We start from the raw sequence: 115,343 nt of genomic DNA, 5'->3' as shown, positions 1-115,343 counted from the left end.
GCCGCCAACGTCCGGTTGCTCAGCAGCCGCAAGGGGCGCGATCTCGCCGTACTCAGCGGGCTGGTCGTCGCGATCGGGGCGCAGCTCGTCAACTTCGGTATGCAGCAGCTCGGTTCGGCGGGGCTCGGCCAACTCGACCCGGCCGCCGCCGTGTTGGCCTGGGTGCCGCCCGCGTCCGCCCTCGGCGCGGTGGACTCGGCGAGCGACGGCTCGTACGGCGTCGCCCTCGCCCGACTCGCCCTCAGCGCGGGGACGCTGGTGGTGCTGTTGCGGGTCTGGTCGCGCACCCTCACCCGGCTGATGACCTCGCCCGACGGGTCGACCCTGCAGGCCGCCGAGCCGTCCGGCAAGCGGGAGCGGACGTCCGGCGGGCCGGCCCGGTGGCTGCCGGACGGGCGTACCGGGACCGTCATGGAGCGGAGTCTGCGCTATGCGTGGCGGGACCCCAAGACCAAGGCCGCGTGGGTGACCTCGCTGGCGATCGGCCTCATCGTGCCGGTGTTCAACGCGATACAGGGCACCGGTTCGGTCTACTTCGCCTGCTTCGCGGCCGGGATGCTCGGCATCCAGATGTACAACCAGTTCGGCCAGGACACCTCCGCCTTCTGGATGGTCGCGATGACGATCTCGTCCACCCGGGACGCGTACGTCGAACTACGTGGCCGGGCACTGGCGTTGCTGCTGATCAGCCTGCCGTACGCCATCCTCGTGGTCGTTCTCACCACCGCGCTGCTCGACGACTGGACCTCGCTGCCCGAGGCGCTCGGGATGTCCCTCGCGCTGCTGGGGGCGATGCTGGCGGCCGGGGCCTGGTCGTCGGCCCAGTACCCGTACTCCATCCCGCAGGAGAACTACAAGAACGTGGCCCCCGGGCAGGCCGGGCTCGCCATGGCCGCCATTTTCGGCGGCATGGTCGGCGCCGCCCTGCTGTGCGCCCCCGTCATCGCCCTCACCATCTGGCTGAACGTCGACTCGGGCGGGGACCGGTGGACGTGGCTGCTGCTGCCGGTCGGCGCCGGCTACGGCGCCCTGCTCGTCCTGCTCGGACTGCGACTCTCCGCACCGCGCACGGCACGGCGGCTGCCGGAGATTCTGGCGGCGGTCAGCAAGGGCTGAACCCGCCCGCACACCCCGACAACTCCGCCGAACTTGCCTACGGCATAAGGGGTTTGCGCCACAAATCGCGGGGAGGGAAGGGGTGACGAAAGCTTTCATGGGGGGAGCGCTCGCATGGCCAGATGGTTCGGCAGATCCAAGTCCAAAAGTTATGACCCGGTCGGCGCCGCGGCGCAGTCCGAGCACCTCGAACCCCTCGGTGTCTCCGACGACCTGCGGCTGGCCTACGGCCGCACCGGCGACCCGAAGCTGCTGCGCGGCTCCCTCCAGGCCGCCGAACTGGCCGTTCAGGTCTACCCGGTCGACGACCTCCGGCACGCCGCCGCCCTCTCCGCGCTGTGCATGCTGCACCGGCTGAGCTGGGAACGCGAGCGGTCCGCCGCCGATCTGGTCAAGGCCGTCGACTACGGGCGCCGGGCCGTCGACAGGTCCCCGCCCGGCGACACCGAACTCCCCCGGCACATGTCCTCCCTGGCCACCGCCCTCCAGGAGGTCTACGACAGCACCCACGACGAGGAGGCCATCGACGAGGCCATCGCCCTGTACCAGGGCTGCCTGGACCTCATGCCGATCAGAAGCGCCGGACAGGGTGAGGCGCGGGTCGCCCAGGAGTCCAACCTTGCCAACTCCCTGCTCCGCAAGGGGCGTAGCAGCCGCGACCTCGACATCCTGAACGAGGCGGCCAGGCACGCCCGCGCCGCGCTGCGCGACACCCCGGACGACCATCCGATGCACCCGATGCGCCTCATCAACCTCGGCGGAGTGCTCCTGGGGCTCGTCCAGAGCGGCCATCCGGAACACATCGGCGCGGCGGAGGACATGTACACGCGTGGACTGGGCGAGTTGCCGGCCCACCACCCCGTGCGTCCCGGCATCGAGAAGACGCTCGCCATGATCAAGGGCCTGCGCAGCCAGTTCGGGATCTGACTGATGAAGGTGCCGGATCGGTTTCGTCGGGCCGCTCATGGTGAACGGCCGGCGGATCGTGGTGAGCGGTCGGCGGATCGTGGTGAGCGGTCGGCGGATCGTGGTGAGCGGTCGGCGGATCGTGGTGAGCGGTCGGCGGATCGTGGTGAGCGGTCGGTGGTCGAACTGTCCCTGCTCGTCGAGGACTTCGCCGGGCCCGACCGCTGGCGGTGGGTGCTGGTGGCGCCCGACGGTGAGGTGCTCGCACGCCACGAGGTCCGGCTGGACCGGTCCGGCCCGCAGTACGAGGCCTTCGTCGACCTGCCCGGATATCTGCGCCGCCACGCGGCCCCGGACGTACGGGCCGTCCGGGAACGGGAGATCGTCCGGGACGTGGGCACGTGGATCGGCGCGGAGGTCCTCGGGCCCGTCGCGCCCGTGCTGCTCGCGGCGGCCCCGGCCGTGGTGCGGGTCGTCGTGCCGAGGGACGTACCGGCCGCGCGGCGTCTGATGTTCGTACCCCTGGAGCTGGCCCATGCCCGGGGGCGGCCACTGGCTGTCCAGGACGTGACCCTGGTGACGCAGTGGGGTACGGAGGGCCGGTCCGGGGGGCGTGGCAGTGACCGGCCTGACCAGCTTGACCGGCCGGTGCGGGTGCTGGCGCTGTTCAGTCTGCCCGAGGGCAGCCGGGCGTTGAACCTGCGGCGCGAACGCCTCGCGCTGACCCGGCTGTTCACCGACGCGGCACGTTCCGGCCGGGCGGTGGAGGTGCGCACCCTGCAGTACGGGGTCACGCGCGAGCGGCTGCGTGCCGTACTCGCGGGGCCGGACGGCTGGGACCTCGTCCACGTCTCCGGGCACGGCGCCCCCGGCGAACTCCTCCTGGAAACCGACGCCGGGCGCCCCGACCGTATCCGCGCGCCCGAACTCGTCGACCTTCTCGGCGCCACCCGTGGCGTCTCCCTCGTCACTCTGTCGGCGTGCTGGTCGGCGGCGGCCGGGGATCCGGTGGGGGACGAGGATTCCGGTGACCCGGAGGAGCCCGCGGCACGGGCGGTGGTCGGGGCCGTCGCCGGGGACCTCGTCGAGCGGCTCGGGTGTGCGGTGCTGGCCATGCGGTACCCGGTGGAGGACGGGTTCGCGATCGCTCTCGCCGAGCGTCTCTACCGGCAACTGGTCGTCGAGGGGCAGGTGTTGCCCCGGGCGCTGGCCCGGGTGCTGGGCGAGTTGTCGGCGACGGACACCGGGGCGGAGGGGGTGCCTGGTTCCGCGTTGCGTGCGGCGACTCCTGCGCTGTTCGGGGCGCGGGCGGTGGGGCTCACCCTGGACGCGCCGAGGGGGGCGCCGCCGGGTGAGGCGACTGGCGGGGACACCGGCCGGGAGACTGGCGAGGCGACTGGCGGGGCGGACATCCCCGGCCGGGGCACGGCCGCCGAACTCCCTCCCGAACCCGACCACTTCGTCGGCCGTGTCGCCCTTCTCTCGCGCGCCGGTGCCGCCCTGGCCCCTCGCAGCGGGCTCCGCGGGGTGCTGCTGCAGGGCATGCCGGGGGCCGGAAAGACCGCGTGCGCAAGGGAGTTGGCCGCGACGCACGCTCACGCCTTCGAGCAGGTCGTCTGGTTCACCGCGCCCCAGGAGCAGGACGACGCCCAGCACCCGGAGGAAGCGCTCGCCTCCTTCGCCCTGGCCCTGGAACAGGCGGTGCCCGAGCTGCGCTGTCTGAGTCTGCTGGACGCGGACGGGCCCGACCGGTCGGCGAGGGAATTCGTCGGCGCGGTCTCCTCGTGGCTGGAGCGGGAGCGGGTGCTGCTGGTCGTCGACGGCATCGACGCGCTGCTGACTCCCGACAGGGCCTGGCGGGACCCGCGTTGGGGTGCTCTCGTCGGTGCGCTGTCCGGGCACACCGGAGCGGGACGGCTGATCCTGTGCGGGCGGGTACGGCCGGCCGGGCTGGGGACACGGGTACGGACCGAGCCGGTCGACCTGCTCACCCGCGACGAGGCCCTGCTGCTGGCCCGCGAACTCCCCCACCTGGCCCGTCTGATCGCCGGGCAGCTTCCCGGCACGGCACCCGAGGTCGCACGTCGACTCGCCACCGGGCTTCTCGAACTCGCCCAGGGGCACCCGGGGTTGCTGGAGCTGGCCGACACGCAGGCCGCCGATCCGGAGCGTCTGACCAGGCTGCTGGCAGCCGGGAACCGGGCAGCGGCGAGGGCAACGACAGGGGACGGCGGCGCCGACGAGGACGGTGACGAGCGGCTACGCGTACTCCGTGCCTGGTCCGTGAGCATCGCCGCCGAACTCGCCCCCACCGAACGGGACTTGTTCCATGTCCTGTGCTGCCTGGAGGAGACCGACCGCAGCCGCGCGGTCCTGGACCACAACTGGCGTGATCTGTGCGACCGACTCGGCCACCCCGACACACCGGTTGACGCGGCGCTGCGGACACTGGTCGCCCACGGGCTCCTCACCCCGCGCCCGGGACAGTCGTACGAGATCCAGGCAGCCGTCGCCGCCGAGGGACGGGCGCGGGCCGGGGCGCGGGTGCGGGAACCGGTCGACACGCGGATGTGGGGGTACTGGCTGCGGGTGTTCGAGATGGCGTGGACCCGCGAGGGCACCGACGCCGAGGGCGCCCGACTGGCCGGGCCGCTGCTGACGCACGCCGCGCTGTCCGCCGCCCCCTACCTGATCCGGCTGGGGCAGGAGTCGGACGCCGCGACGCTGCTGGAAGCCGTACTGCGCCGGGACACCTCGGGTCCGACCAGGGCCCGCGTACTGCCCCTGCTGCGCCGGATCGCGATGCGCGCCGCGTCCGCGCCGGGTACCGGAGTCGTGCCGCCGACGGAGGCGCTGGCGCGGGTGCTCATCGAGACCGACCCGGCACTCGCCGAACGGCAGGACCGCGCCGCACTCGCCTCGGCGCTCGAACGCGGCGACCATTCGGCCGCCGCCACCGCGACCAGCGGCCTGGTCGACCTCTGTCTCCGAGCCGGACGCCTCACGGAGGCGCTCACCCTCGCCGAACAGGGCATCGAACACGTGCGCAGAGCCGGCTCGGGCACCTGGACGACGCTCCTGTACGAGGTCCAGCGGCTGCACGTACTGTCGCAGACCGACCGGGCGGGCGAGGCCCTCGCCGAGGCCGACGCCCTGCACCGGCGAGCCCGTGACGTGCCCCGGGAACGCGGGCCCCGGGAGGGAGTCGACTGGTGGGAGGTCTGGGAGGAGCTGTGCGACACCGGGCAGCGCGCCGCGATCGAGGCGGGCGAGTGGCATCGGGCGCTGGAGTACGCCGACGACCTGTGCGCCTCCAAACAGGCCCGCGGCGCCCCGGTCACCGACTTCGCGCGGGCCCGGCTGCCCGCGTACATGCCGTTGCTGAGCCTGGGCCGGACGCGGGAAGCGCTGCGGCTGCTTGAGGAGTGCCGGGAGGTCTTCGAGGCCGCGGGGGACTTCCCGTACCTGGGTGAGGTGTTCGGGGCGCTCGGGAATGTGGCGCACGTCCGGGGGCACGGCGAGGTGGCCGTCGCCCGGGAACGGGACAGTCTGCGGTACGCGTACCGGGCGGGGCTGCCGGCGCTCGTCGCGGTCGGCCACGCCAACCTGGGCACCTATCTGCACGTCCACGCGCGGGACGCGGCGGGCGCGGTCGCCCACCATCTCGCGGGGGCGCTGCTCGGCACCCTCGCCGGCGGCGGCCGGACGACGAGCGCCGCGCTGTCCCTCGCGGACGACCTCCGGGAGTTCGGGCCGGACGCTCAGGCGCAACTGCCCGTGGACGTGGAGGAGTTGTGCGCACGGGTGGCCGAGGTGCCCGGGGTGGCCCTGGACCGGCTGCTGGCCGGCCTGGACCCCGGGCTCGCCCGCGCCCGGGAGACGCTCGCCACGCTGGTCCGGGACGTGCGGAGGAGCGCGGCGGAGGAAGCGCGGGGAACGGGGACCGGACCGGTGACGGAGGCGGAGTGGCGCCGGCTCGCCACTGTGCAGGCGGCGGCGTGGGGCATGACCTGGGAACCCGCGCTCGCGGCGCTGCTGGCCGCCGAGCGGCGCAACACGGCGGCGAAGGTGAAGCTGCGCCAGCACCTCGCCCAACTCAGCCTGCTGGACCCGATGTTCGTCCCCCTGGCCGACGTACTGACCCGGATCCAGAGCGGTGAGCGCGGCCCCGGTGTGCTCGCCGGGCTGAAGCCCCTCGACGCCACCGTGGCGAGGCGCGCGCTGGACGCGCTGGCCGGCCGGGTGGCCGTACCCGTCGAGATGTGGACCGCGATGCATCTGGGCATCGCCCTCGGCATCTTCGTCACCACCGCCCTCGGCGGGGACGGCACCGACGAGGCGACCCGGGAGAACCTGGACGGGTTCGCCTCGGACCCGCGCCTCGCGCCGATGGCCTCGGCCCTGGAACGGATCCTCGGCGGCGAACGCGACCCCGCGCTCGGCGCCGGGCTGCCGCAGCCGACCCAGCGGGCGGCGGTCGCCGCGGTGCTGCACCATCTCAACGTGGCGGAGACGGCGGTCCGTTGACCGGCGGTTCGCGGCTGTCGCCTGGGATACTGCGCGCATGGCGGACGCCCCGAAGATCAACGACGTACGGCTCGGCGACGACGGTGTGCTGGAGTTCTACGACGGCACGGCGTGGGTCCTGTACCCGGACGTGCCCGACGACGACGGCCCGCCCCAGGCGCTGACCAAGGACTCCCCCACCGTCAAGGACTGGCCGCAGTGAGCACCGAACCGCCGCCGGCCTCGCCGGGACCGGACGCCGGCACGCCCTTCGACGCCCTGCCCTCCCCGCTCGACGCCGTGCCCGAACTGCGGGCCGCCGCACGGTGGATGATCGCCTGCTTCGGTGCCGTCGGGGTCGCGCTCGTCGGCGGTGGGCCGCTGGTGGCCGTCGGGAAGGTGCACGGGCTGGGCGAGGCGCTGGTCGCGGGCGCCGCCCTGGCGGTCGCGCTCGCCGGGATCTGCCTCGCCGTCTGGCAGGTCAGCCGGGTGCTCGTGCCGCCGATCACCACCGCGGCCGCCCTCGGCACCCCCGCGACACGCGGCCTGCGCGAGCTGATCGACGCCTCCCCCGCCGACTTCTTCGGCTCCGCCGCCACCGGCGTCGACGATCTGCTGCGCCACCGTGCCGTCGCCGTGAACATCCACCGCGCGCTCGCCACCGAGACCGACCCGCACCGCCGTGCGCTACTGCGAGGGCACCTGGACCGGGCGAAGGCCAACATCGCCCGCACCGACCCCTTCGTACGCTGGCTGCTGGCCATGGCGCACGTCTGGCAGATCCGGGCCGCCTTCCACGAGGCCCGCCGCTGGTGCCTTCTCGCCGTGGCCCTCGTCGCGACGGGCGCGGTCGCCTTCCTGACGGCGACAGGAGGAACCGGCAGGACCTGACACCCTGCCCGTGGCAGGCCAGGGGCGCGGGGACGCGCGCGGCCGGTCCCCTGTTCGGCCCGCGGGCGGAGCCCCGGCTGTCCTCCCCGACCCGAGGAGCGCTACCGGGTCAGGACACCGTCCAGGAACGGCTCGATCGCCGCGCGCCAGGCGTCCGGCTGGTCGTAGTGCACGAGATGGCCGGCGTCGGCCACCTCGGCGTACTCGCCCCTCGGCAGGACGCGGACCATCTCCTGCGCCTCCGCCCGGCCCAGTTCGCCGTCCAGACCGCGCACGACGAGGGCGGGGCACTGAACCTGCGTCAGCTCCTCCCAGTGCGCGTCGAACACCCACGTCTCACGGGACTTGAGCATCTGCTCCGGCTGGAACACGGGGCGCCAGCCGTCGGGGGACTCCTGCATCACCTCGGCGTAGAACTCGCCGCGCGAGGGGCTGGGCCGCTCCACCCAGGGGTCGTCCTCACCGAACCACTTGCGTACGTCGGCGAGGGTGGCGAAGGGGACGGGCCAGGCCTTGAACCAGTCCTCCCACTCACGCTGGGAGGCCGCGCCCAGCGCCGACGCCCGCATGTCGCAGATGATCAGGCCGTGCACCAGGTCGGGGCGTTTCGCGGCGAGCTGCCAGGCCGTCAGGGCTCCCATGGCGTGGCCGATGAGGACGACGGGGCCGAGGCCGAGCTGCTCGATCGCCGCCTCGGCGTCCTCGACGTACGCCTCGCGGGTGTAGAGGTCGCCCGGTGGGCGGTCGCTCTGGCCGTGGCCCCGTTGGTCGAGTGCGACGGCCCGGTGCCGCTCGCCCAGCCAGCGGGCGGCGGACGCCCAGTGCGAGGCGCGGCCCATGAGCCCGTGCAGTAACAGCACGCCTGGTGCCTGGCCGGGTTCTGCGACCCTGGCCTGTTCCTCACCGGTTTTGGGAGGGTCGGCGAACTCCCAGGCGGCAAGTCGCACGCCGCCCGCTCCGGTCACGTCGATACGCCGCGCCATAGGTCTCTGGCACCCCCCTAGCTATCGATGTTTCCTCTGCCGACAGATTATCGAATGGCTATTCGAAAATGCGGTCTCCGGCCGCAACACCCCTCGTTCGAGTGACCCCTCTCAAGGAATGATCCGCGCGGCCGAGGGGAGATCTTCTGCGGGAGGCGGACCGCTCGGGGATGACGGTCCGAAGGGGATGACCCTGGGAGCTCGGGGCTCCGGGTCAGCACAGGGGAGGACAGGCCCCGGCGCCACTTGGCGCCGGGGCCCTCGTCACGTCCGCGGCACATCCTCACGCTCCCCCTCCCCCGCCGGGCGACACCGCTGCCGCTCCCGGCCAAGAGCCCTCAGGTCATATGCCTCTCGCGACAGCGTGGCATGCGAAACGGCCGAGCGCTGCGATTCCGCACACTGAATCTTGGATTGGCGCCCTGGAACGGCACGGATCCCAGGACATGACAAGTTCCGCGCCGGTCACAGGAGTTGACGGTGCGGCAACCGGAGCCGCGACGGGGGCCCGGGTCAGCGCTTCGCCACGAACACGTGCGAGGCCACACCCGCCTCCAGCTCGGCCGCCTCACCACCGCTGCCGACCAGCACCCCGCCGGCCGCCTCCGTCACGCTCACCACCGAACCGGGCTGCACACCCGCGCGACGCAGCGTGTACATCAGCTGCGCGTCCGTCTGGATGGGCTCGCCGATACGCCGTACGACGACCGTCTTGCCGTCCACACCCGGGTCGAGGTCGGCCAGCGAGACCATGCCCTCGTCGAGGAAGGGGTCCGCGCCGTCCTTCTCGCCCAGCTCCTCCAGGCCCGGGATCGGGTTGCCGTACGGCGACTCGGTGGGGTGACGCAGGAGTTCGAGGACCCGGCGCTCCACGGCCTCGCTCATCACGTGCTCCCAGCGACACGCCTCCGCGTGGACCTGCTCCCACTCCAGGCCGATCACGTCGACGAGCAGACACTCCGCGAGGCGGTGCTTGCGCATGACGCGGGTGGCGAGGCGGCGGCCCTCGTCCGTGAGCTCCAGGTGCCGGTCGCTGGCGACCGCCACCAGACCGTCGCGCTCCATCCGGGCCACGGTCTGGCTGACCGTCGGACCGCTCTGGTCCAGCCGCTCGGCGATCCGGGCGCGCATGGGGACCACACCTTCCTCCTCCAGCTCGAGGATGGTGCGGAGATACATCTCCGTCGTATCGATCAGTCCGGACATACGTGCCCCTTGATGAGATGTGCCGGAGGCTCGACGGCTCCGGCGCGTGCGCTGGCCCTGGCTTCAATTCTGACGCATACCACTGACAACCGTGCCGCCGCGGGGGAACCACACGGTTACGGATCCCCGCGGTCGGGTAGACAGCACGTTTCACCGAGGGTACGGCGACGGGCGCGGGAACGGCCGGTGGCGCTGTTGACAGGGCAGTGGTCCAGACCTCACCGTGATCGGCGACGCAGCCGCCACGAACCTCCGAGGGGCCCCGGAATGAGCGACACCAAGCCGACCGGACAGCCGACCCGACAGCCGAGCGGACAGCCGGTCGAACACCTGGCCGGGCAGTTCCTCGACGCCGCGATCGGACTGTTGCGGCGGGTGCGCGACGAGGAGACGGACACCGTGACGGCCGCCGGCACGCTCATCGCCGACACCGTGGCGGCCGAGGGGCGCCTGTTCGCCTTCGGCGCGGGGCACTCCTCGCTCGCCGCGCAGGACATCGTCTACCGCGCGGGTGGCCTCGCCCTGATGAACCTGCTGGCCGTCCCCGGTGTCGTCGGCGTCGACGTCATGCCCGCCACGCTGGGCTCCGCGCTGGAACGCGTCGAGGGCCTGGCCACGGCGGTCCTGGACACCTCACCGCTGCGCGCCGGGGACGTCCTCGTGATCATCTCCCTCTCCGGCCGCAACGCCCTCCCGGTGGAGATGGCGCTCCGCGCGCGTGCCCTCGGTGTGAAGGTCATCGGCGTGACCTCGGTGGCCTACGCGACGGAGACGACGCCCCGGAACGCCTCGGGCACGTTCCTCAAGGACCACTGCGACGTCGTACTGGACTCGAAGATCGCCCCCGGTGACGCCGTACTCACCCTCGACACCGTCCCGGCGCCCTTCGCCCCCGCCTCCACGGTCGTCACGTCGGCCCTGCTCCAGTCGGTCATGGCCACGGCGGCGGGCATCCTGGCGGAACGGGGCATCGAGCCCCCGCTGCTGCGCTCCGGCAACGTGGACGGCGGCCACGACTGGAACGCGCGCATCCTCAAGCAGTACGGCGACCGGATCTTCTACGAGCGCTGAGGACCCTGCCCCTCCTGCTTGCGGTCCTTGAGATCCTTGAGGTCCTGAAGGTCCCTGAGGTCCTTGAGGTCCCGTTCCCCGAGCCCGGCCAGGTCGAGGGCCGCCGCGATCCGCGCGGCCACGTCCTCCGCGTACATCGCGTCCGTACGCTCGAACTGGCTCCGCCCGGCGCCCCGCAGAAACGTCACGACGCCCAGGGTGCGCCCTCGGCTGCGCAGCACCGCGCACAGCGCGTGGACCGAGTCCGGCGGCCACCGGCGCTGGACGGCCCACGCGCGGGCCTGTTCCACGGCGTACGACCCGGCGCTCGCCCGTACCGACCCGGACCGCTCCACGCACTGCACGGCAGGGTGCCCGTCGCCGTAGCGCACCGGCAGTCCGGCCTGCCCGGCGAGGACGCTGGGCCCCGGGGCCCCGGAGGGCGTGGCGGCGGCGCGGACCAGTCGTACGGGACCGTCCCCGTCGTCCGCCGTACCGTCGGCAGCCGTGCCACCGATGACGGCGATCCGGTCGATGAGCGCGTGGTCGGCGAAGCCGGCGAGGGCGAAGTCCAGGTGTGTGGTCGCGGCCTCGGCGGGGTCCTCGCACTCGGCGGCGGCACGCGCGGCTCGGTGCAGCTGCCGGCTGCGGAACCGCAGCTGAGCCGCGTCCTGCTCGATCTGCTTGGCCTCGGTGATGTCCTGGAACAGCCACCCCACCCCGAGGGGAACCGGTTCTTCGGTGAGCGGCGAGGCCAGCCGCAGGAATCCGCTGCGCCAGCAGCGCCGTTTCTCGCCCTCGGGCGTCCGCACACTCACCCACATCTCGGCGGGCGCGGGGGGCGCGCCCTCGGCGAGGACGTGCGTCAGCGCGCTCTCCAGCTCCTCGACACCCTGGGAGAGCAGCTCCCCGAGGGGGCGCCCGAGCACGGCGGTGCGGCCGGTGCCGAGTGAGCGCGCGGCGTGCGCGTTGACGACGGCGGGCCGTAGATCGGCGTCGACGAGGACGACGCCCCAGCTGGCGTCCTCGAACAACGCCTCGCTCAGGGCGATCGACCGCTCAAGGTCTATCTGCGCGTGCACCTCGCTGAAGGCGCAGTACAGCCCGGCGGGCTTGCCGTCGGGCCCGCGAACGGCGGCGGACTGGGTCCGGACGAGCACCCGCCCGCCGTCCTTGGTCAGCAGCGCGAACTCGTGCACCTGGCGTCCCGGGGCGTGCATCGCGGACAGCAGCCGCCCCTCGACCTCCTCGGCGTCGGCCTTGCGCACCGCCCACCCGGCGAATCCGTGCCGCCCGACGGCCTCGGCGGCGGTCCAGCCGAGAATCCGCTCGGCCTCCCGGTTCCAGTGCGTCACGACGCCGTCGGCGTCGAAGGCGCACAGGGCGGCGTCCATGCCGTCGAGAAGCGCGGCGAGCAGGTCGAACCCGCCGCCGTCCGAACCTTCCGGGCCGTCCCTCTCGGGCTCGTCCGGCCCCAGCTCGTCGGTGGTCCCACTACGCCGGGAAGCACTCACCTGGACCCCCTGCAGGCCGCGTCCGCACGTACTGCGCGACGGTTCGCTCACTCACCATCATTCAACTCGAACGTGACGCAGCACACATCGAGTTCCCCCAAGTTCGAAGGAAATCGTTGTACGGCGGAAATTCGCCGTACTCCGGGAACAAGCCGCTCCTGCCCCTCCCACCACCGGACCAAACCGACCGTACGGAATGTCAGGGTGGCGTCCGGGGACATCAGGGGGCGGTGGCTGCCAGTCGCAGGTCCACCCAGAGATCGCTCTCCCCGTCCAGCACATACCGCTCGACCTCCTCGAACCCGTGCCTGAGCGCGAAGGACAGCCCGTCCTCGTTGGCGGCCAGGACGACGGTCTCGATCACCTCGGCACCGAGTTCCCGCGCCTGCCCGAGCCCCCGTAGATACATCTCGGCCCCGAACCCGCGCCGGCGAAAACCGGGCAGCACGCGCGCGATGACGGTGGCCACGGCCGCGTCACCGCCCCCGCCCCCGTCAGCGACGGGCGGCCGGACGGTGGAACACCCCACCAGGGTGTCGCCGAGATACGCGACCTCCAGCCGGTTCCGCCCACTGCGCGCGCGTACGTCGGCCGACGACATGGCGGCGGGCGGAACGATCACGTTGTGGACGTACCGCCAGTCCTCAAGGGCCACCTCGTCGACATCGGCATCGACATCACTCACGGGCACGATACGAAGATCAGACACGCCGCCAGAAAATCGCACCCCGCGGGCGTCCGTCAACGGAGTTGTACCGTGCCGATCATGGCGGACTGGAAGATACGACCGGCGACGACAGCGGACATCGAGCCGGTGGCCGAGCTGCGTGCCGTGGTGATGCGGGCGGATCTGGAACGGCTCGGGCGGTTCGACGAACAGCGCGTCCGGCAGCGCTTCCGGGACGCGTTCGACGCGGCCCACACCTGGGCGATCGAGGTGGGCGGCGAGTTCGCGGGCTGCGTGGCACTGCGCCCGGCCGAGGAGGCCCAGGGTCACGTCCAATGGCTGGAGCACTTCTATCTGGACCCGCGCCTCCAGGGCGCCGGTATCGGCGCGGGCGTCCTGCGCGAACTGCTGGAACGGTGCGACGACGAGGGCACTCCGGTCCGGCTGAACGTGCTCCGGGGGAGCCCCGCCCGGCGGCTGTACGAGCGGCACGGGTTCAGGGTGGAGAGCGAGGATGCGGTGGATGTGTTCATGGTGCGCATGCCGGCTGAATGACCTCGGCAACACGGTTCACCCCGCAGCGCGACCAAGCAGGCCAAACTACACAGCGTGCATTCATGATGACCTGGAGTGATCATCGTGTGAGTCGGTCGACGACCCACACCGTGACCGAACCTCCTCCCCCCCTCAGCTCCACAGATTGAGGTACGTCATGCATGCGTCCGATCCGAGTCGGCGTTCCGTTCTCGCCTGTACCGCCGCCTCCGCCGTCTCTGCCGCGCTCGTCGGCCTCCCGGCCCTTCAGGGCCGTGCCCGGGCCGCGGCACCCACGGTCGGGGCCGCACCCGACGCGACGCCGTACGACTGGCGCAACGTGTTCATCGGCGGCACCGGATTCGTCACCGGTGTGGTGTTCCACCCCGCCGTGAAGGGGCTCGCCTACGCCCGTACCGACATGGGCGGCGCCTACCGCTGGGACGACAGCGCGGCCCGCTGGGTCCCGCTCCTGGACTGGGTCAGCCAGGACGACTCGAACCTCATCGGCGTCGAATCCCTGGCCATCGACCCGGCACGGCCGAACTCCGTATACCTCGCCCTCGGCACCTACACCCAGCCATGGGCGGGCAACGGCGCGTTCCTGCGCTCCGACGACCGCGGGGCAACCTGGACGCGCACCGACCTCAAGGTGAAGCTCGGCTCCAACGAGGACGGCCGGGGCACGGGCGAACGGCTCCTCGTGGACCCTCGCAGCAGCGACACCCTGTGGCTGGGCACCCGGCACGACGGCCTCCTCAAGTCGACCGACCGGGGCGCCACCTGGGCCGCCGCGCCGGGCTTCCCGCCCAAGCCCAGCGCCTCCGGACAGGGCGTCACCGTCCTCGTCTCCGCCGGGCGCACCCTGTACGCCGGCTGGGGTGACGGCGACGGCTCCACGGGCACGAACACCCTGTACGCCACCACCGACGGCACCACCTGGGCGCCCGTCCCCGGGCAGCCGACCGGCCCGACGGCCAAGATGCCGATGCGGGCCGCGTACGACGCACGGTCCAACGAGCTGTACGTGACGTACGCCGACGCCCCCGGCCCCAACGGTCAGTCGAACGGCAGCGTGCGCAAACTCGCCACCACCACCGGTACGTGGACCGATGTCACCCCGGTGAAGCCGAGCGGTTCCGACGGCTTCGGATACGGCGGGGCCGCTGTCGACGCCCAGCGCGCCGGCACCGTCGTCGTCACCACCAACAACCGCTGGTCGTCGGGCGACACCCTGTTCCGTACCACCGACGGGGGCCGGACCTGGACCTCCCTCAAGGACTCGGCGACCATCGACGTGTCGGAGACCCCCTTCCTCAAGTGGGGCAAGGACGCGGCGACGTTCGGCTGGTGGATCCAGATGGCCGCGATCGACCCGTTCGACTCCCAGCACATCGTCTACGGCACCGGCGCCACTCTCTTCGGCACCCGTGACCTGAAGAAGTGGGCCCCGCAGATCCGTGGTCTGGAGGAGACGGCGGTGCTGTTCCTGATCTCGCCCCCGGCCGGTCAGGCACACCTGCTCAGCGGCTCACGGGACATCGGCACGCTGTACCACAACCAACTGACGGTGTCCCCGGCCGGCGGCCTCGCGACCAACCCGGTCTTCAACACGGCGACGGGCCTCGCACAGGCCGCGAAGAAGCCGTCCTACGTGGTCCGCACGGGCATCGGTGACAACGGCAACGGCGCCTTCTCGAACGACGGCGGACAGACCTGGGCGCCCTTCAAGGCCCAGCCCGCCATCGCCAAGGAGGCGTCGGGGCCGGTCGCCGTCACCGCCGACGGCAGCGTCCTGGTGTGGTCCTTCATTGCCGGGGACGGCTCGAAGCACCCGGCCCAGCGCTCCACGGACAACGGCACCACCTGGTCCGAGACCGCCACGTTCCCCATCGGCGCCACCCCGGTCGCGGACCCGGCCGACACATCGGTCCTGTACGCGTTCGACACCGGCGCGGGAACGCTGTTCGCCAGCACCGACAAGGGGCTGACGTTCACCGCCCGGGCCACCGGACTTCCCTCGGGCGACTCCGGGTTCCAACTGGTCGCGGCCCCAGGACGCTCCGGTGACCTGTGGCTCAGCGCCAAGGGCAACGGCCTGTTCCGCTCCACCGACGGCGGCAGGTCCTTCGCCCGGGTCACGAGCTGCCAGGCATCGTTCACGCTCGGGTTCGGCGCGGCGGCGTCCGGCGCCCCGTACCTCTCGGTCTACCAGGTCGCCACCGTGGGCGGTGTCACCGGCGTCTACCGCTCCGACGACGCCGGGAAGACCTGGCGGCGCATCAACGACGACCAGCACCAGTGGGGCTGGCTCGGCCAGGCCATCACCGGTGACCCCCGCATCCCCGGCATGGTCTACCTGGCCACCAACGGCCGCGGCATCCAGTTCGGACAGTCCGCCTGACGCCCGTACCTCCATGTCGCAGACGGCCTCGATCGGCGTCTCGGAAAATAGGTTGATGCGCGCTCGATCGCTTCCTAGGGTGTGGCTTACACATGATGGGAGGTGATCGGGTAAATGAGTGAAACCCGGACGCGTGAGGTGGCTGCGGGCTAGCGGCTCGCCACCACGTTCAATGCGGTGCCGGACCAGCGTGGGCAACTGACACGCAGCCGGCCGAATCCAACGCAGTCACCCGACCCGCGAGCTCGCCGGCACGTCCGGCCGGCCCCTCGTCCAGAGGGCCCGAGCTCGCGGGTCGTCTGCGTCATCGATCGGCGGTGCGGTCGTCAGCCTTCAGCCTTCACCGTGCGCTTCGCGAGCTCGTACGCCGGCAGCATCGCCTCGTGTTCCCCGTCGTCCAGGCCTCCGAGGTGTACGACTACCGGGCCGCGCGGGGTCGTGACCGCGAGGGCGCGTTCCGTCTTCGCCGTGTCGTCGAACTCGGTCTTGTACGTGTACCTCACCTCGACGCCGGACAGGGCGCCCGCCTTGAACGCGCTGTACCGCGCCTTGGTCGCACCGGTCTCGGCGGCCATGAAGGCCTTCAGTACGGTGCCCGCGTCGTCGGCGCCCGGTGCGCCGGTCCAGACGCGCAGGAAGCCGATGTGGCCGGCGGGCTTGGCGTCCACCTCGCAGACGAGGGCGACCGGGCCCTGACGCGGAGGCTCGTGCACGGCTTCCGCCGTCCAGTCCTCGGCGATGTCGAACGTGACGGGGAGTTCGCAGGCCGAGCCGGCGGCTCCGATGCCGCCCCCGCTCTTGGCGGCGGTCCCGGCCGCCGTCGCCGTGGTGCTCGCGGTCGCCTTCGCTCCCGTATCGTCGTCGGCCGACTGCGAGCAGCCCGCCAGCGCCGCCACCAGCAGCGTCGCCCGGACCAACCCGTGCCGTCTGTTTCCCGCCCCGACCAGCATCTGCCGTGTCTCCCCTCGTTCGAGCGGGACACGTTATCGGAGCGGGCGACAGTCCCTCACCCGAGGCTTCAGTGGGCGATGCCCTCATACCCCTCGATCTCCCGCGGGTTGCGGGTGCCCGGGCCGGTGTAGCGGGCCGACGGGCGTACGAGCCTGCCGGTGCGCTTCTGTTCCAGGATGTGGGCCGACCAGCCGGCCGTACGCGCGCACGTGAACATGGACGTGAACATGTGGGCCGGAACCTCGGCGAAGTCCAGGACGATCGCCGCCCAGAACTCGACGTTCGTCGCCAGGACACGGTCCGGGCGGCGGGCGTGCAGCTCCGCCAGCGCGGCCTTCTCCAGGGCCTCGGCGACCTCGAAGCGCGGGGCGCCCAGGTCACGGGCCGTGCGGCGCAGCACGCGCGCGCGTGGGTCCTCGGCCCGGTAGACACGGTGGCCGAAGCCCATCAGGCGTTCGCCCTTGTCGAGGGCCTGCTTGACGTAGGCGTCCGCGTCGCCCGTGCGTTCGATCTCCTCGATCATGCCGAGGACGCGGGAGGGGGCGCCTCCGTGCAGGGGCCCGCTCATCGCTCCGACCGCGCCCGACAGGGCCGCCGCCACGTCCGCGCCCGTCGACGCGATCACTCGCGCCGTGAAGGTGGACGCGTTCATGCCGTGCTCGGCCGCGCTCGTCCAGTAGGCGTCCACCGCGGCGACGTGTTTCGGGTCCGGTTCACCGCGCCAGCGGATCATGAAGCGTTCGACGACGGACTGCGCCTTGTCGATCTCGCGCTGCGGGACCATGGCGTTGCCCTGGCCGCGCGCCGACTGGGCGACGTACGACAGGGCCATGACGGCGGCACGGGCCAGGTCGTCGCGGGCGGTCCGCTCGTCGATGTCGAGGAGCGGGCGCAGGCCCCAGACGGGGGCGAGCATCGCCAGGGCCGACTGGACGTCCACCCGGATGTCGCCGGAGTGGACCGGGATCGGGAACGGCTCGGCGGGCGGCAGACCGGGGTTGAAGGCGCCGTCGACGAGCAGGCCCCAGACGTTGCCGAAGGAGACGTGGCCGACCAGGTCCTCGATGTCGACGCCCCGGTACCGCAGCGCGCCGCCCTCCTTGTCCGGTTCGGCGATCTCCGTCTCGAACGCGACTACTCCCTCAAGTCCGGGTACGAAGTCGGACATCAGGCGGCTCCTCTTGATGTGTGCGACGGGGGGTACGGCCGTAAGGCCGGGCTGCGCGAACAGCTGTTTCCGGTATCTGTGTCCGGTGCGGTTCCACGGCCATTCACGCACTGCTCGCGGTCCGAAACGGTCACCTGGGTGATGCCCCGTTCGATCGGTCGTTCAACCGGACGGCAACAGCACGATATCCCTGAGTGCCACCTTTGGGGAGCCCTTGCGGCACTCAGTGCCACACAGTGATGTCGCCGATACGGCAAGATGACTGTGTGACCGCTCGCGACGCCACTCCCTCCGATGGCCCCCTCGACCCCGTCGATCCCGCCGTCATGCGCAAGCAGTACCGCGCGGACGGTCTCTCCGAGGGTGAGCTGGCCGACGGTCCCATGGAGCAGTTCGCGCGCTGGTTCCGGCAGGCCGCCGCCGACGCCGGGCTGGTCGAGCCCAACGCCATGGTCGTCGCCACGGCCGATGCCGACGGACGGCCCTCCTCTCGTACCGTGCTGCTCAAGCAGTACGACGAGCAGGGCTTCGTCTTCTTCACCAACTACGGCTCCCGCAAGGGGCGCGACCTGGCCGCCAATCCGTACGTCTCGCTCCTGTTCCCCTGGCTCCCGCTGGGCCGCCAGGTCGTCGTCACGGGAGTCGCCCGCCGTACCGGGCGGGACGAGACGGCCGCCTACTTCCGTACCCGGCCGCACGGTTCACAGCTCGGCGCGTGGGCCAGCGCCCAGTCCTCGGTGATCCTCTCCCGGGACGAACTCGACGCCTCCTACGCCGGGTTGGCCGCCCGCTACCCCGAGGGCGAGCAGGTGCCGGTGCCGCCGAACTGGGGCGGATTCCGGGTGGCCCCGGAGACGGTGGAGTTCTGGCAGGGGCGCGAGAACCGACTGCACGACCGGCTGCGGTACGTGGCGGAGGCGGACGGTAGCTGGCGTGTGGAGCGGCTCAGCCCCTGACCGAACCCGGCCCCACCTGACCGACTCCGGCCGAGCGCGCCGGCTCCGGCTCCGGCCAACCCCTGCCGACAGGGGCACAGCGGTCGTCAGTTCAGGGACGCGTCCAGCAGGGCCGCCCACTGGGCCACCACGCGTTCCCTGCGACCCCCGTCGTCGGTGAGCAGGTTCGCCAGACCCAGGCCCCTGGACATGTCCAACAGGCCCTGGACCGTCTCTCGTACGCCCGGACGGGACTCGTCGGCGCTCAGCAGCTCCACCGCGATGCGATGTGTCTCGCGCCCCACACGCGCCTCCAACTCGGTTACGCGCGGGCGCAGTTGCTCCTCGTTCGAGGCGGCCACCCAGAGGTGGAGGGCCGCGCGGAAGAGGGGGCCGGTGTAGAGGTCGACCAGGGCCGCGACCACCGCGCGGCGGTCGGCGGCGCCCTCCGGAAAGAGGGCGCGCAGGGCTGTGGAGCGTTCCTCGGCGACGTACTCGACGGCGGCCGTGAACAGGTCCTCGCGGGTGGGGAAGTGGTGCTGGGCGGCGCCTCGGGAGACTCCGGCGCGTTCAGCGACGACGGAGACCGTGGAGCCCGCCCAGCCGTACTCGGCGAGGCAGGCCACGGCGGCTTCCAGCAGACGCTGCCGGGTGGCCCGGCTGCGGTCCTGCTTGGGCGCGCGCTGTGACCGCTGTGAGCGCTGTACACGCTGCGTCTGGGGCGCGTTCCTGGCCACACCGTTGACCGCGTTGACCGAGTTGACCGCGTTGACCGCACCCACCGCTTTCGCCGCATTCGCGGCGTTCACAGTGTTCACAGGGTTCGCCGCGTTCACAGCGTCCATGCCGGGTCCCGTCGTTCGAGGAAGGCCGTCATCCCCTCGCGGGCCTCGGCGGAGGCGAACAGGCGTGCCGACAGGGCGGTCAGCTCGGGGGTGTCCCGGTCGAAGATCTTCAGCACCTTAGCCGTGAGCAGCCGTTTCGTCTCCGCCAGGGCGCCCGGCGCCGCCCTGCGCAGCCCGTCGAGGATCGGCTCCAGGGCCGCGTCGACATCCTCGGCCGCCTCCGTGAGGAGTCCGGCACGGGCGGCCTCCACGGCGTCGAAACGAGCGCCGGTGAGGTAGTGGCGGGCGGCGGCACGCGGGTCGAGACGGGGCAGCAGCGGCATGGAGATGACGGCGGGCGCCACCCCGATCCGTACCTCCGTGAACGCGAAGGAGGTCTCCGGGCCGCCGATCGCGAGGTCGCACGCGCCCAGCAGTCCGAGGCCGCCCGCCCGTACGTGGCCGGTGACCCGCGCGACCACCGGCTTCGGCAGCTCCAGCAGCTGCCGGAGCAGGCCGACGAAGGCCGCCGGGTCGGGCGGCTGCTTCAGGTCAGCGCCCGCGCAGAACGTGTTCCCGGTGTGGGTGAGGACGACCGCGCGTACGGCCGGGTCCTTGCCACAGTCCGTCAGCGCGTCCCTCAGGTCGCGTACGAGGGACGCGGACAGGGCGTTGCGGTTGGCGGGCGCGTCCAGGGTGAGCGTGGCGATGCCCCGCGCGCGTGTGGCGGTCACTGTCGGTGTCACGGCGTCTCCCTCGGTTCCCTCAGCCGACGGCGCAGGATCTTGCCCGAGGCGGCCCTCGGTACACCGTCGATGAAGGTGACGTTCCGGACGCGTTTGTACGGGGCGACGCGCTCGGCGACGTACATCATGACCTCTCCTTCGGAGAGGTCGGTGGCGGACGGCTGGCGGACCACGTACGCGTGCGGGACCTCGTTGTTGTCCTCGTTGTAGACACCGATGACGGCCGCGTCGGCGATCCCCGGATGTGTGAGGAGCAGGGCCTCGAGTTCCGCTGGGGCCACCTGGAAGCCCTTGTACTTGATGAGTTCCTTGACCCGGTCGACGACGAACAGCCAGCCGTTCGCGTCGACATGGCCGACGTCCCCGGTGTGCAGCCAGCCGTCGGCGTCGATCATCGCGGCCGTGGCCTCGGGGTTCCCCAGGTAGCCCTTCATCACCTGGGGGCCCCGGATGACGATCTCGCCGGCCTCGCCGGCGACGGCCTCCTGGTCGGGGTCGTCGAGGGACAGGATGCGCATCTCGGTGCTCGGGATGAGCCTGCCTACCGTGCCCGGAGGGGCGGTGCTCATGTCGTCCAGGGGGACGACGTGCGTGCCCGGCGACAGTTCCGTCATGCCGTACGCCTGGCCGACCGGCGGCAGACCGAGCCGCGCGGAGCAGGCGGCGGCGAGGGTCGCGTCGAGGGGTGCGGCGGAGCTGAGGACGTACTCCAGGGACGACAGGTCGTAGCTCTCGACCGCCGGGTGCTTGGCGAGGGCCAGGACGATCGGCGGGGCGACGAACAGGCCGGTGATGCGGTGCTTCTCGATGGCGGCGAGGAACGTGTCGAGGTCGAAGCGCGGCAGGACGACCACGGTGGCGCCGTGCCCCAGGGACATGTTCATGAGGGCGGTCAAACCGTAGATGTGGAAGAACGGCAGCACGGCCAGAATGCGGTCGCCGGGGCCGATGCGCAGGGTGGGCGCGAGCTGGGCGAGGTTGGTGGCGATGGAGCGGTGCGTGAGCATGACGCCCTTGGGGATGCCGGTCGTCCCGGAGGAGTACGGGAGGGCGGCGATGTCCTCGGCGGGGTCGATGTCGATGCTCGGCTCGGGCGCTGTCGAGGCGAGCATGTCGATGAGCGAGCGGTGCCCGGGGGCGCTGTCGCAGACGAGGATCTCCCGTATGCCGCCCGCCAGTTCGGCCGCCGCGCGGGCCGTCTCCAGCAGCGGTGAGACGGTGACGATCCAGGCGGCGCCCGAGTCGCGCAGCTGCTTGGCGAACTCCTCGGCGGTGGCGAGCGGATGCACGGTCGTGACGGTGGCACCCGCGCGCGTGGCGGCGTAGAAGGCGGTCGGGAAGGCGATCGTGTTCGGGCTGTGCAGCGCGAGGACATCACCCTTGCGCAGGCCCGCCTCGGCGAGTCCGGCGGCTATCCGCCGGTGGAAGGTGTCCAGTTGGGCGTACGTGAGGGTGGTGCCGTCGACGCCGTCGACGAGGGCGGGCGCGTCACCGAACTCGGCGGCCTTGCCCAGCACGGCTTCGTGGATGGGGAGTTCGACGGGGTCGACGTCTGCGTAGTCGCTGCGGAACATGGTTCCTCCTCGCGCGAAACCGTGCGGTCGGGCTGTGCCGGTCGGGCCTTGCCGGTCAGTACGACTTGGGCAGGCCCAGTGTCTGGTGGGAGACGTAGTTGAGAATCATCTCCCGGCTCACCGGAGCAATACGAGCAACACGGGCGACCGTTATCAAAGAGGCGAGGCCGAACTCGCGCGTGAGGCCGTTGCCGCCGAGGGTGTGGACGGCCTGGTCGACGGCCTTCACACAGGCCTCCCCGGCCGCGTACTTGGCCATGTTGGCCGCCTCGCCCGCGCCGACGTCGTCACCGGCGTCGTAGAGGGCGGCGGCCTTCTGCATCATCAGGCGGGCCAGTTCGAGGTCGATGTGCGCCTGGGCGAGGGGGTGCGCGACGGCCTGGTGGGCGCCGATGGGTTCCCTCCAGACCGTGCGCTCCTTGGCGTACCGGACGGCGGTGTCGAGGGCGTACCGCCCGATGCCGATGGCGAACGCGGCCGTCATGATGCGCTCCGGGTTGAGCCCGGCGAAGAGCTGGAGCAGACCGGCGTCCTCGTCGCCGACGAGCGCGTCGGCGGGCAGCCGTACGTCGTCGAGGGTCAGCTCGAACTGCTTCTCCGGGGACTCGATGTCCATGTCGATCCGGCGCCGCGAGAAGCCTTCGGCGTCGCGCGGGACGATGAACAGACAGGGCTTCAGCCGTCCCGTACGGGAGTCCTCCGTACGGCCGACGACGAGGACCGCGTCCGCGATGTCCACGCCGGAGATGAAGACCTTGCGGCCGGTGAGCAGCCAGTCGGCGCCGTCCTTGCGGGCCGTCGTGGTGATGCGGTGGCTGTTGGAGCCGGCGTCGGGTTCGGTGATGCCGAAGGCCATCGTGCGGGTGCCGTCGGCGAGTCCGGGGAGCCAGGTCCGCCTCTGGGTGTCCGTGCCGAAGCGGGCGATGACGGTGCCGCAGATGGCCGGGGAGACGACGAGCATGAGGAGGGGGCAGCCTGCGGCTCCCAACTCCTCCAGGACTATGGAGAGTTCGGCTATGCCGCCGCCTCCGCCGCCGTATGCCTCCGGCAGGTTGGCGCCCAGGTAGCCGAGTTTGGCGGCGTCTTGCCAGAGTTCGGTGGGGTGACGGTTCTCTCGGGTGACTGTGGCCAGGTAGTCGCGGCCGTAGCGGTTGCCGAGGGCGGCTACCGCGCTGCGGAGCGCTTGGTGTTCCTCGGATTCGATCGCGGAGGGCATTCGAGGCTCCTAAGGGGGAGGGGGGTTCCGTCGTGTGGTGAGTGCGGGTGCGTCGTGGCTTGTCGCGCCCCTAAAGGACCACCGCCAGCAGGGTGCCGACCTCTACCTGTTGCCCGGTGACCACGTGAAGGGCTGTGAGTGTGCCGGTCGTTGGAGCGGCGATCCTGTGCTCCATCTTCATCGCCTCCAGCCACAGGAGGGGTTCTCCGGCCCGCACGGAGGCGCCTACGGCCAAGCCCTCCGCCACCCTCACCACCGTGCCCGGCATGGGGGCCAGGAGGGAGCCCGGGGCGAGTTGGGCCGTCGGGTCCGGGAAGCGGGGCAGGGGGGTCAGGGTGGTGGTGTTGACGTGGATCCGGTCGTCGTCGGCGTATCTCGTCACCTCGAACTTCCTTCGTACGCCGTCCACTTCGAGTACGACGAGACGCGCGTCGGCGTGCACCACCTGCACCCCCTCCGCGTCCGCCGTCAGGCCCTCGCGGGTGTGGTGGTAGGTCGCCTCGTGTTCCTCGCCGTCGGGCGTGGCGTACCGCTTGACCTGGGGTTGTGCGGGGAGGTTGCGCCAGCCGCCGAAGCGGGAGCGGCCGTGGGCGTCGGCGAGGGCGGCGGCCAGGGGGGCGTGGGGGTCGGGGGCCGGGGTGGTGAGTGAGGTGAGGTGGCGGTCGTAGAAGCCCGTGGTCATACGGCCCGTCGTGAACTCGCTGTGGCGCAGGGAGCGGACGAGGAGGTCGCGGTTGGTGATCGGGCCGTGGATCGTCGCCCGTTCCAGGGCGCCCGCCAGTTTGCGGATGGCCTCCGCGCGCGTGGGGGCGTGTACGACGACCTTGGCGAGCATCGGGTCGTAGTGGACGGGGATCGGGTCGCCGTCGGCGTAGCCGGTGTCCAGGCGGATGTTCTCCGCCTCCGGGACGGCGAGGCGGTGCAGGGTGCCGGTCTGCGGGGTCCAGGCGTCCGCCGGGTTCTCCGCGTACAGGCGGGCCTCTATCGCATGGCCACGCGCGCGTGGAGGGTCGTTTTCGAGAATCCCGCCCTCCGCGACACGCAGCTGAAGGGCGACGAGGTCGATGCCGAAGACCGCCTCCGTGACCGGGTGTTCGACCTGGAGGCGGGTGTTCATCTCCAGGAAGTGTGCCCTGCCGTCCTCCCCCACGAGGAACTCGACCGTGCCGGCGCCCGTGTAGTCGACGGCGCGAGCCGCCCGGACGGCCAGTTCGTGGAGTTCCGCGGTGAGCGTGGCCGGGATTCCGGGGGCCGGGGACTCCTCGATCACCTTCTGGTGGCGGCGCTGGAGGGAGCAGTCGCGGGTGCCGAGCGCCCAGACCGTGCCGTGGGTGTCGGCCAGGATCTGGACCTCGATGTGCCGGCCGCCCTCGACGTACGGCTCGACGAAGACCTCGCCGTCCCCGAAGGCGCTCTGGGCCTCCGCCCGGGCCGCCTCCAACTCACCATCCAGCTGGACGAGTTCACGTACGACGCGCATCCCGCGACCGCCACCGCCCGCCGCCGCCTTGACCAGCACCGGCAGGTCGGCCTCGGTGACGCCGGTCAGTGGCTTGAGCCCCATCAGCTGCTTGGCGCGCGTCTTGGACGCCATGGCCTCGATCGCGGCCGGGGGCGGGCCGATCCAGACGAGCCCCGCGTCGATCACGGCACGCGCGAAGCCGGCGTTCTCGGAGAGGAAGCCGTAGCCGGGGTGCACGGCGTCCGCGCCCGCCGCCAGCGCAGCCCGCACGATCAGGTCGCCGCGCAGATACGTGTCCGCGGAGGCGGCCCCCGGCAGCCGTACCGCCGCGTCGGCCACGCGCGCGTGCAGGGCGTTCTCGTCGGCGTCCGAGTACACGGCGACCGTCCGGATCCCCAGCTCACGGCACGTACGGAAGATGCGGCAGGCGATCTCGCCACGGTTGGCGACGAGTACGGAGGTGATCACTGTTCGCTCCTCACATTCGGAAGACGCCGAAGCCGCCGCGGGCGCCCTCGTAGGGGGCGGTGTGGATCGCGGAGAGGCACAGGCCGAGGACGGTCCGGGTGTCGCGCGGGTCGATGACGCCGTCGTCGTACAGCCGCCCGGAGAGGAACATGGGCAGGGACTCGGCCTCGATCTGCTGCTCGACCATGGCCCGTAGCGCGGCGTCGCCGTCCTCGTCGTACGGCAGGCCCTTGGCGGCGGCCGACTGGCGGGCGACGATCGACAGCACGCCGGCGAGCTGCTGCGGGCCCATGACGGCCGACTTGGCGCTGGGCCAGGCGAAGAGGAAACGGGGGTCGTAGGCCCGCCCGCACATGCCGTAGTGCCCTGCGCCGTACGAGGCCCCGACGAGGACGGACAGGTGGGGAACGCGGGAGTTGGAGACCGCGTTGATCATCATCGCGCCGTGCTTGATGATGCCGCCCTGCTCGTACTCCTTGCCGACCATGTAACCGGTGGTGTTGTGGAGGAAGAGAAGCGGGATGTCACGCTGGTTGGCGAGCTGGATGAACTGGGCCGCCTTCTGCGACTCCGCGCTGAACAGCACACCCCGGGCGTTGGCGAGGATGCCGACCGGATAGCCGTGCAGCGTCGCCCAGCCGGTGACGAGGCTGGTCCCGTAGAGGGGCTTGAACTCGTCGAAGTCGGAGGCGTCGACGATACGGGCGACGACCTCGCGCGGGTCGAAGGGCACCTTCAGATCACCCGGCACGATCCCCAGCAGCTCCTCCGCGTCGTACTTGGGCGGCCGGACGTCCGCCGACCCCGGATCGGCGTACGCCTTGCGGTGGTTGAGTCGGGCGACGACCCGGCGGGCCTGGCGCAGGGCGTCGTGCTCGTCGAGGGCGAAGTAGTCGGCGAGACCCGACACGCGCGCGTGCATCTCGGCGCCGCCCAGCGACTCGTCGTCGCTCTCCTCGCCGGTGGCCATCTTGACCAGGGGCGGCCCGCCGAGGAACACCTTGGCGCGCTCCTTGACCATGATCACGTGATCGGACATACCGGGGATGTACGCCCCACCGGCGGTGGAGTTCCCGAACACGACGGCGACGGTCGGGATTCCGGCCGCCGACAACCGGGTGAGGTCGCGGAAGACGGCTCCGCCGGGGATGAAGATCTCCTTCTGGGACGGGAGATCCGCGCCACCCGACTCGACGAGACTGATGAAGGGCAGCCGGTTGGCGAGCGCGATGTCGTTGGCGCGCAGGGCCTTCTTCAGGCTCCACGGGTTGCTGGCGCCGCCGCGCACGGTCGGATCGTTGGCCGTGATCAGACACTCCACCCCCTCGACGACCCCGATCCCGGTGACGAGGGAGGCCCCCACCGCGTACTCGCTCCCCCAGGCCGCGAGCGGCGACAGCTCCAGGAAGGGCGTGTCGGGGTCGAGGAGCAGCTCGATGCGTTCACGGGCGAGGAGTTTGCCGCGGGCGTGGTGCCGGGCGACGTACTTCTCACCGCCGCCCGCGAGGGCCTTGGCGTGTTCGGCGTCGAGGGCGGTGAGTCTGCCGAGCATGGACTCCCGGTGGGACGCGTACTCCGAGGACGCGGTGTCGAGCGCGGACGCGAGGACCGTCACAGCAATGCCTCCGGTATGTCGAGATGCCGGGAGCGCAGCCACTCGCCGAGCGCCTTGGCCTGTGGATCGAAGCGGTGCTGCGCGGCGACGCCCTCGCCGAGGATGCCCTCGACGGTGAAGTTGAGGGCGCGCAGGTGCGGGAGGGTGTGGCGTACGACGGTCAACTCGGCTGTCTCCGGCAGGAGTTCACGGAACCGGGCGACGGTGAGGGTGTGGGCGAGCCAGCGCCATGCCTCGTCCGTGCGCACCCAGACGCCGACGTTGGCGTTGCCGCCCTTGTCCCCGCTGCGGGCACCGGCGAGCAGGCCGAGGGGGGCGCGGCGGGTCGGACCGGGCGGCAGAGGGTCGGGCAGGGGCGGTTTCGGCTGCTCTTCGAGTACGAGGGTCTCGTGCGGCGGGGGTACGGGGATCCGGCGCCCGTCGTCGAGTACGGCCACGTGGTCCACGGCGTCCTGAGGGACGTACTCCGCCTCGAACACCCCGTAGGGGGCGCCCTTTCCGGGGGGTGCCAGGACATGGAACCCGGGGTAGCTGGCGAGGGCGAGTTCGACGGCGGCGCCGCTGAGGGTGCGGCCCACGGCGTTCTGGTCGGGGTCGCGGACGACGAGCCGGAGCAGCGCGCTGGCGGTCTCCTCGGTGGGCGCGTCGGGGTGGTCGGTGCGAGCGAGAGTCCAACGCACCTCGGCGGGGCGGGACTTGGCCGCATACAACACGGTCTCCAGCTGATCCCGGACGAGTGCGGCCTTGTGCTCGATGTCGAGCCCGGTGAGCACGAAGGTGACCTCGTTACGGAATCCGCCGAGCCGGTTGAGGCCCACTTTGAGGGTGGGCGGGGGCGCTTCCCCCCGTACGCCGTGGATACGTACCCGGTCGGGCCCGTCCTGGGTGAGGCGGACGGTGTCGAGGCGGGCGGTGACGTCGGGGCCGGCATACCGGGCGCCCTGTGTCTCGTACAGGAGTTGAGCGGTGACCGTGCCGACGTCGACGATGCCACCGGTGCCGGGATGCTTGGTGATGACGCTGGTGCCGTCGGGGTGGATCTCGGCGAGTGGGAAGCCGGGGTGACGGAGGATGCGGGGGTCGCGGCGGACGTGCTCGGCGAAGAAGGCGTAGTTGCCGCCGGTGGCCTGCGTGCCGCACTCCAGTACATGCCCGGCGACGACGGCACCCGCGAGCTGGTCATGGTCCTCCGGCCCCCAGCCGAAGTGGGCAGCGGCGGGACCGGCGACGAGGGAGGCATCGGTGACCCGGCCGGTGACGACGACGGCCGCGCCTTCGCGCAGACAGGCGGCGATACCGAAGGCGCCCAAGTAGGCGTGTGCGGCAAGGCTGTTGGGGATGGTGGTCCCCCCGGTCGAGCGCAGTCGAGAGTGGGGGAGGGGGGTGAGGTCGTCGCCTTCGACGTGGGCGACGCGGACGGGGATGCCGAGCCGGTCGGCCAGTTTCCGGACGTTCTCCGCGAGGCCCGCCGGGTTGAGACCACCGGCGTTGGCGACGATCCGCACGCCACGCTCATGGGCGAGCCCGAGGCACTCCTCCAACTGCCGCAGGAAGGTGCGGGCGTACCCGGCCGACGGGTCCTTCGGGTCCTTGAGGCGGTCGCGGCCCAGGATGAGCATGGTCAGCTCGGCGAGGTAGTCACCGGTGAGGACGTCGAGTTGACCGCCGGTGAGCATCTCGCGCATGGCGTCGAACCGGTCGCCGTAGAAGCCGGAGGCGTTGCCTATGCGCAGCGGGGCTCCGGGGACGGTCACTTTGCGTCCCCCTCCGGTGCGCGTCCGCTGCCCGGCGGTCCCGCGAAGGCCTGGGCGATGTCGAGCCACCGGTCGGCGTCGGCGCCTTCGGCGTGCAGGGCGAGGTCGGCGCGGTGGGCGCGCTGGGTGACGAGGAGGCAGAAGTCGAGGGCGGGGCCGGTGACCCGGCCGACCGCGTACTTCGGGTACTCCGGACCGTACGTCCACAACTCGCCTGAGGGTCCGACGAGTTCCACACGGAACTCGTCGTACGGCGGTTCCGCTCCGTGCACACCGAACGCGAAGTCGCGGGTGCGGACACCGAGTCGGGCGATGTGCCGGAGCCGGGCGGTGGGGGCGATCCGGGGCACACCCAGCGCGTCGGCCACGTCCAGGCCGTGGGCCCAGGTCTCCATCAGCCGGGCGGTCGCCATGGAGGCGGCGGACATCGGCGGCCCGTACCAGGGGAACCGCGCCCCGTCGGGTGCCGCGCGCAGGGCGTCCGCCAGGGCCTCGCGCCCGGCCCGCCAGTCCGCGAGCAACCGCGCGGGCGGCTTCCTCGCCCACTCCTCGGCGCCGTTGTCCACGAAGTCCCCCGGCGAGGTCAGGGCGATCTCCACCTCACGGTCGAAGGCGGCCCGGTCGGTCAGGGCCAGCACGGAGGAGTGGTCGGTCCAGGCGAGGTGCGCGATCTGGTGGGCGACGGTCCAGGTGGGGGCGGGGGTGTCGAGGGCCCACTGCTCGGCACTCAACTCGGCTACCAGTTCGTCGAGTTGGGCACCCTCCTGACACAGATCGTCGATGACGGCCGAGAGGTCGGACACGAGGCGCTTCCTTTCGGGCACGACGGCGTGCCGGGCGTTGCGGCGTGGGGCGGCGTGGAGCGATCCGTTCCCGAAGGATGGCAGCGCCACAAGAAACAATCAAGCGTGCTTGCATTGAGTGAGGATCGAGTGAGCCTTGACTGAGGATCGCGGACGAAATTCGAATGCGTCGCGATCGCAACCCGCAGTACGGTCCTCAGGTGACTGCCTCAGATGCCGGAACAGACCAGGGCCGAGCCGCAGACGACGATCAGGACGAAGACGGCTACTTCGGAGAAGCCGTGGCCGAGAAGTACGACGACCCGTCCTCCCACATGTTCACGGCCGCCGCCATTGAACCGGCGGCCGACTTCCTGGCCGGGCTGGCCGGGTTGGCCGGTGAAGGCCGGGCCCTCGAACTCGCCGTCGGGACGGGACGTATCGCGTTGCCGTTGGCGCGGCGCGGGGTCGATGTGCACGGTATCGACATGTCCCGGGCGATGGTGTCCCGGCTGCGGGCCAAGCCGGGCGGGGACACGATCGGGGTGACGATCGGGGACTTCTCGACCGCTCGGGCCGCCACGACGGAAGGGGACTTCTCCGTCGCCTACCTCGTCTACAACACGATCATGAACCTGACCTCACAGGAGGCACAGGTCGCTTGCTTCCGCAACGTCGCGGCGCAGTTGGCGCCGGGCGGGACCTTCGTCATCGAGGTGAGCGTCCCTCGGCTGCGCAGCCTGCCGCCCGGCCAGAACGTCGTACCGTTCCACACGAGCCCCACACGCTGGGCCTTCGACGTGTACGACACCGCGACCCAGGCGACCAGCTCGAACTACGTCGAGGTGGTGGACGGACGCGGGTCCTACCGCTCCATCCCCTTCCGCTACGTGTGGACGTCCGAGCTCGACCTGATGGCCCAGCTGGCCGGGATGCGGCTGCGCGAACGGTGGGAGGGGTGGACCCGGGAACCGTTCACGAGCGAGAGCACGAAACATGTGTCGGTGTGGGAGAAGCCGGCCCTCGGTTAGGTTGCCGCCTCGGGCTCGGGCCACCCAGCCCACTCAGGCCTCCAACTCCAACGGCTTCTTGACCGCAGGAGGTTCGGCCACCTCGTCGATGACGGCGACCGGAGTCCTGCTCCGGCCCACCTGCGTCCGTACCGCCCCCATGCTCGCCACGATGACGAGGGAGATCGCGAGCGCCTCGGGGACGGAGAGGGCCTGGTGCAGGATCAGGAACCCGGCGGTCGCGGCGACGGCGGGCTCCAGGCTCATCAGGACCGCGAAGGTGGAGGCGGGCAGGCGCCTCAGGGCGAGTAGCTCAAGCGTGTACGGCAGGACGGAGGACAGGACACCCACCCCCGCGCCCAGCGCCACGGTCGTCGGGTCGATCAGCCTGCTCCCCGACTCCACGATCCCCAACGGCAGAAACGCCACCGCGGCCACCACCATGGCGAGCGCCAGTCCGTCGGCCTGCGGGAAGCGTCGACCCGTACGGGAACTCAGGACGATGTACACCGCCCACATGACGCCGGCGCCGAGCGCGAAGGCGACCCCTACGGGATCAAGGGTGTCGAAACTGCCGCCGCCGAGCAGAAAGACCCCGGCGAGAGCGAGACCGGCCCAGGCGAGATTGAGAGCGCGCCGGGAGGCGATGACGGACAGCACGAGCGGCCCGAGCACTTCCAGGGTGACGGCGGGCCCGAGCGGGATGCGCCCGATGGCCTGGTAGAACAGCCCGTTCATGGCGGCCATGGTCACACCGAACAGGACGACCACTCCCCAGTCGCCCCGCGAGTACCCGCGTACCTTGGGCCGGCACACCACCAGCATGATCAGGGCGGCGGCCACCAGCCTCAGCGTCACGATCCCGAAGGCCCCGGCCCTCGGCAGCAACGTCACGGCGAGCGCCCCGCCGAACTGCACGGATATCCCCCCGGACAGCACAAGCCCTACGGCGCCCAGGGTCCCCCACCCCTTGCGCGACCCCCGGTGCCGCCCCCGAGAGCCCCCGGAGGTGGGAACGACAAGGGCGGGCAGATTGGCGGAGGGCGACACGGCATCCTCCACGCCTGCGGGCACGACCGGTCCGGCCACGACGGCCCACGCGGGCAGACGCTCAGCACTGGTCATCTTTACAGGGCCTTCCCATGATCTACCCGCGATCTCCGTACAATGCGATGGACTTTAACGTCCAGAGTAATGGACTGGGAAGGGCATGCAAACCTTCGCACGTCCGACGCGCCCCGGCCTGCGCTCCGGCGCCGAGGCAGGATCGCGATGGACATCGACAGACTTCTGAACTAGTTTTGAAGTCATGACCACGATGCCCATAGAAGCGAACTTTTCGGAACTGATCCAAAAGCCCAAGGACACGGTCGCCCGTATGCAGGGCAGTGCCCACCGAGGCATCCGCCTGCACCGCCGCGACGACGAGGACCTGTACCTCACCACTGCGGCCAGGGCGGACGAGGCCGTGCAGGTCGTCGACTCCACCACACGGATCTTCGTCGCCATGATGAAGAGCGGCCCGCAGGCGACCAAGATCCTCACGCACGTCTTTCCCGAGGCGTTCCCGTGGGTGCGGTTCCTGCCCGAAGCGGCCGTCCGTGAGTTCCTCGTCGAGTTCGTCGAGACAGCGCGGGCAGCCGTGGACCTCGACAACCTGAACCTGCTCTCCCCCGTCATCGCCGCGTGGAAGTCCACCGCACTCATTCACGCCGACAAAGACCTGCACCGCGAGCTCACCACCCCGGCGAGTGAAGACCTCGGCCCGGTCGAGCCGCCGAAGGCCCCTTCCGAGTGAGCCCGAAGAAAGGAGATCCGGTCGCACCGCGACCGGGGAGGAACGAGTACGACGTCCGCTACGGGGAGACCGTGACGGTCGAAGGATGGCGGGAGGTGGGCAACAAGCTTCGGGAAACACGCATGGCACCCCGCTCATACCTCGTCGCCTTCCAGCCCCTCCGCCAGCACCTCCGCCAGATGCCGCCCCCGCACCCCCGCCAGTTGCTGGAGCTGCGTCCGGCAGGAGAAGCCGTCCGCCAGCGCCACCGCCCCCTCGCCCGCCTCCCGTACCGCCGGCAGCAGCTGCTCCTCCGCGCAGGCCTTCGACACCTCGTAGTGGCCCTTCTCGAAGCCGAAGTTGCCGGCCAGGCCGCAGCAGCCGCCCGCCAGTTCACCCGTCATGCCCGCTGCCTCGCGCAGGCGGCGGTCCGCCGCGTCGCCCAGTACCGCGTGCTGGTGGCAGTGGGTCTGGCCCGTCACCGGGCGGTCGATGCGGGGCGGGGCCCAGTCGGGGGCGTGGTGTTCCAGGGTCTCCGCGAAGGTGAGGACCGCGTCCGCGAGGCGCCGCGCGCGTGGGTCTTCGTGCAGGAGGTCCGGGAGGTCGGTGCGGAGTGCTGCCGCGCAGCTCGGTTCCAGGACCACCACCGGGGTACCCGCGTCCAGGGCCGGTTCCATGATGTCGAGCGTTCGGCGCAACACCGCGCGCGCCCGGTCCAGTTGGCCGGTCGAGACGTACGTCAGTCCGCAGCAGACACGAGTACGCGCGGGCGGCGGCAGCGTCACCTCCAGGCCCGCCGCCTCCAGTACCCGTACGGCCGCCTGTCCCACCACCGGGGTCAAGTGCTCGGTGAACGTGTCGGGCCAGAGGACGACCGACCGCCGACGCCCGCCACTGTCACGCGCGGCCCCTCGCCTCCCCCACCACCGGCTGAACGTCTCCCCCGCCACCGTCGGGAGCTCCCGCTCGGGCGCGATTCCGCCGAGCCGTTTCGCCGCCGCCGCCAACACCCGTACCGAGGCGAGGGAGTTGAGCACGCGTGCCGTGCGCGTACGGGCGACAGCCCCCAGCCACTCCGGCAGCCGGCCCATCGCATAGTGGGCCGCCGGGCGCAGACGGCCTGCCCAGTGGTGGTGGAGGAACTCCGCCTTGTACGTGGCCATGTCGACCTCGACCGGGCAGTCCGAGCGGCAGCCCTTGCAGGAGAGGCACAGATCGAGTGCCTCGCGGACCTCCTCCGAGCGCCAGCCGTCCGTGATCACCTCGCCCGCGAGCATCTCGTGCAGCAGCCGGGCCCGCCCCCGGGTGGAGTGCGCCTCCTCGCCCGTCACCCGGAAGGACGGGCACATCACGTCCGAGCCCCCTGAGACCCCCTTGCCGATCGCCGCCGGCGTACGGCACTTCGCCACGCCCACGCATCTGCTGACCGCCGCCGAGAAGTTCCCGCCGTCCGCCGGGTAGCCGAAGGCCACGTCCACCGGCTCGCGGGGGAGGACCGCGAAGCGGAGGTTCTCGTCCAGGCGGGCGGGGCGGACCAGCATGCCGGGGTTCAGGAGGTCGTCCGGGTCCCAGAGGGCCTTCGTGCGCTCGAAGAGGGCGATCACCTCGGGGCCGTACATCTTCGGGAGCAGTTCCGCGCGGGCCTGGCCGTCGCCGTGTTCGCCGGACAGGGAACCGCCGTGGGACACCACCAGCTCCGCCAGGTCCTCCGAGAAGCGGCGGAAGCGGGCCACACCCGGCGCGGTCAGGAGGTCGAAGTCGATGCGTACGTGGATGCAGCCGTCGCCGAAGTGGCCGTACGGCGTGCCGCGCAGGCCATGGTCCGCGAGGAGCCGTCTGAAGTCCCGCAGGTAGGCGCCCAGTCGGAGCGGGGGTACCGCGCAGTCCTCCCAGCCGGGCCAGGCCTCCGTGCCGTCCGGCATCCTCGTCGCCGTGCCGCTCGCGTCCTCCCGGATGCGCCACAGGGCGCGTTGGCCGGCCGGGTCGGACACCACGAGGGCGTCCGCGACGTCCGCCGCGCGCACGATCGTGTCCGCACGCGCGCGTGCCTCCGCCGGGTTCGCGCCGCCCGTCTCCACGAACAGCCAGGCGCCGCCCCTGGGCAGTTCGGTGGGGGTGCGGACCAGGTCGGCGGCCATGCCCTCGACCGTCAGCGGACCGTACGGCAGCAGGCCCGCCGCCGCGTCCGCCGCCCCGCTCTCGTCCGCGTACGCCAGCACGGCCAGCGCACGCGCGCGTGGGGCCTCGACCAGACGGACGACCGCCTCCGTGACGATGCCCAGGGTGCCTTCCGAGCCGCAGAACGAGCGGGCGACGTCCGCGCCCTTCTCGGGGAGCAGTGCGTCCAGCGCGTACCCCGAGATACGGCGCGGGATGTTCGGGAAGCCCGTACGCAGGCGGGCCAACTCGCCCTCCGCCAGCTGTCGCAGCCCCTCGGGGGCGCCCGACCAGCCCTGTCCCAGGCGGAGGCGGTCGCCGCGCGCGCGGATCACCGTCAGCTCGCGGACGCTGTCCGCGGTCGTGCCCCAGGCGACGGAGTGCGGGCCGCAGGAGTTGTTGCCGATCATGCCGCCGAGCGTGCAGCGGCCGTGGGTCGACGGGTCGGGGCCGAAACGCAGGCCGTGCGGGGCGGCGGCCTCCTGAAGACGGTCGAGAACCAGCCCTGGCTGAACAACAGCGGTCCGTTCCTCGTGGTTGAGGGAGAGGAGGTGGCGCATATGCCGCGTGAAGTCCAGAACGACCCCCGTGCCCGTCGCCTGGCCGGCGATCGACGTGCCCCCGCCGCGCGCCACGACCGGCACCCCGTGCGCTCGGCAGACGGCGAGGGCCGCCGCCACGTCGTCCGCGTCGCGCGGGGCGACCACGCCCAGCGGGACCCGTCGGTAGTTCGACGCGTCCATGGTGGTCAGCGCCCGGGACATGGCGTCGAATCCGACCTCGCCCCGGACGGCCTTCCGCAGTTCCGCCTCCAGCGGCCGAAGATCCGTCATGACCCCAGCATGCATCCGACCACTGACAGTGACCGTCCGAGCGCCCGGCGAAACGTGGACGGTTTGTGGGGACCGAGCCGAAACACCTCAAATTCGCTCACTAACTCCCCTATAGTTACGGCGAGTTGAGCACCATCCGTCACAACTCGCTCACAAACCGATTGCACAGGCACCCCGCAGGGCCCCTTGGCCCAGGCAGCAGCACCGAGGACGCAGCCGAGCACACCGCCGAGGAACCGACCGAGGAACCGACCGAGGACCGCTTCATGACCGCGCCCCGCCAGCCAGGCGAACGCCCCGCCTACCGTGCGCTCCTGCCCGCCCCGCTGCTCACCGCCGTACTCGCCGCGCTCGCGGTGGCCGGCGCGGTCTCCCGGGCGTCGAACGAGGCGCGCGTCCCGCTCGCGCTGGGCGGAGCAGGCGCCACGCTGCTGCTGTGCGTGGCGGTCACCGTGGCCGCCCACGGCCTGCGGTCCGCCCGTCTGGCGCGGCGTCGGCTCACGGCCGTCAGCGACGACGCCGGGCGTCTGCTGCACGACCGCGCGCGGCTCTCCGAGGAGCTGAACCAGGTACGGGCCGGGCTGACCGCCGATCTGGAACGGGAACGCGCGCGCGTGTCCGCCGACCTCGTCCGCGAACGCGTCCGCCTCCACGAGGCCTCGGCCCAGGAGTTCACCCGCCTCCAGCAGGCGAAGGCCCACGAGCTCACCCTGCTCACCGAGGACATCGCCCGCCTGACCGAAGAGCTGCGCCGGGCCAACCAGGAGCGGGCGGCGGCCCTCGCGGCCACCGCCAACGCGGCCGGGCGGATGCAGGCGCTGGCCACGAGCACCCTCGCCGACCTGCGTGCCATGGAGGACCGGCACACCGACGAGGACGTCGTCGCCGACCTCCTCCACCTCGACCACCGCACCGCCCAGGCGGGCCGCCTCGCCGACTCCGTCGCCGTCCTCTCGGGCGCCCGTTCGGGCCGCCGCTGGGCCCGCCCGATCGTCATGGAGTCGATCCTGCGCGGCGCCATGGGCCGCATCAGCGGGTACCAGCGCGTGCGCGTGCACTCCGCCAGCACCGCCGCCGTCGCCGGACACGCCGCCGAAGGCGTCATGCACGCGCTGGCCGAACTCCTCGACAACGCCGCGAACTTCTCGCCGCCGACCGCAGAGGTCCATGTGTACGTCGAGGAGGTCCCCGCCGGGATCATCGTCTCCGTGGAGGACAGCGGCCTGGCCATGAGCGACGTGCAGCTGCGCCGCGCCGAACGGGCAGTCTCCGGGGAGGACGGGAGCAACGACGCCAAGGGCGGCGGACGGAACGCCGACGGCATCGGGCTCGGCGGCCTCACCGGCACCCGCCTGGGCCTCTCGGTCGTCGGCAGGCTGGCCCGCAAGTACGGCCTCAGGGTCTCCTTCCGCCCGTCCGCGCGCGGGGGCACCGGCGTCCTGGTGCTCATCCCGCAGGACATCCTGGCCGGGGACGCGGTCGCGGCCCCGCCGCTGCCGACGACGCCGACGACACCGCCGCCAACGCGAGTGACATCGCCCGTACCGGAGGCACCCGCGGCCCCCGCACCCACTCCCGGCGAACCCTGGGAAGCCCGTTCCGAGGACGAGGAACAGGGACAAGGGCAGGAACAGTGGCAGGGACAGGGACGACACCCGGCGGTGTCGTACGCGGAGGAGGGCCACGCGGAATGGCCGTACCCCGAGGAGCCCTACGCGGACAGGCCTTCCACACAGGGACCGTACGCGGAACAGCCCCGGCCCAGACCCCAGGAGCCCTACGCGGAGCAGGCGTACACGGAACAGACGTACGCGGACCCCTCGTACACAGCCGCCCGCGCCGCCGTCAGCGACCTGGACCCGGACCCCGTACCGACGCACCAGTCCCCCGACCACGCCCCGGAGCACCCCGAGCAGCCGGAGAGCCTCACCGCGGAGGTGGCCTCCGACGGGCTGCCGCAGCGGCGCCGGGGACGTACGCTCGCCGCCGCCGAACGCGCCCGGGGAGCCGAACCGGCCGACGAGTCGAGGTTCTCCATCCCTCTCGCACCGCCCGACCCGGACGACACGCGCGAGCGTGTGGCCCGCTTCGGGACTTTCCGGCAGGCCGTGCGCGGCACCGTGCCCGATCAGGCGGCCCTCCAGGGCAGCACCAGCCCGGAGCCACCGCCCGCGCCCTCCGCGGCCCCCGCGCAGGCCCCCTCGACCTCGGCTGAAGCCGCCCCCGTACCGCCCGCCACCTCACCCCCCACCACCTCCCACCCGGAAGGCGACCCCACCCCATGACCGGCACTGGCCTCGGCCCCGGACCGACGACCGCCGACGAGAAGCTGACCTGGCTCATCGAGGGCCTCCTGGAGCGCACCCCGGGTGCCCGGCACGCGCTCGTGCTGTCCCGGGACGGCCTGAAACTGTGCCGTACGCCGGAACTGTCCGTCGACCAGGCGGACCAGCTCGCCGCGATCGCCGCCGGTATCCAGTCCCTGTCGCACGGCGCGTCCGTGGAGTTCGGGGACGGCAGCGGAGGTGTGCGTACCGCGATGACGGAGTTCTACGGCGGGGTGCTGTTCATCGTCGAGGCGGGCCAGGGCGCGCACCTGGCCGTCGTCACCACCGAGGACGCGGACACCGGGCTCGTCGGCCACAACATGAGCGAACTCGTCGAACAGCTCGGGGAACACCTGCGCGCCCAGCCCCGGACGACTCGGCGCCAAACGACTCAGCCGCGTACGGCATGAATGGTCCGGGGGGACAAGCCGGGAACCGTCCGGGAAGGGACGATTCTCCGGACCGGCTCTACACACTCACCGGAGGCCGCAGCCGCTCCGCACCCGACAACCCGTTCGACCTGGTGACGCTGGTGGTCGCCGAGTCCGGTCCGGTGCCGGGGATGCAGTCCGAGCACGCCGCGATCCTGCGGCTCGCCGAGCGTCCCACGGCAGTGGTGGAGGTCGCCGCCGTGCTGCGGCTGCCGGTGGGCATCACCAGGGTCCTGCTCGCCGACCTCCTGGCCGCGGGCCGTGTCAGCGCCCGCCATCCGCGCCGGACCGCCATCACCGATCCCGACATCCTGGAGCAGGTGCTCGTTGGACTCCGCAACCTCTGACCGCGCGGACGACCGCGCGGAAGCCGACCCACGGCCGCCCCTGCGTGCCTCCGCCGACAACGGGCTGAAGATCGTGATCGTCGGCGGCTTCGGCGTCGGCAAGACGACGCTCGTCCGGTCGGTCAGCGAGATACGGCCCCTCAGCACCGAGGAGACGATGACGCTGGCCGGCGAGAGCGTCGACGACGTCAGCGCGGTGCGCGACAAGAAGGCCACGACCGTCGCCTTCGACTTCGGCCGCATCACGCTCGACGCCCACAACGTGCTGTACCTGTTCGGGGCGCCGGGCCAGGAACGCTTCTGGTTCCTCTGGGACCGGCTGTTCGCCGGCGCTCTCGGCGCGGTCGTCCTCGTCGACACCCGCCGCCTCGACGACTCCTGGTACGCGATCGACCGCCTCGAACAGCACGGCACCCCGTTCGTCGTGGCCCGAAACGACTTCGGCGGCCAGGACTTCGCCCCGCAGGCCATCCGCGACGCGCTCGACCTCGACCCCGACGTACCGCTCGTACACTGCGACGCGCGCGCCCGGAATTCGAGCAAGCGGGTGCTGATCGCACTCGTGGAACACGCGAGACACCGCTACCGGCGGGCGCAGTCACAGTCAGCCACTGCACATACACACGATGGCCAAGTGCCCGCACACCACAAGGAGTTGCCCCGGTGACCGCCGCCCCCATCCTCCTCAACGGCCACCGGCTGCGGACCGAACCCGACCGGGTGTACCGGGAGATGAGGCGCGACCACGGTCCGGTGACACCGGTGCTGCTCGACGGGGACGTACCCGCGTGGCTGGTGCTCGGCTACCGCGAACTGCATCAAGTCACCGGCGACTCCGTGCTGTTCAGCCGGGACTCGGAGTTGTGGAACCAGTGGGAGAGGATCCCCGCCGACTGGCCGCACCTGCCGATGATCGGCCGTGGCCAGCCCTCGATCCTCTACACCGTCGGCGAACGCCACCGCCGGCGCGCCGCGATGATCGGCAGTGCGCTGGAGGAAACCGACCCGGTCGAACTGCGGTCGTACGCCGAGAAGTTCGCGGACGAGCTGATCGACGCGATCTGCGCCCGGGGCGAGGCGGACCTCGTCCAGGAGTACGCGATGCTGCTGCCAGTGCGCGTCCTTGCCCGTCTGTTCGGTTTCGCCGACGAGGACGGGCCGGCCCTGGTCTCCGCGGCGCTCGCCATGACCGGCGGCCTGGAGACGGGCATGGCGGGCCAGCAGCACCTGATCGCGTCGATGGGCCGACTGCTGACCGCCCGCAAGCTGCGCCCCTCGGACGACGTGGTCTCCCGGATGCTTGCGAACCCGTACGGCTTCACGGACGAGGAGGTGACCCACGACCTGATGATCATGATCGCGGCGGGAAACGACCCGACCGCCGACTGGATGGGCAACTCGCTGCGTCTGATGCTCACGGACGAGCGGTTCGCGGCCTCCCTCTTCGGCGGTCGCAGCAGTGTCGCCGAGGCGATGAACGAGGTGCTGTGGGAGGACGCGCCCGTGCAGACCATGCCGGGCCGCTGGGCGTCCCGCGACACCCGCCTGGGCGGGCGGCACATCCGTACGGGCGACCTGCTGCTCCTCGGTCTGCAGGGCGCCAACTCCGACCCCCAGGTCCGTACCGACGGCTCCGCCCTCACCGGCGGCAACAACGCCCACTTCTCCTTCGGCCACGGGGAACACCGCTGCCCGTTCCCGGCGCAGGAGATCGCGGAGGTCATCGCGAGGACAGGCATCGAGGTCATCCTGGACCGCCTCCCCGACATCGACCTGGCCGTCCCGGCGGAGACCCTGACGCGCCGCTCGTCCCCATGGCTGCGGGGGCTGGTGGAACTCCCGGTGCGCTTCACTCCTACGCCGGCACTGGGCGTCGTACCGACGTGATTCCTGCCGCGGAAGGGCTCAGGGGCGTGCGCCGGGTTTGTCCACGACGCCCCAGGCGGCCCGTGCGGTGATGTACGCGGCGTCCTGGCTCCCATCCAGTCCGGTGTCCAAGGCCTCGCCCAGGTAGGCGTACGTCTCGGTGTCGAAGAAGAGCTCCTGCTTGCCCAGGTAGCCGGAGGCGGTGAGTTTTGTGTAGGTCACGGTGACCCCGATGGCCGGGCGCCCGATCGGGTCCTTGACGCCCTTCTCCACTCGTGCGCCGGGGATCCTCGCGAGGGCCCGGAACAGGCCCGCCCGGACGTTCGGCGGAATGAGGACGGAGCGGTAGAGGACGTCGATCTCCCGCCAGTCGCGTTCCGCCCGGGCCTCCCCCTGGAGGTCACCGATACCGGCCTCCTCGCGGATGCGCTTCATCATGCGGCCGGGGTCACTGGGGAGGGTGGCGAGGAAGCGGTAGAACTGCCGCTGGGACCGGTCGTCGTAGCCCTCCCGCTTCCACTTCTCCTCCTGGTTGGGGTAGTACCAGACCTGCAGTTTGTCCGGGTCGAAGACGCCATCGCGCGGGAATCCGGGCAGGCGAGCGCTGCCGGTGCCGTCCCAGCGGGTCCACTGCTCGCTCGTCTGGGGCCCGCCGTGGCCGAAGGTGGTGTTCTTCTCGTAGACCCACTGTTTCGGTCCGGGCTCGTTCTCGCCGAGCTTCTCCACGGTGACCGCGGCCAGTTCGAGGGTGTCGGCGGAAGCCTGGGCGGAGAGCAGTCCGGTGGCGGGGGTGGCGGTACGGCTGCTCTCGCCGGCCAGGGACGCGACGGCGCCCCCGGTGACGCCGACCCCGGCGACCACCGCGGCAGCCACGAGGACGAGCCGGCGCCGGGGAAGGGCAAGAGGCGTACCCACGGCCGCGTTCCCGGCTCCGTCGGCCTCCCCCTGAAGTGCGGTCATCAGCAACTCCCTTTGTGGCGCGAGGTGTTCAGGGGTGGGCAGGGGAGCATCGGAACGCATCTCACGCAGTGCGGACACTTCGGGAAACTCGAAGAGGTCGTTCATGTGAGGTCACCTTCGGGTGCGTGCGATTCGAACGTCTGATTGAAGGGGCTGTGTGCGCCGGCCGAGGCGCGCATCTTCCGGCGGGCCCGGTTGAGCCGTGACCGGACGGTGCCGACCGGGATGTCCAGGGCCTCGGCGATCTCCTGGTAGGTGAACTCGGCCCAGGCGAACAGCAGCAGTACGTGCCGGTCGCCCTCGGAGAGCCTGGTCAGCGACTTGGCGAGGGGCCGGGAGACGGCCTGCGCGGCGACGCGGTCGTCGGCGGAGTCGGTCCATGCCTCGGCCACCGGATCGTGCCCGGTCCGGGCGAGCAGCTTCAGCGCTCTCACCTCCTCGCGGCGATACCGGCTGATCAGTTTCGCCGCGATCCCGTACAGCCAGGGGCGGACGCCGGCGCGCTCGCTGTCGTAGCGGGCCCGTATCCGGAAAGCGGTCAGGAAGGTCTCGGCGGTGACGTCGTCGGCCGCGTCGGCACCGAGGCGCCGGGCGACGTACCGATGGATGGCGGGCGCGTAGCGGTCGAAGAGCGCCGCGAAGCGCTCCGGTTCATCGAGCGACGCCGCGATCAGCACGGCATCCGCCTCCACACCGGCCCCCTGGGAGGGCCGGCACAGCGAATCAGTCATGGACGGGTCCGTGTCGTCAGAGGGTCGTGGGAACTGCACAGGCTTCACCCAGTACTTGCCAACGAACGTCAATCGGGTTCACGACCTGTCTCCGGTTGCCCTTCCCAGCCCGTCCGCGCGTGCTGCCTTTCAGCCTGTCCGGCGCGTGCTGCCTTTCAGCCCGTCCGGCGCGTGCTGCCTTTCAGCCCGTCCGGCGTTTGAGGACAAGGCCCTTCAGGCCGAAGGGGGGTCTGGGGGCACAGCCCCCAGGAACGGGCGCCCCCAACCCCCGCCAAACCCGCGGAGCGCGTCTCACCGGACGGACCACGTTTCCACCACGTTTCCCAAAACGGCTACGCTCCCCCCGTGGCTGAGATCCAGATTCCCGCTGACATCAAGCCCGCCGACGGACGTTTCGGCGCGGGCCCCTCCAAGGTGCGGACGGAAGCGCTGGACGCGCTGGCCGCCACCGGTAGCTCCCTCCTCGGTACCTCCCACCGCCAGGCCCCGGTCAAGAACCTGGTCGGCAAGGTACGCGAGGGCATCTCCGCGCTGTTGCAGCTCCCCGACGGCTACGAGGTCGTCCTCGGCAACGGCGGCTCGACCGCGTTCTGGGACGTCGCGACGCACGGCCTGATCGAGAACAAGTCGCAGCACCTCACGTTCGGTGAGTTCAGCTCGAAGTTCGCGAAGGCCGCCAAGCTCGCCCCCTGGCTCGCCGACCCGACCGTGATCTCCTCGGACCCGGGCACCCACCCGGACCCGGAGGCCGAGGCGGGCGTCGACGTCTACGCCTACACGCACAACGAGACGTCCACCGGTGTCGCCGCCCCCATCAAGCGCGTAGCGGGCGGGGACGAGGGCTCCCTCGTCCTCGTGGACGCGACGTCCGGTGCCGGCGGTCTGCCCGTGGACATCGCCGAGACCGACGTCTACTACTTCGCCCCGCAGAAGTCCTTCGCGGCGGACGGCGGGCTCTGGCTCGCCGCGTTCTCCCCGGCGGCGATCGAGCGCGCCGAGCGCATCCACGCGAGCGGACGCCACATCCCGGAGTTCTTCAGTCTCCCCACCGCGATCGACAACTCGCGCAAGAACCAGACGTACAACACCCCGGCCCTCTCCACCCTGTTCCTGCTCAACGAGCAGCTGGAGTGGATCAACGGCCAGGGCGGCCTGGACTGGGCCGTGCGCCGCACCGCCACCTCCGCCCGCAACCTGTACGGCTGGGCCGAGGACGTCAAGTACGCGAACCCGTTCGTCACCGACCCGGCCAAGCGCTCGCAGGTCATCGGCACGATCGACTTCGCGGACGAGATCGACGCCGCCGCCGTCGCCAAGGTCCTGCGTGCCAACGGCATCGTGGACACCGAGCCCTACCGCAAGCTCGGCCGCAACCAGCTCCGCGTCGCGATGTTCCCGGCGATCGACCCGGCGGACGTCGAGGCCCTGACGAAGTGCGTCGACTACGTGATCGAGAAGCTCTGACCTTCTCCCGTACGACGAAGGGGGCGCCCGGTGCTGGTCACCGGGCGCCCCCTTCGTCATGCCGGTACGGGGTGGCCACGGACCGTCACTCGTACTTCTCGGCGGGGGCGCAGTCCATGTAGGAGCCGGACTCGTACGCCGCCCGGTCGCTGTCGCGTTCGCGGATCGCCTCGACGAGGCGGGCGTGGTCCTGGAACTGCTCGGGGCGCAGGGTCTCGCCGAAGTGGTCGAGCAGCGAGTCCCGGATCACCTCGCCCAGGTCCGCGTGCAACTCGGCCAGCACGGTGTTGTGGGACGCCGTGACCACGGCCAGATGGAAGGCCACGTCGGCGTTCGCGAAACCGACCCGGTCCCCGGCCGACCAGGCCTCCTGCCGTTGCTGCAGCAGGAGTTCGAGCCGCTCCAGGTCGTCCGGGGTACGGCGGGCGCAGGCCAGCCGCGCCGCTCGGATCTCCAGGGCGCTGCGGACGTCGGTGATGTCCTCCCGCCGGGCCTTCTCGAAGCGGGTCCGCATCATGCCGGCGAGTTCGCTGGTCGCCTGCACATACGACCCCGAGCCGTGGCGGATCTCCAGCAGGCCGGTGTGCGCCAGGGCACGGACCGCCTCACGCACCGTGTTCCGAGCCACGCCGAGCTGTTCGACCAGCTCCGTCTCGGTCGGGATGCGCGAGCCCACGGGCCAGGCGCCGGAGGTGATCTGCCGCCGCAACCGGGTGATCACCTGGTCGGAAAGCGCTTGGCGGCGAACGGGATCCATAGTCATCCTCTCAGACTACGTCGATTCTCACCCAATGAACCTCCCTACGACTCACTGAGTCACCGAGTCATCGACTCATCCCATGACTCTATCTACAAACCACTAGACATCGAGTCATGGGATGAGTCTACGATGGGGCCTATGCCGAAGAGTGAGTCCAACAGGCCCGCCTCGCACCCCGACCCGCAATCCGTCCAGCACCCCGACCCGCGCACCTCCCCGAACGCCATCCACAGCGCCCCTCGGGGCACCTCCCGAGGCACCCCCCGGAACACGCGCCGCCTGGCGCTGGCGGCGCTCGTACTCGCGGCCCTGAACCTGCGGCCGGGGGTCACCAGCCTCGGGCCGGTCCTCGAAGAGGTGCGCGACAGCCTGTCCATGAGCGGCACGACGAGCGGGGTCCTCACCTCGATCCCCGCCGCCTGCTTCGCCCTGGTCGGCTCCACGGCCCCGGCTCTCGCCCGGCGCTACGGCGCGGCCGGCGCCATCGCCGCCGCCGGCGTGGTGCTGACGGCCGGACTCGCGCTTCGGCCGTTCGCCACCGACCCCGCACTGTTCGTCGTACTGACAGCCCTGTCGCTCGCCGGTATCGCCATCGCCAACGTGCTGCTCCCGGCCGTCGTCAAGGAGCGCTTCCCCGACCGGGTGGGCGCGATGACCGGCCTGTACTCCATGGCACTGAACGCGGGCGCCTCGTCCGCCGCCGCCGTGACCGTCCCGCTGACCGAGGCGTTCGGCGGCGACTGGCGGTACGGCCTGGGGGCCTGGTCGGTGCTGGCCGCCATGGCCGTGCCTCCCTGGCTGGCCCTGGCCCGCCGCAGACCACCACCGGGACCCGACCCGGTGGACGCGGACGCCCCGCAGCAGCCTCCGCCCCGGGGCCGACTCTCCCGGGATCCCACCGCCTGGGCGCTCACCGCCTACTTCGGGCTACAGGCGAGCTCCGCCTACATCATCATCGGCTGGCTGCCCCAGATCTTCCGCGACTCCGGCCTCTCCGCCCAGACCGCGGGCCTGCTCTTCTCGGGCACCTCACTGCTCGGCGTACCCCTCTCCTTCGCCCTGTCGGCCCTGGCCGGGAAGTTGCGGCACCAGAGCGGGATCGCGGCGGCGATCGGCGTGTGCGGCCTGGCCGGATTCACGGGCCTGTGGGCCGATCCGGCGTCCACGCCCTGGCTCTGGGCGTTCCTGCTGGGCGTGGCCAACTGCTCCTTCCCACTGGCCCTGACGATGATCGGCATGCGCGGCCGGGACGGCGCCTCCGTCGTCCGCCTCTCCGGGTTCGTACAGGGCTTCGGGTATCTGCTGTCGATCCCCGGGCCCGTCGTCGTGGGCGTTCTCTACGACCACTCCGACGGCTGGCGACTGCCCCTGGGCTTCGTTCTGCTGCTGACCCTGGTACAGATCGCGGCGGGCCTGGTGGCGGGCCGAAACCGCCAGATCGGCTGAGTCGTCGAATCGGCTGGATCGACTGGATCGACTGGATCGCCAAATCAATTGAATCGAATCAATCGATCCCATTGACTGTGCAGCGACAATACTCGTAGATTTGAACGAGTAAGCGGAAACCAGAAAGAACGAGCAGCCGCCGAACTGCCGAATCCGCCACCCATAGCCGGTCGGCGAGAAATTCCGTAAACCGCACCAGAAAAACCGTTGTTCGTGACGGCGCCCCCATGCACAGAAGCGCCGTTCTTCAATCATGCGGAAAAGGGAAACAAATGAGCACAGATGCAATGTCCCGTACTCGTCTCGCCGCCACCTGCCTGACCGACCTCCTCGCCGAACAGACACGCCTCTCACCGGACCGGATCGCCGTGGTCCACGAGGCCGAGAGCCTGACGTTCTCGCAGCTCATGGACCGAGGGCAGGAGTTGGGCGCGTTCCTGAGGCAGGTCGGCGTGACCCGGGGCAGCCGCGTCGGCGTGTTCATGGAACCGTCGCTCGACCTGATGACGACCGTGTGGGGAATCCTGTGGGCCGGCGGCTCCTACGTACCCCTTTCCCCGGAATACCCCGGCGAGCGCATCGCGTACATGATGGCGGACGCCGGAGTGGAAATAGTCCTCACCCAGGAATTACTCCGCCCCGCCCTCCAGGAACTGTCCCCCGTGGGAGTTCGAGCCGTCACCCTCGACGAGGTTTTCCAGTCGCCGGAAGTGAACGGAAACGGAATGGGCGGGAATGAAAAGAAAAGCAGCAGGGGGAGGGAAGCGGGAGAGGGAGAGAAAAAGGAGGAGGGAAAGCCCGGGGCCGAGGATCTCGCCTACGTCATCTACACCTCCGGCAGCACCGGAAAGCCGAAGGGCGTGATGGTCGAGCACCGGAGCATCGTCAACCAGATGCGCTGGCTGCACACCGCCCAGGGAATCGACGCCGGCGAGATCATCCTCCAGAAGACCCCCATGAGCTTCGACGCGGCACAGTGGGAGATCCTCGCCCCCGCCTGCGGCAGCACGGTGGTGATGGGAGCCCCCGGCGTCTACCGCGACCCCGAGGCGATCATCGCCACCATCAGGCGGCACGGCGTGACCACCCTGCAGTGCGTCCCCACCCTCCTCCAGGCGCTCCTCGACACCGAGAACCTCTCCGCCTGCGGCTCCCTGCGCCACATATTCAGCGGCGGCGAGGCGCTCTCCCGAAGCCTCGCCGCCCAGTGCCTCGACACGATGCCGACGGCCCGGCTGGTCAACCTGTACGGCCCCACCGAGTGCACCATCAACGCCTCGGCCTTCGTCGTGGACCGTGCGGCGGTGGACGACGGACCGCGCACCATGCCGGTGGGTACGCCCGTCAGCGGCACCACCTTCCACATCCTGGACCCGCAGGGGAAGCCGGTCGCGATCGGCGAGATCGGCGAACTGCACGTCGGCGGGATCCAGGTGGCCCGCGGCTACCTCGGCCGCCCCGACCTCACGGCCGACCGGTTCCTGGACGACCCCTTCTCCACCACCCCCGGAGCCCGTCTCTACCGCACCGGCGATCTGGCCCACTTCAACGCCGACAGCACGGTCCAGTTCGTCGGCCGCGCCGACAACCAGGTCAAGCTGCGCGGCTACCGGGTCGAGCTCGACGAGATCCGCCAGACGATCGAGACCCACGACTGGGTCCGCGGCGCGGCCGTCCTGCTGCACGACAACGATGCCACCGGGTTCCAGAACCTGGTCGCCTTCGTCGAGCTCAACCCCAAGGAAGCCGCCGTGATGGACCAGGGCAACCACGGCTCGCACCACCAGTCCAAGCGCAGCAGGCTCCAGGTCAGGGCCCAACTGGCGCACTCCGGCTGCCGTGACGCCGCCGAACTCGACGGCCGGCCCGTGGTCGAACTCCCCGGCGCCGAGGCCACCTCCGAGCAGCGCGCCCGAGCCTTCGCCCGCAAGACGTACCGCTTCTACGAGGGCGGGACCGTCGGCCGGGACGACATCCTGCGCCTCCTGGCCCCCCGCCCCCGGCCGCAGCACCCCGCGCGCCACCTCGCCGACCTGCCCCGGGCCGAACTCGGCGCGCTCCTGCGGAACTTCGGCCGACACGTCAGTGACCAGCGCCTGCTGCCCAAATACGCCTACGCCTCACCCGGCTCCCTCTACGCCACGCAGCTGTACCTCGAACTCGACGGTGTGGGCGGGATACCCGCGGGTCTGTACTACTACCACCCGCTCCACCACCACCTGGTGCTCGTCGGCCCGGCCCACCCGGACACGGACACGGATGCGGATACGGATACGGATACGGGTACGGGTGCAGGCACGGGCACGGGTACGCACCGGGCTCCCCGTGCGCGAGTCCACTTCCTCGGCAAGCACCGGGCGATCGAACCGGTCTACCGCAACAACATCCGCGAGGTCCTGGAGATCGAGGCCGGGCACATGGTCGGCCTGTTCGAGGAGATCCTGCCTGCCCACGGCCTCGGCATCGCGGCCACGGAGTACCTGCCCTCCGTCAAGGACCGTCTCGACTGCGCCGAGGAGGACCACTACCTGGGCACGTTCGAACTCCTGCCCAGCGACGCCGCCGAGAACTCGGCCGGGTACGACATCTACGTCCAGGCCCACTCCGGCCGGGTCGAGGGTCTCCCGGCCGGCCAGTACCGGTACACCGACGGCAGCCTCGTACGGATCTCCGACGACCTGGTGGCCAAGAAGCACGTCATCGCCATCAACCAACGGGTCCACGAGCGGGCCGGTTTCGGGGTCAGCCTCGTCGCCACCAGCCCCGACTCCTGGCGGCAGTACCTCGACCTGGGCCGCAAACTCCAGCGCCTCCAGATGAACGACCTCGGCCTCGGCTTCATGTCCTCGGGCTACAGCTCCAAGTCCGGCAACGACCTGCCCTCGGCCAAGCAGCTGACCAGGATCCTCACCGACTGCGGACTGCCCACCGGACCGTCGTACTTCTTCGTGGGCGGGCGGGTCAGCGACGAGCAGTTGCGCGGCGAGGACATGAAGGAGGACTCGGTGCACATGCAGGGGCCGGCCGAGCTGATCAAGGAGGATCTGGCCGGACTGCTGCCCCGCTACATGCTGCCCAACCGGATCGTCGTCCTGGACCGGCTGCCGCTCACCGCCAACGGGAAGATCGACAACAAGGCGCTCGAAGCGTCCCAGCAGACCGAACTAGCCCTGTCCGGGCGGGCGTTCGTCGCCCCCCGCACCCGCTCGGAGCGTCGGGTCCGGGATGTCTGGCAGACGGTGCTCAAGCGCGAACAGGTCTCCGTCGTCGACGACTTCTTCGAACTGGGCGGCAACTCCCTGCTCGCCGTGGCCCTCGTCGGCCGACTGAACGCGGACTTCGGCCAGAAGATGCCGCTGCAGGTACTGTTCGAGGCCCCGACCGTCGAGAAGCTCGCCGCCCGCCTCGACACCGAGACGTCCGCGCCGCTGACCCGGCTGGTGCCGCTCCAGCCCGAGGGCACCGGCACCCCGCTGCACTGCTGGCCCGGCCTCGGCGGCTACCCCATGAACCTGCGCCCGCTGGCCACCGCCCTGGGCAACGACCGGCCCGTCCACGGGGTTCAGGCGTACGGCATCAACAGCGGCGAGGTCCCGTACGCCACCGTCCGCGAGATGGCGACCGCGGACGTCGAGGCGATCCGGGAGATCCAGCCGCACGGCCCCTACCTTCTGTGCGGTTACTCGTTCGGCGCCCGGGTCGCCTTCGAGGCGGCCTACCAGCTGGAGCAGGCGGGCGAGTTGGTGGAGCACCTGTTCCTCGTCGCCCCCGGCCAGCCCCGGTTGCGCCCCCAGGACGCCCAGGGAGCGGGCCACCGCGCGGACTTCGGCGACCGTGCCTTCCTCGCCATTCTCTTCTCGGTCTTCGCCGGCACGGTCAGCGGCCCGGCACTGGACGAGGCTCTGCGGACCGTCAGGGACGAGGACGGCTTCGTCGCCTTCGTCACCGCCCGCTTCCCCGGCCTGAGCGAGGAACTCGTACGCGCCGTCACGGGCGTCGTCCGGCAGACCTACTCCTTCACCTACGAGTTCGACGAGCTGACCGGCCGGCGCCTCGACGCCCCGGTGACGCTCGTCAAGGCGACTGACGACAACTACTCGTTCATCGAGCGCAGCGAGCGCGGGGGCGGGTTCTCCACCCGCCCACCGGCCGTCCACCAACTGCGGGCCGGCCACTACGAGTTGCTGCGCGAGCCGTACGCCGCCGAACTCGCCGCGCTGCTCAACGCCCGGATCGACGCGACGACTGGCGCCACGACCGCCGCCACCACAGGCCTCAGCACCACCATCACCACCGTCGCCACCGTCGCCACCGGCATCAGCGCCGCCGACGTCATCACGTCCACGCGTCCGGGCCGACCGGCCCACGCCGTTCTCCAGGAGGTCGGAGTGCCCCACATCAACATCAAGCACTTCCCGGTGCCCATCACCGACGAGCAGGAACGGGAACTGGTCACCGCGGTCACGGCGGCCGTGCGAAACGCCTTCGGCTGCAAGGAAGATGTCGTCTCCATCGCACTCGAACCCGTCACCGCGGACGTGTGGAACGAGCGGGTCTACGTGCCCGAGATCGTCGACCGGCAGGACCTGTTGCGCAAGACGCCCAACTACTGACCGACGTCACCTCCATCGCCTCGACCGCCTCGACCGCCGACCGCCCTTCAGCAAAGGACCTTTCACATGACGCTCTCCGCCCGCGGAAACGGACACGGACAAGGACACGGACACCGTCCGGTGCCCCTGGTGTTCACCGACGAGGTGGCAGCGGCGCTCGCCGACGGCGACCCGGTGGTGGCCCTGGAGTCGAACGTCATCACCCACGGCCTCCCCTACCCCGACAACGCGGCCACCGCCCGCAAGGTGGAGGAGGCGGTACGGACCGGCGGCTCGGTGCCCGCCACCATCGGCATCGACGGCGGTCGCATCCTGGTCGGGATGACCGACGCGGACATCGAGCGCTTCGCGGACACTCCGGGTATCCCGAAGGTGAGCAGCAGGGACCTCGGGGCCGTTCTCGCCTCGGGCGGGATGGGAGCCACCACCGTCGCGTCCTCGCTGGTCGCGGCGGAACTCGCCGGGATCCCCTTCTTCTCGTCGGCGGGCATCGGCGGCGTCCACCGCGGCGCCGAGACCACCATGGACGTCTCCTCGGACCTGATCCAGTTCACCCGGTCGAAGGTGGCCGTCGTCTGCGCCGGCGCGAAGAAGATCCTCGACCTCGGCCTGACCATGGAGTTCCTGGAGACCCACTGCGTCCCCGTCATCTCGTACGGCTACGACGACTTCCCCGCCTTCTACTGCCGCTCCAGCGGACTGCGCGCACCGCAACGCCTCGACGACGAGGCCCTGATCGCCCGTGCCGTCGAGACCCACTGGGCCCTGGGCAACCCCGGCGGTGTCCTCGTCACCAGCCCCACCCGGGAGGAGGACGCGATCGACGGGCAGGACATCGAGGCCGCCATCGCCGGGGCCCTGCGCGGCGCCGCCGACGACGGGGTGCGGGGCGGCGCCGTCACGAAGTACGTGATGCGTGCCGTGGACCGCGCCACCGAGGGACGGTCCGCGCTGGCCAACATGGCCGTACTCATCCACACCGCCGAGGTCGGCGGCCGGCTCGCCGCGGCCCACGCCCGGCTCCGACGCGAGGACAACCGATGACCCCGGCGAAGCCAGTCCCACTGCCCCTGCCGCTGCCCCAGATCCAGCCCCGAATCCAGCCCCGATCCGATCCCCAGGAGACAACTGTGACCCGCGTGGCGATGTTCGACCTGGACGGCACGCTCGTCGACTCGCCGCGGGCGATCGTGGAGGCGTTCGCCGTCGCCTTCGAGGCGATGGGGGCCGACCCCCGGGACCCGGCGGACGTCCGGGCGACCATCGGTCTGCCGCTTGAGCAGGCGTTCGGCAAACTGCTCGGGGTGCCGCAGGACGACCCCCGGGTCGCCGAGGGCGTCGCCCAGTACCAGCAGGCGTTCCGCACGGTCATCCTGCCCCGCGCCCGGTCCCTGGTGTTCCCCGGCGTCGCCGAGGGCCTCGACGAACTGCGCCGCAGGGGAGTCGTCCTGACGGTGGCCACGAGCAAGTTCCACACCAGCGCCGACGCACTGCTGACCGCCGCCGGCCTGCGCGACCACTTCACGGTCCTGATCGGCGCCGACGACGTCACCTACCCCAAACCCCACCCGGAGTCGGGGCTGCGGATCCTCGAACAGCTGGACGCCCGCCCCGAGCACGCCGTGATGGTCGGCGACACGACCCACGACCTGCGGATGGCCGAGGCGGCCGGTATCGCCTCGGTCGCGGTCACCTACGGGGTGCACCAGCGGGCCGAACTGGAGTCGGCCCGCCCGACATACGTCGCCGAGACGTTCCCCGAGGTCGTGGCGCACATCATCGGCACACTGCCCGACAGCGACCTGCCCGACAGCACCCTGGCCGGGAACACCCTGGTCGAGGACATGCTGAACGACCGCACCCACCACATCGAGTTCAACGGCCACCTCACCAACCACGTGAAGCACGCCGTCGTCGCCCTGGCCGGCCTCGGCATCGACCCTGAGCGGATCAAGGCCTACCACGACAACTACGTCACCCTCACGCCGTACGGCTGCCCGGTCGAGCCGGCCCGGGCGCCGCAGCAGACCATCGACGACGACAACTGGCTCCAACTCCTGGGCAAACGACAGGACTTCGCCGCCTACTGCGAGTTCTTCGACCGCCGCGAGCAGGAACTCGGACTGGCGGAGATGCTGCGGCGCTATCTGCCGCCCCTGCTCTCCGGCTGGGTCGGCGCCCTCCAGCACGCGACCATCCATCTGGGCTGGGCGCTGGACGCCGGCAACCGCTGGATGGCCATCGAGGGCATCGCGTACCTGGCCTTCGCCCACGTCGACTGCCACCCCGAACGCGCCACCGTCTCGGAGGCGTACGGCGCCGAGCTGCCCAAGGACTCGCTGCTGCGCATCGCCCACTACTGGGAGGCCAACCGGCAGGAGCTCGGCGCCTGGGTACAGAACCTGGTCGACGACACGACGGCCGACATCCACCCCGAGCTCCTCAGGTCCGGCCTGCAGCACCGGATCGCCCGCATACTGGGCGAGGGCCACCCCCGCGTCTACGAGACGCCCGTCTGGGTCAACGACCAGGACACCGACGCCAGTTGGGACCAGCTCGGCTATCTGGTCACCCTCCTCTACCTGGCGGAACCGGGGGACTTCCTCCTGCTGCACCTGATGACCGCGCTGCACGCCATGCGGCACATCGCGGACGCCCTCCCCGCCGAGCAGCGCCCCGAAGCGGTGAAGTGCTACTGGACCGGCATCCTCGGCGTCCTGTTCTCCCGCGGCCACTTCGCGAGCCCCGGAAAGCTCACGGCGCTCGACAGCCTCTTCGGCGTCGACACGGCCGTGGACGACGTCACCGACCCTCGCTGGGCCCGCGAATGGGAGTGGCTCGTCGCCCGAGCCGCCGAGGAGGAGGAAGAGCACAACCCGAAGCTCGTCTACGTGATGCGCGAGATGTGGCACCGCTCGGGCGGCCGGTCCGTCTACCGCGTCGCCGCCGGCCAGTTCACCGCGACACCCGAACTGCCCTCCACCTTCGAACAGCCGCCGGTCGACTGACCATCGCCGTCCACCAACTCACGTACGAGGAGCCGAACATGACCACCGCGACAGCAACCAGCGCGACAACAACCGCAGCGACCACAACCACACCGACCAGCGTCACCGCACCCACCCTTCAGACGTACCTGGACCGCAACGTCCACCTGCTCCCCCAGACCGACCAACTGCGCGCCCTGCACACGGCCGTCCGCGACCGCGACGCCCCCCGCGAGGACTTCGTCTTCTACGCCGGCCGCATCATCCGCCTGCTCACCGAGGCCGCCCTGAACCTCCTGCCCTTCGAGCCGTACGACGTCACCACGCCCGTGGGCAGCACCTACCGGGGTCTGCGCTTCGCGAACAAACTGTGCGGGGTGCCGATCATCCGCGCCGGCGAGAGCATGGAGGCCGAACTGCGGGCGGTGGTCCCGGGGATCAGGATCGGGAAGGTCCTCATCCAGCGGGACCCGACGACCAAGCAACCGCACCTGTACTACACGAAGCTCCCCGACGACATCGCCGACCGTCACGTGCTCTTACTCGACCCGATGCTGGCGACCGGCGGCACGGCGATCGCCGCCATCGAGGTCCTGCGCGGACTCGGGGTGCCGGAGGAACACATCGTCTTCGTCAACTTCATCACCGTGGCGGAGGGAATCACCGCCGTGTGCGAGCGCTACCCCGGCGTACGGATCGTCACGTCCGCCATCGAGGAGGGCCTGAGCGAGCACGCGTACATGCTGCCCGGCATAGGCGACTTCGGCGACCGCTACTTCGGCACGGCAGGCTAGAACCTGTAAGGCCTGCGAGAACCCGCACCGACTGCGAGACCACGGCCGAGGGCCGCACCCCGAGCTGGGATGCGGCCCTCGGCACACGTACCGCTCAGGAGGTCCAGCCGCCGTACGGCACGGTGATGAGTTCCATGGCGTGGCCCGCCGGGTCCATGAAGTACACGCCGCGGCCACCGTCATTGACGTTGATCGCGCCGGGCTGCTTCCGGTGGGGATCGGCGTAGTGCTCGACGCCGCGCTGCCTGATCTGCGCATACGCCGCGTCGAACTCCTCCTCGGAGACCAGGAAGGCGTAGTGCTGCGGGGTGATGCTGTCGGCGGGGATCGTGGCGAAGTCCAGCGTGACGCCGTTGCTCAGATCGACGCCGATGAACGGGCCCCACTCGGCGGTGATCTCAAGGCCGAGCAGGTTCGCGAAGAACTCCGCGGACTCCCGGTTGTCCCGGGCGTGGACGATCGTGTGGTTCAACTCGACTGACAAGGAATGCCTCCGAAGGCATGTCCCGACACCTCCATGCCTCACCCAGCCGGTGACCGACACGCGATGCCGCCGTACATCCTAGTCTCCGGCGTGTGCGGAGCGGCAGGTCGGCGGAGGAGGGGGCCCGGCGAGTCACCGGGCCCCTCCTCCCTCCCTCCCTCCCTCACTCACTCACTCACTCACTCACTCACTCACGTCGCCGTACAGCTCACCGCAGGCGTCCCCCCGCCTCCCGGTGCTCCTCCGAAGCCGAAGCTCGCCGAACCGCCCACCGCCACGCTCCCGTTGTGAACCGCGTTCACAGCGGTCACCGTCGACCCCGACTGTGTGTACGTCGCGTTCCACATGCTCGTGACCGCCTGTGAACCGCCCCAGGTCCACGTCACCTTCCAGGACTTGAGCGCGACCGTGCCCGAATTGGTCACCTTCACCTCGGCGTTGAACCCGCCACCCCAGTCGCTGCTGACGGCATAGGTGGCAGCGCAGGCCGCGGTACTACCGCCACCACCGCCCCCTCCTCCGCCGCCGCTCCCCGGGAAGCCGGGCGCCTTCACGCTCGCCAGATATCCGTCCTTCACGGTGTCCACCGACGACCAGTCGTCCTTCAGAATGCCGCCCGTGTCACCGGAGTTGGGGTTCCAGGACCAGAAGGTCCAGTGGAAGGAGTCCGAGCCGTACGTCGCTGTCGGCCGCAGATAGTCCACCAGCGCGGCCAGCCACCGCTGGTCCACGGTCGACTGGAGTGTCGTACCGAACTCCCCCACCCACACCGGCGCGATGTTCTGCTTGAAGATGTAGCCCCAGTACTTGTCCCAGATGCCCGGCATGTTGGCGGGGAACGAGGGATCGCTGAACCAGCTCTGCTGGGCCACGCTCGTCGCGTAGTCGTGGGCGGAGTACACGACCCGGTTCGCCACGCTCAGCTGCACCGGATACTGCGCGACCCCCATCAGGTTGCCGCCCCACCAGCCGGAGACCCCGTTGAACGTCTGCACGCCCTCCACGAACACCAGCAGCTGCGGATTCACGCCGAGAACCGCGTTGCCCGCCCGCTGTGCCGCCAGCCGCCAGTCCTTCGTCGTGTCACCGCAGCCCCAACAGGCCGGATCGTGCGGCTCGTTGTGCAGATCGATGCCGATGACCGCGTCCTGCCCGACGTAACGCGTCGCCAGCGCCTTCAGGTTGGCGATCCACGTCGACTCGGGCACCGCCGCCGTGTACCAGAGCGCCGACTGCCCGCCCGAGTCCGGCCGGTGCCGGTCCAGGATGACCTTGAGGCCGATCTGACCGGCGTACGCGACCAACTTGTCCATGACCTGCAGGGAGCCCAGTCCCTGCAGATCGGCGTTCTTGCCACTGCTGAAGTCGATGCTGTTGGGGACGGTGGAGGACTTGAAGATGTCGTCGCTGTACGGCAGCCGGATGGTGTTGTAGCCGAGCGACTTCATCTGGTCGATCATGCTCTTGTAGTCGCGGGACCAGAGGCCGTGCACCACGTAGTTACCGGTCTCGAAGCCGAACCAGTTGATACCGGCGATCCGGACGGGCTGCCCGGCCGCGTCCAGGATCTGCCGCCCGCTGGTGTGCCAGTAGCCGGCACCGGCGTCCGCCGCTCGGACATCCGCCGCATGCGCGGCCTGCGCACCGGCTCCCAGCGGCAACAGAAGCACGGCGGCGGCAGCGCACAGGGCTCTTCTCAGGGTACGGAAGCGGAACATGTCGCTTGTTCCTCTCGGGAGGCGCGGCCCCGGAATCGATGGGAGCGCTCCCATATACCGCGCACCTCCCAGGAAACTGACACAACATGCCCACGTCAATACTCACGGCATCCTGGGATCCCGGGACGCGTACGGCTTTCGACAACCGACAGCGACTCGCCCACTCAGCCACTCAGCCACTCAGCCACTCAGGGGCGAAGGCTCCCGGCAGCACCGCACAGTCACGAAGGCCGCCGCCGAAGCCGCTTCAGCCCGAGATAGGCGAGCAGAAGCACGCCGACAACGACAGCTCCGTTCCTGACGTTCCCGCCCGAGTCCCCGCCCCCGTCGTCTCCCGAGGCCGAACTCCCGTTGCCACCGCCTGAGTCGGAGCCACCGGACTTCCCGTACGACGGAGCGTCCTCGGCCTCGACACCGCTTTCGGCGCCCTCACTCCCGTACATGAGCTTGGACCCGTCACGGCTGTACGTGACCGACTCCCCCTGCCCCTGCAGGGGCACGTCGAGCTGCCCCTGCCGCTTGAGCTTGCCGCCGTTCCAGGCGTAGGAGACACCTCCGAAGTACCCGCGTACGGCCAACTGCCGCCCGTCGGGCGAGAAGGCGGCGTCGGTGGCCCACATGTCGACGGGGGCGACGGGCCTGAAGACGTTGGTGCCGGAGGAGGAGAGCTTGGCGGGCCCGGCGTAGAGATGCCCGCCGTCCTCCTGCTTGTCGATGATGTAGACGCGCCCGGTCTTCGGATGCACGACAAGGGACTCGGCATCACGCGAGCCGTCCGAGTACTTCACGACGTACTGCGTGGCCCGGATCGTCTGGTTCCTGAGCACCTTGGGCTCGGGGAGCCGGTAGATCCACACGTAGTCCCAGGTCACGCCGTCGTTGTCGCCGATGTCGCCGACGTAGATCTGGTTGTTCGGCCCGATGGAGATGGCCTCGATGTCGCGGGGCGTGCCAACGCCCTTCATGGTGACGGTGGCGACGGTCTGCCCGGTCGCGCTGTCGATCGCGTACAGGAAGGCACCGTCGTCACTGTCGTTGTGGGTCCAGTAGACGCCGGGGTGGAGACGGGAGGCGGCGAGACCGCTGGACTCGGTGATCCGCGGGTCCTTGATGGTGAAGTCCTGGTCACCATCGGCGGCGGAGGCGGGCGCGGCGAGCACCCAGACGAGTAGGCCCCCGGCGAGGAGGGCGAGCGATCGGCGCATGCCCTCAAGCGTGCCATCCCGGCGATCGATACGAGGCCCACGACCCTGACCGCCCCGCCGGATCAGCCACCGGCACAACTAACCGCAATCTGACATACACCTGACACCGGGTGGCCCGACTCACACACCACACCCGGCCCACGCCCCTCCTCCGATCCCTCATCATGAGCGGATGCTCAGGTTGATGCCCGTAGGCGACTCCATGACGATCGGCAGCGCCGGTGAACACACCTGGCGCTACCGGCTGTGGCAGCACCTGCGGGAGACGTACGGCGGCCCGTTCCGGATCGTCGGCCCGCGCGAGGCGCTGTACGACAAGGCGACGGACACCGCCGACTCGTACGAGTACGCCGACCCGGACTTCCCCCGCGCCCATCTGGCCGGCTGGGGCGAGGGCTGGCAGCACATGACCCCGCTGATCGCGGACGCCGTACGCGCCCACAAGCCCGACGTCCTCCTGGTCTCCCTGGGCCTGATCGACCTGGGCTTCTACACGGACGCGGAACAGACGGCCGAGAACACCCGCCTCTTCGTGGCCGAGGCGCGCCGCTCCAACCCCCGTATCGCCATAGCCCTGTTGCCGGTGATCCCGAACGTCCGCGCGCAGACGGACCCGCCCTTCGCCGCCCAGGTCACCCGCTTCAACGAACTCCTGGCGAAAACGGCGGCCGACCTGGACGAACCCCGCTCACCCCTGCTCCTGGCGTCGCCGCCCCCCTCGTACGACATCAACCACGACACGTACGACGGCACGCATCCCAACGCGAGCGGCGAGCACAAGATCGCGGGGGCGTTCGCGGACTCCCTGTACGAGGCGTGGGATCTGGGGGAGCGGTACGGGGCTGAAACCAGCTGACCGAATCCGCGCGTGCCATGGTCACCCGGCAACGCAGCCTCGCTCGCCCCCCACCGTCAGGCATCGATGAGACCCACGTCACATTCACTCAGGTCTGTCACATCTCATCGCTCCGTCCCGTCGTCCATGTGTAACGCCCGATGAGGGCAGCACCCAAGACGGAGGAGCTCATCATGGAAGCCCGCCTGAACCTCTTCGCCAACCCGGTCGTGACCAAGGCCACGAAGCACCTCGTCGCGGCGGGCAAGGCGGCCGCGGACTCGGCCCTGCCGCTCGCGACGCAGGAACTGGTGAGGCTCCGCGCCAGCCAGATCAACGGCTGCGGATTCTGCACCGACATGCACGTCAAGGACGCGGCCGCCGCGGGCGAGACCGCGCAGCGCCTTCACCTGGTCGCGGCCTGGCGTGAGGCCAAGGTCTTCACCGACGCCGAGCGCGCCGCGCTGGAACTCGCGGAGCAGGGCACCCGTATCGCGGACGCGGCCGGCGGGGTCACGGACGAGGCCTGGGCGAACGCCGCCAAGTACTACGACGAGGAGCAGCTCGCCGCCCTGGTCCTCACCATCACCCTGATCAACGCCTTCAACCGGATGAACGTCATCGTCCAGCAGCCCGCCGGCGACTACCAGCCGGGCATGTTCGCCCAGCTCTGACGACGGCGACAGCGACGGGGTGAGAACGGGAGCGGGGCCGCCCGGCGCGGGAAGCCGGGCGGCCCCACCGCTCAAGCGGCCCCGTTGTCACCCCAGAGCATCGGGACCGGCTCAGAACATCGTGTTGTCGTTGGCCGAGGTGGCGGGCACGTCCTGCAGTACGTCCCAGTGCTCGACGATCTTCCCGTTCCGCACCCGGAACAGGTCCACGACGGCCTGCCCGCGCTCGCCCGGAGCGTTCACGTAGTGGCTGTGCACGGCGACCAGATCCCCTTCCGCCACCACCCGCTTTCGCGAGACGGCCAGCTCCGGGAACGCCTGGAAGTACCCGCCGAGTCCCGCCCGCGCGCCGGCCACACCGTCCGCGATGTTGGGATTGTGCTGGTGGTACTCCGTCCCCCAGTACTTGTCGAGCGCGGACAGGTCCTTGTCGACGATGAGCCGGTCGAACGCCTTGGTCACGAGCTTCTTGTTGTAGGCGGTGAGCCACCGCGACCCCGGCTGCTCGCTCTGCGGCCGGCTGACCGTCGAGAACATGTCGTTGCCGTTGGCGCTGGTGTCCGGCACGTTCTGTCCGGTGTCCCAGTGCTCGGCGATCTTCCCGCCCCGGAACCGGAAGATGTCGAACACGGCCGAGCCCCGACTCCCCGGCGTCAGTACGACGTTGGAGTGCACGAGGACGAGATCGCCCTCCGAGATGACCCGCTTGACGTCGTACTTCGCCTCGGGGAACTGCTGGTGCACGCCGGTGGCCAGGTTCTTCAGCGGCCCGGAGCCGTCGGCCGCGAGGGGGTTGTGCTGGATGTAGTCGGGCCGCACGAACCTGTCCACGACCGCGGTGTCACCCTGCTCGAAGACACCCTTGAGGACGCGTACGGCAACACCCTTCTGGTAGTCGAGCCGGGCGCCGTCACCGACATGCCCGACGGCATGACGCGCACTCGTGGACGGCGAGGCGACGGCGGGCACGGTCGCGGCGCCCAGCAGGGCGGACGCGGCGAGCGCGGCAACAAGGGCACGGCGGACGGACATGTGCGGGGCAGGCATGTGGGGGGTCACAGTGCTCCCTCTCTCGGGATCTTTCGCGATCTTGACGATGAATCAGAATCTTGAAACTTAAAGCGAGTGGCGCTGCGCATACGTAAGCACTAACCAGGAGTTAGTGTCAAGGTTCGTCACCCCTGCCACCCCGCCCCTCCCGACCCGCCCTTGCCTAGAGCGCACTCCACGACGTTGGCTGAACAGTCATGGAGTACACGCAGCTCGGACGCACAGGACTCAAGGTCAGCCGACTCGTCCTCGGGACCATGAACTTCGGCCCCCAGACCGACGAAGCCGACAGCCACGCGATCATGGACGCGGCCCTGGAAACGGGCATCAACTTCTTCGACACCGCCAACGTCTACGGCTGGGCCGAGAACAAGGGCCGTACGGAATCGATCATCGGCAACTGGTTCGCCAAGGGCGACGGCCGCCGCGAAAAGACGGTCCTCGCCACCAAGGTGTACGGCAACATGGCCGCCGACGGCGCGGCCTGGCCCAACCACGACAAGCTCTCCGCGCTGAACATCCGCCGCGCGGTCGACGCATCGCTCAAGCGCCTGCAGACCGACTACATCGACGTCTACCAGTTCCACCACATCGACCGCTCGACCCCCTTCGAGGAGATCTGGCAGGCGATCGACACCCTCGTGCGGCAGGGCAAGATCCTGTACGTCGGGTCCTCCAACTTCCCGGGCTACAAGATCGCCCAGGCCAACGAGATCGCCGCCCGCCGCGGCGGCACCATCGGGCTCGTCAGCGAGCAGTGCCTCTACAACCTCGCCGAGCGGCGCGCCGAGATGGAGGTCATCCCGGCCGCGCAGGAGTACGGCCTCGGGGTCATCCCCTGGTCGCCGCTGCACGGCGGACTGCTCGGCGGCGTCATCAAGAAGGAGGTCCAGGGCGGCCGGCGTGCGAGTGGCCGTGCGGCCGACACCCTCGCCGACCCCGCCAAGCGCGCCCAGATCCAGGCGTACGAGGACCTGCTGGAGAAGCACGGCGTCGAACCCGGCGAGGCGGCTCTCGCCTGGCTGCTCACCCGCCCCGGCGTGACCGGCCCGATCGTCGGCCCGCGCACCGCCGAGCAGTTGGAGTCGGCGGTACGGGCGTCCGAACTGGAGCTGAGCGACGAACTGCTGACCTCACTCGACGAGATCTTCCCGGGCCCGGGCCCGTCACCGGAGGCCTTCGCCTGGTGAGGCGACGGTCGTCACGGCGGTCCTAGGACCTGTCCGGCAGGTGATCGGCGGCCGGGAAACGAGCGAGCCGGAATCCGGCTCGCTCACCCACCCACTACTCACTCATTTCCCGACCGCCGCCGCCACTGCCACCGCAGCGAACAAAAGTACAAGCACACCGGCCATCACCCGGTTCCGGATTTTCGGATTCACGCCGCCGAGCCTAACCGGCCGTCGCGAGCGGCCAGCGGTCGACCACCTCGTACCGGGGCTGTTCCCCCGGCACTCCCGACTTCGGCAGATTGCTGCGTACGAGCGCCAGGTCGTCCACCGTCCAGGTGCGGCTCGTGAACGCGTCCAGGGCCTCGACGTACGGCCGCACCTCGAAGGCCTCGCGACTGCGCGCCACGGTGAGGTGGGCCTGGTAGCGCCGGTGCTCCCCCATCTCGACGCCCGCCTTCCGGCCCGCCGCCTCCGCCCGGTCGGCCAGCAGGCGCAGCACGTTCACCTCACCGGCGGCGCCCGCCCACAACGCCCGCCCGTGCCCGAACTGCCCGCCGCCGCACACCGACAGCGCGAACGCGTCCGTACGGTGGGCGGCCCGCTCCAGGCGCTCCGACAGCTCCGGTACGACGCCCTCGTCCACCTCGCCGTAGAAGGCGAGGGTGAAGTGCCAGCCCGGTACGCCGGTCCAGCGCAGCCCGTCCGCACCCGGCAGGCCCCTCAACCCGGCCACCGCGAGGGCGAGTTGCTCGGCGACGTCCTCGGGCGGCAGTACGGCGGCGAACAGCCGGACCGTGTTCATGGCACTCATAGTGCTCACCGTACTCACGCCCCGGAGGCCACCGGCTCCCGCCGTTCCTGGCCCTGCTGCTGTGCCGGATCCCCCGCCCGCCGCTTGACGAGGCTGACGCGCGGGTGTCCGGAGTTCCAGTCGGCGGAGACCCTCAGTCCGCCGACGCGGGCCAGGACCAGGCCGACCGTCAGGGCGGCGGCCGTCGCGACGATGCCGCCGAAGGCGAGGCCGACCCGGGGGCCGTACGCGTCCGTGATCCAGCCGACCAGCGGTGCGCCCAGCGGCGTACCGCCCATGAAGACCATCATGAACAGGGCCATGACCCGGCCGCGCATGGCGGGGTCCGTGGCCATCTGGACCGAGGTGTTCGCCGTGACGTTGACCGTGAGCCCGGCGATCCCGATCGGGACCATCAGCAGCGCGAACAGCCACAGGGACGGGGCCACCGCGGCGACGATCTCCAGCGCGCCGAAGACCACGGCCGCCGCGACGAGGACGCGCAGCTTCGCCGTCCCGCGCCGGGCGGCGAGCAGGGCGCCCGCCAGGGAACCGACCGCCATCAGGGTGTTGAAGAGGCTGTACGCGCCGGCGCCGGCGTGGAAGACGTCGTCCGCGTACGCCGAGAGGAAGACCGGGAAGTTGAAGCCGAAGGTGCCGATGAACCCGACGAGGACGATCGGCCAGATCAGCTCGGGCCGTCCGGCGACATAGTGCAGGCCCTCGCGCAGCTGCCCCTTGGCACGCGGTGCCCGCTCCACGGCGATCAGTTCACGGCCACGCATGAGCAGCAGGGCGGTGATGGGGGCGACGAAGGACAGGCCGTTGAAGAGGAAGGCCCAGCCTGTGCCGACACCGGTGATCATCAGACCGGCGACGGCGGGTCCGACGAGGCGTGCGGACTGGAAGTTCGCGGAGTTGAGGCTCACGGCGTTCTGCAGCTGGCCGGGCTCGACCATCTCGGACACGAAGGACTGCCGGGCCGGGTTGTCGACGACCGTGGCGAGACCGACGGCGAAGGCGGCGAGGTAGACGTGCCAGACCTCGACGTCACCCGTGAGCGTCAGGGCGGCGAGCACGAGGCCGGTGACGGCCATCATCGCCTGCGTGACGAGCAGGGTGGGGCGCTTGGGCAGCCGGTCGACGAGGACTCCGCCGTACAGCCCGAAGAGCAGCATCGGCAGGAACTGCAACGCGGTCGTGATACCGACGGCGGCCGAGGACCCGGTGAGGCTGAGGACCAGCCAGTCCTGGGCGATGCGCTGCATCCAGGTGCCGGTGTTCGAGACGACCTGGCCGAGGAAGAAGAGGCGGTAGTTCCGAACCTTCAGGGAACTGAACATGGCGGCACGGGAGCCGGCGCGTGGGGACTCCGCCTCGGCGGAAGGCGTGGGGAGCCCGGCAGACGGCTCGGGGGCATCGCCGGCGGGGGCCGAGGGTACGGGCGCCGCCGGAGTTACGGGCACGGCGGGAGTGACAGACACCGCCGGAACGGCAGACACCGCCGGCGTGACGGGCGCGGTGGGGTGGGGAGCGGGCTGCGGGTCGTGGGTGGGCTGGGGATCGTGGGTGGGCCGGGGGTCGTGGGCGGCTGGTGCGGGTGCGGAGTCTGCTCCGGTTCCCGAACTCAAAGAAATTCGCCTCCTTGCTGGGTCCTGTCTACAGATGCGCGAGCTTCTCCAGTACGGGGGCGGCGGCGCGCAGTTTGGCCCACTCGTCCTCGTCCAGGTCCTCGACCAGACCGGCCAGCCAGGCGTTGCGCCTGCGGCGGCTCTCTTCGAGCATCGCCTCGGCCGTCTCGGTCTGGGTGACAACCTTCTGGCGCCGGTCCTCGGGATGCGGCTCCAGTCGGACCAGCCCCTTGCCCTCCAGCAACGCGACGATACGGGTCATGGAGGGGGGCTGCACGTGCTCCTTGCGGGCCAGCTCGCCCGGCGTGGCCGAGCCGCAGCGGGCAAGGGTGCCCAGCACCGACATCTCGGTGGGGCTCAGCGACTCGTCGACGCGCTGGTGCTTGAGTCGGCGCGAGAGGCGCATCACGGCGGAGCGCAGTGAGTTCACAGCGGCAGCGTCGTCGCCATGGGTTAGGTCCGGCATGTTCTTTAGCCTAACTCATTACTCTGACTAAAGACCACTCGCGACGCGCCGAATCGCCCGTGACAAGGGCCACTGAACCTCCACATCACCCGTACGAGTGAATCGACAGCAAAAAGCCCCCCGCCGCCCCGCATCGGCCCGCGACCCTCGTCTCCATGGGGACCAACGTGCTCAGCCTGCGGATAGACGGGGAGCTGCTCGACCGGCTCCGGGACCATGCGGCGAAACGGGGAATGAGCGTTCAGGACTACGTGGTCCAGACGCTCATCCGGAACGACTTCGACGAGCGGTTCCAGAGCGCGGTCGAGGAGACGGAGAGGTTCTACGGGGTGCCGTGAGACACCCCGCAGGACACGGTCGGTCGGGGGTAATCGCAGGTCAGAGCAGGCCCAGGGCCGGCATCAGGTAGTAGAACCCGAAGACGGCGGCGACGACGTACATGGCGACCGGGATCTCGCGCCCGCGACCGGCCGCCAGCCGCAGCACCACGAAGGTGATGAAGCCCATGCCGATGCCGTTGGTGATCGAGTAGGTGAAGGGCATCATCACCATCGTCACGAAGGCCGGGACGGCGATGGTGTGGTCGGCCCAGTCGATCTCCCTGACCGAGCCGGCCAGGATCAGGAAACCGACGGCGAGCAGGGCCGGGGTCGCCGCCTGGGAGGGCACCATCGTGGCGACGGGGGTCAGGAACAGCGCGACGACGAAGAGCGAACCGGTGACGACGTTCGCGAACCCGGTGCGAGCCCCCTCCCCCACCCCGGCGGTGGACTCGACGAAGCAGGTGGTGGCGGAGGAGGAGCTGACTCCCCCGGCCGCGACGGCGATGCCGTCGACGAACAGGACCTTGTTGATGCCGGGCATGTTGCCCTGGGCGTCGGTGAGCCTGGCCTCGTCGCTGACGCCCATGATCGTGCCCATCGCGTCGAAGAAGCACGAGAGCAGCACGGTGAAGACGAAGAGGGTGCCGGTCAGCACGCCGACCTTGCCGAACCCGCCGAAGAGACTGACCTTGCCGATGAGCCCGAAGTCGGGACTGGCCACGGGGTTGCCGGGCCACTTGGGCGTGGTGAGCCCCCACGACGGCACGGTCGCGACGGCGTTGATCACCACGGCCAGCACGGTCATGGCGACGATCGAGATCAGGATCGCGCCGGGCACCTTGCGGATGATGAGCGCGAGGGTGAGCAGAGTGCCCAGCACGAAGACGAGCACGGGCCAGCCGTCGAGGTGACCGTCGCCGCCGAGCTGCAGCGGAACGGTGGTCTGCGCGACGTCCGGGATCCGGGTCACGAACCCGGAGTCGACGAGCCCGATCAGCATGATGAACAGCCCGATGCCGATCGCGATGCCCTTGCGCAGCCCGAGCGGCACGGCGTTCATGACGCGCTCACGAAGCCCGGTGGCGACGAGGAGCATGACGACGAGCCCGGCGAGTACGACCATCCCCATGGCGTCCGGCCATGACATACGCGGTGCGAGCTGGAGCGCGACGACGGTGTTGACCCCGAGCCCGGCCGCCAGCGCGATGGGCACGTTGCCGACGACGCCCATGAGGAGCGTGGTGAAGGCGGCGGTCACGGCGGTGGCGGTGACCAGCTGCCCGCTGTCGAGGTGGTGGCCGTACATGTCCTTGGCGCTGCCGAGGATGATCGGGTTCAGCACGATGATGTAGGCCATCGCGAAGAAGGTGGCGAACCCGCCGCGGACCTCCCGGGACAGGGTGCTGCCCCGCTCGGAGATCTTGAAATGGCGGTCGAGGGCCTTGGCGGGGGCCGAGGTGGACATGCGTGTGCTCATGTTTCTGTTGGCGTCTTGGAGTTTCGTACGAAAGAAAAGAGACAAACTCAAGTCGTTTCAGTGTGAATATATGACACTGAGGCGACCTTCTCTGCGCGTAGATCGCGGCGCGCCAGGCCGCTCGGGGCTGCGGAGCGCCCGCCGGGCGGGTCCTCGTAAGCTGTGCGCATGGCGAAGTGGACACCGATACACGAGGCGCCGGAGCCCCTGGAGGGCCCCGTCGTCGCCACCATCACGGGCGGCACGATCCTCTGGTTCGTCCTCTTCCTGATCCAGCTCCCCTTCTACGGCTGGCACCGGGACCACGGCCACGAGTGGTGGGTGTGGACGTGCCTCGCGGGCACGGTGCTGGGACTGTACGGAACCTGGTTCGTACGGAAGCGGGATGCGGCGATCAAGAGTGCGTCGGCGTCCACGAAGACGTCGCCCACGAAGACGTCGCCGCCGGAGGAGTAGAACGCGGCCCGCACCCACAGCCCGTCCGGCGACGGAGGACAAGGCCCGTTCAGGGCCTACGACCACGGCACCATTTCCGGCCGCTTCCCTCCTCCCCAGGTCGGAACTTTGGCGCACTCGGCGTGTGAAGCCCTAAATCCGCACGTACCGTCGAACACATGACGCACATCGACGCCGGCGCCGAACTCGATCCTGTGCACCCCGTCCCCCTCCCCGGCGCCGCGCCGGGCAACGGGCCCCGTGGGAAGGCCCCCGGAGATGCCCCGCGCGCCCGCGGCCTCACCGCCGCCGAAGTCGCCGAACGCGTCGACCGCGGCGAGGTCAACGACGTTCCCGTACACAGCAGCCGCAGCGTCTCCGAGATCGTCCGCGCCAACGTCTTCACCCGGTTCAACGCGATCATCGGCGTGCTCTGGCTGATCACGATGTTCGTCGCGCCGTTCCAGGACACCCTGTTCGGGTACGTCATCCTCGCCAACACCGGCATCGGGATCATCCAGGAGCGGCGGGCGAAGCAGACCCTCGACTCCCTCGCCGTGATCGGCGAAGCCAGACCGACGGTCCGCCGTGACGGCGTCGCGACCGAGGTGAGCACCTCCGGGATCGTCCTCGGGGACCTCATCGAGATCGGCCCCGGTGACAAGATCGTCGTGGACGGCGAGTGCGTCGAGGCCGACGGACTGGAGATCGACGAGTCGCTGCTCACCGGTGAGGCCGACCCCGTCGTCAAACACCCAGGTGACCCGGTCATGTCGGGCAGCTTCGTCGTCGCGGGCGGCGGCGCCTTCACGGCCACGAAGGTCGGCCGCGAGGCGTACGCGGTCCAACTCGCCGAAGAGGCCTCCCGTTTCACTCTCGTCCACTCGGAACTCCGTACCGGAATCTCGACGATCCTCAAGTACGTGACCTGGATGATGGTGCCGGCCGCGATAGGCCTGTGCATCACCCAACTGGTCGTCAAGAACAACGACTTGAAGGACTCGATCGCCCGTACCATCGGCGGCATCGTCCCGATGGTCCCGGAGGGCCTCGTCCTGCTCACCTCCGTCGCCTTCGCGATCGGCGTCATCCGGCTCGGCCGAAAGCAGGTCCTCGTACAGGAGTTGCCCGCGATCGAGGGCCTCGCCCGCGTCGACACGGTCTGCCTCGACAAGACGGGCACGCTGACCGAGGGCGGCATGGACGTGACCGAGCTGCGCTCCCTGGGCGGCAGCGACGAGACGTACGTACGACGGGTCCTGGGCGCGCTCGGCGAGTCCGATCCCCGCCCGAACGCCTCCCTCCAGGCCATCATCGACGCCTACCCGGACAGCGAGGACTGGCGCTGCACCGAGTCACTGCCGTTTTCCTCGGCACGCAAGTACAGCGGCGCCTCGTTCAGCGAGGGCAACGGGGAGAGCAGTACGTGGCTGCTCGGCGCCCCGGACGTCCTGCTCTCCCCCGACAACCCGGCCGACCGGCCCGCCCTCACCGAGACCGACCGTCTGAACCGGGCCGGCCTGCGCGTCCTCCTCCTCACCCGCACCACCCGCGAACTCGACCACCCCGAGGTCGTCACCGGCGCCACCCCCACCGCCCTGGTCGTCCTGGAGCAGCGCCTGCGCCCCGACGCTGCGGACACCCTCCGCTACTTCGCCGAGCAGAACGTCGACGCGAAGGTCATCTCGGGCGACAACGCGGTGTCGGTCGGCGCGGTGGCGACCAAGCTGGGCCTGTCCGGCACGACGGTCGACGCCCGCCGACTCCCCGCCGAAGCAGACGAGATGGCGAAGGCTCTCGACGAGGGCACGGTCTTCGGCCGGGTCACCCCGCAGCAGAAGCGGGACATGGTGGGCGCGTTGCAGTCACGCGGGCACACGGTGGCGATGACGGGCGACGGCGTGAACGACGTACTCGCCCTGAAGGACGCCGACATCGGCGTGGCCATGGGCTCGGGCTCGGAGGCGACCCGGGCCGTGGCCCAGATCGTCCTGCTCGACAACAGTTTCGCGACGCTGCCTTCGGTGGTCGCGGAGGGCCGCAGGGTCATCGGCAACATCACGCGAGTGGCCACCCTGTTCCTGGTGAAGACGGTCTACTCGGTTCTCCTGGCCGTCCTGGTGGTCTGCTGGCAGGTCGAATACCCCTTCCTGCCCCGCCACTTGACGCTGCTGTCCACCCTGACGATCGGAATCCCGGCGTTCTTCCTTGCCCTGGCCCCGAACAGGGAACGCGCGAAACCCCATTTCGTACGCAGGGTCATGCGCTACTCGATCCCCGGGGGAGTACTCGCGGGCGTCGCCACCTTCACGACGTACCTGATCGCCCGTCACCACTACACGGGCACAGGCGCGTTGGACGCGGAGACGAGCGCGGCGACCCTCACCCTGTTCCTGATCTCGATGTGGGTGCTGGCGATCATCGCCCGCCCCTACACCTGGTGGCGGGTGGCCCTGGTCGCGTCGATGGGCGCGGGCTTCCTGCTGGTGCTCGTCGTACCGTCGCTCCAGGAGTTCTTCGCGCTGAAGCTGGTGGGCGTGACGATGCCGTGGATCGCGGTGGGTATCGCGGCGGTGGCGGCGGCCATCCTGGAACTCCTGTGGAGGTGGGTGGACCGCCGCTTCCCGGCGTAAGCCGTACCAGGGGGTACGGAGAGGGCCTACTTCACGTCGACGAAGTCCGCGGCGGCGCTGGAACCGACGGTGGTCGCGGTGCCCGCGAAGACGTAGCGGAAGAACCCGTCGGCGGTCGCCTTGACGGTGGTCTTCAGAGCGCCCGTGGTGGCCGTCTTGATGGTCTTGACGACGGTGTAGGTGCTCGTCCCGTTCTTACGGAACTGCAGCTGCACCGGCTGGGTCGCGTACCCGGTGTAGTTGGGCCCGTCCCAGTTGGCGCGGGTCAGCTTGCCGGTGACCGTGATGGTCTTGCCCTTGACGATGGGCTCCGGCGCGGCGTCGACCGTCAGCTTGGAGATGCGACGGACGGTCGTGGTGCCGAGGTCGCCCTGCTGGGCGGTACCGACCTTGGACGGGTCGAAGTCGTTGCTCTCGGGGTCCTGACCGTTGAACGCGATGGCAATACCACCCGCCGTCCAGCGGGCACCGGCGTCGGTGTTGGTCAGGTCGCCCTCGCCGGGGTAGATGTCGAGGTTGGCCTTGCAGTTGGCGGTCGTCGTCGACGTCGCGGTGCAGGTGCCGGCCTTCTCACTGGCGACCACGTCCTTTGCGTCTCCGAACTCGCCCGTGTACAGGTACGGGCTGCTGTCGAAGTCGGCGGCCTTGATGTTGACCTCGGTGCCGTGGGTCAGCGTGTAGGTGACCGGGACGACGACGTGGCCGCCGGCACCGACGTTGATCGACTTGGCGACCTTGAAGTTGGAGAAGGTGACGTTCAGGGGGTACGGCTTGGCGGCGGCGACCGGCGAGGTGATGAACGCCGTCTTGCCGCTGTTCTCCAGAATCTTCGCGACGGTCGCGCGGTAGGAGGCACTGCCGGAGGCGTGGACGTCGGCCTGCGCGGCAGGCACAGCGAGAGCGGAGAGGGCCAGGGCGCCGGAGACGGCGGCCACAGTGGCACGTATACGCATGCGTGTTCCCCACATGAAGAAGGGACCCGACGGCGACCGTTCGCATCGACGCGCACCCATCGCGGGGCCCAGGTGATCGTGGAGCCAGTTGGCCCCCATGATCAGATTTAATACGGGAGTGGTTGGTTGTGCGGAGGGGACGTAATTTTGCCCACCCCTTACGCGCACCCTCAGGAACAGCCCCGCCGCCGACCCGTGGAACACGGAGGGTCGACGGCGGTTGCGTACATTTCGCCGAACTGACGGCTTATGCGGCGGTTGCTACTTCACATCGACGAAGTCGGGCGTGGCACCGATGGCGCCGGTGGTCGCCGTACCCGCGAAGACGTACCGGAAGTACCCGTCGGAGGCGGCCTTGACGGTGGTCTTCAGGTCGCCCTTGGTGGTCGTCTTGATGGTCTTGACGACGGTGTAGGCGCTCGTCCCGTTCTTACGGAACTGCAGCTGCACCGGCTGGGTCGCATAGCCGGTGTAGTTGGCGCCGTCCCAGCTGGCGCGGGTGAGCTTCCCGGTGACCGTGATGGTCTTGCCCTTGACGACCGGCTCGGGGGTCGCGTTGACGGACAACTTCGCGGCGCGCAGGAGGCTGGGGCCGGCGAGACGGTCCTTCTCCACTATGCCGACCTTCGAGGCGTCGAAGTCGTCGCTGCCGAGGTCCTGACCGTTCCAGGCTTCGGCGTATGCGAACGCCTTCCATTTCCCGGCGCTCTCGTTGAAGAGGTCCCGGGTCGGGTGGATCACGATGGACTGGGTGCAGTTGGCGACGGTCGCCGACGCGGCCGTGCAGTGCGCCCAGTCGTCGCCGAACAGCCCGAAGTCGGAGTCGACGTACGAGGCGCCGTAGTACAGCTCGACGTCGGTGAAGAAGTCCTCGGCGGTGATGTCGACGTCGGCGCCGTGGGTGAGCGTGTACGTGATCGGCACGGTGATCGTGCCGGTGACACCCGCGACGATCGACCTACCGTTGTTGATCTTTATGTTGGAGAAGGAGGCGTTCAGGGCGTACGGCGTACCGGCGTCGTCAGCGACTGCCGAGGTACTGAACGCGGACTTACCGGAGGCGGCCTGACCGGCCTCGAGCATCTTGACCGCGTCCGCACGGGACACGGAGCCCTCGGCCTGCGCGGCAGGCACAGCAAGGGCGGAGAGGGCCAGGGCGCCTGAGACGGCGGCCACAGTGGCACGTATGCGCATGCGTTTCCCATGAGGAGAAGGGGTCCGACAGTAGTCGAGCACGGCCTCGGCGCCGGCCGGGATCCGACGGGCACCGATGATGTCCATCCGGTCGTTCAGCAACGAAGGGGCGTGCACGGCACTGAGGGCGCCCCCTGCCACAGGGGGCGCCCTCAGTGTGTCATCCGCGTCAGCCCACGCTGCCGTACTCCACGGGGAAGTCCGGGGGCCAGGGCTGGGCGAAGTCGAACAGGGACGGGTCTTCGAACTTACGGTCCGCCTCACGCCACGAGGGTTCGGCGGAGACGACGAAGCTCTCCCCGCCTGGTTCGATCATCCAGGTGAAGGCCGCGTCCCCCGCGGGAAGGTCATGACGTTCCTTCAGTACCGCGAACTCCACCTCCGACGCCGGGCGGACGTGGATCCCCTTCTGGTAGATGGGCCTGAGCAGCATGAGCTCCACGTGCCCGAAGTACACCTCCACGCGGGTGTCGGTTCCGTCGACGGCGGTGGCGTCACTGCGCAGCAGCAACTGCCGGTGCGACGCGGCGAAGCTGACCACCCGGAACAGACGTCCCTCTCGTACGAAATCTGACATTCTCTATTTTCTTCCTGTTATCGGGTGATTCGGGTCACTGGGCCCAGTCCGGCGTCGGCATGTCCTTGACCAGGCTCGGCGCCTTGTCGCCCGGCTTGGTGAAGTACCAGTCGACGGCTTCGAAGTCCCGGCGTCCGAGGATCACCTTGAGACGCAGCGTCGCCACTTCCCAAGCGGTGCCGTTGTTGCTTCCCACCTTGGCCACCGTCTGCCAGTCGCCGCCCACCAGCGGCTTCCCGCGTTCAACGAGCTTGCTCAGGGCGTCTGCCGCGTTCTTCGCGTCCGGGACACCGTCCAGTGAAATGCTCAACTTCACCGACCTGTTGTCGAGTGCCTTCTCGACACCGGCCATCCAGATCGGACGCCCGTCACCGCCAGGGGCCGGCTTGCCCAGAAGCTTGTGGTTGAACGTCCGTGCCCAGGCACCGCTCAGGCCGCCGGTACCACCCAGGGTCTCTCTGGCCAGCGTATCGGAGTACGGGTTGATCCCCAGAACGATGTGGTCGCCGTCCTTGACGAGGTCGTCAAGAATCCCCTTGAGGCACTCGTTGTGCACCAGGACCGGCGTCGATCCCGCGTACACGTAGTACGTGTGGTTTCGCGCGACCTCGAAGTTGAAGACCTCGACGGGTCCCTTGACGACCGTGGTGCCGAGGACCTTTGTGGCACTGCCCTCCCGTGGCTCGAGGGTGTCTCCGGCGCGCAGTTCGTCGGCCTCGACCCAGCCCCGTTCACGTACCCAGAAGCGGTGCGAGTCGGTCGCTTCGACCTGGCCGTCGGCGGTGGTGATCCGGACCACGGAGTCGACGGTCCGGTTGAACAGGTTCAGCACCGGCTGCAGGGTCTTCTTGCCCGTGACCTGGTCCTGCGACCAGACCCGGTCGCCGACCTCGATGTCCTCGATGGACTTGGGGCCGTCTTCCGTCGCGACCTTGGTGCCGGCCGGGAAGCACTTCGTCAGTGCGAGCTTCGCGGTGAGTCCCTCGATGGCGGCCTCGGTGAGGCCGGCGGTGCGCAGGGCCCTCCATGCGTCGTCGATGGCGATGCCGGTTCTCATGGCGGCGTCAAAAGCCGTCACGGCGTTCCTGATGGCCTTGATGGCGACATTGCCGAAGACGAGGAGGGCGACGTCGAAGACCGCCCATCCGCAGTTGCCCAGGGTTCCGCCGCCACCCGTCGTGATCCTGTCCCAGCAGCCGGTGAAGTCCTCGGTGAGGGACTTCACGAATCCCTTGGCGACGGCGTCGTTGAACTCCAGAGCCGAGATCGTGTACGTGACCTTTTTGGTCTCGGGCTTCAGCTCGACGGTGTCGATGTACAGGGTTTCGGTGGCGGGGCATCCGGACTGCGCATCCGGGATGTTCGTCGCCGTACACAGGTAGATGTCGACGATGGTCTTCGAGGTGACGTTCGCGGTGATGACGCAGTCACCGACGTGAACGATGGCGTTGCAGTTCTCCTTTTTCAGGATCTCCGGGTCGCCGACGGGTTCGGCCCGCGTCTTGTAGAAGACGCCGTCGACTCCACCGGTACCGGCCTCGAGCTGGTCGTTGCGGTTCTTGGTCTCTGTCCGCCGGGCTGTCTCCTCCGCCTCCTTGGCGTACGCGTCGGCGTCCTTGGCGGCCTGTTCCGCCTCCGTCGCGGCGACGGCGGCGAGGTCGGCTGCGGCGCGGGCGTCCTTGGCTTCCTGTTCGGCCTGGGCGGCGGCGGAGCGCGCGGCTTCGGCGTCGAGTGCGGCTGCGTCGGCGGAGTCGCGGGCGTCCTTGGCGTAGCCCTCTGCATTGCCGGCCGCCCTGTCTGCGGCTGCGGCGTCGGCGGTGGCCTGCCGGTCGTACTCGATGGTGCGGGCCAGTGACGACTGCGCCGCCGCCGCGGCCTTGGCGGCGTCGGCCGCGTAGCCAAGGGCCTCCTGGGAGTAGACGCGGGCGTCGGCGGCGTACTTGGCGGCGTTCGCCGCGTGGATGTACGCCTCCTTGGCGTCGCCCTTGGCCTGGTCGGCGATGTTCTTCGCGGCGTCGGCCTCGGCGGTGGCGTTCTTGGCGTGGGCCTCGGCGACCGCCTGCTGCTGCTCGGCGATCGTCTTCGACGACTGCCCCGTCAGCACCACCAGACCAGCCGCGGAGTCCATGTCGACATACGGCGAGCCGAGCTCGATCGCGTCATTGGCGGGGGCGGCGACCTGCTGGGCCGCCTTGCCCGCGTCCACGGCAGCCTGCGCGGTGACATGCGCGAACCCGGCGGCCTTCGCCGCCGCGGCCACCGCGTTGCCGGCCTCCTTGTTGGCGCCGTCGGCCTGGGTCCTGGCGTCCTTGGCCTGCTGCTTGGCCTCGTCGGCCAGTTCCACCGCCGTCTTCGCCTCGAACGCGGCATGCTGCGAAGCCGTGATCGCGTCCGCAGCGGCGCTGGTGGCCGTCCTGACAGCAGCGTCCGCCCTCAGTTTGGCCGCCTGGGCAGCATCCGAGTCGGAACGGGCGCGCTTCGCGGCGGCCTCGGCACGCGTCGCGGCGGCGTCCGCGCCTGCCGCGGCCTGCGTGGCGGCGTCCGCCTCCGAACGGGCCCGGCCCGCCGCGGACTCGGCGTCGTCGGCCGCCTTGTCCGCCTCGTTCGCCGCGGCTCGGGCCGCGTCTGCCGCGTCACCGGAGTCGAGGGAGTCGGCGTAGGCCTGCTTGGCGTCGGCCTTCGCGCGGGCCGCGTCCGCCTTCTGTTCGGCGTCCCACGCGTCGTCGCGCATCTCCTTGGCGTGGTCCTTGGCGTTGACCGCGTCGTCCCGCCTGCTCTCGGCGGTCCGCTTGGCGGCTTCAGCCCTGTCCTTGGCGTCCTTGGCCTTCGTCGCCTCCGACTCGGCGTTTCTGCGATGCTCCGCGGCCTCGGCCTGTTTGGCGGCGGCCTTCTCCTTCTCCGCCTTGGCCGTCTTCTCCTCGGCTTCCGCCGCCAGCCGCTTGGCGTGCGCGTCGGCGGCGGCCGCCTTCGCGTCGCCCTCGGCCTTCATCGCGATCGCGAGCTTGGCCTCCGCGGCCTCCTTGTCCTTCTTCGCGTTGTCGCGGTGCACCTTGGCCGCGTCCGCCGCGGCCTTCGCCTGCGCCTCCGCCGCCTCGGCGGCCTTCTTGCGGAACTCCGCGTTCGACTGCGCCGCCTGCGCCAACGCACGCTGCCCGATGGTCGCGCTGTCCCCGGCCGACGCACGCGTCGCGGCCTCCGCCGTCTCACCGGCCTTCACCAGTGCCTGGAGCGCGGCAGCCGCACCCCTGGTCACCTGGTCCTTCTGCAGCCCCACCAGCAGACCACGACCCCGCGGAGCACCATTGGTGTCAGCGATGCCGTAGGCGGCCTGGAGCGCGGTGTCCGACGCGGTCACGGCCTTCTGCGCCGTCGGCAACTGCGCCTTGAGCGCGGCGAGTTGCTTCTTCGCCTCCGTCTGCGCGGCGGTGACGGCCGCCTTGGCCTTGTCCACATCGGCCTTCGCCGGGGCGCTGCCGGTGTGGGTCTTGGCGACGATCCGCACCTTCTGCGCGGCGGAGCCGTTGCACGCCGACAGCACCGCGTCCTTGCTGTTGTCGAACGTCGGCAGATGCAGACACTTGCCGGACGCGGCGTTCACCAGCGCGGTGGCACTGCGCACGTCGAACTTCCACTGCTGGGCCTTGGCGCTGCCGCAGTCACGGATCTGGATCTTCGTGCCGTCGGCGTTGCCGCCGTTCAGCACCTCCAGGCACTTGCCCGAGTTCGGGTTCTGCAGGGTGTAGCCACCGTCGTAGGAGCCCCACAACTGCCACTTCTGGCCGGCCCCGCTGCTACAGGTGTTGATCTGCACCGGCGTGCCGTTGGTCTTGGCGGCGCCCGTGACCTCGATGCACTTGCCGGTGGCGCCCGGCACCTGGATCTCCAGCTGGCCGTCGCCGATCCAGCTGAAGCCGCCCTCGGTGTAGTAGTCCAGCCAGCGGGTGGAGTAGTCCGCGATCCACGACTGCCCCAGCAGCTTGCCCAGGGCGAACGCGCCGTCCTGCAGCGCCTTGCCGGCGCTGTTGCCGGCGGCGAGGATCTGGCCCCGCTGGGTGGCCTGCGAGGCGATCTCCTGCTGCCACTCGGCGGAGGCCTGCGCCACCTCCTTGCCGAGCACTCGGTCCGGGTCGATCGGACTGTGCCACGCGCACGAGGCGAACCGCGTCTTCAGGTCCTCCACCGCGACGCGGTACTCCTGGGTGTCCGGCACCGGAGCGGTCCTGGGAAAGCCTCCGGAAGCGAGGAAGATACGGGCGTCGTCGGCGAACACCCGCGGAACGAATATCTCGTTCGGAACGATGGGCCCGGAGTTCTTCTTCCAGACCTTCCAGGCCTCCTGCTCCTGGCTCGTCCCCCCGCTGGTGTACAGCGGGTCACCGATCGCGAGGGCGGCCTTCTTCGTCTTGTCGTCCGCCTGCGGTGACGGGTCGTAGAACGGCGACTGCAGGTCCACCGACTTGAAGTACGACTGGTAGAGCCAGGGAAGCAGCCCCGTCTTGTCGAAGAAGTTCTCCTTCGCGGCGGCGCCGGGGTAGTTGTCCAGGCCGCTTACGGCGGTGCTCCACGACTGCCGGGCGTCATCCGTCTTCTTCACCCAGGCGTCGGAGTCGTCACTGTCCTTCTGCCATGCCAGGGCGAACGCGCCGGTGCCGTAGGTGCGGTCCGCCTTCTGGTGCAGTTGGTCCGCCGACAGCGACAGGGAGGTGCTGGCCAGACCGAACTGACTCGGCCCGCCCTTGCGCAGCCCGTCGGCCATCAGGCACTGATCGAAGCGCAGTTGCTCAGCGGCCTTGGCATCGAACCCGTCGTAGGAGTCGACGGCCGGGCCGGTACGCGGATCCTGGACAACAGCCGAGGCCGGCTGCACCGCCAGGGAGGCGAGAAGGGCCAGCGAGGCGAGCGGGACGATCGAAGTGGCCAGACCGGCCAGCCGTCTCGGGCGTCTGCCCTGCTTCCGTACAGGTCTACGCGACACGTGTATCCCTCTCTCTAGGGGGTGGCTGCTGAAGGCGCACTCCTGGGAGGGACACGTCAGGCCCGCACCATGGGCCTCACGCAGTGTTGGGCGATCCCCCCGTGGATACGCCGGACACTCCCGGACACGCGGACTGGTCAGGTCCTCCCGGGAGCGGACGCCACCATAGACACGTCGGTGATTCTCAGGGCAAGGAAGTTGTTACTCAGGGCAGTTACACCTGGTAACCGGGGCTCCTATGAGGGAGCTGGGCGAATCCTGTGCGGAGCCCGCGAGAACCACCTCATCGACCTCATACCGAACAAACGGCCTTCCACACCCTCCGTCACACTGAGATCAACATCACAGTCAGAACGGATTCCCCCGACAGGTCAGAAATGAGGTCCCTCATCGCCCGTCTTGAGAAGGGCGCCGACACCCCGGATTCGGTTGAGCGGAATCCGAAGCACAGAGGCCGGTGCCCCCCTGGCTGGGTGGCACCGGCCTCTGCCCGTCATTCTCGTCATGCGTCGTACGAGCCTCACGGCCCGCGTCCCGTCTACTTCACGTCGATGACATCCCCGACCGCGTTGATCGGCGCCGTCGTCGACGAGCCCGCGAAGGCGAACCGATAAGTACCGTCGACCGTCGCCTTGACCGTGGTCTTCAGGGCGCCGGCGGCACCCGCCTTGACCGTCTTGACGGTGGTGAAGGTGGTGGCGCCCTTCTTCTTGAACTGGAGGGTCACCGGGGCGTTGACGTAGCCCGCGTACTTGCCGGTGTTCCAGTTGGCGCGGGTCAGGGTGCCCTTGACCGTGATGGTCGCGTTCTTCCTGACCGGCTCCGGGGTGGCGTCGGTGGTCAGCTTCGAGTGGAACTTGACCTGGATGGTGCCGAGGTCGCCCTGAGCCTTGTAGTCACCCTCGCCCGCTATGTCGACGGCGACGGCGCCCACCTTCCACGTGCGCGCGTCGGTGTTCCGGAGCCTGGCGTCGTCTCCGCTGGTGTTCACGGCGAAAGAGGACTTGCAACTGGCGGTGGTCGACGAGGTGGCCGTGCACGTGGCGGGGTCTTCGCCACCGAGACGGACCGTGTCCACGTCGACCGCCCCCACGTAGAGGAACGGAAGGACCAAGAGCTTGTCCGAGCTGATGTCGAGCCCGGCGGCGTGCTTGAAGGTGTACGTCACCGGCACCGAGGTGGTCCCCGTGGCCTTGGCGACGATCGGCTTGCCGTTGTTGATCGTCACCTTGGTGAAGGTGACGTCGGGCGCCGTGGCGGCCTGGGCGGCGGGCACGGCGAAGGCGGACAGGGCCAGGGCGCCGGTGACGGCGGCCACAGTGGCACGTATGCGCATGCGTTTCCCCAACTGGAGAAAGGGGCCCTCTTGGTGGTCGTCCTCACGGTTCGTCGTCACACCCGGGGCCCAAGTGATCGTTGAGTCAGTTGACTCGCATGCTCAGATCCGCAACGCATGTGAATGGTTGTACGGGTGGCGAAAGTTTTTCGGGTGTCCGGCACGTGACGTGCATCACTCAAGAATGCCGCGAAGGCCGGTGCCCGCCCCGACTCGGGCGGCACCGGCCTTCGCTCTGAGGTTCACCCCGGACCGTGGGGTCCATCCCGGACCATCCGGACCATACGGCCCGCATGACCTACTTGACGTCGATGAAGTCCGCCGCGCCGTTGACCGGCGAGGTGGTCGTGGTGCCCGCGAAGACGTACCGGAAGAAGCCGTCGGCAGTCGCCTTGACGGTGGTCTTCAGGTCGCCCTTCGTGTTCGTCCTGATGGTCTTGACGGTGGTGTAGGTGCTGGTGCCGTTCTTCCGGAACTGCAGTTTCACCGGCTGGGCCGAGTAGCCGCCGTAGTTCCTGGCGTCCCAGTTGGCGCGGGTCAGCTTGCCGGTGACCGTGATGGTCCTGCCCTTCTTCACCGGCTCCGGCGTGGCGTTCGCCGTCAGCCTCGACGCGCGCTGCAGCAGGGTGGTGGCGAGGCCGCCCTTCTCCGCAAAGCCGACCTTGGTGATGTCCATGCCTCCACCCGGCACCAACTGCCCGTTGAACGCGACGGCGTCAGCGGCGCCCCTCCACGTGCCGGCCTGGGAGTTGAGGATGTCGGCATCCTCACCCAGGTAGATGTCGATGTCGCTCTTGCAGGTGGCGACGGTCGCCGAGGTCGCGGTGCAGGTCGGGAAGTCGTCGCCGTAGAGCTCGCTCTCCGATTCCGTGGTCTCCGTGGCGAAGGAGCCCCGGTAGATGTAGGCCTCGAGCAGGAAGTCGTCGGCGGTGATGTCGACCTCGGCGCCGTGCGTCAGCGTGAAGCTGAGAGGGACGGAGACATGCCCCGTGGCCCCGAGCTTGACCGTCTTGGCGATCTTGAAGTTCGAGAAGGAGACGTTCAGCTTGTACGGCATCGGCTCGTCGTCGGCCGCCGTACTGAACGCGGACTTGCCGCTCGTCGCGGAGTGCGCGGCTTCCTTCACCTTGGCGACGTCCGCGCGGTGGGTGGAAGCGGCGGAACCGTCGGCGTGCGCGGCGGGCACGACAAGGGCGGAGAGGGCCAGGGCGCCGGAGACGGCGGCCACGGTGGCACGTATGCGCATGCGTTTCCCCATTTGGAGAAAGGGGCCCGGCGGTGCTCGTCCGTACGGAGTCGGCCGCACGTCTCGCAGTCGCACCCGGGCCCGAGTGATCTGGGAGTCTCTTGACTCGCCCGCTCAGATCCGTGACGGATGGGAATGGTTGTACGGAAGTTGCGAAAACCTACGCAGAACGCGGAGATTTTGTGTTCGCATTACGGTCTTTGCACGTCGGTGACCAGCGACGACGAGCCGAGGGTCGGGCGCGGCCACTCCTCCGGTCTCCACGCCCGCGCCCATCGCACCCTCTCTCGCACCTCAGTCGAACCACCGGTCCCGCGCCAGCTCCGTCGTCCTCGACGGGTCCTCCAGCAGGGCCGCCACCTCGAAGCGGCGGGGCCACTGGCCGGCCGTCCAGGCGAGGGCCGCCGCGACGCCCTCCAGGGTCGAGGCGTGCAGCACGCCGTCCCTCGTCCTGCGCCAGTCCAGCTCCACGCCGTCGACCACGAGCTCCTCGTGCTCGACGTAGGTGGCCGGGGTCCCCGCACCGAGCAGTACCCGTACCGACTCCGGTACGTCGTGCTCCGAACCCTCCGACGTCACCTCGCCCGTCACCGACTCGCTCAGTCGCCGTACCTGGAACAGCTCGGCCAGCTCGGCCGCCTTCGCCGGGCGTACGGGGAGCAGCGGCACCCCCGCTGTGAACGGCAGCAGGTCGGGTGAGTCGACCACCACGGCGTCCGCCGCGTCCACGACCTCCACGTGGCCGTCGACCACCGCCCGCAGGTCGTCGGGGAGCGTGACCTGTTCCGGGTCGAGGTCGGCCAACGCGCCGTAGAGGGCGTGCAGTTGGCTGCCGGTCACCTCCCGGTCGGGGTCGGCGAGGCGGTCGAGGAGTTCGGCGGCGCCGCCCGGCTCGTCCAGGAGGGCGGCCACCGACGTCCGTACGCCCAGGGCGCGCAGCACCTGTTCGTCGTCGAACCCGGTGGCGTCGGCCTCCTCGTACAGGCCGCGCAGGAGCGGGTCGCCGCCGGCCGCGAGCAGACCGGCCGGCCTGCGCCCGTCCAGCACCGGGTTTCCGCGCAACCACCAAGCCGTGTACGGCCGTACGAGTTCATGTGTGCCGTCGGGCAGCAGGACCCGCACCGGCTGGACGATCGCGTCCCGCAGGGGTGGCTGGGCGAGCAGGGCGAGGGCCTGGGGCCAGCGGTCGTCGTCGACGAGGTCGAGGTCGCGTACGGCGACCAGTTCCGTGGCGACGGGAGGTACGGGCGAATCGGGGAAGCGGTCGAGGATGTCCTCGCTCCACACGTCCACGGCGTCGAGCAGGCCCGGGTCGTCGGGTTCGGCGAAGTCGCTGTCCCGGGGGTCCAGTTCGTCCGGGTCGAGGACGACGTCGGTGGCGCGGACCAGGGCGAAGTTCGCCAGGACTCCGCACGCGGCCAGCGGCTGCTCACCCCACCTGTCCGCCAACTCGCCGTCGACCAAGGCCAGTTCACCCTCCCTGATCACCTGGGAGAACGCACTGCCGGGCAGGACGAGTTCACCGGCGGGGGCCAACTCGCCGTCCTCGTCGGGGAGGGCGAGGGCGCCGAGCCACGGTTCGTCGCCGGGTTCGAGACCCGCGTCGCGTACGAGGGCGAGGACCGTGTCGGCCAACTCCTCGGCGTCAGGGGTGTCTTCGTCGTCCCACGACAGGCTGCGGGCGTCCTCGTCGAGCGAGCCGGCGACGGCGGCCCGCACCTGCGGGGTGGTCAGGACGGCGCGCGGGGTGGCCGGGAGGGCGCCGAGCTTCTCCAGAAGGGGGTGGGCGGCGTCCGGGTGGGCGACCTTGAGGCCGAGGCGGGCCAGGGTCTCCGGCGCGGCGGCCCCCACCTCGCCGCCGGTGGGCAGCAGCACCTGCCGGGGCCCGATGGTCGTACGCCCGTCGGCGAGCGGTACGGGCAGCCCGGTCAGCCGGTCGGGGTCGACGCCGGCCAGGCTGTCGTACAGCCGGTGCCACCACTCGGGCGCCTTCTCCAGGCCGGCGAGCCGGTCGACGGCGTCGGTGAGCGGGACACGGGCGACCCCCAACGTCCGTAGCTCCACCCGGCGTTCGAGCCCGGCGGGCAGCAGGGTGGGCAGCACCTCGGCCAGGACACGGACCGTCTCGGCCCCGGCACCCTCGACGACCTCCGCGTCCCGGGGGCGCAGAGCGGAGGGCAGTTCCTCGTCGTCCCCCGGGTCGAGCGCGGGCGGGAGGAAGGCGGTGCGCGGCAGCCGTTCGAGGATCGCGTGCCGCAGCTGACCGTCGAGTTCGCCCTTGCCCAGCGGGCCGGGGACGAGCGCGATGATGCCCTCGCCCACCGGCTGCCAGTCGGCGAGGAGTTCGGTGTAGGCGTCGGCGGCGCGCTGCACGAGGAAGTCGGTGAGCGGGCCCGGCGCGGCGTGCCGGCGGGCCGTGTCCAGCGGGAGCGAGGCGATGAGCAGCGCCGGTACGCCCAGCGGCTCGTCGCTCGGTGTGGGCGCGTGCACGACGGGGCTGGTCCGGGGCGGTACGGGAGTCCCGTCGGTGTCGACGGGCACGGCCCAGGTGACCGACCAGTGCGGACGCAGCCGCTCCTCGACCGGCCGCCCGGCCAGCAGGATGGCGTCCAGGGGTCCGTGCGCGGAGACGGTACGCCAACGGCTCGTGCCGTCGCGGGAGTCCTCCACGAGGGTCAGGGGGCCGTCGGTACGGCGGCTGAGGGTCCGTGTCCGCTCCCCCACCTCGATGACGACCTCCTCCAGACCGGGGAGGGTGAGGAGGAGCGCGTCGTCGACGCCGTTCAGCAGCCGCTCGGCGAGATCCTCGGCGGCGGTGTCGCGCAGGGGGAGGATGACGGCCGTGTCGTACGGGGTCGGCGCGGTGCCCTCGGCGGCGAACGGCAGCCGGAGCAGGGGCACATGGCCGTCGCGACGGCGCACCTCGTCACCGAGGTTGGGGCTGTGCCGGGCGGTCTCGGCGGCCAGTTCGCGCGCCTCGGCGAGCGCCCACCGCACACCACCGTGCCGCCCGACGACGGCGGGCTCGTCGCTCACGGCGAGGACGGCGGCGAAGCCGACGCCGAACCGGCCGACAGCGGCCGTCCCCTTGCCGTCCTCGCCGTCCTTGCTGTCCTGGGCGTCGCGCTTCGCGGAGGCGCGCAGCGTGGAGAGGGATTCGACACCGGTGGCATCCAGCGGGGCACCGGTGTTGGCGGCGACGAGGACGCCCTCGCGCAGGGTGAGCCGGAACCTGCCCGGCACTCCGGCCCGCGCGGCGGCGTCGGCGGCGTTCTGGGCGAGCTCGACGACGAGCCGGTCCCGGTAGCCGCCGAGGACGAGATCCTCCTCGGCGTTGGCGTCCTCACGGAACCTGGCGGGACTGGTCGCCCAGGCGTCCAGAACGCCTCGGCGCAGACGGGCCGTGCCGAAAGGATCCGCGCCCTCAGCTGCAGGTCGCACGAACTTGCTCACGTACGTTCACTCTCCTCATCGGCGTGAGCAAGAAGGTACCGCGCGCCGGAGAGAGACCCCGCCCACCGGGCCTGTTCGCCTGCGCGGGCGCCCCCTACCATTCCCTCCGGATCGCGCCCGAGGCGGCGCCGATCCGTGAACCAGGTACCAAGTGCCTGTTCCTCAGGGGGGTTTTCCGTGTTCGTGCTGTCCATACTGCTGCTCATAGCGGCGGTCGTGCTCTTCTTCGTCGGCCGCGCCCAAGACGCCGGCGGCTGGAAGATCGGGGCGGCGCTCAGCGCCGTGGCCGCCGTTCTGGCCGGTGTCTTCTCGTGCGTCCATGTGGTGCGCGCCTACGAGGTCGGGGTGCCGGTGACCTTCGGCAAGGTCGGGGAACCGCTGACCTCCGGCATCCAGTTCAAGTCACCGTTCACCGACGTCACGTCCTTCTCCACCCGTCCCGTGGACCTCGACATGTACGGCAAGGACGTGGTCGAGGTCCGCTCGGCACAGGGCGGGGTGCTCTACGCGGACGTCACCATCAAGTGGGCCGTCATCCCGGACAGGGCGGTCGAGCTGTACCGGCTGGCGGGCAGTGAGGAGGCCGTCCAGGAGCGGCTGGTGGTGCCGGACAGCCGCGAGATCATCCGTAACGTCTTCGCGAAGCACACCAGCGAGGAGGGCTACGCCTCCGCCCGCGAGGAAATCGGCTCGGAGATCGCCACCCTCGTCAAGGCGCGTCTGGCACCGCGCGGGATCGACGTCACCAACGTGAATCTGCGCAACGTGAAGCCCTCGGACAAGCTGCAGGAGCAGATCGACAAGAAGATCCAGCAGGAGCAGGACACCGAGCGGTCCGTGGAGGCGGCGCGCACGGCCAAGGCGGAGGCCGAGCGCAGGCGGATCGAGGCGGAGGGCATCGCCCGCGCCAACGAGATCCTCGCGAAGTCACTCAGCGACAAGGTGCTGTACAACCAGTGCCTGGAGGCCTACAAGGAAGCCGCCAAGTACAACGCGGTGTACGCGGTGCCGTGCGGCACGAACGCGAACGGCACCCCGGTCATCGTGGACGGCACCAAGAAATAGCCGACCGGAGCCCGTGTGAAACGACCCCGCCGATCAGCAGGCCTCGGCGGGGTCGCTCACCTTCTGCCTACGAGTGGCCCAGCTCCGCCGCGTCCGCGTCGTCCTCGCCCACCGGCACCGAGCCCGAGTCCGCCGCGGGCCGCAGCGGGAACGGGTCCACGATCGTCTCGTCGATCACGTGCGGCGGCGGAACCGGCGGCTTCGGCATGACCGCTGCCTCCGAGTGCCCCCCGCAGCCGTAGGCCAGGGACACCACACGCCCGTCCGCCGGAGCGAACTCGTTCGTGCATACGCCGAACGCCTGACCGAGCGACCCTCCGATCGCCACCAGGAACCCACAGCTCACACAGGTCGCCGGCGCGGCCTGGGCCATGGGCGTCGTGGGGCCGTAGGCGTCCTCCCAGCGGTCGGCGGCGGTGTGGAGGCCGTACCGCGACAGGACGCGCGCCCGGCGCATGCCCAGTTCCTCGGCCACCGCCGCGATCGACCCACGGGCGGGTACGACCGTGAAGGCGGACGGTGAGCCCGGGGTGATGTCGGCGTCCTCGGCGTCGGCCAGCTCCGCCGCCAGTGCCACCGAGGCCGCCCCCGACACCAGCACGGAGTTCGGCAGGGGCTCGTCCTCGCCCGAGTAACCCGGCTCCAGACGCAGGTCCTCCGCGTCCGTGGGGAGCAGATCCCCGGGACCCATGTCACCAGGGCGCAGCCGCTCGCTCCAGGGCACCCATTCCGGGGCCTGCAGGGCGTCGGGGCCGGGGAGGAGCACCACCTCGTCCAGGGTGACCAGCTTGGCCCGGGACGCCCGGGCGACCGTCACCGCCCAGCGCCAGCCCCGGTAGCCGAACTCCTTGCACTCGAAGAAGTGCGTGACGACACGGTCTCCTTCGGACACCACGCCCGAGTGTTCACCCACCACGCCAGGTGCCGCCGCCTCCTCCGCCGCCGAAAGGGCGAGGTCGACGGCCTCGGCGCACAGGCGGTCGGGGGTGCGGCTTCGCGTTGTCGCTGCGCTCACAGGTATCGCTTCTCTCCTACGCCGTCTCACGAGTGCGCCCGTCCCGACGGGGTGCGAACGGTTGCGAACGGAGCGGACCAGAGGGCCGCGTCAACGTTCGCGCCCGATCACGCTCGGGCGCACCTACGTCATCCATTCTGCGGGATGGCCGAGAGGCGCGCGGCCGAGAACAACCGCCACTGCGCGCTACGCACGCTACCTTCTCCAGCGCCCAGGGCCCACACCGACGGGACGCTTCGTGGCGACCGACATCCAACCGTGGCAACTCCGGCCCCCCTTTTCCTCGCCTCTCACCCCACTCTTCCCACCCCCGGATGGCCGGAAAACACCCCACCAAAACCGTCCGAGAGACTTCAGAGAGACTTCCAAGAGACTCCTGAAAGACCCTCACTCGCATCCCACTCGGACCCATACGCGCGGTAACCGCACTAGTTACGCCCTTCTCGGGGCACTATGGCGGAGTGGCAACCGAGAGGTCGCCCCACGGCGCCACCGGGATCGGCGGGGTCGAGGGGAACAACCGGAGTGGCACCGGCACCAAGAGCGGCCGGCACGGCGTACGGGACCGGATGAACGGGTCCGTACGTGCGGTCGGCCGTGCCCTGCACTTCCCGGTGACCGGAACCGCCCGTGGCATCCGCAAGGCCACCCACGCGCACGGCGCCGGGGAGTCCGGGCTCGGCAAACTCATCGAGCTGCACGCGGTGAACGGCGCCGGTGACGTCATGATCACCATCGCCCTCGCCTCCACCGTCTTCTTCTCCGTCCCCACCGACGAGGCACGCGGGCGCGTGGCCATCTATCTCGGCATCACCATGGCGCCCTTCACCCTCCTCGCCCCCGTGATCGGCCCCCTGCTCGACCGCCTCCCGCACGGCCGCCGCGCCGCGATGGCCGGCTCGATGCTCGCCCGCGCCCTCCTCGCCCTGCTGCTCGCCGGCGCGGTCGCCACCGGCAGCATCGAGCTGTACCCGGCCGCGCTGGGCGTCCTGGTCGCCTCGAAGGCGTACGGCGTGGTCCGCAGCGCCGTCGTACCCCGTCTCCTGCCACCCGGCTTCTCCCTGGTGAAGGCCAATTCGCGGGTCACGCTGAGCGGGCTGCTCGCCACCGGTGTGGCCGCGCCCATCGGCGGCGGACTCCAGGCCCTCGGGCCGCGCTGGCCGCTCTACGGCGCCTTCGTGATCTTCATCGCGGGTACGTTCCTGTCCTTCACGCTGCCCCACAAGGTGGACTCCGCCAAGGGCGAGGACATCGCCCTGCTGGCCGCCGACCCGGAGCATCTGCACGGCCCGCACCGCCGCGAGACCCTGCGCCGCCCGGGTCTGCGCACGGTCGGTACGGCCGTCACGCACGCCTTGGGCGCCAACGCCGCCCTGCGCTGTCTGTCCGGCTTCCTGATCTTCTTCCTCGCCTTCCTGCTCCGCGAGCATCCGCTGACCGGGGAGAGCGCCGCGTGGTCGCTGGGCATGGTCGCCGTCGCGGCGGGCGTCGGCAACGCGCTCGGTACGGCGGTCGGGGCGGCCGTGAAGCAGCGTGCGCCGGAGCTGATCGTCGTGACGGTCGTCGCCGTGGTCCTCGGCGCGGCGATCGTGGCCGCGATCTTCTTCGGCGCCGCCCTGGTCGCCTGTCTGGCCGCGGTCGCCGGGTTCTGCCAGGCGCTCGCCAAGCTGTCCCTGGACGCGCTGATCCAGCGGGACGTCCCCGAACTCGTCCGCTCATCCGCGTTCGCCCGCTCCGAGACGCTGCTCCAGATGGCCTGGGTGCTCGGCGGCGCCGTCGGTATCGCGCTGCCCCTGATCGGCGAGCTGGGCCTCGGGGTGGCCGCCGCGATCGTCGCCGTAGGCTGGCTGACCACGGTCAAGGGTCTGATCGGCTCCGCCCGCCACGGGGGCCGCGCCCACCCCCGCGTCGCCTGAGAGCCGCCATCGGGTCCTACCGGGCCCGGCACGCCGTACCCACGTGACGACCGTGCCGTGGGTGCCCGATAGCCTTCGGCCATGACCTCGTTGCGTTCCGCTTCCACTGCGCGCCGCCGCCGCGCTGTTGCCGCCGTCGGCGCCGTTGGTGCCGGACTGCTCGTCCTGTCCGCCTGCGACAAGCCGACGCCGATCTCCACGATCACCGTCGGCCGTGCCTCGGTGAACTCGGAGGCCTCCTGCTACGACGACGGCAAGGAGCTGAAGACCGCCGACGTGGCCAAGTGCCTCAAGGACACGGACATCAAGAGCATCACGGTCGACCCGGACGAGACCGTGCGCTTCGGCGTCGACCCGAAGATCGCCGACAAGGGCTGGACGATCCTGATGAACGGCCAGCCGCTGACGGACTCCAGCACCAAGACGTACCGCACGATTCCGGGCAGCGTGTTCTTCAACGCCCAGTACGGCGCCCAGGGCAACTCGACGCTCGTCTCCATCAAGGAGGGCGAGAAAGAGGTCAACGGCCTGTGGTCGTTCAAGCTGAAGAAGGACTCCTGACGACGTCAGGGGTACGCGTCCTCGTAGCCACCGCGGTCCCCGTCGAACGGGACGCGGTGGCACAGGTGTTCCCGCCCGGTGACGGGCCGGTCGACGTCATCGCCGTGGGAGTCGGCCCCGCCGCCTCCGCCGCCTCCGTCGCCTCGGCGCTCACCACAGCCGCCCTTCGCGGCACCCCCTACGACCTGGTCGTCTCGGCGGGCATCGGCGGCGGATTCCAGCCCCAGGCGCCGGTCGGCTCGCTGGTCGTCGCCGACGAGATCACCGTCGCGGACCTGGGCGCCGAGACACCGGAAGGATTCGTTCCGGTCACCGGTCTCGGCTTCGGCACCGTCACCCACCGTCCGCCGGAAGCACTCGTACGAGATGTCACGGCCGTGACAGGCGCCCGCGCCGGCGCCGTCCTGACCGTCTCCACCGTCACCGGCAGCGCCGAACGCGCCGCCGAACTGCGCGCCCGGCACCCCGGCGCGCTGGCCGAGGCGATGGAGGGCTTCGGGGTCGCCGAGGCCGCCGCCGCGCACGGTGTGCCGGTGCTGGAGATCCGGGCCGTGTCCAATCCCGTCGGGCCCCGCGACCGCACCGCCTGGCGCATCGGCGACGCCCTCACGGCCCTGACGGAGGCCTTCGGGAAGCTCGCGCCGGTACTGGAGAGTTGGAACCCACATGAGCAATCCGCCGAGCAGCCCCGTGAACTCCCCCGAGAGCACTGACGTGAGCCCCGAGAAGCCCGGGGAGGTGCGGATCGCGTACTCGCCCTGCCCGAACGACACCTTCGTCTTCGACGCCTGGGCCCACGGCCGGGTGCCGGACGCGCCCGCGCTCGACGTGACGTTCGCGGACATCGACATCACCAACGGTATGGCCGAGCGCGGCGAGTTCGACGTACTGAAGGTGTCGTACGCCGTCCTGCCGTACGTCCTCGACGAGTACGCGCTGCTGCCCTGCGGGGGTGCGCTGGGCCGGGGCTGCGGGCCGCTGGTGCTCACCCGGGAGGCGGGGGCCGACCTGACGGGACGTACGGTCGCGGTGCCGAGCGAGCGGTCGACGGCGTATCTGCTGTTCCGGCTCTGGGCCGCGGACACGGTCCCCGACGGGGTCGGGGACGTCGTCGTGATGCCGTTCCACGAGATCATGCCCGCCGTACGGGACGGCAAGGTCGACGCCGGGCTGGTCATCCACGAGGCGCGCTTCACGTACCGGAACTACGGGCTGCACAAGCTCGCGGACATGGGCGAGCACTGGGAGGCGACGACCGGCCTGCCGATCCCGCTCGGCGCGATCATCGCCAAGCGGTCGCTGGGAGCGGAGACGCTCCGCCGCCTCGCCCAGGCGGCCCGGACGTCCGTACGGGCCGCCTGGGACGATCCGGAGGCCTCCAGGGCCTATGTCCTGGAGCACGCGCAGGAGATGGACCCGAAAGTCGCCGACCAGCACATCGGGCTGTACGTCAACGAGTTCACCGCCGACCTCGGTGCGGACGGCTATGCGGCGGTGAGGGGACTGCTGACCCGCGCGGCGGCCGAGGGGCTGGTGCCGCCCCTCGGCCCGAACGCACTCGATTTCCCCTAGAAATCCACTGGACGGCCATGGAGATCAGCGGGGACCGACGCGGACCAACGGAAATCCCCCGGCGACACCTACACGTCGAGCTGGTCGGCAACCGCCCTCAGCAGGCCCGCGATCTTCGCGCCCGAGGTCTTCTCGGGGTAACGGCCCCTTTCCAGCATCGGGGTGATGTTCTCCAGGACGGTCGTCAAGTCCTGGACGATGGAGGCCAGTTCGTCGGGCTTCTTGCGCTGCGCCGCCGCGACGGACGGGGTCGGGTCCAGGATCACCACGGAAAGCGCCTGGTCACCGCGTTGCCCGGCGACAACTCCGAACTCCACGCGCTGGCCCGGCTTGAGGGACTCGACTCCGGCGGGCAGGACCGAGGAATGGACGAAGACGTCACCGCCGTCGTCGCGGGAGAGAAAGCCGAAGCCCTTCTCGCTGTTAAACCACTTGACCTTACCCGTGGGCACGTCTGTTCCTCGTCCTCGTACTCGTCGGAAAATTGCTTCGGGCTGCGTAGCACTGCTTGAAGGTGCTGCGAACTGCTGGCAGGAAAACGGGTCTTGATAGCACTTGGGCGGGTCGCTGGACCCGCCGGTACCAAGGCTAGTGGTCGACAGGCGGGTGACAAGACGTCGCCCGCTTGTTCCTTCGGGCAGGGAACTACCCTGGTCGAGTGCGTGACAAAACCCAAACGAATTCCGCCGCGGCCGGAGATCGGCTGATCCGTGCCGGTGCCATCGTCTTCTTCGTGGGTGCGGTGGCCACTTTGGTCACCGTGGCCCCATTCCTCCTCGGCACGACGCCATTCCCGACGTTCATGTTCGGCTTGAGCATGCTCATGGGCGTCGGCTTCCTCGTCGCCGCCACCGGGGTGCTCCGGTCGGTGGCCGAGGGCCGGCGTCAGGCGCGGGCGGCCACGGCCGAGTAGCCGGCCAGCCAGGCCGGGAAGTGGGTGAGGTCGTCGAGGACTACGTCCGCGCCCGCCGCGCGCAGCTCAGCGGCGTCGCAGGGCCCGGTGGGCACGGCCACGGACAGGGCACCGGCGATCCGGGCACCGCGTACGTCTCCGACGTGGTCGCCGACGTACACGCTCGCGCCCTGCTCGCGCAGCGCCACCGCCTTCTGCTCGGCCCACAGGTTTCCGATGACCGCGTCGGGCTCGATGCCGAGGTGTTCGAGGTGCAGCTTGGCGTTGGGCTCGTACTTGGCGGTGACGACGATCGCCCTCCCGCCCAGCTCCCGCACGGCCGCGATGGCCTCGGCGGCGCCGGTCATCGCGGGGGTCGCGGTGATGGCTATGGCCGGATACATCGACCGGTAGAGGTCGCTCATGGCATCGACGCGATCGGCCGGAAACCACTGCACGAGCTCGTCCGCGAGGGGCGGACCGAGCCGGGTGACGGCCAGGTCGGCGTCGATGAACGTACCCGTCCGCTCGGCGAGCGCCAGGTAGCAGGCGTGGATGCCGGGCCGGGAGTCGATGAGGGTCATGTCGAGGTCGAAGCCGACGGTCAGTGTCATATGCACCATTGTGCGGGAGCGGTCGCGGGGCGGGGAGCGGCCTCGGTCGCGGAAGCGGGCGGTGACGGTGCTCAGCGCGGGAGCGGGCTCAGGAGCGGTCCCGGTCACGGGCTCCGGCGCGGTTCCAGTCACGGGCTCGGGCTCGGGCTCGGTCACGGGCTCGGGCTCGGGCTCGGTCACGGGCTCGGGCTCGGGCTCGGTCACGGGCTCGGGCTCGGGCTCGGTCACGGGCTCGGGCTCGGGAACGGTCACGGGCTCGGGCTCGGTCACGGGCTCGGGCTCAGGCTCAGGCTCAGGAACGGTCACGGGCTCAGGCTCGGTCACGGGCTCAGGCTCAGGCTCAGGAACGGTCACGGGCTCAGGCTCGGTCACGGGCTCGGGAACGGGCTCGGGCTCGGGCTCGGGCTCAGGCTCGGGCTCGGGCTCGGGCTCGGGCTCAGGCGCGGGCTCAGGAACGGGCTCGGGCTCGGCCACGGGCTCAGGCGCGGGTCACGGTCACGGGAACGGGCTCAGACGCGGGTCGCCGGCGCGGGCTCAGGAACAGGCTCGGTCACGGGCGGCGGCGGCGCCGACGACGGTGCTCAGCGTGGGCGCTGGGAGCGCCAGACCAGGAACAGGGCGGAGACGATCGCTGCGCCCTTCAGCACCCACGGCCAGGTCTGGGAGAGGGCCTCGTTCATGTGGCCCTCGGCGATGGGGTCGCCCCAGCGGCCCCGCGTACGGCCCCACAGCCACCCGGCGCCTGCCGCGACCGCCGCTCCGGGCAGGTACACGACCGCCCATTTCGTCTCGGCCTGGGAGAGCCGGCGCGAGACGTAGGCGATGGCCCAGCCGACGAGGAGGGCGTAGATGTTGCCGAGGACCGCTCCGGCGACCAGCAGGCCGGCGGCGAGCAGCAGCAGCGGGTTGCTCCAGCCGCCGGAGGGGAGGGGCAGACGTACCCGTCGGCGCCGGCGGGGTGCCTCCGCGCTCCCGTCCTCGACCGCCTCCGCGGAGTCGGGCACCTCCGCCTCGACGGCCTCGCCGGTCTCGTCCGCCGGTTTCGGCTTCTGCGGCCTGGGCGGCGGCTTGAGCAGGGCGGGGATCTCCACACCGCCGACGAACCCGGCCGGGAGGCTGTCCGAGTCCGTGAACGGCCCCCTGGGGCCCGCCAACCACCAGTCCGCGTCCCCGAGTTCGTCCGTGCCCGCGAGATGGGGCGGGGCGGGGTCGCCGTCGGCGGGAAAGGGAGCGAACGCGTCCGCGACGCCCGCTCCCCGGTCGGTCTCCGCCGGGCGCGGGCGCGGTACGAGACGCCCGAGCCCCTTGCCCTTGTCCTTGCCCCGCGGCTTCTCACGGTCACGGTCACGCTGTACGGGCACGGAGGCACGCGGCGCCTCAGGAGCACCGGCAGAACCGGCAGCACCCGGAGAACCGGTGCCCGCGTCGGCCACCACCTCGTCCGGGGTGCCGATGCGGTCGAGGATGCGGCGTACGGCGGCCGGGCTGTCGACCGGGGCCTTGGCGCGGCGGCGGTCGATCTCCTCGCGCAACCCCGAGACGAGCCGCATCCGTTCGCCGGACGGCAACTGCCGCTGCTGGGCCAGGTCTCCGACCCTGCTCAGATACTCGTAGACGACCTGATCACTCTCGATACCCACGAAGTCAGACGTTACCGGCATCGCCGCCCACCCAGCCCGTCCGGCGCTTGAGGACAAGGCCCCTTCAGGGCCGGAGCGGGGGCCTGGGGGCGCAGCCCCCAGCGACGCCCACACCGACTCCCCGCACCGACGAAAGACACCTCGCCGCACCCACCCGCTACCGTGGGCGGGATGAGCACCGAGGAGACACCGGCGCCGCGTTCCCTCGCGGAGGCGCTTCGCGCGCGGGACGACGCGTCCCTGGCCGCGCTGCTGCGCAGCCGTCCGGACCTCATCACCCCCGTCCCCACCGACCTCACCCAGCTGGCCACCCGCGCCGGCACCCGCGCTTCGGTCGTGCGTGCCCTGGAGCGCCTCGACCGGTTCACGCTCCAGACGGCGCAGGCGCTGGCCGTGGCCCCGGACCCGGCGTCGTACGACGATCTGCTGGCCCTGCTCGCGGGCGACGCCGCCGACCCCGGCGTCGTCGCCGCCGTGCCGCGTGCCCTCGCCGTGCTGCGCGAGCAGGCGCTGGTGTGGGGCGGCCCGGACCGGCTGCGCCTCGTGCGTACCGCCCGTGAGCTGCTGGCGCCCTCGCCGCAGCATCCGTCCCCGACAGGGCTCGGGCCGACGGTCGCGGAGGCGACGGCGGGGATGTCACCGGGCCGGGTCCAGGAGATCGTGGCGGCGGCGGGGCTCACGTCGACGCACGACGCGGTGAGCGCGGTGGCCTCGCTGACCGCCCTGTTCACCGACCGCGGGCGGATGGCCGCGCTGCTGGACACCGCGTCCCCGGACTCCGTCGACGTGCTGCGGCGTCTCGTCTGGGGGCCGCCGTACGGGCAGGTCACGGCCGAGCCTGCCGCGCACCTGCGCTGGCTGCTGGACCGGGGTCTGCTCCTGCCTACGGCGCCCGGCACGGTCGTACTGCCGCGCGAGGTGGCCCTGCATCTGCGCGGCGGCCTGGCACACCGGACGACCGAGCCGTTGCCGCCCGGGGTCGAGCCGGCTGCCGTCCATCGTCCACAGGTTGTGGACAGCGCGGCGGCCGGGCAGGCGTACACGACGCTCGCGACCGTCGAGGAGCTGCTGAAGGACTGGGACGAGGGCGGCCCGGCGGTGCTGCGGGCCGGCGGGCTGAGCGTCCGCGACCTCAAGCGGACCGCCGTCGCCCTGGACGTCTCCGAGCCTGTGGCCGCCTTCTGGGTCGAACTCGCCTATGCGGCAGGCCTGTTGGCGTCCGACGGCGAGGCCGACGAGCGGTACGCGGCGACCCCCGTCTACGACGAGTGGCTCCAGTGGCCCGCCGCCCGGCGCTGGGCGCGGCTCGCGGAGGCGTGGCTGACGGCGACCCGGACACCGGGAGTGATCGGCGGCCGGGACGCGAAGGACCGTACGCTGTCCGCCCTCGGCCCGGGCCTGGACCGGTCGGCCGCGCCGGAGGTACGGCACCGGGTGCTGGCCCTGCTGGCCGCCCTCCCGGAGGGCACGTCCCCGACCGTCGAGTCCGTGCTGGCCCGGCTGCACTGGGAGCGTCCGACACGTGGCCCGCAGCAGGACCGGGGCGGCGACGAGGACCTGCGCACCAGACTCGCCCGCTGGACACTGGCCGAGGCCGAGTCGCTGGGCGTCACGGGCCGGGGTGCCCTGTCGTCCCAGGGCCGGGCCCTGCTCGGCGCCCCCGCCGCACCGGCGAAGCCGGCCGAACCGACGGGCCCGGGCGACAAACTCCCGGTCCACCACCACGACCACCACCCCCACACCCACTTCTCCCCCTCCAACACCCACACCCTCGAACCCCTCTCACCCGCCGAACAGGCGACCGCGTCCGCCGCCGCGGCCCGGCTGCTGACCCCGCTGCTGCCCGAGCCGCTCGACCACGTCCTCCTCCAGGCGGACCTGACGGCGGTGGCTCCGGGCCCGCTCAAGCGCCCCCTGGCCGATGTGCTCGGCGTACTCGCGGACATCGAGTCGAAGGGCGGCGCGACGGTCTACCGCTTCACCCCGGGTTCCGTACGCCGTGCCCTGGACGCGGGCCGCTCCGCCTCCGACCTGCACGACTTCCTGACCGCCCACTCCCGTACGCCGGTTCCGCAGCCGCTGGCCTACCTCATCGACGACGTGGCGCGCAGACACGGCCATCTGCGGATCGGCGCCGCCTCGGCGTACGTGCGCTGCGACGACGACGCGGTGCTCAGCGAGATCCTCGCCGACAAGCGGTCCGAGAGCCTGCGTCTGCGGCGCCTGGCGCCCACGGTGCTGGCCGCGCAGGCCGACCCGGCGGCCCTCCTCGACGGGCTGCGCGCGATGGGCTTCGCGCCGGCCGCCGAGTCCGCCGAGGGCGACGTCCTGATCACCCGCGCCCACGCCCACCGCACCCCGCCCCGCACCGCCCCCGACCCGGTACCGGACGGCCCGCCGACCCCCGACACCACCCTTCTCTCGGCGGCGATCCGCGCGATCAGGGCCGGCGACCTGGCCGCGACGGCCCCCCGCAGGCCCACGGAGACCCCGGCCGCGAACGGCGACCTCCCGCGCACCAGCCCCGCCGAGACCCTGGCCACGATGCAGGCCGCCGTGATGACCGGCGAGGCCCTCTGGATCGGCTACGTCAACGCCGAGGGCGCCGCCACCCAGCGCCTCATCGCCCCCGTCCGCGTCGAGGGCGGCTTCGTCACGGGGTACGACCACACGGCGGACGAGGTACGGACCTACCCCCTGCACCGGGTCACCGGCGTGGCGGAACTGGCGGACGACCAGCCGTAGGCACCGCGGACTGTGATGTGCGCCCCGCCGTGACCCCAGGCCGGTAGGGCACACTGGAGGTTTGGCCGTAGGCCGTGCGGAAGGGATGTGTACGTACGTGAATGGTCCACTCATCGTCCAGTCGGACAAAACCCTGCTCCTTGAGGTCGATCACGAGCAGGCGGGCGACTGCCGTCGGGCCATCGCGCCGTTCGCCGAGCTGGAACGGGCGCCGGAGCACATCCACACCTACCGGGTGACCCCGCTGGGCCTGTGGAACGCGCGGGCCGCCGGGCACGACGCCGAGCAGGTCGTCGACGCGCTGGTGCAGTACAGCCGCTACCCCGTGCCGCACGCGCTGCTCGTCGACATCGCCGAGACGATGGACCGCTACGGCAGGCTGACCCTCTCCAAGCACCCGACGCACGGGCTGGTCCTCACCAGCACCGACCGTCCCGTGCTGGAGGAGATCCTGCGCTCCAAGCGGATCACCCCGCTCGTCGGCGCCCGGCTCGACCCGGACACCGTGGCCGTGCACCCCTCCGAGCGCGGGCAGATCAAGCAGGTGCTGCTGAAGCTGGGCTGGCCGGCCGAGGACCTCGCCGGGTACGTCGACGGTGAGGCGCACGCGATCGAGCTGGCCGAGGACGGGTGGGCGCTGCGCCCGTACCAGCAGCAGGCCGTGGAGAACTTCTGGCACGGCGGGAGCGGAGTGGTCGTACTCCCCTGTGGGGCGGGAAAGACGCTGGTCGGGGCCGGGTCGATGGCCGAGGCGAAGGCCACCACCCTCATCCTCGTCACCAACACCGTCTCGGCCCGGCAGTGGAAGCACGAGCTGGTGAAGCGGACGTCGCTGACCGAGGAGGAGATCGGCGAGTACAGCGGTACGCGCAAGGAGATCCGGCCGGTCACGATCGCCACGTACCAGGTGCTGACAACTCGCCGTAAGGGCGTCTATCCGCACCTGGAGCTGTTCGACTCCCGCGACTGGGGCCTGATCATCTACGACGAGGTGCACCTCCTCCCCGCGCCCGTCTTCAAGTTCACCGCCGATCTGCAGGCCAGGCGGCGGCTGGGTCTGACCGCGACCCTCGTCCGGGAGGACGGGCGGGAGTCGGACGTCTTCTCGCTGATCGGCCCGAAGCGGTTCGACGCGCCGTGGAAGGAGATCGAGGCGCAGGGCTACATCGCGCCCGCCGACTGCGTCGAGGTACGGGTCAATCTGACCGAGTCGGAGCGGCTCGCGTACGCCACCGCCGAGACCGAGGAGAAGTACCGCTTCTGTGCGACCACCGCGACCAAGCGGAAGGTCACGGAGGCGATCGTGCGGCGCTTCGCTGGGCAGCAGATCCTCGTCATCGGCCAGTACATCGACCAGCTCGACGAACTGGGCGAGCATCTGAACGCGCCCGTCATCAAGGGTGAGACGCCGAACTCGCAGCGCGAGAAGCTCTTCGACGCGTTCCGGGAGGGCGAGATCAGCGTGCTGGTCGTGTCCAAGGTCGCGAACTTCTCGATCGACCTGCCGGAGGCGACCGTCGCCATCCAGGTGTCGGGCACGTTCGGGTCACGGCAGGAGGAGGCTCAGCGGCTGGGTCGCGTACTGCGGCCGAAGGCCGACGGTCACAAGGCCCACTTCTACTCGGTGGTCGCCCGGGACACCATCGACCAGGACTTCGCCGCGCACCGCCAGCGGTTCCTGGCGGAACAGGGGTACGCGTACCGGATCATGGACGCGGACGAGCTGCTCGCCGGGAGCTGAGGCCGACGGGGCCATCGGCGGTCGCCGGTGGTCCCGGACGTGGGCGGTGGTCCCGGACGTCGGCGGTGAGAGCGGCAGCAGTGGCGGGCTTTGCCCTGTACATGCACAATCAGCTGGCGTCGCCGTGACCTGGTGACGGAGAACACGCACGCTGGCTTGGGGGAGACGTGGGACGACGCGAGAGCAGCATCGATCCGACGAGAGGGGTCCTGGAGCGGTTCGCCCACGACCTGCGTCTGTTGCGGCGGCAGGCGGGATCGCCGTCCTACCAGCAGTTGGCCGGGCACACGCACTTCGCCTCCTCCACACTCGCCGCCTGCGCTTCGGGCAAGCGGCTGCCCAGCGCCGCCGTACTCGAGGCGTACGTACGGGCCTGCGGGGGCGATGTGACGGAGTGGGAGTCCCGCCGCATCCGTACGCGGATCCACCTGGACACCAGCATCTGCACCAGCACGCACACGGATGCGAACACGGCCGAGGTCGAGAGCGAGATCCAGCACGAGGACGACGGCCACGAGGACGAAGGCGAGGGCACTCAGGCCGAGGTCCGCCCGGCGCCGGTCGCGGCGAGCGCCGGGTTCGTCGGTCAGGAAGCCGTGCGGCGGAAGGGGCGGCGCGGAGGGGGTGCGTCGTGGTGGCGTGTCGGCATCCTGGCCCTGGTGCTGTTCGGCTGTTGTGCTTCGCAGGCGAACGCGACACACGACTCCTTCGCGACGGCCTCGGCGACACCGGCCGACGCGGCGAGGTGGCTGAATCCCCGTGCCGCGATACCGGACCGGTTCCGGCCCGCCATCATCCGCGCCGGCACCATGTGCCCCGTGCCGCAGATCACGCCCGCCCTGGTCGCCGCCATCCTCGCCGCCGAGAGCGGCTTCGACCCCGGTCTGGCCGATCCCGCCGCTCAGGAGTACGGCATCGCGCGGTGGACACCGCGGGTCCTGCGGTACTACCTGCCCCCGGAGCGCCAGGACCGGGTCCCGGTTCCGCCGTTCGACCCCGAGGACTCGATCCTGGCCCTGGGACGCATGCTGTGCGCGCTGGCCCCACAGCTGGAGGGGGTCGCCGGTGACCCGGTGATGAACCTGGCCGCCGCCTACCGCACGGCCACGTTCGTCGTGCAGCGGGCGGACGGCGTACCGGACCGCCTGCTGCCGTACACCCGCCGGGTGCGCGCCCGTCTGCTGGACTACGCGCCCACGCCCGGCGCATGTCTGCCCTACGAGGTCGAGCAGAGTTCGTATCCGGCGCCCTGCGCCCGTTCAGGCTCGGCCCTGAGGTCCAGTCCCGCGCGTTGAGATTCAGTCCCGCGCGTGGCGAGTTCGTCGCACGGCGTGGGGATTGCGGAGCCGGACGGGCGAGGCGTGTCCGGCTCCGCATGGTGCGTGCGCGCCCCGCCCGACGACTCATCGCCTCACAGGACGTTGGGCGGGTTGCCGGGACGGCTGGTCCCGCACGACGGTACGCCGTCGAGCCAGGCCGGCCCCTGGAGGTAGATGTTGTTGACCCAGCCGCCGAAGTCCGGCAGGTAGGACCACGCGCTGTTCGTGATTCCCTCGGCCGTCACCGACTCACCGCGTTCCTGGCAGCGGATGCGCACGTTGGTCGGCCCGGTGAAGGTGTGCACCGTCGCGGTGGACGTCGAGGAGTCCGCGTGCACCTGCACACCCGTACCCCACGTGCTGAAGCCGGGATCGCCGACCGGTGCGCTGCTGGGACCGCACGGCGGAACACCGTCGAGCCAGGCGGGGCCCTGGAGGAAGATGTTGCTGATCCATGCCTTCTGGTCGGGCAGGTAGGACCAGGCGTCGTTGGTGACGCCCGCGGCGGTCACGGACTCGGCGTGCTGCTGGCAGGAGACCGTCACCCTGGTGGGGGTGGCGAAGACCGGGCCCAACGGGGCCGAGACAGTGGGCCGTTGACGGGTGTTGACGTCCGTGCCCCAGGTGGAGAACCCGCCGCTGCCCGCGCCCGTGTTCCCGTCGCACGCGGGCACGCCCACGAGCCACTCGGCCCCCTGGACGTAGATGTTGCTGATCCAGCCGCCGTAGTCGGGCAGGTACGACCAGACGTCGTTGGTGTAGCCCTCGGCGGTGACGGACTCGGCCCGCTTCTGGCACTGGATCGCCACCGACATCGGTGCCGAGAAGGTGGCTACGGGCGTTCCCGTGCGGGACGGCAGCGGGCGTACGTTCACTCCGGTTGCCCAGGTCTGGAACCGTCCGGACCCTCCGTCTCCCCCCGAGCCGTCGCAGGCGGGGACCCCGTCGAGCCATGCCGCGCCCTGCACGTAGATGTTGCTGACCCAGCCGCCGTAGTCGGGCAGGTACGACCAGGCGTCGTTGGTGTAGCCCTCGGCGGTCACGGTCTCGCCGTGCTGCTGGCACTTGACCTTGATGGCCGTGGGGCCGTCGAGGGTGAGCACGACGGGGGCGGACTGCCCGGCGGAGGCACGCACGTTCACATGGTCGCCCCAGGTGCTGTGGTCGCCGCCCCCGCCTGCCCCGCCGGAGGCGGCGAGGCGGATGGCCCCTGTGTAGCCGTTGTGGCTCGAGAACTGCGACACCATGATGTGGGTGTCCGACTCGCGCGCCTCGACGATCTTCCCGTCGCCCAGGTACATGGCCACGTGGTGGATGGGTGAGCCGAAGAAGACCAGGTCGCCGGGTTGCAACGGCGCGGTGCCCTGGGCCGCGGAGAAGCGGTTCGTGGCCGGCAGCTGGAACTCCTGGGCGGCGGTGCGCTGCCCCATGACGTCGTACCCGACGGACTTCGCCCAGGCGTAGCGGACGAAGCCCGAGCAGTCGAAGCCTTTTCGGCTCGGATCGTTCTTGCTGCGTTCGGGATCACTGGTGTCCACGTATCCGTACGAGGCTCCCGGCGTCGGGCCGTGTCCGCCGCCCCAGCTGTACCAGGTGCCGATACTGACCTCGCGGCACGCCCAGTCGACGGCCCGGGCCGCCGCGTCGTTGGGCGCGACCACCGTCATACCGCAGTCGCGGCCGGGGTTCCAGGTGGGAGTGGGAGGCGGGCCGCTGATCCCCTTCATCTGGCGGGCGAACCAGCTGCCGAGGCTGCGGCGGTAGTCGATGTTGCCGCAGCAGGACTGGTAGCTGGTGTGGATCTGCGCGGCCAGCGTGTCGTTCTCGCTCTGCCTCGGGTCGCAGACCATGTCCCCGACGACGCAGAAGTCGATGCTGCGCCCGGCGATGTCGGACGGCAGGACCCGCGGTTCGAGAAGGCCGCCCTCGGTGCTCTTGCCGGCCTCGCCGGTGCGGTAGTCCACGTGCAGCGCGTAGGAGGTCCGGCCCGCGGCACTGTGTGGGTCCGCCAGCATCAGAACGGCGCCGATGTGGCTTCGCTCGTCGGCCGTGAGGTTGTCGATCGCGTCGTGCACCACGTTGGCACCCTGCGAATAGCCGACGAGACCGATCCGCGAGGTGGGGCACATGCTCGCCCACTTGCGAACCACCTGGACCATCTGCGCGGTCCCGGTGTTGCGCGAGTTGACCCAGGTCGAGCTCCACAGCATGTTGTCGACGCTGACGTCCGCGGCCTCGTAGGGCAGCGGGTAGTACTCGGTCGAGGATCCGCTGAGGCCGGCGATCTGGGCCTCCCGTAGGTAGGCACCCACCCGGTCGCCCATGTGTTCGAGGCCGGGCAGCGGCGGATTCTCCGGTGAGTTCTCACCCGAGCCGCGGGCCCCGATGACCAGGTTGTCCGAGCAGAAGAGGGGCAGGCCCTGGTCCCAGGGCTGGGCGTCCACGGGACTGAAACTGGCCGCCTGGGCGGAGGGGGCCGCGACGAGCGGCAGCAGGGTGAGGGCCAGCGCGACTGTGAGCAGCCGCATGACCCGTCTGACAGACATGGTGAGGGAAGATCCTTTCAGGACAGGAGTCGCAGTCCCGACTTCGGGCGCGGCGGCGACGGCCACCGCAGGCCATGCAACCTGCCACTGGGCACTTCACCTCAGGGGACAGAGAATCCCCGGACAATCCATCAACAACGAGAAGACCGGCGCGGTGGTGGGACACACGGCGGTCGGCGACACCTGACCTGGTCGTTCACCTGCGGCGTACGCCCGCTTCCTCTCCGTACTCGCCGAGGAGTACGACGCTCAGGGCGGCGCCCGCGAACACCCTGACGGCGCGCAGGGCGTCGCCGACGGGGTGCCGGTGGCCGCCCCGCACGGGGGTGGCGCCGGAGCGGACGGAAGCCACGGGGGCTGCGGACGCGGGGGTGAAGGCTGCTGCACTCATGTATCCATGGTTGCTCCCGGGGCCGCCAGTGCCATCGGCCTGCGGGTCCAACCTCCGTCGTCCCTCCGTACGCCTCCGGGTGGACGTCTCCCCCACAGGAAGGTGGAGTCCGTCCCCTAGGGGACGCCGGCTGCCGTACCGGCCGCCTACTCCCCGGCGTACGCCGAAATTGATTGGCCTCCGCCTGCTCCCGTCCCCTAGGATCTCCGCTCTTGCCCGCCTCCCGTCGTGGAGCGCCGCCGCCCGGACGGAAACCGGTCGGCTCTCGACGTCCCACCCAGCAGCGCGTACCCCGCGGGTACGCGCAGGCAGCCGGAGGCACCCCCTTGTCCAGCCCCGTCCCCGTCCCCGTTCCGACCCCCGCGGCCGACGACCCCCTCGGCCGCGAACGCGCCCACCTGGCCGCCTCCAGGGGAGCCCTCCGCGCCATGCGTGAGGACGCGGAGTCCCTCGACATCAGGGACGTCACCGCGAACTGGGTCAACGCGGCGGTCCTCTCCCACCAGATCGAGGAGCGGATCAAGGCTCTCGCCGACCTCAGTCACACCCCGCTGTTCTTCGGCCGCCTCGACTACCTGCACGCTCCCGGCGCCGAGCAGGCCGAGGGCGCGGAGGGGGAGCAGTTCTACATCGGGCGCCGGCACGTCCACGACGCCGGTGGCGACCCCATGGTCATCGACTGGCGCGCGCCGGTGTCCCAGCCGTTCTACCGGGCGTCGAAGACGGACCCGATGGATGTCGGCCTGCGCCGCCGCTTCGGGTACACCGGCGGGGACCTCACAGCGTACGAGGACGAGCACCTCTCCGACCCCGCGGACCCGTCGGAGGCGGCCGCCACCAGCAAGCTGCTCCAGCAGGAGATCGAGCGCCCGCGCGTGGGCCCGATGCGCGACATCGTGGCCACCATCCAGCCCGAGCAGGACGAGATCGTACGCAGCGGGCTGGGCGGCTCGGTGTGCGTGCAGGGGGGTCCCGGCACCGGGAAGACGGCTGTCGGTCTGCACCGGGTCGCGTATCTCCTCTACGCCCACCGCGACCGGCTGGCCCGGACCGGCACCCTCGTTATCGGGCCGAACAGGTCCTTCCTCCACTACATCGAGCAAGTGCTGCCCGCCCTGGGCGAGCTGGAGGTCAAGCAGGCCACCGTCGACGACCTGGTGGCCCATGTCGAGGTGCACGGCACGGACGACTCGGCGGCGGCGGTCATCAAGGGCGACGCGAGGATGGCGACGGTGCTGAGGAACGCCGTGTACTCCCATGTCACCCTGCCCACCGAGCCGGTCATGGTCGTGCGCGGGTCCCGGCGCTGGCGCGTCCCGGCGTACGAACTGGAGTCGATGGTCCGGGAGTTGCTGGACCGGGACATCCGCTACGGCGCCGCCCGCGAGGCCCTGCCGCAGCGCATCGCGCACACGGTGCTGGTGCAGATGGAACGGTCCGGTGAGGCCCCGGACGACCGTGTGCAGGACTCCGTCGCCCGCAACGCGGCGGTGAAGGCGGCGGTCAAGGCGATCTGGCCGCCCGTCGACCCGGCCAAACTCGTCCTGCGCCTCCTCACCGACGCCGACTTCCTCGCCGTGCACGCGGCTGGAGTCCTCGACGAGGACGAGCAGAAGGAGATCCTCTGGGCCAAGCCCGTACGGTCGGTGAAGTCGGCCAAGTGGTCGGCGGCGGACGCCGTGTTGATCGACGAGACGACCGACCTGGTCCAGCGCACGCACTCGCTCGGCCATGTCGTCCTGGACGAGGCGCAGGATCTCTCGCCGATGCAGTACCGGGCGGTGGGCCGACGCTGCACGACCGGCTCGGCGACCGTCCTGGGCGACCTCGCGCAGGGCACCACGCCCTGGGCGACGAGGAGTTGGGCGGAGGCGCTGGGCCACCTGGGCAAGGCGGACGCGGTGGTGGAGGAACTGACGGCGGGCTTCCGAGTCCCGACGGACGTCATCACCTACGCCTCCCGCCTCCTCCCGCACATCGCGCCGGGCCTGACACCGGTGGCGTCGGTCCGCGAGAACCCGGGATTCTTCGACGTGCGTCCGATCAGCGGAGGCGGGGTGGATGAAGTGGTCGCCGCCTGCGAGGAGTTGCTGCGCAACGAGGGCTCGACGGGCCTGATCGCGGCGGACACCCGCATCCCCACCCTCACGGAGGCCCTGACGGCGGCGGGCATCGAGTACTTGTCCCCCGGTGAGGAGACGACGTACGAAACCCGCCTGACCCTGGTCCCGGCCTCGTTGGCGAAGGGCCTGGAGTACGACTACGTGGTCCTGGACGAACCCCAGGCAGTGGTGGACGCCGAGCCGGACGAACGGACGGGCCTACGACGCCTGTACGTGGCCCTGACCCGAGCGGTCTCGGGCCTGATCGTGACACACGGGGCGCCGCTGCCGAGCGAACTGGACTGAGGGGACCACACCTCCAGCCCCGGCCCGCATTCCCAGCCCGTCCGGCACCTGAGGACAAGGCCCGTCACGGACCGGCTTCTTACCCACCCACCCACCCCCACCGCGCCTACAGCCCAGGCCACACCCCTCCAGCCCCGGCCCGCATTCCCAGCCCGTCCGGCACCTGAGGACAAGGCCCGTCACGGACCGGCTCCTTACCCACCCACCCCCACCGCGCCTACAGCCCAGGCCACACCCCTCCAGCCCCGGCCCGCATTCCCAGCCCGTCCGGCGCTTGAGGACAAGGCCCGTTCAGGGCCGATGGGGGGTCTGGGGGCACAGCCCCCAGGAACAGGATGGGACGGGTAGGGGCGGCGGGGGCGAGAAAACCCGGCCATCACCCCGCGTCCAACACCCCCCGCCACTCAGCGACCGCAGCGACCGACACCCCCTTCCCCCACCCCTCCGGCCGAGCCGCACCCCCGATATGAAACGCGTCCACCCCCACCGCACGCAGCCTCGGCACATGCTCCAGCCGCAACCCGCCCCCCACAAGCAGCCGCTGCTCGTACCCGGGCTCCCCACGCCGCCCCGCCTCCGCGACCAGCGTGGGCAGCCCGGCGTCGACACCACCCGCAGACCCCGCGGTGAGGTAGGTGTCCAGACCCGGAAGCCCATCAAGCTGCTTGCGCAACGCGTCCCGGTCGACGGCATGATCGATCGCACGATGAAAGGTCCACCGGCAGCCACCGAGCTCGTCCACGACCCGCTCGACCGCGCCGAGATCGACAGCACCGTCCGCCCCCAGGAACCCGAGCACGAACTCCTCCGCACCCGCCCCCCGCAACTCCCCGGCGACCCGCACCAGCCGCTCGATGTCACCGGCGCCGAACCCGTCCGCCAGCCGCAGCATCACCCGCAGCGGGATGTCGACGGCGGCCCGGATCCCGGCGAAGGTCTCCACTGCCGGCGAGAGCCCGTCCGCCGCCATGTCGGTGACCAGCTCCAGCCGGTCCGCCCCTCCGTCCCGGGCGGCGACGGCGTCCTCGACACCGAGGGCGATCACCTCCAGGATCGCGCGCTCACTCATGGGTCCCCATTCATCGACGCCGACACCGCCGGCTACAGGTCCAGTCCCATCTACAGGTCTAGTCCAATCCAGAATACGCCCGCGCCCCACACCCCCGGCACTCACCCGCCGAACATGTTCAGCTCCCCCTCCTCGACCCCCGCCAGCTCGAAGGCCCCCACGCTCGCCCCCGCCACTGACCGCCCCGCGTACAACCGCACCAGTGCCGCACCGCTCCCGATGAACCGCCCCGGCGTCCGCGCCCCCGACACGTCCCCCAGCCGCAACGGCTCGTCCAGTTCGTCGACGTCCGCATGGAGCGGCACCAGCCCGTGCTCCCGGCTCAGCCGCGAGAGCAGGGCCAGGGCGTACGGCAGTCCGGGCCCCGCATAGGCCCCCGGTTCGCCGAGCGCCTCCCGTACGTCACCGGCATGCACCCACTCCCCCAGCGCGAGCCCGTCCAGCGCCCCGCCGCCCCCGGCGATCACGCCCCCGGCCCCGCTCATCCCCTTCTCCAGCTCGTCCAGGATCCGGGCATTCGTCCAGTCACCCCGCTCGGCGATGTCCCGGTCGTTCGCCTCCGGCGAGAACACCCCCTTCTCGAATCGCCCCTCGACCACCCTCGACAGCGCGGCCGAACAGTGCGCGAGCACCTCCCGCACAGTCCACTCGGGGCACCCGGCGGTCAGGATCCCGAAGTCCGCCTCGGGTCGGGCCCGCAGCAGCGGTATCAGCGTGTCGCGCTCGACGGTGAGGAGCCGCCCGGGCAGCTCGGGGTCACGTACGTCACTTGCATCAGCGGAAGACGTCATGCCTCCCACGCTAGGTGCCGTCCCGCCCCGGACGACAGAATTCCCGTATGCCCCATCAAGCCACCCCAGCCACCCCCGATGCCCTCGCCGCCCTCGCCGCCCTCCGCGCCCGCTGGACCCAGTCCCTGGAAGCGGCCCGCACCACCCCCGGCAACGGGAACGCCCCCGACCCCACCGCCTACGCCGACAACCTCCTCGCCCGCTACCAGGAACCCCGGCGCCGCTACCACACCGTCACCCACCTCACGGCGGTCCTGGACCACATCGACGTCCTGGAACGGGAACTCGAGCAGGCCGGGCCGCCCGCCCCCGCCCCCGACATCACCCCCGACCCCACCCTCGACCTGCCCCTCGTGCGTCTCGCCGCCTGGTTCCACGACGCCGTGTACGCCCCCGACCGCTCCGAGAACGAGGAGCGCTCCGCCCGTCTCGCCGAACGCGCGCTCACCGAAGCCGGCGTCTCCCCGGCGGGCACCGCGGAGGTGGCCCGTCTGGTCCGCCTCACGCTCACCCACGACCCCGCGCCCGACGACCGGAACGGCCAGGTCCTGTGCGACGCCGACCTAGCGATCCTGGCCGCCGCCCCGGACACGTACGCCGCCTACACGGCAGCCGTCCGCGAGGAGTACGCCTTCGTCCCCGACGACGCCTTCAGGGCGGGCCGGGCAGCGGTACTGCGCCAACTCCTCGACCTGCCACAGCTGTTCCGGACGCCGTACGGGACGGAGCACTGGGAGGAGCCGGCACGCGCCAACATCGCGGCGGAGCTGCGGCGGCTCGAAGAGGGCTCGGGCCCGATTTAATGCGTGTCCGTAACCGCACCCCACCCCCTATCCTCGCCGCATGCTGAGCATGGGCGGGAACGAAGTGGACGAGGCTGTCGCGAGCGCGGTGGCGCTGTTGCGGCAAGCGTTGGACCGGGACTGGGCGGAGGTCAACGCGGGGCGACTGGAGTGGAGTTGCCGGCAGACGGCCGAGCACGTCGCCAGTGACCTCATCGCGTACGCGGGGCAGCTGGCGGGCCGGGCGCAGAACGCGTACGTCCCCTTCCAGATCGGCATCGACGGCCGCGAGGACGGTCTGGACCCCGCCGACAACGCGGGCATCCTCGACGTTCTCACGACGACCGGCGCCCTGCTCACCGCCGCCGTCCGGACCGCGCCCCGCGACGCGCGCGGCTTCCACCCGTTCCCCTTCCGCAGCGCGAACCGCGAGGGCTTCGCCGCGATGGGTATCGCCGAAGTGCTGCTGCACGCCGACGACATGGCCGAGGGACTGGGGCTGCCGTACGAACCGCCCGCGCATCTCGCGGAGTTCGTCCTCACCCGGATCTTCCCGAACGTCCGGCCCGGCCCGGACCACTGGCAGACCCTGCTGTGGGCGACCGGCCGCGCCAACCTGCCCGGCCGCGCCCAGCTCACCGAGTGGCGCTGGACCAACAACCTGGTCCTCGACACCGAACGGCTCCGCCTGGAGGGTGTCACCCCGGCCGCCGCCGCCGATCTGAGCGCGGGCGGCACCGGCGGCTTCGACTGGGTCGAGGGCGGCCCCTTCGAGGGCACCCGGGAGGCCGCCGGGATGACGACGAAGGCGTACGAAGCGGGCGTGCACCGCCCGGAGTTCGGCCTGTTCGTCCTCGTACGGCGCGAGGACGACCGCGCGGTCGGCGGCATGGGTTTCCACGGCGCCCCCGACGAGGAGGGCAGGGCCGAGGTCGGCTACGACCTCGCGGAAGCCGCCCGTGGCAACGGCTACGCCACCGAGGCGCTGCGCACGCTGGCGGAGTGGGCGCTGGCCCGGGACGACGTACGGTCCCTGTTCGCGACCATCGAGCCGGGGAACGTCCCGTCCCAGGGAGTGATCGCTCGCGTCGGCTTCGTGCCGGTGAGTGCGGAACTCGACGAAGAGGGGCTGCAGGCCTACGAGTTGCGCGGCTGACGGCCAGGTCGGTCCACGTCGCCCACCCCGCGCACCGCGCCCGCGCCCGCCCCGCCCGCGACGCCCGGCCCGCGCGCTTCCTTCCGTCTGCGCAGTCCCGACCCGTGCAGCAGCCGTACCACCTCGCGGCTGCTGACCTCCACCGCCCCGGCGGCCACCACTTCTCCGTACCGGTGCGATGGGATGTCATAGTGGTCGCGCTCGAAGGCCCGGCGGGGCACCCCCAACAGGTCGGCGAACGCCTGCAGTTCGTCGTACGAGACGTCGCTCACCAGATGCGACCACAGGCGGCCGTGGCCGGGCCAGGTCGGCGGGTCTATGTAGAGGGTCACGACGACGCCGGTCCACCCGAGGCCGACGCCAGGCCGCCGACCGCCGAGACCCGCACCCCCGCCTTGTGGCACACCCACTGCGGGTCGGGGCCCAACTCGGGCTCGACCTCCAGGGCGTGCGGATCACCGGCGCCGCAGACCGGGCACAGCGGCCAGCGGCCGTAGGTCTCCAGCAGCGCGTCCTGGACGTCCTGCGCCACCAGCCCCGCCACGAAGCCCGCACCGTCCGGCCACTGCTCGACCCACCAGCGTCGCTGTACGACCGACTCCTCGACCATCGAGACGACGTCCGCCTCGGCGACCTCGCGGGCGGCCAGGTCGGCGAGCACCAGGGCGCGTGCCGCGTGCAACGCCTGCTCCAGTGGGGTGACGGGGTTACTGGGGTCGCCGTTGGGGGTCATGCACCCATTGTGCGCACTCTTGACCTGACATCCGAATGGAAAATATCTTTCATGACGTGAGCCGAGACGTGAAGGAAACTTTCGGAACAGTGGGCACTTCGGGCACGCCCGGCGGCCTCCCGGGTGTCACCCCGCCCGCGCCCGCCGCCCTCGCCGCCAAGGTGCGGACGCTGGCGCCCTCGATGACCCGCTCCATGCAGCGCGTCGCCGAGGCGGTCGCCGCGGATCCGGCCGGCTGCGCGGCCCTCACGGTCACCGGCCTCGCCGAACTCACCGGTACCAGCGAGGCGACGGTCGTCCGTACCGCCCGTCTGCTCGGCTACCCCGGCTACCGCGACCTGCGCCTCGCGCTCGCCGGCCTCGCCGCCCATCAGCAGTCGGGCCGCTCCCCCGCCGTGACCGCCGACATCGCGGTGGACGACCCGATCGCGGACGTCGTGGCGAAACTGGCGTACGACGAGCAGCAGACCCTCGCCGACACGGCCGCCGGGCTGGACATGGCCCAGCTGTCCGCCGCCGTCGGCGCGCTGGCCGCCGCCCGCCGCATCGACATCTACGGCGTCGGCGCCTCCGGACTGGTCGCCCAGGACCTCACCCAGAAGCTGCTGCGCATAGGACTGGTGGCGCACGCCCACAGCGACCCGCACCTCGCCGTCACCAACGCCGTGCAGCTGCGCGCGAGGGACGTCGCCGTCGCGATCACGCACTCCGGGTCGACTGGTGACGTCATCGAGCCGCTGCGCGTCGCCTTCGAGCGCGGGGCCACGACGGTCGCGATCACCGGGCGGCCGGACGGGCCCGTCGCGCAGTACGCCGACCACGTACTCACCACATCCACGGCCCGCGAGAGCGAGCTGCGCCCTGCTGCCATGTCGTCCCGCACCAGCCAACTCCTGGTCGTGGACTGCCTGTTCATAGGCGTGGCACAGCAGACGTACGAGACGGCCGCCCCGGCCCTGTCCGCCTCCTACGAGGCCCTGGCCCACCGCCACACCCCGCGCGGCGGCGCGACATCGCGCCGCTAGGACGCAAGCCCCACCGGAACAGCCGTAACGGCGTTACCAGTCGTCACCACCACAACTGCCGTAACTGCCGCAACTGCCGTCCCGGGAGATCGGAAAGAGCAGCACGCCATGACCTCAACCGCTGACGCCTCCTCCAACCACCGCGCTCTGAAAGAGGAGTTGGAGTCGCTGACGACCGAGGCGTTCCGCCCGGAGCTGGCCGAGATCGACCAGCTTCCCACCCTCGACATCGCCAGGCTGATGAACGCCGAGGACACGACCGTCCCGGCCGCCGTCGCCGCACGGCTCCCGGAGATCGCCGCCGCGATCGACGCCCTGGCGGCCCGGATGGCACGCGGGGGCCGGCTGATCTACGCGGGCGCGGGTACGCCCGGCCGCCTCGGCGTGCTGGACGCGTCCGAGTGCCCGCCCACCTTCAACACCGACCCCGCCCAGGTCATGGGCGTGATCGCGGGCGGCCCCGAGGCCATGTTCGTCTCCGTCGAGGGCGCCGAGGACTCCAAGGAGCTGGCGGCCGGTGACCTCGACGCGCTCGGCGTCACCGCCCTGGACACGGTGGTCGGCGTCTCGGCGTCCGGCCGTACGCCGTACGCGGTCGGTGCCGTCGAACACGCCCGCGCGCTGGGCGCGTTGACGATCGGCCTGTCCTGCAACGAGCGCAGTGCGCTCGCGGCGGCGGCCGAGCACGGCATCGAGGTCGTCGTCGGGCCCGAGCTGCTGACCGGCTCGACGCGCCTGAAGGCGGGCACGGCCCAGAAGCTGGTCCTCAACATGCTGTCGACGATCACGATGATCCGGCTCGGCAAGACGTACGGGAACCTGATGGTCGACGTACGGGCGTCGAACGAGAAGCTCCGGGCCCGGTCCCGCCGGATCGTGGCCCTGGCGACGGGGGCGGGCGACGAGGAGACCGAGGCCGCGCTCGCGGCGACGGACGGGGAGACGAAGAACGCGATCCTCGTCCTCCTCGGCTCGGTCGACGGCCCGACGGCCGCCCGCCTCCTCACGGAGAACGACGGCCACCTGCGGGCAGCACTGGCGGCGGCCCTTCGATGACGGGTCGATGACGGGCCGCTGATTCACTCACCCGTTCGTGGGTCGGGCAGGATGGGCGCCATGACCGAGATCCACACCCCCCGCCTCCTCCTCCGCCGCTGGACCGACGACGACCTCGTGCCCCTGTCGGAGATCCTCGCGGACTCCCAGGTCATGCGCTGGGTCGACGACGGTTCGGTGCGCGACCTGGAGTACGCGGCGGAGGCCATCGAGCGGTGGGAGGAGGAGTGGGACGAGGAGGGCTTCGGCCTCTTCGCCGTCGAACTGCTCGCCTCGGGCGAACTGATCGGCGCTGTCGGCCTGTCCGTGCCCGAGTTCCTGCCGGAGGTCGCGCACGACGTGGCGATCAGCTGGCTGCTCGGCTCCCAGTTCTGGGGCCAGGGGTACGCCTCCGAGGCCGCCCACGCCACCCTGGAGTTCGCCCTCCAGGACCGCGGCCTCGACCGCGTGATCAGCATCAGCCGAGGGGGCGACGACGCCTCCGAGAACATCATCCGCAAGCTGGGCCTGACGGAGGAGCGGGACACGACCCACCCCGTGTACGGCCACCAGCTGCTCGTCCACGCGATCGACCTGACGGAGTTCGAGGCATAGCCACAGCCGCAACCCCAGGCATACGCGTACTCCGGCCCGTGTTGTCAGTGGCGTGTGCGACGGTGGAGACCGCTGAGCGCTCAGCACATCGCACCAAACGCACATCCACATGCACGCCGAAGGGACGACCACCGTGAACCACGCCCAGCTGACCGCCCTCGGGCGAGCCCTGCGCGTCCTCGGCGAGCACGGGGACGCACTCACCGGCGACACCCCCGACACGAAGCTGCACGAGATCAAGGCCGACCTGAAGCGGGCCCTGGCGATCCTGGACGACACGGTGACCGGCTCGGCGCCCACCACCCGCTGCGCCGAGCACCCCAACGGCCCGGTGGACGAGAGCGCGAACGACCTCTGCCTGCTCTGCGAGACGCGCCGCCGCAGCGCCCGCCGCTCCCAGCAGAACGGCACCTACCCGCCGGCCCGCCACACCGACCCGGAATCGGCACCCCCCGAGCGCACGATGTCCCGCTACGGCATCCGCGCGGACCGCCCCCAGCCCCAGCAGCGCTGGATCCCCGAGGTCTGGACCGGCCAGAACTGGCAACTCTGCGGCACCCCGCGCCGCGACCGCACAGAAGCCGAGCACTACCTCTCCGCCGAGCGCCGCGCCCCCCACCCAGGAATCGCCTACCGCCTGGTCCACGAGTTCACCGACTACGAGGTCCTGCGCATCTGGGGCACACCGGTGAAGGTGGACATCGAACCGATGGGCAACCTGTAACCGCCCCCGGCGCCCCAACACCCCTCAAGAGAAGCCCCGGTCGCCGCAAACCTTGATCCACACGACCGGGTGAACGAGGTCCCTCGTCCGGGGCAAGGCGACGGATCGGACGGCCGGTGATCGTCGATGCTGCCGGTGTCCGACTCATTCGTTGCCGTTCCTTCACGGGGAGATCTTCCTTGAACGTCCGCCGCTTCCTGTCCTCCGCCCTGGCCGTCGTCGGCCCCCTGACCAGCGCCCTGGTGCTCGCCGTCGCGACCCCGGCGGCCACGGCCGCAGCCAACCCCTGCGGGTACTACGCGACAAGCAGCGACGCGTACTACAACCACTGCACGAGCGACGGCTCGCACATCGTGATCGAGGTCGAGGTGTGGGGCCCGAACTACGAGAAGTGCGTGCTCCCGGGCGTCACCTGGCTCGGCAGCACCAGCAGGATCGACGACGCGTGGTACGTCGGCCGCACCTGCTGACCTGACGACAGCTGCCGCGCCCTGATCCGGCCCGACCTCGTCCGGGCCGGATCACCCCGCCCGCCTCAAGGCAGCCGCCCCTCCCGGTTGACCCGCCGCACCCGCTCCCGCAGCACCTCCCCCGGCGGTACGTCCCCCAGCGCGTCCGGCGGACAGTCCCACTCCCGCCCGCCGCCCACGGGCCGCAGCTGCACGTATCCGCCCTCGCGCCCCATGACCTCGCCGATCCGCCCGTCGCGCACATCGAGGGCGTACGCCACCTCACGCACCCTCGTCGTCCCCCACGGCCAGGCCCTCCAGCACGGCGGCCAGCCGCGTCGCCGTACGGACGTTGCAGCGCCCGAGGACGACCAGGGCGAAGGGTTCGTCACTCGCACCGCTCACGGGGTCGACGCCGAGGGAGGGCAGGGCGACCCCGACCTCTTTCAACGCGGCCCTCAACCGCGCCACCACCTCGTCCGTCGTCAGCAGTCGCCCGTTCGACATCAGCTCCACCATGCCCACACCTCTCCACTCTGAGTATTCGCGTTCTCCACACAGAGTGGCGACCACGCGTCTAGCCTGGCCAGAGGGGGCGACCCAACAACCCCGGGTGTCCGACAGGGAGTTGCCATGGCAGGACCGAAGGATCTGGACCCGTCTTCCTCACCCCGGGCGATGATCGGCGCCGAACTGCGTCACGCGCGCGAGAGGAAGGGACTCAGCCAGACCGAACTGGGCGCACCGCTCTTCGTCAGCGGTTCGTTCATCGGCCAGTTGGAGGTCGGGACGCGACGCCTGCACCTCGAATACGCCATCCCGATAGACCAGATCCTCGAAACGGACGGCTTTTTCGAGCGCAACTGCCGGGCGCTGGCCAAGTCCAAGTACCCCGACCACTTCGCGGAGGCAGCGGAGGCGGAGGCGATCGCTACGGCGATCAGGGAGTACTCACAGCTCCTCATCCCGGGCTTGTTGCAGACGAAGGCGTACGCGGAAGCCGTTTTTCGGGCCTATAAGCCGACTGCAATGGACGTCGAAATCGACACCCTCGTAGCTGCCCGCCTTGAACGCGCCCACCTCCTCGACGATCCAACAAACCCTCTGTTGTGGGCAATCCTCGACGAGGCCGCCCTCCGGCGGACGGTCGGCGGAGGCACGGTGATGGCGGAGGCGCTGCGTCACGTGGCGGAGCTGGCACGCCAGCACCGGATCATCGTGCAGGTGCTGCCTTTCGGCGCGGGTGCGCACGCGGCCATGCACGGCTCCCTGAAACTCATGGAGTTCGAGGGAGCGCCGCCGCTCTCCTTCGTCGAGGGCCACGACATGGGCAAACTGCTGGACGACCCGGCGACAGTCGCTCGCCACACCCTGATGTTCAACCTCCTCCAGGCGGCGGCACTTTCGCCTCAGGATTCGCTGGCCCTGCTGGAGTCGGTGGCGCAGGATTACGAGCATGGAGAAGAGCACCCGTGAGTACGACCTGAGCGCTGCCACCTGGTACAAGTCCAGCTACAGCGGTGGCGACGGCGGCAACTGCCTGGAAGTCGCCCGCTGGCGAAAGTCGACACACAGCGGCGGCGACGGCGCCGACTGCCTGGAGGTGGCGGACGGCCACCCCGCCCTCGTCCCCGTCCGCGACTCCAAGAATCCCCTCGGCCCGAAGCTCGCGTTCCGGGCCGAGGCGTGGGAGATGTTCGTCGACGACCTCAAGCGCCCGTAGGTCAACTGGCCCCGCCAAGCGTCCCGAAGCTCAAGCGGCCAGCTCCGAGCCCTCTTTCTGAGGATGGGGAGGCGGGCCTCAACCCGCCCTCCCTCCCCGTGTGTTGACTTGACGCGTTCGGCTTGCCACGCAGAGTCACGAGCAGCTAGCGTGCCCAGAAGCAAAAAAAGCAACCCCCATCAGGTGGTGAGACACCTGACAGGGGTTTAACCGTAGAGATCCACTGAGGAGATCCCGTGGCTGAGGCCAACTTTAGTGCTGCCGTCCCGCCCGTGCACGCGTCCCCGCCCCACCCGATGGCCAATCCCGGTTACGGCAAACGCGACGCCCCCGATCAACGCCCCCGCACGAACCACGACTTCGCGCATCTCCCGCCCCGCGAGGCAGCGGTGGCCGCGTACATCGACCGGCTGCCCGGCGGAGCCGACATCTCCGTGAAGACGCTGGCCAAGCACCTCCCGTACGGCCAGTGCGCGCTCCGCACGGCCCTCAACAACCTTCACCAGGCGGGCCACCTGCGCCGGGGCCGCGAACACGTGACCGGCTCCGGCAGCCAACTCTGGATCACCCGGACGTGGTTCACCCGCACGGCACGGGGCGACGGCTGGTGGGCGTCGTTCACGCGGGGCGACGTACCGGCGGAACACGAGGCGGAGTCCCCGGAGGAACCGGACCGCCACCGTCCGACCCGCTCCCGGGCGTTCGTCCTGCTCGCCGCCCTGGGCCGTACCGTGCCCGCGCTGTCCCTCTCCCAGGCAGACTGTGCGGAGCTGGCGCCGCTGGTCGGGGAGTGGTTCGAGCGAGGGGCTGACGAGGAGTCCGTACGGCATGCCCTGACCGCCGGTCTGCCGACGCCGGTCCACCACCCGGCCGCCCTGATCCGCAGGCGCCTGACCAGCAAGATGCCACCCGAGCCCGCCGCCGTACGGCCGCCGCTGCGGATGCTGGAGTGCGCGAAGTGCGGGGTGCCGGGGCGGGCGGAGGCGCTGGCGGGGGGCGTGTGCGGGGATTGCCGGGGCGAGCGCGCCCCCACCCACTCCAGTGCGCCCCCGTCCAGCCGGACGATCCAGGCTCGCGCAGCCGAGATCCGCGCGGCGCTGATCGACCGACGCCGGGAAAGGCCACGCGTATGAGCGCTCCGACAGCGCGCCGACACCGCCCCGGGGCACCATGGTGGGAAGGAGGCGATCCCACCATGACCTTTGGCACCAGGCGCCCGCAGATGTCCCAGGAGGACTTCGAAGAGCTGGCCCGCAAGGCCCCCGCGAACGTACGGCTCGAACTCGTCGACGGGATGCTCCGCATACAGGAACCGCTAGGTGTCGAAGACTTCGAGGAGTTGGAGCGGCGGGCACCCGAGACCGTACGGATGGAGTACCTCACCGGAAAACTAGAGGTCAAGGCCATGTCCGACGGCGACCATAGCTGCATCTTCATGTGGCTGCTCCGTCAGTTCCTGCTGCAGCGGCCCGACCTGAACCTCATGCCCCGTCCCGGCATCAGGATCGAGGCCGACCGCAACGGACGCGCTCGCCCGGACGGGACCCTCGTACCGGTGGACCATTTCAGGGGGCACAGCGAATGGTCCGACTCCGTCGGCATCCTGATGGCTCTCGAAATCACCACCCTCGACAGAGACACGAACAAGCGCGACCGCATCGACAAGCCCCTCGGCTACGCGGCGGCCGACATCCCCGTCTATCTCCTCATCGACCGCGACAACAACACCGTCACCGTGTTCAGCGAACCGAAGGACGGACAGTACCGGCAGACCGCCGCCTCCCCCTGGGGAGCGACCGTCGACATCCCCGCCCCCGTGGGCATCACCCTCGACACCGAGAAACTCAAGGACTATGCCGACTGACCCGCTGGAAGAACCAGGCAGCCCGAGCGTGGGCAACAGGCCGGCGCCGTCCGCGCCGGAGAGCGGCGTCCTCGACCGGCTGGCCGCTCTGCAACGCAGCGCGGGAAACACCGCTGTCGTACGTTTCCTGAGTCCCCCGGAAGCGGAAGGGGCGGGGACGGCGGCCGAGCGGGAAGACCGTCCGGCCGGTGACGAAGGCGAGCGCTGAGCAGAGATCAAAAACGGGGCTGGACAGCGCTCAACGCGGGAATCAGTCCGCCGCGCCCGGGTCGTCGAAGTTCTTGTACTTGTCGGCGGGGAAGCCACCCGTGATGCCGGCCAACTGGCCCGCGTCGGCGCCCGTGGGCCTGTAGTGGCCGCTGTCGTTCGTCCATTTTTCCAGGACACCGTTGGTGAACACGGCGGTGCCCGCCCAGTACACGTGCCCGTCACCCTGCTTCGTGGCCTTGGCGAGCGCGGAATGCCCCTCCTCGTTACCGGTGCCGACCTGCGAAGCCATGATCTTGCCCGGCTTCCGGACGGGGATCACGAAGTTGAATTTGCCGTTCGC

97 protein-coding genes (2 of these 97 running past the window's edge) are annotated in these 115,343 nt (G+C 70.7%); 50 read left to right on the top strand and 47 right to left on the bottom strand.

Annotated elements, in window-relative coordinates:
• The 5 genes from PV734_RS30780 to PV734_RS30760 all read left to right on the top strand — a co-directional run.
• A protein-coding gene (locus tag PV734_RS30780) for a transporter (RefSeq protein ID WP_319095422.1) crosses the window boundary here: on the top strand, window positions 1–1,116 show its 3' portion. Its footprint begins 483 nt before the window's first position; 1,116 of the gene's 1,599 nt are visible here — the last part of the coding sequence; its start codon lies beyond the left edge, outside the window; the stop codon is at window positions 1,114–1,116.
• A gap of 114 nt (window positions 1,117–1,230) precedes the next feature.
• Window positions 1,231–2,043 carry a hypothetical protein gene (locus PV734_RS30775; protein WP_319095423.1) on the top strand — a complete coding sequence of 271 codons (813 nt, stop codon included), beginning with the start codon at window positions 1,231–1,233 and terminating at the stop codon, window positions 2,041–2,043.
• Between the two features lie 156 nt (window positions 2,044–2,199).
• Window positions 2,200–6,549, top strand: coding sequence for a CHAT domain-containing protein (locus PV734_RS30770; RefSeq protein WP_319292922.1), 4,350 nt, complete (start codon window positions 2,200–2,202; stop codon window positions 6,547–6,549).
• Between the two features lie 37 nt (window positions 6,550–6,586).
• Complete coding sequence (locus tag PV734_RS30765) at window positions 6,587–6,751, top strand: hypothetical protein (protein WP_158697419.1); 165 nt, start codon at window positions 6,587–6,589, stop codon at window positions 6,749–6,751.
• Window positions 6,748–7,419: a hypothetical protein gene (locus PV734_RS30760; protein ID WP_319095425.1), complete on the top strand. Its 672-nt coding sequence runs from the start codon at window positions 6,748–6,750 to the stop codon at window positions 7,417–7,419. The genes PV734_RS30765 and PV734_RS30760 overlap by 4 nt, the downstream gene beginning before the upstream one ends.
• Before the next feature lie 101 nt (window positions 7,420–7,520).
• Here PV734_RS30760 and PV734_RS30755 read toward each other — a convergent pair whose 3' ends face one another.
• Window positions 7,521–8,402, bottom strand: a complete 882-nt coding sequence (locus PV734_RS30755) for an alpha/beta hydrolase (RefSeq protein ID WP_319095426.1) — start codon at window positions 8,400–8,402, stop codon at window positions 7,521–7,523.
• 513 nt (window positions 8,403–8,915) lie between these two features.
• Window positions 8,916–9,608: a metal-dependent transcriptional regulator gene (locus PV734_RS30750; protein ID WP_006377989.1), complete on the bottom strand. Its 693-nt coding sequence runs from the start codon at window positions 9,606–9,608 to the stop codon at window positions 8,916–8,918.
• Window positions 9,609–9,875: 267 nt separating this feature from the next.
• Between PV734_RS30750 and PV734_RS30745 the strand changes: the two genes are divergently transcribed.
• Window positions 9,876–10,679: an SIS domain-containing protein gene (locus PV734_RS30745; RefSeq protein WP_415924294.1), complete on the top strand. Its 804-nt coding sequence runs from the start codon at window positions 9,876–9,878 to the stop codon at window positions 10,677–10,679.
• Here PV734_RS30745 and PV734_RS30740 read toward each other — a convergent pair.
• Complete coding sequence (locus PV734_RS30740; protein ID WP_319095428.1) at window positions 10,667–12,172, bottom strand: PAS domain-containing protein; 1,506 nt, start codon at window positions 12,170–12,172, stop codon at window positions 10,667–10,669. The two genes, PV734_RS30745 and PV734_RS30740, sit on opposite strands and share 13 nt — an antisense overlap.
• Window positions 12,173–12,392: 220 nt before the next feature.
• On the bottom strand, window positions 12,393–12,881 hold the full coding sequence (locus tag PV734_RS30735; RefSeq protein ID WP_415924293.1) for a GNAT family N-acetyltransferase: 489 nt from the start codon (window positions 12,879–12,881) through the stop codon (window positions 12,393–12,395).
• Window positions 12,882–12,938: 57 nt separating this feature from the next.
• Here PV734_RS30735 and PV734_RS30730 point away from each other — a divergent pair, with 57 nt between their 5' ends.
• A complete protein-coding gene (locus tag PV734_RS30730; protein ID WP_319095430.1) occupies window positions 12,939–13,394 on the top strand; it encodes a GNAT family N-acetyltransferase in 456 nt (151 codons plus the stop codon).
• 157 nt (window positions 13,395–13,551) lie between these two features.
• Window positions 13,552–15,777, top strand: a complete 2,226-nt coding sequence (locus PV734_RS30725; RefSeq protein WP_319095431.1) for a 1,4-beta-glucanase — start codon at window positions 13,552–13,554, stop codon at window positions 15,775–15,777.
• 326 nt (window positions 15,778–16,103) lie between these two features.
• On the opposite strand, the gene PV734_RS30720 is transcribed toward PV734_RS30725, so the two are convergent.
• Both PV734_RS30720 and PV734_RS30715 read right to left on the bottom strand, forming a co-directional pair.
• A complete protein-coding gene (locus PV734_RS30720; RefSeq protein ID WP_319292918.1) occupies window positions 16,104–16,727 on the bottom strand; it encodes a lipoprotein in 624 nt (207 codons plus the stop codon).
• Between the two features lie 68 nt (window positions 16,728–16,795).
• Window positions 16,796–17,896, bottom strand: coding sequence for a citrate synthase 2 (locus PV734_RS30715; RefSeq protein WP_319095433.1), 1,101 nt, complete (start codon window positions 17,894–17,896; stop codon window positions 16,796–16,798).
• 266 nt (window positions 17,897–18,162) lie between these two features.
• Here PV734_RS30715 and pdxH point away from each other — a divergent pair, with 266 nt between their 5' ends.
• Window positions 18,163–18,852: a pyridoxamine 5'-phosphate oxidase gene (pdxH, locus tag PV734_RS30710; protein ID WP_415924292.1), complete on the top strand. Its 690-nt coding sequence runs from the start codon at window positions 18,163–18,165 to the stop codon at window positions 18,850–18,852.
• An 86-nt stretch (window positions 18,853–18,938) separates the two neighbouring features.
• Here the strand turns inward: pdxH and PV734_RS30705 are convergent, their stop codons facing one another.
• From PV734_RS30705 to PV734_RS30670, 8 genes are all read right to left on the bottom strand, one after another.
• Window positions 18,939–19,568, bottom strand: a complete 630-nt coding sequence (locus tag PV734_RS30705) for a TetR/AcrR family transcriptional regulator (RefSeq protein ID WP_319292984.1) — start codon at window positions 19,566–19,568, stop codon at window positions 18,939–18,941.
• Window positions 19,569–19,663: 95 nt separating this feature from the next.
• Window positions 19,664–20,401, bottom strand: a complete 738-nt coding sequence (locus tag PV734_RS30700) for an enoyl-CoA hydratase family protein (RefSeq protein ID WP_319095435.1) — start codon at window positions 20,399–20,401, stop codon at window positions 19,664–19,666.
• A complete protein-coding gene (locus PV734_RS30695) occupies window positions 20,398–21,975 on the bottom strand; it encodes a 4-coumarate--CoA ligase family protein (protein WP_319095436.1) in 1,578 nt (525 codons plus the stop codon). Before PV734_RS30695 ends, PV734_RS30700 begins: the two co-directional genes overlap by 4 nt.
• A gap of 55 nt (window positions 21,976–22,030) precedes the next feature.
• Entirely contained in the window at window positions 22,031–23,191 is a 1,161-nt protein-coding gene (locus tag PV734_RS30690) for an acyl-CoA dehydrogenase family protein (protein WP_319292916.1), read from the bottom strand.
• 70 nt (window positions 23,192–23,261) lie between these two features.
• The gene (locus PV734_RS30685; protein WP_319292914.1) at window positions 23,262–25,121 is read right to left on the bottom strand and encodes a biotin carboxylase N-terminal domain-containing protein; all 1,860 of its coding nucleotides are present in this window, start codon (window positions 25,119–25,121) and stop codon (window positions 23,262–23,264) included.
• A 10-nt stretch (window positions 25,122–25,131) separates the two neighbouring features.
• Window positions 25,132–26,736 carry an acyl-CoA carboxylase subunit beta gene (locus PV734_RS30680; RefSeq protein ID WP_319095439.1) on the bottom strand — a complete coding sequence of 535 codons (1,605 nt, stop codon included), beginning with the start codon at window positions 26,734–26,736 and terminating at the stop codon, window positions 25,132–25,134.
• Window positions 26,733–28,490, bottom strand: coding sequence for an acyclic terpene utilization AtuA family protein (locus tag PV734_RS30675; RefSeq protein WP_319292912.1), 1,758 nt, complete (start codon window positions 28,488–28,490; stop codon window positions 26,733–26,735). The genes PV734_RS30680 and PV734_RS30675 overlap by 4 nt, the downstream gene beginning before the upstream one ends.
• Complete coding sequence (locus PV734_RS30670; protein WP_319292910.1) at window positions 28,487–29,293, bottom strand: TIGR03084 family metal-binding protein; 807 nt, start codon at window positions 29,291–29,293, stop codon at window positions 28,487–28,489. The genes PV734_RS30675 and PV734_RS30670 overlap by 4 nt, the downstream gene beginning before the upstream one ends.
• Window positions 29,294–29,493: 200 nt before the next feature.
• Between PV734_RS30670 and PV734_RS30665 the strand changes: the two genes are divergently transcribed.
• Window positions 29,494–30,303, top strand: coding sequence for a class I SAM-dependent methyltransferase (locus PV734_RS30665; RefSeq protein ID WP_319292908.1), 810 nt, complete (start codon window positions 29,494–29,496; stop codon window positions 30,301–30,303).
• Window positions 30,304–30,336: 33 nt separating this feature from the next.
• Here PV734_RS30665 and PV734_RS30660 read toward each other — a convergent pair whose 3' ends face one another.
• Complete coding sequence (locus PV734_RS30660; protein WP_319095443.1) at window positions 30,337–31,407, bottom strand: EamA family transporter; 1,071 nt, start codon at window positions 31,405–31,407, stop codon at window positions 30,337–30,339.
• Between the two features lie 184 nt (window positions 31,408–31,591).
• Here PV734_RS30660 and PV734_RS30655 point away from each other — a divergent pair, with 184 nt between their 5' ends.
• Window positions 31,592–32,080 carry a hypothetical protein gene (locus tag PV734_RS30655; protein WP_319095444.1) on the top strand — a complete coding sequence of 163 codons (489 nt, stop codon included), beginning with the start codon at window positions 31,592–31,594 and terminating at the stop codon, window positions 32,078–32,080.
• A 134-nt stretch (window positions 32,081–32,214) separates the two neighbouring features.
• On the opposite strand, the gene PV734_RS30650 is transcribed toward PV734_RS30655, so the two are convergent.
• On the bottom strand, window positions 32,215–35,049 hold the full coding sequence (locus PV734_RS30650; RefSeq protein ID WP_319292906.1) for an FAD-binding and (Fe-S)-binding domain-containing protein: 2,835 nt from the start codon (window positions 35,047–35,049) through the stop codon (window positions 32,215–32,217).
• Window positions 35,050–35,315: 266 nt separating this feature from the next.
• On the opposite strand from PV734_RS30650, the gene PV734_RS30645 reads away from it, so the two are divergent.
• The 5 genes from PV734_RS30645 to PV734_RS30625 are packed head-to-tail and all read left to right on the top strand — an operon-like array spanning window position 35,316 to window position 40,041.
• Window positions 35,316–37,334, top strand: coding sequence for a sensor histidine kinase (locus PV734_RS30645; protein ID WP_319292903.1), 2,019 nt, complete (start codon window positions 35,316–35,318; stop codon window positions 37,332–37,334).
• Window positions 37,331–37,786 carry a roadblock/LC7 domain-containing protein gene (locus PV734_RS30640; protein ID WP_319095447.1) on the top strand — a complete coding sequence of 152 codons (456 nt, stop codon included), beginning with the start codon at window positions 37,331–37,333 and terminating at the stop codon, window positions 37,784–37,786. Before PV734_RS30645 ends, PV734_RS30640 begins: the two co-directional genes overlap by 4 nt.
• The gene (locus PV734_RS30635; protein WP_319095448.1) at window positions 37,783–38,154 is read left to right on the top strand and encodes a DUF742 domain-containing protein; all 372 of its coding nucleotides are present in this window, start codon (window positions 37,783–37,785) and stop codon (window positions 38,152–38,154) included. The genes PV734_RS30640 and PV734_RS30635 overlap by 4 nt, the downstream gene beginning before the upstream one ends.
• Window positions 38,135–38,821, top strand: coding sequence for an ATP/GTP-binding protein (locus tag PV734_RS30630; RefSeq protein WP_319095449.1), 687 nt, complete (start codon window positions 38,135–38,137; stop codon window positions 38,819–38,821). Before PV734_RS30635 ends, PV734_RS30630 begins: the two co-directional genes overlap by 20 nt.
• Window positions 38,818–40,041: a cytochrome P450 gene (locus PV734_RS30625; protein WP_319095450.1), complete on the top strand. Its 1,224-nt coding sequence runs from the start codon at window positions 38,818–38,820 to the stop codon at window positions 40,039–40,041. Before PV734_RS30630 ends, PV734_RS30625 begins: the two co-directional genes overlap by 4 nt.
• Window positions 40,042–40,059: 18 nt before the next feature.
• Here the strand turns inward: PV734_RS30625 and PV734_RS30620 are convergent, their stop codons facing one another.
• Together PV734_RS30620 and PV734_RS30615 are read right to left on the bottom strand one after the other, a co-directional pair.
• Window positions 40,060–41,040 carry a CU044_5270 family protein gene (locus PV734_RS30620; protein ID WP_319292982.1) on the bottom strand — a complete coding sequence of 327 codons (981 nt, stop codon included), beginning with the start codon at window positions 41,038–41,040 and terminating at the stop codon, window positions 40,060–40,062.
• A 41-nt stretch (window positions 41,041–41,081) separates the two neighbouring features.
• Entirely contained in the window at window positions 41,082–41,711 is a 630-nt protein-coding gene (locus PV734_RS30615) for a sigma-70 family RNA polymerase sigma factor (RefSeq protein ID WP_319292901.1), read from the bottom strand.
• Window positions 41,712–42,056: 345 nt separating this feature from the next.
• Here PV734_RS30615 and serC point away from each other — a divergent pair, with 345 nt between their 5' ends.
• Complete coding sequence (serC, locus tag PV734_RS30610; protein ID WP_319095453.1) at window positions 42,057–43,175, top strand: phosphoserine transaminase; 1,119 nt, start codon at window positions 42,057–42,059, stop codon at window positions 43,173–43,175.
• An 85-nt stretch (window positions 43,176–43,260) separates the two neighbouring features.
• On the opposite strand, the gene PV734_RS30605 is transcribed toward serC, so the two are convergent.
• Entirely contained in the window at window positions 43,261–43,938 is a 678-nt protein-coding gene (locus PV734_RS30605) for a FadR/GntR family transcriptional regulator (RefSeq protein ID WP_415924291.1), read from the bottom strand.
• A 135-nt stretch (window positions 43,939–44,073) separates the two neighbouring features.
• Here PV734_RS30605 and PV734_RS30600 point away from each other — a divergent pair, with 135 nt between their 5' ends.
• The 5 genes from PV734_RS30600 to upp all read left to right on the top strand — a co-directional run bounded on the left by PV734_RS30600 (window position 44,074) and on the right by upp (window position 53,775).
• Window positions 44,074–45,381 carry an MFS transporter gene (locus tag PV734_RS30600; protein WP_319292899.1) on the top strand — a complete coding sequence of 436 codons (1,308 nt, stop codon included), beginning with the start codon at window positions 44,074–44,076 and terminating at the stop codon, window positions 45,379–45,381.
• 272 nt (window positions 45,382–45,653) lie between these two features.
• On the top strand, window positions 45,654–49,994 hold the full coding sequence (locus PV734_RS30595) for an amino acid adenylation domain-containing protein (protein WP_319292897.1): 4,341 nt from the start codon (window positions 45,654–45,656) through the stop codon (window positions 49,992–49,994).
• Between the two features lie 66 nt (window positions 49,995–50,060).
• The gene (locus PV734_RS30590; protein ID WP_319292895.1) at window positions 50,061–51,038 is read left to right on the top strand and encodes a pseudouridine-5'-phosphate glycosidase; all 978 of its coding nucleotides are present in this window, start codon (window positions 50,061–50,063) and stop codon (window positions 51,036–51,038) included.
• An 86-nt stretch (window positions 51,039–51,124) separates the two neighbouring features.
• Entirely contained in the window at window positions 51,125–53,002 is a 1,878-nt protein-coding gene (locus PV734_RS30585) for an HAD-IA family hydrolase (protein WP_319292893.1), read from the top strand.
• 38 nt (window positions 53,003–53,040) lie between these two features.
• The gene (gene upp, locus PV734_RS30580; RefSeq protein WP_319292891.1) at window positions 53,041–53,775 is read left to right on the top strand and encodes a uracil phosphoribosyltransferase; all 735 of its coding nucleotides are present in this window, start codon (window positions 53,041–53,043) and stop codon (window positions 53,773–53,775) included.
• 94 nt (window positions 53,776–53,869) lie between these two features.
• Here upp and PV734_RS30575 read toward each other — a convergent pair whose 3' ends face one another.
• The 3 genes from PV734_RS30575 to PV734_RS30565 form a co-directional block, all read right to left on the bottom strand.
• Window positions 53,870–54,259 carry a VOC family protein gene (locus PV734_RS30575; RefSeq protein WP_319292889.1) on the bottom strand — a complete coding sequence of 130 codons (390 nt, stop codon included), beginning with the start codon at window positions 54,257–54,259 and terminating at the stop codon, window positions 53,870–53,872.
• A 191-nt stretch (window positions 54,260–54,450) separates the two neighbouring features.
• A complete protein-coding gene (locus PV734_RS30570) occupies window positions 54,451–55,977 on the bottom strand; it encodes a cellulase family glycosylhydrolase (RefSeq protein ID WP_319292887.1) in 1,527 nt (508 codons plus the stop codon).
• Window positions 55,978–56,198: 221 nt separating this feature from the next.
• Entirely contained in the window at window positions 56,199–57,182 is a 984-nt protein-coding gene (locus PV734_RS30565) for a WD40 repeat domain-containing protein (RefSeq protein WP_319095461.1), read from the bottom strand.
• Between the two features lie 172 nt (window positions 57,183–57,354).
• On the opposite strand from PV734_RS30565, the gene PV734_RS30560 reads away from it, so the two are divergent.
• Window positions 57,355–58,038 (top strand): GDSL-type esterase/lipase family protein, encoded by a 684-nt coding sequence (locus PV734_RS30560; RefSeq protein ID WP_319095462.1) that lies wholly within the window; start codon window positions 57,355–57,357, stop codon window positions 58,036–58,038.
• Between the two features lie 173 nt (window positions 58,039–58,211).
• On the top strand, window positions 58,212–58,691 hold the full coding sequence (locus PV734_RS30555; RefSeq protein ID WP_319292885.1) for a carboxymuconolactone decarboxylase family protein: 480 nt from the start codon (window positions 58,212–58,214) through the stop codon (window positions 58,689–58,691).
• Between the two features lie 111 nt (window positions 58,692–58,802).
• Here PV734_RS30555 and PV734_RS30550 read toward each other — a convergent pair whose 3' ends face one another.
• Window positions 58,803–59,738 carry a nuclear transport factor 2 family protein gene (locus tag PV734_RS30550; protein WP_319095465.1) on the bottom strand — a complete coding sequence of 312 codons (936 nt, stop codon included), beginning with the start codon at window positions 59,736–59,738 and terminating at the stop codon, window positions 58,803–58,805.
• Between the two features lie 200 nt (window positions 59,739–59,938).
• Between PV734_RS30550 and PV734_RS30545 the strand changes: the two genes are divergently transcribed.
• Entirely contained in the window at window positions 59,939–60,931 is a 993-nt protein-coding gene (locus PV734_RS30545; RefSeq protein ID WP_319095466.1) for an aldo/keto reductase, read from the top strand.
• Window positions 60,932–61,133: 202 nt separating this feature from the next.
• Here PV734_RS30545 and thpR read toward each other — a convergent pair whose 3' ends face one another.
• The 3 genes from thpR to PV734_RS30530 all read right to left on the bottom strand — a co-directional run bounded on the left by thpR (window position 61,134) and on the right by PV734_RS30530 (window position 63,800).
• Entirely contained in the window at window positions 61,134–61,724 is a 591-nt protein-coding gene (gene thpR / locus PV734_RS30540; protein ID WP_319095467.1) for an RNA 2',3'-cyclic phosphodiesterase, read from the bottom strand.
• A 14-nt stretch (window positions 61,725–61,738) separates the two neighbouring features.
• Window positions 61,739–63,046, bottom strand: a complete 1,308-nt coding sequence (locus tag PV734_RS30535; protein ID WP_415924290.1) for an MFS transporter — start codon at window positions 63,044–63,046, stop codon at window positions 61,739–61,741.
• Between the two features lie 316 nt (window positions 63,047–63,362).
• Window positions 63,363–63,800 carry a MarR family transcriptional regulator gene (locus PV734_RS30530; RefSeq protein WP_319095470.1) on the bottom strand — a complete coding sequence of 146 codons (438 nt, stop codon included), beginning with the start codon at window positions 63,798–63,800 and terminating at the stop codon, window positions 63,363–63,365.
• 155 nt (window positions 63,801–63,955) lie between these two features.
• Here PV734_RS30530 and PV734_RS30525 point away from each other — a divergent pair, with 155 nt between their 5' ends.
• A complete protein-coding gene (locus PV734_RS30525; RefSeq protein WP_319095471.1) occupies window positions 63,956–64,138 on the top strand; it encodes a ribbon-helix-helix protein, CopG family in 183 nt (60 codons plus the stop codon).
• Between the two features lie 40 nt (window positions 64,139–64,178).
• Here PV734_RS30525 and PV734_RS30520 read toward each other — a convergent pair whose 3' ends face one another.
• Window positions 64,179–65,588: an NCS2 family permease gene (locus PV734_RS30520; RefSeq protein WP_319292881.1), complete on the bottom strand. Its 1,410-nt coding sequence runs from the start codon at window positions 65,586–65,588 to the stop codon at window positions 64,179–64,181.
• Between the two features lie 180 nt (window positions 65,589–65,768).
• Here PV734_RS30520 and PV734_RS30515 point away from each other — a divergent pair, with 180 nt between their 5' ends.
• Both PV734_RS30515 and PV734_RS30510 read left to right on the top strand, forming a co-directional pair.
• Window positions 65,769–66,056: a DUF2530 domain-containing protein gene (locus PV734_RS30515; RefSeq protein WP_319095473.1), complete on the top strand. Its 288-nt coding sequence runs from the start codon at window positions 65,769–65,771 to the stop codon at window positions 66,054–66,056.
• Window positions 66,057–66,214: 158 nt separating this feature from the next.
• Complete coding sequence (locus tag PV734_RS30510) at window positions 66,215–68,668, top strand: HAD-IC family P-type ATPase (RefSeq protein WP_319292879.1); 2,454 nt, start codon at window positions 66,215–66,217, stop codon at window positions 68,666–68,668.
• Between the two features lie 26 nt (window positions 68,669–68,694).
• Here the strand turns inward: PV734_RS30510 and PV734_RS30505 are convergent, their stop codons facing one another.
• From PV734_RS30505 to PV734_RS30475, 7 genes are all read right to left on the bottom strand, one after another.
• Window positions 68,695–69,621, bottom strand: a complete 927-nt coding sequence (locus tag PV734_RS30505) for a hypothetical protein (RefSeq protein ID WP_319292877.1) — start codon at window positions 69,619–69,621, stop codon at window positions 68,695–68,697.
• Window positions 69,622–69,882: 261 nt separating this feature from the next.
• Window positions 69,883–70,815 (bottom strand): hypothetical protein, encoded by a 933-nt coding sequence (locus tag PV734_RS30500; RefSeq protein ID WP_319292875.1) that lies wholly within the window; start codon window positions 70,813–70,815, stop codon window positions 69,883–69,885.
• A gap of 169 nt (window positions 70,816–70,984) precedes the next feature.
• A complete protein-coding gene (locus PV734_RS30495; RefSeq protein WP_319292873.1) occupies window positions 70,985–71,392 on the bottom strand; it encodes a hypothetical protein in 408 nt (135 codons plus the stop codon).
• Window positions 71,393–71,426: 34 nt separating this feature from the next.
• Entirely contained in the window at window positions 71,427–76,367 is a 4,941-nt protein-coding gene (locus tag PV734_RS30490; protein ID WP_319292871.1) for a polymorphic toxin type 27 domain-containing protein, read from the bottom strand.
• Between the two features lie 538 nt (window positions 76,368–76,905).
• Complete coding sequence (locus tag PV734_RS30485) at window positions 76,906–77,703, bottom strand: hypothetical protein (protein WP_319292869.1); 798 nt, start codon at window positions 77,701–77,703, stop codon at window positions 76,906–76,908.
• Between the two features lie 298 nt (window positions 77,704–78,001).
• Window positions 78,002–78,949 (bottom strand): hypothetical protein, encoded by a 948-nt coding sequence (locus tag PV734_RS30480; RefSeq protein ID WP_319292867.1) that lies wholly within the window; start codon window positions 78,947–78,949, stop codon window positions 78,002–78,004.
• A gap of 294 nt (window positions 78,950–79,243) precedes the next feature.
• A complete protein-coding gene (locus tag PV734_RS30475; protein ID WP_319292865.1) occupies window positions 79,244–82,402 on the bottom strand; it encodes a sacsin N-terminal ATP-binding-like domain-containing protein in 3,159 nt (1,052 codons plus the stop codon).
• A gap of 177 nt (window positions 82,403–82,579) precedes the next feature.
• Here PV734_RS30475 and PV734_RS30470 point away from each other — a divergent pair, with 177 nt between their 5' ends.
• Complete coding sequence (locus tag PV734_RS30470; RefSeq protein WP_319095481.1) at window positions 82,580–83,467, top strand: prohibitin family protein; 888 nt, start codon at window positions 82,580–82,582, stop codon at window positions 83,465–83,467.
• A 67-nt stretch (window positions 83,468–83,534) separates the two neighbouring features.
• Here PV734_RS30470 and PV734_RS30465 read toward each other — a convergent pair whose 3' ends face one another.
• The gene (locus tag PV734_RS30465) at window positions 83,535–84,482 is read right to left on the bottom strand and encodes a DUF3027 domain-containing protein (RefSeq protein ID WP_319095482.1); all 948 of its coding nucleotides are present in this window, start codon (window positions 84,480–84,482) and stop codon (window positions 83,535–83,537) included.
• Window positions 84,483–84,943: 461 nt separating this feature from the next.
• Here PV734_RS30465 and PV734_RS30460 point away from each other — a divergent pair, with 461 nt between their 5' ends.
• The 4 genes from PV734_RS30460 (at window position 84,944) to PV734_RS30445 (ending at window position 88,531) form a co-directional block, all read left to right on the top strand.
• Window positions 84,944–86,398, top strand: coding sequence for an MFS transporter (locus PV734_RS30460; protein WP_319095483.1), 1,455 nt, complete (start codon window positions 84,944–84,946; stop codon window positions 86,396–86,398).
• Between the two features lie 81 nt (window positions 86,399–86,479).
• Window positions 86,480–86,959: a DUF2771 domain-containing protein gene (locus tag PV734_RS30455; RefSeq protein ID WP_319095484.1), complete on the top strand. Its 480-nt coding sequence runs from the start codon at window positions 86,480–86,482 to the stop codon at window positions 86,957–86,959.
• Window positions 86,929–87,672, top strand: coding sequence for a futalosine hydrolase (locus PV734_RS30450; RefSeq protein ID WP_319292863.1), 744 nt, complete (start codon window positions 86,929–86,931; stop codon window positions 87,670–87,672). Before PV734_RS30455 ends, PV734_RS30450 begins: the two co-directional genes overlap by 31 nt.
• 31 nt (window positions 87,673–87,703) lie before the next feature.
• On the top strand, window positions 87,704–88,531 hold the full coding sequence (locus PV734_RS30445; RefSeq protein ID WP_415924298.1) for a 1,4-dihydroxy-6-naphthoate synthase: 828 nt from the start codon (window positions 87,704–87,706) through the stop codon (window positions 88,529–88,531).
• Between the two features lie 68 nt (window positions 88,532–88,599).
• On the opposite strand, the gene PV734_RS30440 is transcribed toward PV734_RS30445, so the two are convergent.
• Window positions 88,600–88,983, bottom strand: a complete 384-nt coding sequence (locus PV734_RS30440; protein ID WP_319095487.1) for a cold-shock protein — start codon at window positions 88,981–88,983, stop codon at window positions 88,600–88,602.
• Window positions 88,984–89,189: 206 nt separating this feature from the next.
• On the opposite strand from PV734_RS30440, the gene PV734_RS30435 reads away from it, so the two are divergent.
• Window positions 89,190–89,444, top strand: a complete 255-nt coding sequence (locus PV734_RS30435) for a hypothetical protein (RefSeq protein WP_319292859.1) — start codon at window positions 89,190–89,192, stop codon at window positions 89,442–89,444.
• On the opposite strand, the gene PV734_RS30430 is transcribed toward PV734_RS30435, so the two are convergent.
• Complete coding sequence (locus PV734_RS30430) at window positions 89,417–90,046, bottom strand: HAD family hydrolase (RefSeq protein WP_415924297.1); 630 nt, start codon at window positions 90,044–90,046, stop codon at window positions 89,417–89,419. The two genes, PV734_RS30435 and PV734_RS30430, sit on opposite strands and share 28 nt — an antisense overlap.
• A 572-nt stretch (window positions 90,047–90,618) precedes the next feature.
• Window positions 90,619–91,677, bottom strand: a complete 1,059-nt coding sequence (locus tag PV734_RS30425; RefSeq protein ID WP_319292857.1) for a hypothetical protein — start codon at window positions 91,675–91,677, stop codon at window positions 90,619–90,621.
• 171 nt (window positions 91,678–91,848) lie between these two features.
• Between PV734_RS30425 and PV734_RS30420 the strand changes: the two genes are divergently transcribed.
• The 3 genes from PV734_RS30420 to PV734_RS30410 all read left to right on the top strand — a co-directional run bounded on the left by PV734_RS30420 (window position 91,849) and on the right by PV734_RS30410 (window position 97,458).
• Window positions 91,849–94,422, top strand: coding sequence for a helicase-associated domain-containing protein (locus tag PV734_RS30420; RefSeq protein ID WP_319292855.1), 2,574 nt, complete (start codon window positions 91,849–91,851; stop codon window positions 94,420–94,422).
• A gap of 97 nt (window positions 94,423–94,519) precedes the next feature.
• Window positions 94,520–96,163, top strand: coding sequence for a DNA repair helicase XPB (locus tag PV734_RS30415; protein WP_322111485.1), 1,644 nt, complete (start codon window positions 94,520–94,522; stop codon window positions 96,161–96,163).
• 167 nt (window positions 96,164–96,330) lie between these two features.
• Window positions 96,331–97,458 (top strand): helix-turn-helix domain-containing protein, encoded by a 1,128-nt coding sequence (locus tag PV734_RS30410; protein WP_319292853.1) that lies wholly within the window; start codon window positions 96,331–96,333, stop codon window positions 97,456–97,458.
• Between the two features lie 116 nt (window positions 97,459–97,574).
• Here the strand turns inward: PV734_RS30410 and PV734_RS30405 are convergent, their stop codons facing one another.
• Both PV734_RS30405 and PV734_RS30400 read right to left on the bottom strand, forming a co-directional pair.
• A complete protein-coding gene (locus PV734_RS30405; protein ID WP_319097232.1) occupies window positions 97,575–100,028 on the bottom strand; it encodes a cutinase family protein in 2,454 nt (817 codons plus the stop codon).
• Between the two features lie 196 nt (window positions 100,029–100,224).
• Window positions 100,225–100,419, bottom strand: coding sequence for a hypothetical protein (locus tag PV734_RS30400; RefSeq protein WP_319097231.1), 195 nt, complete (start codon window positions 100,417–100,419; stop codon window positions 100,225–100,227).
• A gap of 326 nt (window positions 100,420–100,745) precedes the next feature.
• Between PV734_RS30400 and PV734_RS30395 the strand changes: the two genes are divergently transcribed.
• Window positions 100,746–102,827 carry a HelD family protein gene (locus tag PV734_RS30395; protein ID WP_319292850.1) on the top strand — a complete coding sequence of 694 codons (2,082 nt, stop codon included), beginning with the start codon at window positions 100,746–100,748 and terminating at the stop codon, window positions 102,825–102,827.
• A gap of 376 nt (window positions 102,828–103,203) precedes the next feature.
• On the opposite strand, the gene PV734_RS30390 is transcribed toward PV734_RS30395, so the two are convergent.
• Window positions 103,204–103,896 (bottom strand): copper homeostasis protein CutC, encoded by a 693-nt coding sequence (locus tag PV734_RS30390; protein ID WP_319292848.1) that lies wholly within the window; start codon window positions 103,894–103,896, stop codon window positions 103,204–103,206.
• A 101-nt stretch (window positions 103,897–103,997) separates the two neighbouring features.
• Window positions 103,998–104,687: a maleylpyruvate isomerase family mycothiol-dependent enzyme gene (locus tag PV734_RS30385; RefSeq protein ID WP_319292846.1), complete on the bottom strand. Its 690-nt coding sequence runs from the start codon at window positions 104,685–104,687 to the stop codon at window positions 103,998–104,000.
• 47 nt (window positions 104,688–104,734) lie between these two features.
• Between PV734_RS30385 and PV734_RS30380 the strand changes: the two genes are divergently transcribed.
• A complete protein-coding gene (locus PV734_RS30380) occupies window positions 104,735–105,490 on the top strand; it encodes a hypothetical protein (RefSeq protein WP_319292844.1) in 756 nt (251 codons plus the stop codon).
• A 40-nt stretch (window positions 105,491–105,530) separates the two neighbouring features.
• A complete protein-coding gene (locus PV734_RS30375; RefSeq protein ID WP_415924289.1) occupies window positions 105,531–106,625 on the top strand; it encodes a GNAT family N-acetyltransferase in 1,095 nt (364 codons plus the stop codon).
• Here the strand turns inward: PV734_RS30375 and PV734_RS30370 are convergent.
• Together PV734_RS30370 and PV734_RS30365 are read right to left on the bottom strand one after the other, a co-directional pair.
• The gene (locus PV734_RS30370; RefSeq protein ID WP_319097225.1) at window positions 106,607–106,957 is read right to left on the bottom strand and encodes a DUF4031 domain-containing protein; all 351 of its coding nucleotides are present in this window, start codon (window positions 106,955–106,957) and stop codon (window positions 106,607–106,609) included. The genes PV734_RS30375 and PV734_RS30370 overlap by 19 nt on opposite strands.
• Window positions 106,954–107,358: a hypothetical protein gene (locus PV734_RS30365; protein ID WP_319292842.1), complete on the bottom strand. Its 405-nt coding sequence runs from the start codon at window positions 107,356–107,358 to the stop codon at window positions 106,954–106,956. The genes PV734_RS30370 and PV734_RS30365 overlap by 4 nt, the downstream gene beginning before the upstream one ends.
• 56 nt (window positions 107,359–107,414) lie before the next feature.
• Here PV734_RS30365 and PV734_RS30360 point away from each other — a divergent pair, with 56 nt between their 5' ends.
• The 5 genes from PV734_RS30360 (at window position 107,415) to PV734_RS30340 (ending at window position 111,227) form a co-directional block, all read left to right on the top strand.
• The gene (locus PV734_RS30360; protein WP_319097223.1) at window positions 107,415–108,383 is read left to right on the top strand and encodes a MurR/RpiR family transcriptional regulator; all 969 of its coding nucleotides are present in this window, start codon (window positions 107,415–107,417) and stop codon (window positions 108,381–108,383) included.
• A 108-nt stretch (window positions 108,384–108,491) separates the two neighbouring features.
• Window positions 108,492–109,439 carry an N-acetylmuramic acid 6-phosphate etherase gene (murQ, locus tag PV734_RS30355; protein WP_319292841.1) on the top strand — a complete coding sequence of 316 codons (948 nt, stop codon included), beginning with the start codon at window positions 108,492–108,494 and terminating at the stop codon, window positions 109,437–109,439.
• Window positions 109,440–109,499: 60 nt separating this feature from the next.
• Window positions 109,500–110,033: a GNAT family N-acetyltransferase gene (locus tag PV734_RS30350; RefSeq protein WP_319097221.1), complete on the top strand. Its 534-nt coding sequence runs from the start codon at window positions 109,500–109,502 to the stop codon at window positions 110,031–110,033.
• 133 nt (window positions 110,034–110,166) lie between these two features.
• Window positions 110,167–110,757: a hypothetical protein gene (locus PV734_RS30345; RefSeq protein ID WP_319097248.1), complete on the top strand. Its 591-nt coding sequence runs from the start codon at window positions 110,167–110,169 to the stop codon at window positions 110,755–110,757.
• 179 nt (window positions 110,758–110,936) lie between these two features.
• Window positions 110,937–111,227, top strand: a complete 291-nt coding sequence (locus PV734_RS30340; protein ID WP_319292839.1) for a DUF6355 family natural product biosynthesis protein — start codon at window positions 110,937–110,939, stop codon at window positions 111,225–111,227.
• Window positions 111,228–111,292: 65 nt separating this feature from the next.
• Here PV734_RS30340 and PV734_RS30335 read toward each other — a convergent pair whose 3' ends face one another.
• Both PV734_RS30335 and PV734_RS30330 read right to left on the bottom strand, forming a co-directional pair.
• Complete coding sequence (locus PV734_RS30335; protein WP_319097251.1) at window positions 111,293–111,496, bottom strand: hypothetical protein; 204 nt, start codon at window positions 111,494–111,496, stop codon at window positions 111,293–111,295.
• On the bottom strand, window positions 111,489–111,725 hold the full coding sequence (locus PV734_RS30330) for a hypothetical protein (protein WP_319097218.1): 237 nt from the start codon (window positions 111,723–111,725) through the stop codon (window positions 111,489–111,491). The genes PV734_RS30335 and PV734_RS30330 overlap by 8 nt, the downstream gene beginning before the upstream one ends.
• A 114-nt stretch (window positions 111,726–111,839) precedes the next feature.
• Here PV734_RS30330 and PV734_RS30325 point away from each other — a divergent pair, with 114 nt between their 5' ends.
• The 5 genes from PV734_RS30325 (at window position 111,840) to PV734_RS30305 (ending at window position 115,001) form a co-directional block, all read left to right on the top strand.
• Window positions 111,840–112,682: a helix-turn-helix transcriptional regulator gene (locus PV734_RS30325; protein WP_319097217.1), complete on the top strand. Its 843-nt coding sequence runs from the start codon at window positions 111,840–111,842 to the stop codon at window positions 112,680–112,682.
• Complete coding sequence (locus PV734_RS30320) at window positions 112,663–112,929, top strand: DUF397 domain-containing protein (protein ID WP_319097216.1); 267 nt, start codon at window positions 112,663–112,665, stop codon at window positions 112,927–112,929. Before PV734_RS30325 ends, PV734_RS30320 begins: the two co-directional genes overlap by 20 nt.
• A 296-nt stretch (window positions 112,930–113,225) precedes the next feature.
• The gene (locus PV734_RS30315) at window positions 113,226–114,062 is read left to right on the top strand and encodes a hypothetical protein (RefSeq protein ID WP_319292978.1); all 837 of its coding nucleotides are present in this window, start codon (window positions 113,226–113,228) and stop codon (window positions 114,060–114,062) included.
• 62 nt (window positions 114,063–114,124) lie between these two features.
• Window positions 114,125–114,793: a Uma2 family endonuclease gene (locus PV734_RS30310; RefSeq protein ID WP_319292837.1), complete on the top strand. Its 669-nt coding sequence runs from the start codon at window positions 114,125–114,127 to the stop codon at window positions 114,791–114,793.
• On the top strand, window positions 114,783–115,001 hold the full coding sequence (locus PV734_RS30305) for a hypothetical protein (RefSeq protein ID WP_319292835.1): 219 nt from the start codon (window positions 114,783–114,785) through the stop codon (window positions 114,999–115,001). The genes PV734_RS30310 and PV734_RS30305 overlap by 11 nt, the downstream gene beginning before the upstream one ends.
• A 42-nt stretch (window positions 115,002–115,043) precedes the next feature.
• Here the strand turns inward: PV734_RS30305 and PV734_RS30300 are convergent, their stop codons facing one another.
• Window positions 115,044–115,343, bottom strand: the end of a protein-coding gene (locus PV734_RS30300; protein ID WP_319292833.1) for a DUF4157 domain-containing protein. 879 nt of this gene lie beyond the right edge of the window; the window shows 300 of its 1,179 coding nt (coding positions 880–1,179); its start codon lies beyond the right edge, outside the window — the gene reads right to left on this strand; it ends in the stop codon at window positions 115,044–115,046.

The sequence above is a fragment of the Streptomyces sp. AK08-02 genome, from assembly GCF_033795085.1.
GTDB classification, from domain to species: Bacteria; Actinomycetota; Actinomycetes; order Streptomycetales; family Streptomycetaceae; genus Streptomyces; species Streptomyces echiniscabiei.
Note: the sequence above shows the minus strand (reverse complement) of the source record. Positions and strands in the feature narration are given on the sequence as shown.

What these genes read in the sequence shown, in the direction of transcription:
- PV734_RS30775 (WP_319095423.1), top strand. Translation starts at nt 1,231, where the DNA reads ATGGCCAGATGGTTCGGCAGATCCAAGTCCAAAAGTTATGACCCGGTC.
- PV734_RS30765 (WP_158697419.1), top strand. Translation starts at nt 6,587, where the DNA reads ATGGCGGACGCCCCGAAGATCAACGACGTACGGCTCGGCGACGACGGT.
- PV734_RS30755 (WP_319095426.1), bottom strand. Translation starts at nt 8,402, where the DNA reads ATGGCGCGGCGTATCGACGTGACCGGAGCGGGCGGCGTGCGACTTGCC.
- PV734_RS30750 (WP_006377989.1), bottom strand. Translation starts at nt 9,608, where the DNA reads ATGTCCGGACTGATCGATACGACGGAGATGTATCTCCGCACCATCCTC.
- PV734_RS30745 (WP_415924294.1), top strand. Translation starts at nt 9,876, where the DNA reads ATGAGCGACACCAAGCCGACCGGACAGCCGACCCGACAGCCGAGCGGA.
- PV734_RS30730 (WP_319095430.1), top strand. Translation starts at nt 12,939, where the DNA reads ATGGCGGACTGGAAGATACGACCGGCGACGACAGCGGACATCGAGCCG.
- PV734_RS30725 (WP_319095431.1), top strand. Translation starts at nt 13,552, where the DNA reads ATGCATGCGTCCGATCCGAGTCGGCGTTCCGTTCTCGCCTGTACCGCC.
- PV734_RS30720 (WP_319292918.1), bottom strand. Translation starts at nt 16,727, where the DNA reads ATGCTGGTCGGGGCGGGAAACAGACGGCACGGGTTGGTCCGGGCGACG.
- PV734_RS30715 (WP_319095433.1), bottom strand. Translation starts at nt 17,896, where the DNA reads ATGTCCGACTTCGTACCCGGACTTGAGGGAGTAGTCGCGTTCGAGACG.
- PV734_RS30695 (WP_319095436.1), bottom strand. Translation starts at nt 21,975, where the DNA reads ATGTTCCGCAGCGACTACGCAGACGTCGACCCCGTCGAACTCCCCATC.
- PV734_RS30690 (WP_319292916.1), bottom strand. Translation starts at nt 23,191, where the DNA reads ATGCCCTCCGCGATCGAATCCGAGGAACACCAAGCGCTCCGCAGCGCG.
- PV734_RS30660 (WP_319095443.1), bottom strand. Translation starts at nt 31,407, where the DNA reads ATGACCAGTGCTGAGCGTCTGCCCGCGTGGGCCGTCGTGGCCGGACCG.
- PV734_RS30655 (WP_319095444.1), top strand. Translation starts at nt 31,592, where the DNA reads ATGACCACGATGCCCATAGAAGCGAACTTTTCGGAACTGATCCAAAAG.
- PV734_RS30650 (WP_319292906.1), bottom strand. Translation starts at nt 35,049, where the DNA reads ATGACGGATCTTCGGCCGCTGGAGGCGGAACTGCGGAAGGCCGTCCGG.
- PV734_RS30645 (WP_319292903.1), top strand. Translation starts at nt 35,316, where the DNA reads ATGACCGCGCCCCGCCAGCCAGGCGAACGCCCCGCCTACCGTGCGCTC.
- PV734_RS30640 (WP_319095447.1), top strand. Translation starts at nt 37,331, where the DNA reads ATGACCGGCACTGGCCTCGGCCCCGGACCGACGACCGCCGACGAGAAG.
- PV734_RS30635 (WP_319095448.1), top strand. Translation starts at nt 37,783, where the DNA reads ATGAATGGTCCGGGGGGACAAGCCGGGAACCGTCCGGGAAGGGACGAT.
- PV734_RS30620 (WP_319292982.1), bottom strand. Translation starts at nt 41,040, where the DNA reads ATGCGTTCCGATGCTCCCCTGCCCACCCCTGAACACCTCGCGCCACAA.
- PV734_RS30615 (WP_319292901.1), bottom strand. Translation starts at nt 41,711, where the DNA reads ATGACTGATTCGCTGTGCCGGCCCTCCCAGGGGGCCGGTGTGGAGGCG.
- PV734_RS30605 (WP_415924291.1), bottom strand. Translation starts at nt 43,938, where the DNA reads ATGACTATGGATCCCGTTCGCCGCCAAGCGCTTTCCGACCAGGTGATC.
- PV734_RS30600 (WP_319292899.1), top strand. Translation starts at nt 44,074, where the DNA reads ATGCCGAAGAGTGAGTCCAACAGGCCCGCCTCGCACCCCGACCCGCAA.
- PV734_RS30595 (WP_319292897.1), top strand. Translation starts at nt 45,654, where the DNA reads ATGAGCACAGATGCAATGTCCCGTACTCGTCTCGCCGCCACCTGCCTG.
- PV734_RS30590 (WP_319292895.1), top strand. Translation starts at nt 50,061, where the DNA reads ATGACGCTCTCCGCCCGCGGAAACGGACACGGACAAGGACACGGACAC.
- upp (WP_319292891.1), top strand. Translation starts at nt 53,041, where the DNA reads ATGACCACCGCGACAGCAACCAGCGCGACAACAACCGCAGCGACCACA.
- PV734_RS30570 (WP_319292887.1), bottom strand. Translation starts at nt 55,977, where the DNA reads ATGTTCCGCTTCCGTACCCTGAGAAGAGCCCTGTGCGCTGCCGCCGCC.
- PV734_RS30565 (WP_319095461.1), bottom strand. Translation starts at nt 57,182, where the DNA reads ATGCGCCGATCGCTCGCCCTCCTCGCCGGGGGCCTACTCGTCTGGGTG.
- PV734_RS30560 (WP_319095462.1), top strand. Translation starts at nt 57,355, where the DNA reads ATGCTCAGGTTGATGCCCGTAGGCGACTCCATGACGATCGGCAGCGCC.
- PV734_RS30555 (WP_319292885.1), top strand. Translation starts at nt 58,212, where the DNA reads ATGGAAGCCCGCCTGAACCTCTTCGCCAACCCGGTCGTGACCAAGGCC.
- PV734_RS30550 (WP_319095465.1), bottom strand. Translation starts at nt 59,738, where the DNA reads ATGCCTGCCCCGCACATGTCCGTCCGCCGTGCCCTTGTTGCCGCGCTC.
- PV734_RS30545 (WP_319095466.1), top strand. Translation starts at nt 59,939, where the DNA reads ATGGAGTACACGCAGCTCGGACGCACAGGACTCAAGGTCAGCCGACTC.
- thpR (WP_319095467.1), bottom strand. Translation starts at nt 61,724, where the DNA reads ATGAGTGCCATGAACACGGTCCGGCTGTTCGCCGCCGTACTGCCGCCC.
- PV734_RS30535 (WP_415924290.1), bottom strand. Translation starts at nt 63,046, where the DNA reads ATGTTCAGTTCCCTGAAGGTTCGGAACTACCGCCTCTTCTTCCTCGGC.
- PV734_RS30530 (WP_319095470.1), bottom strand. Translation starts at nt 63,800, where the DNA reads ATGCCGGACCTAACCCATGGCGACGACGCTGCCGCTGTGAACTCACTG.
- PV734_RS30525 (WP_319095471.1), top strand. Translation starts at nt 63,956, where the DNA reads ATGGGGACCAACGTGCTCAGCCTGCGGATAGACGGGGAGCTGCTCGAC.
- PV734_RS30520 (WP_319292881.1), bottom strand. Translation starts at nt 65,588, where the DNA reads ATGTCCACCTCGGCCCCCGCCAAGGCCCTCGACCGCCATTTCAAGATC.
- PV734_RS30515 (WP_319095473.1), top strand. Translation starts at nt 65,769, where the DNA reads ATGGCGAAGTGGACACCGATACACGAGGCGCCGGAGCCCCTGGAGGGC.
- PV734_RS30510 (WP_319292879.1), top strand. Translation starts at nt 66,215, where the DNA reads ATGACGCACATCGACGCCGGCGCCGAACTCGATCCTGTGCACCCCGTC.
- PV734_RS30505 (WP_319292877.1), bottom strand. Translation starts at nt 69,621, where the DNA reads ATGCGTATACGTGCCACTGTGGCCGCCGTCTCCGGCGCCCTGGCCCTC.
- PV734_RS30500 (WP_319292875.1), bottom strand. Translation starts at nt 70,815, where the DNA reads ATGCGCATACGTGCCACTGTGGCCGCCGTCTCAGGCGCCCTGGCCCTC.
- PV734_RS30495 (WP_319292873.1), bottom strand. Translation starts at nt 71,392, where the DNA reads ATGTCAGATTTCGTACGAGAGGGACGTCTGTTCCGGGTGGTCAGCTTC.
- PV734_RS30485 (WP_319292869.1), bottom strand. Translation starts at nt 77,703, where the DNA reads ATGCGCATACGTGCCACTGTGGCCGCCGTCACCGGCGCCCTGGCCCTG.
- PV734_RS30480 (WP_319292867.1), bottom strand. Translation starts at nt 78,949, where the DNA reads ATGCGCATACGTGCCACCGTGGCCGCCGTCTCCGGCGCCCTGGCCCTC.
- PV734_RS30455 (WP_319095484.1), top strand. Translation starts at nt 86,480, where the DNA reads ATGACCTCGTTGCGTTCCGCTTCCACTGCGCGCCGCCGCCGCGCTGTT.
- PV734_RS30430 (WP_415924297.1), bottom strand. Translation starts at nt 90,046, where the DNA reads ATGGTGCATATGACACTGACCGTCGGCTTCGACCTCGACATGACCCTC.
- PV734_RS30420 (WP_319292855.1), top strand. Translation starts at nt 91,849, where the DNA reads ATGAGCACCGAGGAGACACCGGCGCCGCGTTCCCTCGCGGAGGCGCTT.
- PV734_RS30405 (WP_319097232.1), bottom strand. Translation starts at nt 100,028, where the DNA reads ATGTCTGTCAGACGGGTCATGCGGCTGCTCACAGTCGCGCTGGCCCTC.
- PV734_RS30400 (WP_319097231.1), bottom strand. Translation starts at nt 100,419, where the DNA reads ATGAGTGCAGCAGCCTTCACCCCCGCGTCCGCAGCCCCCGTGGCTTCC.
- PV734_RS30390 (WP_319292848.1), bottom strand. Translation starts at nt 103,896, where the DNA reads ATGAGTGAGCGCGCGATCCTGGAGGTGATCGCCCTCGGTGTCGAGGAC.
- PV734_RS30385 (WP_319292846.1), bottom strand. Translation starts at nt 104,687, where the DNA reads ATGACGTCTTCCGCTGATGCAAGTGACGTACGTGACCCCGAGCTGCCC.
- PV734_RS30380 (WP_319292844.1), top strand. Translation starts at nt 104,735, where the DNA reads ATGCCCCATCAAGCCACCCCAGCCACCCCCGATGCCCTCGCCGCCCTC.
- PV734_RS30375 (WP_415924289.1), top strand. Translation starts at nt 105,531, where the DNA reads ATGCTGAGCATGGGCGGGAACGAAGTGGACGAGGCTGTCGCGAGCGCG.
- PV734_RS30365 (WP_319292842.1), bottom strand. Translation starts at nt 107,358, where the DNA reads ATGACCCCCAACGGCGACCCCAGTAACCCCGTCACCCCACTGGAGCAG.
- murQ (WP_319292841.1), top strand. Translation starts at nt 108,492, where the DNA reads ATGACCTCAACCGCTGACGCCTCCTCCAACCACCGCGCTCTGAAAGAG.
- PV734_RS30350 (WP_319097221.1), top strand. Translation starts at nt 109,500, where the DNA reads ATGACCGAGATCCACACCCCCCGCCTCCTCCTCCGCCGCTGGACCGAC.
- PV734_RS30330 (WP_319097218.1), bottom strand. Translation starts at nt 111,725, where the DNA reads ATGGTGGAGCTGATGTCGAACGGGCGACTGCTGACGACGGACGAGGTG.
- PV734_RS30325 (WP_319097217.1), top strand. Translation starts at nt 111,840, where the DNA reads ATGGCAGGACCGAAGGATCTGGACCCGTCTTCCTCACCCCGGGCGATG.
- PV734_RS30320 (WP_319097216.1), top strand. Translation starts at nt 112,663, where the DNA reads ATGGAGAAGAGCACCCGTGAGTACGACCTGAGCGCTGCCACCTGGTAC.
- PV734_RS30315 (WP_319292978.1), top strand. Translation starts at nt 113,226, where the DNA reads ATGGCCAATCCCGGTTACGGCAAACGCGACGCCCCCGATCAACGCCCC.
- PV734_RS30310 (WP_319292837.1), top strand. Translation starts at nt 114,125, where the DNA reads ATGACCTTTGGCACCAGGCGCCCGCAGATGTCCCAGGAGGACTTCGAA.
- PV734_RS30305 (WP_319292835.1), top strand. Translation starts at nt 114,783, where the DNA reads ATGCCGACTGACCCGCTGGAAGAACCAGGCAGCCCGAGCGTGGGCAAC.